The 109,675-nt window shown below is 72.2% G+C and carries 113 protein-coding genes, 1 tRNA gene, 5 pseudogenes and 1 riboswitch (1 of these 120 cut by a window edge); of the genes and pseudogenes, 59 read left to right on the plus strand and 60 right to left on the minus strand.

Annotation, left to right across the window (positions count from 1 at the left end; translation table 11 throughout):
- Positions 1–91 precede the first annotated feature (91 nt).
- The 3 genes from ACIQZO_RS00005 to ACIQZO_RS00015 all read right to left on the minus strand — a co-directional run bounded on the left by ACIQZO_RS00005 (position 92) and on the right by ACIQZO_RS00015 (position 2,946).
- Positions 92–1,507 (minus strand): carboxyl transferase domain-containing protein, encoded by a 1,416-nt coding sequence (locus tag ACIQZO_RS00005; protein ID WP_403617711.1) that lies wholly within the window; start codon positions 1,505–1,507, stop codon positions 92–94.
- Between the two features lie 9 nt (positions 1,508–1,516).
- The gene (locus ACIQZO_RS00010; protein WP_403617713.1) at positions 1,517–2,143 is read right to left on the minus strand and encodes a hypothetical protein; all 627 of its coding nucleotides are present in this window, start codon (positions 2,141–2,143) and stop codon (positions 1,517–1,519) included.
- Positions 2,144–2,226: 83 nt separating this feature from the next.
- Positions 2,227–2,946: a hypothetical protein gene (locus ACIQZO_RS00015; protein ID WP_403617715.1), complete on the minus strand. Its 720-nt coding sequence runs from the start codon at positions 2,944–2,946 to the stop codon at positions 2,227–2,229.
- Between the two features lie 69 nt (positions 2,947–3,015).
- Between ACIQZO_RS00015 and ACIQZO_RS00020 the strand changes: the two genes are divergently transcribed.
- A complete protein-coding gene (locus ACIQZO_RS00020) occupies positions 3,016–3,453 on the plus strand; it encodes an Lrp/AsnC family transcriptional regulator (protein WP_403617717.1) in 438 nt (145 codons plus the stop codon).
- 15 nt (positions 3,454–3,468) lie between these two features.
- Here ACIQZO_RS00020 and ACIQZO_RS00025 read toward each other — a convergent pair whose 3' ends face one another.
- Together ACIQZO_RS00025 and ACIQZO_RS00030 are read right to left on the minus strand one after the other, a co-directional pair.
- The gene (locus ACIQZO_RS00025; protein WP_403617719.1) at positions 3,469–5,091 is read right to left on the minus strand and encodes a GAF domain-containing protein; all 1,623 of its coding nucleotides are present in this window, start codon (positions 5,089–5,091) and stop codon (positions 3,469–3,471) included.
- Positions 5,088–6,125, minus strand: a complete 1,038-nt coding sequence (locus ACIQZO_RS00030) for a rod shape-determining protein (protein WP_403617721.1) — start codon at positions 6,123–6,125, stop codon at positions 5,088–5,090. The genes ACIQZO_RS00025 and ACIQZO_RS00030 overlap by 4 nt, the downstream gene beginning before the upstream one ends.
- 212 nt (positions 6,126–6,337) lie before the next feature.
- Between ACIQZO_RS00030 and ACIQZO_RS00035 the strand changes: the two genes are divergently transcribed.
- Positions 6,338–7,060 (plus strand): esterase/lipase family protein, encoded by a 723-nt coding sequence (locus ACIQZO_RS00035; RefSeq protein WP_403617723.1) that lies wholly within the window; start codon positions 6,338–6,340, stop codon positions 7,058–7,060.
- Here ACIQZO_RS00035 and ACIQZO_RS00040 read toward each other — a convergent pair.
- The gene (locus ACIQZO_RS00040) at positions 7,057–7,632 is read right to left on the minus strand and encodes a hypothetical protein (protein ID WP_403617725.1); all 576 of its coding nucleotides are present in this window, start codon (positions 7,630–7,632) and stop codon (positions 7,057–7,059) included. The genes ACIQZO_RS00035 and ACIQZO_RS00040 overlap by 4 nt on opposite strands.
- A 78-nt stretch (positions 7,633–7,710) precedes the next feature.
- Here ACIQZO_RS00040 and ACIQZO_RS00045 point away from each other — a divergent pair, with 78 nt between their 5' ends.
- Positions 7,711–8,442 carry a hypothetical protein gene (locus tag ACIQZO_RS00045; RefSeq protein ID WP_403617727.1) on the plus strand — a complete coding sequence of 244 codons (732 nt, stop codon included), beginning with the start codon at positions 7,711–7,713 and terminating at the stop codon, positions 8,440–8,442.
- A 45-nt stretch (positions 8,443–8,487) separates the two neighbouring features.
- On the opposite strand, the gene ACIQZO_RS00050 is transcribed toward ACIQZO_RS00045, so the two are convergent.
- Positions 8,488–8,913, minus strand: coding sequence for a MarR family winged helix-turn-helix transcriptional regulator (locus tag ACIQZO_RS00050; protein WP_403617729.1), 426 nt, complete (start codon positions 8,911–8,913; stop codon positions 8,488–8,490).
- A 96-nt stretch (positions 8,914–9,009) separates the two neighbouring features.
- Here ACIQZO_RS00050 and ACIQZO_RS00055 point away from each other — a divergent pair, with 96 nt between their 5' ends.
- From ACIQZO_RS00055 to ACIQZO_RS00065, 3 genes are all read left to right on the plus strand, one after another.
- Positions 9,010–10,032: an NADP-dependent oxidoreductase gene (locus ACIQZO_RS00055; RefSeq protein ID WP_403617731.1), complete on the plus strand. Its 1,023-nt coding sequence runs from the start codon at positions 9,010–9,012 to the stop codon at positions 10,030–10,032.
- A 64-nt stretch (positions 10,033–10,096) separates the two neighbouring features.
- Positions 10,097–10,519, plus strand: coding sequence for an organic hydroperoxide resistance protein (locus ACIQZO_RS00060; RefSeq protein WP_403617733.1), 423 nt, complete (start codon positions 10,097–10,099; stop codon positions 10,517–10,519).
- Between the two features lie 65 nt (positions 10,520–10,584).
- Positions 10,585–11,385: an EI24 domain-containing protein gene (locus ACIQZO_RS00065; protein WP_403617735.1), complete on the plus strand. Its 801-nt coding sequence runs from the start codon at positions 10,585–10,587 to the stop codon at positions 11,383–11,385.
- 53 nt (positions 11,386–11,438) lie between these two features.
- Here ACIQZO_RS00065 and ACIQZO_RS00070 read toward each other — a convergent pair.
- Positions 11,439–12,234 (minus strand): annotated as a pseudogene (locus tag ACIQZO_RS00070) (NAD(P)-binding domain-containing protein).
- Between the two features lie 96 nt (positions 12,235–12,330).
- On the opposite strand from ACIQZO_RS00070, the pseudogene ACIQZO_RS00075 reads away from it, so the two are divergent.
- Positions 12,331–12,667, plus strand: a pseudogene (locus tag ACIQZO_RS00075) (winged helix-turn-helix transcriptional regulator).
- 16 nt (positions 12,668–12,683) lie between these two features.
- Here ACIQZO_RS00075 and ACIQZO_RS00080 read toward each other — a convergent pair.
- Genes ACIQZO_RS00080 through ACIQZO_RS00090 form a run of 3 tightly spaced genes read right to left on the minus strand, consistent with a single transcriptional unit; the run spans position 12,684 to position 14,723 of the window.
- Complete coding sequence (locus tag ACIQZO_RS00080; RefSeq protein WP_403617737.1) at positions 12,684–13,406, minus strand: PaaI family thioesterase; 723 nt, start codon at positions 13,404–13,406, stop codon at positions 12,684–12,686.
- 13 nt (positions 13,407–13,419) lie between these two features.
- Positions 13,420–14,139: a carbon-nitrogen hydrolase family protein gene (locus tag ACIQZO_RS00085; RefSeq protein ID WP_403617739.1), complete on the minus strand. Its 720-nt coding sequence runs from the start codon at positions 14,137–14,139 to the stop codon at positions 13,420–13,422.
- Positions 14,136–14,723 carry a TetR/AcrR family transcriptional regulator gene (locus ACIQZO_RS00090; protein WP_403617741.1) on the minus strand — a complete coding sequence of 196 codons (588 nt, stop codon included), beginning with the start codon at positions 14,721–14,723 and terminating at the stop codon, positions 14,136–14,138. The genes ACIQZO_RS00085 and ACIQZO_RS00090 overlap by 4 nt, the downstream gene beginning before the upstream one ends.
- A gap of 151 nt (positions 14,724–14,874) precedes the next feature.
- Here ACIQZO_RS00090 and ACIQZO_RS00095 point away from each other — a divergent pair, with 151 nt between their 5' ends.
- Positions 14,875–17,331: a beta-glucosidase gene (locus ACIQZO_RS00095; protein ID WP_403617743.1), complete on the plus strand. Its 2,457-nt coding sequence runs from the start codon at positions 14,875–14,877 to the stop codon at positions 17,329–17,331.
- 85 nt (positions 17,332–17,416) lie between these two features.
- On the opposite strand, the gene ACIQZO_RS00100 is transcribed toward ACIQZO_RS00095, so the two are convergent.
- Positions 17,417–18,316, minus strand: coding sequence for an SGNH/GDSL hydrolase family protein (locus ACIQZO_RS00100; protein WP_403617745.1), 900 nt, complete (start codon positions 18,314–18,316; stop codon positions 17,417–17,419).
- 249 nt (positions 18,317–18,565) lie between these two features.
- Between ACIQZO_RS00100 and ACIQZO_RS00105 the strand changes: the two genes are divergently transcribed.
- The gene (locus tag ACIQZO_RS00105; RefSeq protein ID WP_403617747.1) at positions 18,566–19,060 is read left to right on the plus strand and encodes a DUF3145 domain-containing protein; all 495 of its coding nucleotides are present in this window, start codon (positions 18,566–18,568) and stop codon (positions 19,058–19,060) included.
- An 86-nt stretch (positions 19,061–19,146) separates the two neighbouring features.
- Here ACIQZO_RS00105 and ACIQZO_RS00110 read toward each other — a convergent pair whose 3' ends face one another.
- The 5 genes from ACIQZO_RS00110 to ACIQZO_RS00130 all read right to left on the minus strand — a co-directional run bounded on the left by ACIQZO_RS00110 (position 19,147) and on the right by ACIQZO_RS00130 (position 24,058).
- Positions 19,147–20,424 (minus strand): beta-ketoacyl-[acyl-carrier-protein] synthase family protein, encoded by a 1,278-nt coding sequence (locus tag ACIQZO_RS00110; protein WP_403617749.1) that lies wholly within the window; start codon positions 20,422–20,424, stop codon positions 19,147–19,149.
- 79 nt (positions 20,425–20,503) lie between these two features.
- Entirely contained in the window at positions 20,504–20,752 is a 249-nt protein-coding gene (locus ACIQZO_RS00115; RefSeq protein WP_030009997.1) for an acyl carrier protein, read from the minus strand.
- Positions 20,753–20,809: 57 nt separating this feature from the next.
- Positions 20,810–21,814, minus strand: coding sequence for a ketoacyl-ACP synthase III (locus ACIQZO_RS00120; RefSeq protein ID WP_403617752.1), 1,005 nt, complete (start codon positions 21,812–21,814; stop codon positions 20,810–20,812).
- 19 nt (positions 21,815–21,833) lie between these two features.
- Positions 21,834–22,751: an ACP S-malonyltransferase gene (locus ACIQZO_RS00125; RefSeq protein WP_403617754.1), complete on the minus strand. Its 918-nt coding sequence runs from the start codon at positions 22,749–22,751 to the stop codon at positions 21,834–21,836.
- An 89-nt stretch (positions 22,752–22,840) separates the two neighbouring features.
- Positions 22,841–24,058, minus strand: coding sequence for a PucR family transcriptional regulator (locus ACIQZO_RS00130; protein WP_403617756.1), 1,218 nt, complete (start codon positions 24,056–24,058; stop codon positions 22,841–22,843).
- 93 nt (positions 24,059–24,151) lie between these two features.
- On the opposite strand from ACIQZO_RS00130, the gene ACIQZO_RS00135 reads away from it, so the two are divergent.
- Complete coding sequence (locus ACIQZO_RS00135; RefSeq protein WP_403617758.1) at positions 24,152–24,847, plus strand: pirin family protein; 696 nt, start codon at positions 24,152–24,154, stop codon at positions 24,845–24,847.
- Here ACIQZO_RS00135 and ACIQZO_RS00140 read toward each other — a convergent pair.
- The gene (locus tag ACIQZO_RS00140; RefSeq protein ID WP_403619134.1) at positions 24,844–25,662 is read right to left on the minus strand and encodes a serine hydrolase domain-containing protein; all 819 of its coding nucleotides are present in this window, start codon (positions 25,660–25,662) and stop codon (positions 24,844–24,846) included. The two genes, ACIQZO_RS00135 and ACIQZO_RS00140, sit on opposite strands and share 4 nt — an antisense overlap.
- 78 nt (positions 25,663–25,740) lie before the next feature.
- On the opposite strand from ACIQZO_RS00140, the gene ACIQZO_RS00145 reads away from it, so the two are divergent.
- Positions 25,741–26,139 carry a MerR family transcriptional regulator gene (locus tag ACIQZO_RS00145; protein ID WP_403617760.1) on the plus strand — a complete coding sequence of 133 codons (399 nt, stop codon included), beginning with the start codon at positions 25,741–25,743 and terminating at the stop codon, positions 26,137–26,139.
- Positions 26,136–27,158 (plus strand): aldo/keto reductase, encoded by a 1,023-nt coding sequence (locus ACIQZO_RS00150; protein ID WP_403617762.1) that lies wholly within the window; start codon positions 26,136–26,138, stop codon positions 27,156–27,158. Before ACIQZO_RS00145 ends, ACIQZO_RS00150 begins: the two co-directional genes overlap by 4 nt.
- A gap of 84 nt (positions 27,159–27,242) precedes the next feature.
- On the opposite strand, the gene ACIQZO_RS00155 is transcribed toward ACIQZO_RS00150, so the two are convergent.
- From ACIQZO_RS00155 to ACIQZO_RS00165, 3 genes are all read right to left on the minus strand, one after another.
- A complete protein-coding gene (locus ACIQZO_RS00155) occupies positions 27,243–28,085 on the minus strand; it encodes a DUF4429 domain-containing protein (RefSeq protein ID WP_403617764.1) in 843 nt (280 codons plus the stop codon).
- Positions 28,086–28,160: 75 nt separating this feature from the next.
- A complete protein-coding gene (locus tag ACIQZO_RS00160; RefSeq protein ID WP_403619137.1) occupies positions 28,161–29,312 on the minus strand; it encodes an alpha/beta hydrolase in 1,152 nt (383 codons plus the stop codon).
- 219 nt (positions 29,313–29,531) lie between these two features.
- The gene (locus ACIQZO_RS00165; RefSeq protein WP_403617766.1) at positions 29,532–30,209 is read right to left on the minus strand and encodes a TetR/AcrR family transcriptional regulator; all 678 of its coding nucleotides are present in this window, start codon (positions 30,207–30,209) and stop codon (positions 29,532–29,534) included.
- A 328-nt stretch (positions 30,210–30,537) separates the two neighbouring features.
- Here ACIQZO_RS00165 and ACIQZO_RS00170 point away from each other — a divergent pair, with 328 nt between their 5' ends.
- A complete protein-coding gene (locus ACIQZO_RS00170; RefSeq protein WP_403617768.1) occupies positions 30,538–30,939 on the plus strand; it encodes a peptidase inhibitor family I36 protein in 402 nt (133 codons plus the stop codon).
- Here ACIQZO_RS00170 and ACIQZO_RS00175 read toward each other — a convergent pair.
- Complete coding sequence (locus tag ACIQZO_RS00175) at positions 30,920–31,714, minus strand: potassium channel family protein (protein WP_403617770.1); 795 nt, start codon at positions 31,712–31,714, stop codon at positions 30,920–30,922. The two genes, ACIQZO_RS00170 and ACIQZO_RS00175, sit on opposite strands and share 20 nt — an antisense overlap.
- A gap of 79 nt (positions 31,715–31,793) precedes the next feature.
- Entirely contained in the window at positions 31,794–34,526 is a 2,733-nt protein-coding gene (gene aceE, locus ACIQZO_RS00180) for a pyruvate dehydrogenase (acetyl-transferring), homodimeric type (RefSeq protein ID WP_403617772.1), read from the minus strand.
- 470 nt (positions 34,527–34,996) lie between these two features.
- On the opposite strand from aceE, the gene ACIQZO_RS00185 reads away from it, so the two are divergent.
- From ACIQZO_RS00185 to ACIQZO_RS00210, 6 genes are all read left to right on the plus strand, one after another.
- Entirely contained in the window at positions 34,997–35,422 is a 426-nt protein-coding gene (locus ACIQZO_RS00185; RefSeq protein WP_403617774.1) for a DUF3052 domain-containing protein, read from the plus strand.
- Positions 35,423–35,594: 172 nt separating this feature from the next.
- Positions 35,595–36,053 carry a peroxiredoxin gene (locus ACIQZO_RS00190; protein ID WP_403617776.1) on the plus strand — a complete coding sequence of 153 codons (459 nt, stop codon included), beginning with the start codon at positions 35,595–35,597 and terminating at the stop codon, positions 36,051–36,053.
- Between the two features lie 167 nt (positions 36,054–36,220).
- Positions 36,221–36,796 (plus strand): TerD family protein, encoded by a 576-nt coding sequence (locus ACIQZO_RS00195; protein WP_030009302.1) that lies wholly within the window; start codon positions 36,221–36,223, stop codon positions 36,794–36,796.
- A gap of 211 nt (positions 36,797–37,007) precedes the next feature.
- Positions 37,008–37,583, plus strand: a complete 576-nt coding sequence (locus ACIQZO_RS00200) for a TerD family protein (protein ID WP_403617778.1) — start codon at positions 37,008–37,010, stop codon at positions 37,581–37,583.
- 25 nt (positions 37,584–37,608) lie between these two features.
- The gene (locus tag ACIQZO_RS00205; RefSeq protein ID WP_403617780.1) at positions 37,609–38,724 is read left to right on the plus strand and encodes a DUF475 domain-containing protein; all 1,116 of its coding nucleotides are present in this window, start codon (positions 37,609–37,611) and stop codon (positions 38,722–38,724) included.
- A 123-nt stretch (positions 38,725–38,847) separates the two neighbouring features.
- Complete coding sequence (locus ACIQZO_RS00210; RefSeq protein ID WP_403617782.1) at positions 38,848–39,588, plus strand: Tellurium resistance; 741 nt, start codon at positions 38,848–38,850, stop codon at positions 39,586–39,588.
- An 87-nt stretch (positions 39,589–39,675) separates the two neighbouring features.
- On the opposite strand, the gene ACIQZO_RS00215 is transcribed toward ACIQZO_RS00210, so the two are convergent.
- The gene (locus ACIQZO_RS00215) at positions 39,676–40,434 is read right to left on the minus strand and encodes a TerD family protein (protein WP_403617784.1); all 759 of its coding nucleotides are present in this window, start codon (positions 40,432–40,434) and stop codon (positions 39,676–39,678) included.
- 194 nt (positions 40,435–40,628) lie between these two features.
- Here ACIQZO_RS00215 and ACIQZO_RS00220 point away from each other — a divergent pair, with 194 nt between their 5' ends.
- The 4 genes from ACIQZO_RS00220 to ACIQZO_RS00235 are packed head-to-tail and all read left to right on the plus strand — an operon-like array spanning position 40,629 to position 45,827.
- Positions 40,629–41,795 (plus strand): HpcH/HpaI aldolase/citrate lyase family protein, encoded by a 1,167-nt coding sequence (locus tag ACIQZO_RS00220; protein ID WP_403617786.1) that lies wholly within the window; start codon positions 40,629–40,631, stop codon positions 41,793–41,795.
- A gap of 41 nt (positions 41,796–41,836) precedes the next feature.
- The gene (locus ACIQZO_RS00225) at positions 41,837–44,344 is read left to right on the plus strand and encodes a phosphoribosyltransferase (RefSeq protein WP_403617788.1); all 2,508 of its coding nucleotides are present in this window, start codon (positions 41,837–41,839) and stop codon (positions 44,342–44,344) included.
- Positions 44,341–45,171 (plus strand): HAD family hydrolase, encoded by an 831-nt coding sequence (locus tag ACIQZO_RS00230; RefSeq protein ID WP_403617790.1) that lies wholly within the window; start codon positions 44,341–44,343, stop codon positions 45,169–45,171. Before ACIQZO_RS00225 ends, ACIQZO_RS00230 begins: the two co-directional genes overlap by 4 nt.
- Positions 45,168–45,827 carry an O-methyltransferase gene (locus ACIQZO_RS00235; RefSeq protein WP_403617792.1) on the plus strand — a complete coding sequence of 220 codons (660 nt, stop codon included), beginning with the start codon at positions 45,168–45,170 and terminating at the stop codon, positions 45,825–45,827. Before ACIQZO_RS00230 ends, ACIQZO_RS00235 begins: the two co-directional genes overlap by 4 nt.
- Positions 45,828–45,875: 48 nt before the next feature.
- On the opposite strand, the gene ACIQZO_RS00240 is transcribed toward ACIQZO_RS00235, so the two are convergent.
- The 3 genes from ACIQZO_RS00240 to ACIQZO_RS00250 all read right to left on the minus strand — a co-directional run bounded on the left by ACIQZO_RS00240 (position 45,876) and on the right by ACIQZO_RS00250 (position 48,289).
- Positions 45,876–46,091, minus strand: coding sequence for a zinc ribbon domain-containing protein (locus ACIQZO_RS00240; RefSeq protein WP_403617794.1), 216 nt, complete (start codon positions 46,089–46,091; stop codon positions 45,876–45,878).
- An 84-nt stretch (positions 46,092–46,175) separates the two neighbouring features.
- On the minus strand, positions 46,176–46,739 hold the full coding sequence (locus ACIQZO_RS00245; RefSeq protein WP_403619140.1) for a DUF4383 domain-containing protein: 564 nt from the start codon (positions 46,737–46,739) through the stop codon (positions 46,176–46,178).
- Between the two features lie 266 nt (positions 46,740–47,005).
- Complete coding sequence (locus ACIQZO_RS00250) at positions 47,006–48,289, minus strand: hypothetical protein (protein ID WP_403617796.1); 1,284 nt, start codon at positions 48,287–48,289, stop codon at positions 47,006–47,008.
- Between the two features lie 65 nt (positions 48,290–48,354).
- Here ACIQZO_RS00250 and ACIQZO_RS00255 point away from each other — a divergent pair.
- From ACIQZO_RS00255 to ACIQZO_RS00270, 4 genes are all read left to right on the plus strand, one after another.
- Positions 48,355–48,429: transfer RNA gene (locus ACIQZO_RS00255), tRNA-Val, on the plus strand.
- Between the two features lie 219 nt (positions 48,430–48,648).
- Positions 48,649–49,128 carry an HIT family protein gene (locus ACIQZO_RS00260; RefSeq protein WP_403617798.1) on the plus strand — a complete coding sequence of 160 codons (480 nt, stop codon included), beginning with the start codon at positions 48,649–48,651 and terminating at the stop codon, positions 49,126–49,128.
- Between the two features lie 142 nt (positions 49,129–49,270).
- Positions 49,271–50,068: a hypothetical protein gene (locus tag ACIQZO_RS00265; RefSeq protein ID WP_403617800.1), complete on the plus strand. Its 798-nt coding sequence runs from the start codon at positions 49,271–49,273 to the stop codon at positions 50,066–50,068.
- 197 nt (positions 50,069–50,265) lie between these two features.
- On the plus strand, positions 50,266–50,970 hold the full coding sequence (locus tag ACIQZO_RS00270; protein ID WP_403617802.1) for a DUF4352 domain-containing protein: 705 nt from the start codon (positions 50,266–50,268) through the stop codon (positions 50,968–50,970).
- A gap of 65 nt (positions 50,971–51,035) precedes the next feature.
- On the opposite strand, the gene ACIQZO_RS00275 is transcribed toward ACIQZO_RS00270, so the two are convergent.
- The gene (locus tag ACIQZO_RS00275; protein ID WP_100661309.1) at positions 51,036–51,110 is read right to left on the minus strand and encodes a 50S ribosomal protein bL37; all 75 of its coding nucleotides are present in this window, start codon (positions 51,108–51,110) and stop codon (positions 51,036–51,038) included.
- Positions 51,111–51,232: 122 nt separating this feature from the next.
- Between ACIQZO_RS00275 and ACIQZO_RS00280 the strand changes: the two genes are divergently transcribed.
- Positions 51,233–51,871 carry a hypothetical protein gene (locus tag ACIQZO_RS00280; protein ID WP_403617804.1) on the plus strand — a complete coding sequence of 213 codons (639 nt, stop codon included), beginning with the start codon at positions 51,233–51,235 and terminating at the stop codon, positions 51,869–51,871.
- 15 nt (positions 51,872–51,886) lie between these two features.
- Positions 51,887–52,111, plus strand: a complete 225-nt coding sequence (locus tag ACIQZO_RS00285) for a DUF2277 family protein (protein ID WP_403617806.1) — start codon at positions 51,887–51,889, stop codon at positions 52,109–52,111.
- 12 nt (positions 52,112–52,123) lie between these two features.
- Here the strand turns inward: ACIQZO_RS00285 and ACIQZO_RS00290 are convergent, their stop codons facing one another.
- The 4 genes from ACIQZO_RS00290 to ACIQZO_RS00305 form a co-directional block, all read right to left on the minus strand.
- A complete protein-coding gene (locus tag ACIQZO_RS00290; protein WP_403617808.1) occupies positions 52,124–52,633 on the minus strand; it encodes a hypothetical protein in 510 nt (169 codons plus the stop codon).
- A 253-nt stretch (positions 52,634–52,886) separates the two neighbouring features.
- Complete coding sequence (locus ACIQZO_RS00295; protein WP_403617810.1) at positions 52,887–53,519, minus strand: DedA family protein; 633 nt, start codon at positions 53,517–53,519, stop codon at positions 52,887–52,889.
- A gap of 212 nt (positions 53,520–53,731) precedes the next feature.
- Complete coding sequence (locus ACIQZO_RS00300; protein WP_403617812.1) at positions 53,732–55,390, minus strand: alkaline phosphatase D family protein; 1,659 nt, start codon at positions 55,388–55,390, stop codon at positions 53,732–53,734.
- Positions 55,391–55,485: 95 nt separating this feature from the next.
- On the minus strand, positions 55,486–56,130 hold the full coding sequence (locus ACIQZO_RS00305) for an HNH endonuclease family protein (protein ID WP_403619144.1): 645 nt from the start codon (positions 56,128–56,130) through the stop codon (positions 55,486–55,488).
- Between the two features lie 599 nt (positions 56,131–56,729).
- Between ACIQZO_RS00305 and ACIQZO_RS00310 the strand changes: the two genes are divergently transcribed.
- Both ACIQZO_RS00310 and ACIQZO_RS00315 read left to right on the plus strand, forming a co-directional pair.
- Positions 56,730–57,311: a TMEM165/GDT1 family protein gene (locus tag ACIQZO_RS00310; protein ID WP_403617814.1), complete on the plus strand. Its 582-nt coding sequence runs from the start codon at positions 56,730–56,732 to the stop codon at positions 57,309–57,311.
- A 320-nt stretch (positions 57,312–57,631) separates the two neighbouring features.
- On the plus strand, positions 57,632–58,159 hold the full coding sequence (locus tag ACIQZO_RS00315) for a DinB family protein (RefSeq protein ID WP_403619147.1): 528 nt from the start codon (positions 57,632–57,634) through the stop codon (positions 58,157–58,159).
- A 167-nt stretch (positions 58,160–58,326) separates the two neighbouring features.
- Here the strand turns inward: ACIQZO_RS00315 and ACIQZO_RS00320 are convergent, their stop codons facing one another.
- The gene (locus tag ACIQZO_RS00320; protein WP_403617816.1) at positions 58,327–59,010 is read right to left on the minus strand and encodes an HAD-IA family hydrolase; all 684 of its coding nucleotides are present in this window, start codon (positions 59,008–59,010) and stop codon (positions 58,327–58,329) included.
- Positions 59,011–59,143: 133 nt separating this feature from the next.
- Positions 59,144–59,317 carry a peptidoglycan-binding protein gene (locus ACIQZO_RS00325; protein ID WP_403617818.1) on the minus strand — a complete coding sequence of 58 codons (174 nt, stop codon included), beginning with the start codon at positions 59,315–59,317 and terminating at the stop codon, positions 59,144–59,146.
- Between the two features lie 10 nt (positions 59,318–59,327).
- Here ACIQZO_RS00325 and ACIQZO_RS00330 point away from each other — a divergent pair, with 10 nt between their 5' ends.
- A complete protein-coding gene (locus ACIQZO_RS00330) occupies positions 59,328–60,092 on the plus strand; it encodes a hypothetical protein (RefSeq protein ID WP_403617820.1) in 765 nt (254 codons plus the stop codon).
- 134 nt (positions 60,093–60,226) lie between these two features.
- A complete protein-coding gene (locus tag ACIQZO_RS00335) occupies positions 60,227–62,296 on the plus strand; it encodes a DHA2 family efflux MFS transporter permease subunit (protein WP_403617822.1) in 2,070 nt (689 codons plus the stop codon).
- Between the two features lie 40 nt (positions 62,297–62,336).
- Here the strand turns inward: ACIQZO_RS00335 and ACIQZO_RS00340 are convergent, their stop codons facing one another.
- Positions 62,337–62,906, minus strand: coding sequence for a GNAT family N-acetyltransferase (locus tag ACIQZO_RS00340; RefSeq protein WP_403617824.1), 570 nt, complete (start codon positions 62,904–62,906; stop codon positions 62,337–62,339).
- Positions 62,907–63,013: 107 nt separating this feature from the next.
- Between ACIQZO_RS00340 and ACIQZO_RS00345 the strand changes: the two genes are divergently transcribed.
- A complete protein-coding gene (locus tag ACIQZO_RS00345; protein ID WP_403617826.1) occupies positions 63,014–63,424 on the plus strand; it encodes a nuclear transport factor 2 family protein in 411 nt (136 codons plus the stop codon).
- Positions 63,425–63,679: 255 nt separating this feature from the next.
- On the opposite strand, the gene ACIQZO_RS00350 is transcribed toward ACIQZO_RS00345, so the two are convergent.
- Positions 63,680–64,030, minus strand: a complete 351-nt coding sequence (locus tag ACIQZO_RS00350; protein WP_403617828.1) for an antibiotic biosynthesis monooxygenase family protein — start codon at positions 64,028–64,030, stop codon at positions 63,680–63,682.
- Positions 64,031–64,199: 169 nt separating this feature from the next.
- Positions 64,200–64,403, minus strand: coding sequence for an antitoxin (locus ACIQZO_RS00355; protein ID WP_403617830.1), 204 nt, complete (start codon positions 64,401–64,403; stop codon positions 64,200–64,202).
- 216 nt (positions 64,404–64,619) lie between these two features.
- Here ACIQZO_RS00355 and ACIQZO_RS00360 point away from each other — a divergent pair, with 216 nt between their 5' ends.
- The 3 genes from ACIQZO_RS00360 (at position 64,620) to ACIQZO_RS00370 (ending at position 68,043) form a co-directional block, all read left to right on the plus strand.
- Positions 64,620–66,692, plus strand: coding sequence for a bifunctional glycosyltransferase 87/phosphatase PAP2 family protein (locus tag ACIQZO_RS00360; RefSeq protein WP_403617832.1), 2,073 nt, complete (start codon positions 64,620–64,622; stop codon positions 66,690–66,692).
- Between the two features lie 94 nt (positions 66,693–66,786).
- A complete protein-coding gene (locus ACIQZO_RS00365; RefSeq protein ID WP_403617834.1) occupies positions 66,787–67,293 on the plus strand; it encodes a hypothetical protein in 507 nt (168 codons plus the stop codon).
- A gap of 3 nt (positions 67,294–67,296) precedes the next feature.
- Positions 67,297–68,043 (plus strand): hypothetical protein, encoded by a 747-nt coding sequence (locus ACIQZO_RS00370; protein WP_403617836.1) that lies wholly within the window; start codon positions 67,297–67,299, stop codon positions 68,041–68,043.
- 345 nt (positions 68,044–68,388) lie between these two features.
- Here the strand turns inward: ACIQZO_RS00370 and ACIQZO_RS00375 are convergent, their stop codons facing one another.
- Entirely contained in the window at positions 68,389–69,633 is a 1,245-nt protein-coding gene (locus ACIQZO_RS00375; protein ID WP_403617838.1) for a cytochrome P450, read from the minus strand.
- 242 nt (positions 69,634–69,875) lie between these two features.
- Between ACIQZO_RS00375 and ACIQZO_RS00380 the strand changes: the two genes are divergently transcribed.
- A complete protein-coding gene (locus ACIQZO_RS00380; protein WP_030390693.1) occupies positions 69,876–71,045 on the plus strand; it encodes a steroid 3-ketoacyl-CoA thiolase in 1,170 nt (389 codons plus the stop codon).
- 136 nt (positions 71,046–71,181) lie between these two features.
- Here the strand turns inward: ACIQZO_RS00380 and ACIQZO_RS00385 are convergent, their stop codons facing one another.
- From ACIQZO_RS00385 to ACIQZO_RS00415, 7 genes are all read right to left on the minus strand, one after another.
- On the minus strand, positions 71,182–71,586 hold the full coding sequence (locus tag ACIQZO_RS00385; protein ID WP_403617840.1) for a transglycosylase SLT domain-containing protein: 405 nt from the start codon (positions 71,584–71,586) through the stop codon (positions 71,182–71,184).
- 299 nt (positions 71,587–71,885) lie between these two features.
- Positions 71,886–72,830, minus strand: coding sequence for an ECF transporter S component (locus ACIQZO_RS00390; protein ID WP_403617842.1), 945 nt, complete (start codon positions 72,828–72,830; stop codon positions 71,886–71,888).
- A complete protein-coding gene (locus ACIQZO_RS00395; RefSeq protein WP_403617844.1) occupies positions 72,827–74,599 on the minus strand; it encodes an ABC transporter ATP-binding protein in 1,773 nt (590 codons plus the stop codon). Before ACIQZO_RS00395 ends, ACIQZO_RS00390 begins: the two co-directional genes overlap by 4 nt.
- Complete coding sequence (locus tag ACIQZO_RS00400) at positions 74,596–75,882, minus strand: energy-coupling factor transporter transmembrane protein EcfT (RefSeq protein WP_403617846.1); 1,287 nt, start codon at positions 75,880–75,882, stop codon at positions 74,596–74,598. The genes ACIQZO_RS00395 and ACIQZO_RS00400 overlap by 4 nt, the downstream gene beginning before the upstream one ends.
- Positions 75,879–76,565: an SCO2322 family protein gene (locus ACIQZO_RS00405; RefSeq protein WP_403617848.1), complete on the minus strand. Its 687-nt coding sequence runs from the start codon at positions 76,563–76,565 to the stop codon at positions 75,879–75,881. The genes ACIQZO_RS00400 and ACIQZO_RS00405 overlap by 4 nt, the downstream gene beginning before the upstream one ends.
- Complete coding sequence (locus tag ACIQZO_RS00410) at positions 76,565–77,818, minus strand: prenyltransferase/squalene oxidase repeat-containing protein (protein ID WP_403617850.1); 1,254 nt, start codon at positions 77,816–77,818, stop codon at positions 76,565–76,567. The genes ACIQZO_RS00405 and ACIQZO_RS00410 overlap by 1 nt, the downstream gene beginning before the upstream one ends.
- Before the next feature lie 129 nt (positions 77,819–77,947).
- Positions 77,948–78,028, minus strand: a riboswitch (cobalamin riboswitch).
- Positions 78,029–78,107: 79 nt separating this feature from the next.
- Complete coding sequence (locus ACIQZO_RS00415; RefSeq protein ID WP_403617852.1) at positions 78,108–79,226, minus strand: MBL fold metallo-hydrolase; 1,119 nt, start codon at positions 79,224–79,226, stop codon at positions 78,108–78,110.
- 208 nt (positions 79,227–79,434) lie between these two features.
- On the opposite strand from ACIQZO_RS00415, the gene ACIQZO_RS00420 reads away from it, so the two are divergent.
- The 3 genes and pseudogenes from ACIQZO_RS00420 to ACIQZO_RS00430 all read left to right on the plus strand — a co-directional run.
- A complete protein-coding gene (locus tag ACIQZO_RS00420) occupies positions 79,435–80,898 on the plus strand; it encodes an aldehyde dehydrogenase (RefSeq protein WP_403617854.1) in 1,464 nt (487 codons plus the stop codon).
- On the plus strand, positions 80,898–81,131 hold the full coding sequence (locus ACIQZO_RS00425; protein ID WP_403617856.1) for a ferredoxin: 234 nt from the start codon (positions 80,898–80,900) through the stop codon (positions 81,129–81,131). The genes ACIQZO_RS00420 and ACIQZO_RS00425 overlap by 1 nt, the downstream gene beginning before the upstream one ends.
- Positions 81,132–81,439: 308 nt before the next feature.
- Positions 81,440–81,685: pseudogene (locus tag ACIQZO_RS00430) on the plus strand (GNAT family N-acetyltransferase); the annotation flags it as partial.
- Positions 81,686–81,810: 125 nt separating this feature from the next.
- Here ACIQZO_RS00430 and ACIQZO_RS00435 read toward each other — a convergent pair.
- The 4 genes and pseudogenes from ACIQZO_RS00435 to ACIQZO_RS00450 all read right to left on the minus strand — a co-directional run.
- A pseudogene (locus ACIQZO_RS00435) lies at positions 81,811–81,993 on the minus strand (TetR family transcriptional regulator); the annotation flags it as partial.
- 12 nt (positions 81,994–82,005) lie between these two features.
- Positions 82,006–82,107, minus strand: a pseudogene (locus tag ACIQZO_RS00440) (VOC family protein); the annotation flags it as partial.
- 52 nt (positions 82,108–82,159) lie between these two features.
- Complete coding sequence (locus tag ACIQZO_RS00445; RefSeq protein WP_403617858.1) at positions 82,160–82,795, minus strand: hypothetical protein; 636 nt, start codon at positions 82,793–82,795, stop codon at positions 82,160–82,162.
- Between the two features lie 171 nt (positions 82,796–82,966).
- On the minus strand, positions 82,967–83,416 hold the full coding sequence (locus ACIQZO_RS00450; RefSeq protein WP_403617860.1) for a lactococcin 972 family bacteriocin: 450 nt from the start codon (positions 83,414–83,416) through the stop codon (positions 82,967–82,969).
- A gap of 1 nt (position 83,417) precedes the next feature.
- On the opposite strand from ACIQZO_RS00450, the gene ACIQZO_RS00455 reads away from it, so the two are divergent.
- Positions 83,418–83,636 carry a hypothetical protein gene (locus ACIQZO_RS00455; RefSeq protein WP_403617862.1) on the plus strand — a complete coding sequence of 73 codons (219 nt, stop codon included), beginning with the start codon at positions 83,418–83,420 and terminating at the stop codon, positions 83,634–83,636.
- Positions 83,637–83,896: 260 nt separating this feature from the next.
- On the opposite strand, the gene ACIQZO_RS00460 is transcribed toward ACIQZO_RS00455, so the two are convergent.
- Positions 83,897–84,520, minus strand: a complete 624-nt coding sequence (locus tag ACIQZO_RS00460) for a TetR family transcriptional regulator (RefSeq protein WP_327735255.1) — start codon at positions 84,518–84,520, stop codon at positions 83,897–83,899.
- A gap of 218 nt (positions 84,521–84,738) precedes the next feature.
- Here ACIQZO_RS00460 and ACIQZO_RS00465 point away from each other — a divergent pair, with 218 nt between their 5' ends.
- The 3 genes from ACIQZO_RS00465 (at position 84,739) to ACIQZO_RS00475 (ending at position 87,939) form a co-directional block, all read left to right on the plus strand.
- Positions 84,739–86,058 carry a glycosyltransferase family 4 protein gene (locus ACIQZO_RS00465; protein ID WP_403617864.1) on the plus strand — a complete coding sequence of 440 codons (1,320 nt, stop codon included), beginning with the start codon at positions 84,739–84,741 and terminating at the stop codon, positions 86,056–86,058.
- Between the two features lie 67 nt (positions 86,059–86,125).
- Positions 86,126–86,860, plus strand: a complete 735-nt coding sequence (locus tag ACIQZO_RS00470) for a class I SAM-dependent methyltransferase (RefSeq protein WP_403617866.1) — start codon at positions 86,126–86,128, stop codon at positions 86,858–86,860.
- Entirely contained in the window at positions 86,857–87,939 is a 1,083-nt protein-coding gene (locus tag ACIQZO_RS00475) for a prenyltransferase (RefSeq protein WP_403617868.1), read from the plus strand. The genes ACIQZO_RS00470 and ACIQZO_RS00475 overlap by 4 nt, the downstream gene beginning before the upstream one ends.
- A 16-nt stretch (positions 87,940–87,955) precedes the next feature.
- Here the strand turns inward: ACIQZO_RS00475 and ACIQZO_RS00480 are convergent, their stop codons facing one another.
- A complete protein-coding gene (locus ACIQZO_RS00480) occupies positions 87,956–88,258 on the minus strand; it encodes a hypothetical protein (RefSeq protein WP_403617870.1) in 303 nt (100 codons plus the stop codon).
- A 192-nt stretch (positions 88,259–88,450) separates the two neighbouring features.
- Here ACIQZO_RS00480 and ACIQZO_RS00485 point away from each other — a divergent pair, with 192 nt between their 5' ends.
- Positions 88,451–89,020: a hypothetical protein gene (locus ACIQZO_RS00485; RefSeq protein WP_365274699.1), complete on the plus strand. Its 570-nt coding sequence runs from the start codon at positions 88,451–88,453 to the stop codon at positions 89,018–89,020.
- A gap of 55 nt (positions 89,021–89,075) precedes the next feature.
- Positions 89,076–89,456: a hypothetical protein gene (locus ACIQZO_RS00490; protein ID WP_403617872.1), complete on the plus strand. Its 381-nt coding sequence runs from the start codon at positions 89,076–89,078 to the stop codon at positions 89,454–89,456.
- Here the strand turns inward: ACIQZO_RS00490 and ACIQZO_RS00495 are convergent.
- The 4 genes from ACIQZO_RS00495 to ACIQZO_RS00510 form a co-directional block, all read right to left on the minus strand.
- Positions 89,446–90,456, minus strand: coding sequence for an LLM class F420-dependent oxidoreductase (locus ACIQZO_RS00495; RefSeq protein ID WP_403617874.1), 1,011 nt, complete (start codon positions 90,454–90,456; stop codon positions 89,446–89,448). The two genes, ACIQZO_RS00490 and ACIQZO_RS00495, sit on opposite strands and share 11 nt — an antisense overlap.
- A 99-nt stretch (positions 90,457–90,555) precedes the next feature.
- Entirely contained in the window at positions 90,556–91,386 is an 831-nt protein-coding gene (locus ACIQZO_RS00500) for a hypothetical protein (RefSeq protein ID WP_403617876.1), read from the minus strand.
- Between the two features lie 152 nt (positions 91,387–91,538).
- Positions 91,539–92,549: an N-acetylmuramoyl-L-alanine amidase gene (locus tag ACIQZO_RS00505; RefSeq protein ID WP_403617878.1), complete on the minus strand. Its 1,011-nt coding sequence runs from the start codon at positions 92,547–92,549 to the stop codon at positions 91,539–91,541.
- A gap of 89 nt (positions 92,550–92,638) precedes the next feature.
- Positions 92,639–93,280: a class I SAM-dependent methyltransferase gene (locus tag ACIQZO_RS00510; protein WP_403617880.1), complete on the minus strand. Its 642-nt coding sequence runs from the start codon at positions 93,278–93,280 to the stop codon at positions 92,639–92,641.
- Between the two features lie 206 nt (positions 93,281–93,486).
- Between ACIQZO_RS00510 and ACIQZO_RS00515 the strand changes: the two genes are divergently transcribed.
- From ACIQZO_RS00515 to ACIQZO_RS00540, 6 genes are all read left to right on the plus strand, one after another.
- The gene (locus ACIQZO_RS00515; protein ID WP_403617882.1) at positions 93,487–94,335 is read left to right on the plus strand and encodes a helix-turn-helix transcriptional regulator; all 849 of its coding nucleotides are present in this window, start codon (positions 93,487–93,489) and stop codon (positions 94,333–94,335) included.
- Positions 94,295–94,561 (plus strand): DUF397 domain-containing protein, encoded by a 267-nt coding sequence (locus tag ACIQZO_RS00520; RefSeq protein ID WP_403617884.1) that lies wholly within the window; start codon positions 94,295–94,297, stop codon positions 94,559–94,561. The genes ACIQZO_RS00515 and ACIQZO_RS00520 overlap by 41 nt, the downstream gene beginning before the upstream one ends.
- Positions 94,562–94,599: 38 nt before the next feature.
- Positions 94,600–96,273, plus strand: coding sequence for a serine/threonine-protein kinase (locus ACIQZO_RS00525; protein ID WP_403617886.1), 1,674 nt, complete (start codon positions 94,600–94,602; stop codon positions 96,271–96,273).
- Positions 96,274–97,005: 732 nt separating this feature from the next.
- Complete coding sequence (locus ACIQZO_RS00530; RefSeq protein ID WP_403617888.1) at positions 97,006–99,138, plus strand: acyl-CoA dehydrogenase; 2,133 nt, start codon at positions 97,006–97,008, stop codon at positions 99,136–99,138.
- A gap of 15 nt (positions 99,139–99,153) precedes the next feature.
- Positions 99,154–100,344 (plus strand): lipid-transfer protein, encoded by a 1,191-nt coding sequence (locus ACIQZO_RS00535; protein ID WP_403617890.1) that lies wholly within the window; start codon positions 99,154–99,156, stop codon positions 100,342–100,344.
- A 45-nt stretch (positions 100,345–100,389) separates the two neighbouring features.
- The gene (locus ACIQZO_RS00540; RefSeq protein ID WP_403617892.1) at positions 100,390–100,905 is read left to right on the plus strand and encodes a hypothetical protein; all 516 of its coding nucleotides are present in this window, start codon (positions 100,390–100,392) and stop codon (positions 100,903–100,905) included.
- Between the two features lie 34 nt (positions 100,906–100,939).
- Here the strand turns inward: ACIQZO_RS00540 and ACIQZO_RS00545 are convergent, their stop codons facing one another.
- From ACIQZO_RS00545 to ACIQZO_RS00560, 4 genes are all read right to left on the minus strand, one after another.
- Entirely contained in the window at positions 100,940–101,365 is a 426-nt protein-coding gene (locus ACIQZO_RS00545; protein WP_403617894.1) for a hypothetical protein, read from the minus strand.
- A gap of 139 nt (positions 101,366–101,504) precedes the next feature.
- Entirely contained in the window at positions 101,505–101,774 is a 270-nt protein-coding gene (locus tag ACIQZO_RS00550) for a hypothetical protein (protein ID WP_403617896.1), read from the minus strand.
- The gene (locus ACIQZO_RS00555; protein ID WP_403617898.1) at positions 101,761–102,306 is read right to left on the minus strand and encodes an RNA polymerase sigma factor; all 546 of its coding nucleotides are present in this window, start codon (positions 102,304–102,306) and stop codon (positions 101,761–101,763) included. The genes ACIQZO_RS00550 and ACIQZO_RS00555 overlap by 14 nt, the downstream gene beginning before the upstream one ends.
- Positions 102,307–102,480: 174 nt before the next feature.
- The gene (locus ACIQZO_RS00560; RefSeq protein ID WP_403619150.1) at positions 102,481–102,834 is read right to left on the minus strand and encodes a DNA-binding response regulator; all 354 of its coding nucleotides are present in this window, start codon (positions 102,832–102,834) and stop codon (positions 102,481–102,483) included.
- A 285-nt stretch (positions 102,835–103,119) separates the two neighbouring features.
- Here ACIQZO_RS00560 and ACIQZO_RS00565 point away from each other — a divergent pair, with 285 nt between their 5' ends.
- The 3 genes from ACIQZO_RS00565 to ACIQZO_RS00575 are packed head-to-tail and all read left to right on the plus strand — an operon-like array spanning position 103,120 to position 106,076.
- Positions 103,120–103,974, plus strand: coding sequence for a MaoC/PaaZ C-terminal domain-containing protein (locus ACIQZO_RS00565; protein WP_403617900.1), 855 nt, complete (start codon positions 103,120–103,122; stop codon positions 103,972–103,974).
- Positions 103,975–104,033: 59 nt separating this feature from the next.
- Entirely contained in the window at positions 104,034–105,110 is a 1,077-nt protein-coding gene (locus ACIQZO_RS00570) for a Zn-dependent alcohol dehydrogenase (protein ID WP_403617902.1), read from the plus strand.
- 24 nt (positions 105,111–105,134) lie between these two features.
- Positions 105,135–106,076 carry a 3-oxoacyl-ACP reductase gene (locus ACIQZO_RS00575; RefSeq protein ID WP_403617904.1) on the plus strand — a complete coding sequence of 314 codons (942 nt, stop codon included), beginning with the start codon at positions 105,135–105,137 and terminating at the stop codon, positions 106,074–106,076.
- 193 nt (positions 106,077–106,269) lie between these two features.
- Here the strand turns inward: ACIQZO_RS00575 and ACIQZO_RS00580 are convergent, their stop codons facing one another.
- Positions 106,270–107,364 carry a hypothetical protein gene (locus ACIQZO_RS00580; protein WP_403617905.1) on the minus strand — a complete coding sequence of 365 codons (1,095 nt, stop codon included), beginning with the start codon at positions 107,362–107,364 and terminating at the stop codon, positions 106,270–106,272.
- Between the two features lie 409 nt (positions 107,365–107,773).
- Between ACIQZO_RS00580 and ACIQZO_RS00585 the strand changes: the two genes are divergently transcribed.
- The 3 genes in view from ACIQZO_RS00585 to ACIQZO_RS00595 are tightly spaced (each overlapping or abutting the next) and all read left to right on the plus strand, a layout consistent with a single transcriptional unit that may run on beyond the window.
- Complete coding sequence (locus ACIQZO_RS00585) at positions 107,774–108,634, plus strand: Nif3-like dinuclear metal center hexameric protein (RefSeq protein WP_403617907.1); 861 nt, start codon at positions 107,774–107,776, stop codon at positions 108,632–108,634.
- Positions 108,631–109,374, plus strand: coding sequence for a zinc ribbon domain-containing protein (locus tag ACIQZO_RS00590; RefSeq protein WP_403619153.1), 744 nt, complete (start codon positions 108,631–108,633; stop codon positions 109,372–109,374). Before ACIQZO_RS00585 ends, ACIQZO_RS00590 begins: the two co-directional genes overlap by 4 nt.
- Positions 109,374–109,675, plus strand: the 5' portion of a protein-coding gene (locus tag ACIQZO_RS00595) for a bifunctional RNase H/acid phosphatase (RefSeq protein WP_403617909.1). 1,021 nt of this gene lie beyond the right edge of the window; the window shows 302 of its 1,323 coding nt (coding positions 1–302); the start codon lies at positions 109,374–109,376; its stop codon lies beyond the right edge, outside the window. Before ACIQZO_RS00590 ends, ACIQZO_RS00595 begins: the two co-directional genes overlap by 1 nt.

Below are 109,675 nucleotides of genomic sequence, written 5' to 3' on the forward strand. Positions count from 1 at the left end.
TGCTGTCGCGAGGGTGTCCAAGTCGGTCTTCACACACAGACTCTGGACGCCCTCGTCCTATGTCCGCAGGTCATCCCTTGGACTCATTCATCTAGCCCGGCGACACGATGCCGCGGGCCACGCCCAGGGTGACCAGGTCCTGGGGGCGGATGCGTAGGTGGTCCGCCGTGGCGGGGGCGGCTACCGGGGGGCGTTTGAGGATGGCCGCCGCCAGTTCGGGGGCGATCACCGAGAAGTAGCTGTCCGGGGTCACCCAGGTGTGGCCCGGAGCGGCCAGGGCGAGGGCCCCGCCCGAGCCGCCCTCGCCGATCAGCAGGGTGGTGACGGGGACGGTGGCCTCGGCGAGCGCCGCGAAGGTGTCCGCGATGGCCGCGCCCGCGCCGGCGTGTTCGGCGGCGGCGTCGTTGGCCGCGCCCGGGGTGTCCACCAGGGTGAGTACGGGGATGCCGAGCCGGTCGGCGAGGCGGATCACGCGGGCCGCCGTACGGTAGCCCGCCGGGCGGGTGGCGGTGCCGCACTGGGCGGCGTAGGCGACGGCGCGGCCCTCGCGCAGCCCGAATCCGCACAGCATGCCGGGGTCCGTGCCGCCCGCCCGGTCCCCGGAGAGGGGCAGGCGGACCTCGAAGTACGCGTCCAGGTACGCGGCGGCGTGCGGCCGGTCGGGGTGACGGGCCTGCAGGACGGCCTCCCAGCCGGTCCGCGGCGGTGCTACGTCCGCCAGCGCGGCCGGCGGTTCGACCGGCGCGGCGGAGCGGGGCGCGGCCAGCACGCGGAGCCAGTCGGCGAGGGTCCCCGGCAGCTCGGCGGCGGCCACCACGGCGTCCACGTGCCCGGCGGCGTACTGGCCCTCGGCGCTGTAGGCCGCCGGGTCCGCGTCGGCCGGGCGCACCCGGGACCCGGCGAAGCCGACCTGGGCCCCGGGAAGGGCGAGGACGACATCGGCCCCGGCCCCGAGGGTGGCCCAGCCGCCGCCCGTGGTCGGATCCCGCAGGACGGCGAGCTGGGGGAGCCCCGCGGCCCGGGTCAGGACGCACTGGCGGGCCACGCGCTGGAGCTGGGTCAGCGCGAGCATGCCCTCCTGCATCCGCGAGCCGCCGGTGGCGATGAGCGAGACGAGGGGGATGCGGTGCTCGCGGGCGTGGGCGTACGCGGCTTCGAGCCGGTCCCCGGTGCGCTCGCCCAGCGAGCCGCCGAGGAAGCCGAACTCGAAGGAGATCAGGGCGGTTTCGCGGCCGCCGATCCGGGCGGTCCCGGTGACAACCGACTCCTGCTCGCCGGTGCGCGCGGTGGCGCGGGCGCGGGAGTCCGCGTAGCCGGCCCACTCCAGCGGGCCGTCGGGTCCGTCGATCCGGTTGGGTCCGGCGGGTCCGGCGATCCGGTTGGGTCCGGCGGGTCCGGCGGGTCCGGCGGTCGGGGACTCCCGCCGGGGAGCGGGGAGTTCGGTGAAACTGCCGGGGTCGGTCACGGAGTCGATGGCCGCGCGGGCCGAGAGCCGGGTCGTCGTCACGGGATCACCCTAGGCGCTGCCCGGCCGGTCGGTCAGGGGGAGGGACAGCGGGAGGGACAGGGGCAGCAGGGCCGCCGTGAAGAAGAGGGCGCCGAGCGGCAGCAGGTCGAGGCTGACGGCCGAGACGGCCGTGCCCAGCAGCACCATGACGGGACGCCACGGGCTGACCCGACGCTGGACGGCGAGGTGGACCAGAAGCCAGAGGAGGCCGACGTAGAAGAGCATGGGGCCGACGGTGTAGACGGCGGGCATCACCCCGGGGTGGCTCTGAACCTCGTCGAAGAGCCGTGCCATCTCCGGGCGGTCGGCGGCGCGCAGACCGACGACGAGGTCGATGACGGCCTGAGCGGCGACCGCCAGGGATCCGGCCAGGCCGAGCAGGGTGGCGGCGCCGGCGCTCAGGCGGGCCGGAGCGGGGGCGCCGGGTCCGGTCAGCCGGTGCAGGGCCGGGAGGATCACGGCGAATTGCAGCACCCCGGCCAGCAGGGCGATGTGGCCGGTGGTCCAGGCGGGGCCCGGGCCGTGACCGGGGTCGCTGAGCCGGATGAGGCCGTAGGCCAGCATGCACAGGGGAGCGGTGACGAAGGCGGCTCGGGTGAGGGCCGCCCGGCGGAGGCCCGGCTGGTGAGTGGTCATGTACTGATCATTTCTGCGGGGGTGCCGACCCGTATCCGGCATGACCCCGAGCTCACCCCGAGCCGCCCCCGACCCGTCCCGGGTCATTGCCCCAGGGTCGGCAGCGGGAAAGCGATCGTGAGGGCGTAGGTGGCGACGAGCCCGTAGCCGAGGCGGAAGGTCCAGATGCGGGCGCGGCCCGGGATGCGACTGCCGGCGACGGCGCCGAAGGCCACGAGCGCCTGCTGCCACAGGAGGGAGGCGGCGCCGACGCCGAGCAGGAACGCGGCTCCGGCCGGGCCGGTGCCCAGGGTGGCGCCCTGGGCGGTGGTGAGGGCGGCGAAGTAGAGGGCGGTGGTGGGGTTCAGGGCAGTGAGCCCGACGTACCGCACGAACGCCCTGCCCGGCCGCCCCGCGACGGGCGCCCGGCGCGCCGAAGTGTCCACGTCCGCCGAAGGATCCGCCGCGGCAGGCGGGCCCGCGGCGCCGGCCGCGGAGCCGGCCGCGGCGCCGGCCGCGGAGCCCGCGGCGGCACTGGTGGCCCCGGACAGGCCGTGGGCCGCGATGCCCAGCAGGATCACCGACGACGCCAGCCGCACCCAGGCCTCGACCGGGGAGATGTGCGAGGCCGCCCACGGTCCCACGGCGGTGGCGAGGGCCGCGTAGCCGAGGTCGACCGCCGCGATTCCCGCGGCGGCGGCCACGGCCGTGCGGCGCTCGCGCATCGCCTCCTGGAGCAGCAGCACGCTCATCGCCCCCATGGGCATCGCCACGCCCAGGCCCGCGGCCGCGCCCGCGAGCGCCGGTGTCATCAGTTCGGTCATGGGGCGAGGTTCGGCCCCGGCGCCCGGGGAATGAGCGCGCATACCGGCCCAGGCTGCGAGAATCGCGGTATGGACCGTCTCGACAGGGAAATCCTCGGCATCCTGCAGCAGGATGCGCGGATCTCGTACCGGGACCTGGGGGTCCGCGTCGGCCTCAGTGCCAACGCCACCGCCGACCGGGTGCGACGGATGCGCCGCGAGGGGGTCATCCGCGGGTTCACCACGATCGTGGACCCGGCCGCCGACACCGGCGGCGGACTCGTCGTCTTCATCGACGTCACCCTGCGCCAGGACACCACCAACGAGGAGTTCGAACGCCAGGTCGCCAAACTCCCCGGTATCACCGAGGTCGTGCACGTGACCGGCGAGCACGACTACCTGGTCCGCGCCCGGGCCGCCGACCCGGCCGCCCTCGACGGGCTGCTCCGCCGGCTGAAGCGGGAGGCGGGAGTGGCCCAGTCCAACACCCGGATCGCACTGCGCGCGGCCACCCGCCCGGGCCACTGAGCATCCGGCGACGGGCTACAGCGCCGACTCCCAGGTCACCGTCGTGCCGCGCGCGCCCGACTCCGTAAGGCCGTCGTCCGCCACCGTCAGCCGGACCCGGGAGGGGGCCGCGTCCACCTGCACGTCGATGAAGGTGATCTCGCCGCGCCGGTGCGCCGCGGCCAGGGCGCCCCGCAGCGCGCCGAGCAGGTCGCCCGCCACCGCGTCCGGCAGCAGGGCGTCCACCGCGCCCGCGAAGTGCACCGACGGCTGGAAGCCGAGCACGGCCGCGGCCCCGCCCGTCTCGCGCAGCACCCGCCCGCGGAAGGTCGTCGGGGCGTCGGTCGGCGGCTGCTGGAGGGCGAAGATGGCCGTCCGGACCTCCTGGATGGTGGAGTCCAGCTCGTCCACGGCCCGGCCGAGCTCGTCGCCCACGGTGTCCCCGGAGGGGGCGTTCGCGGCCCGCCGCCGGGTGCTCTCCAGCATCATCTCGGTGGCGAAGAGCCGTTGGACCACCAGGTCGTGCAGGTCGCGCGCGATACGGTCGCGGTCCTCGTACACCGCCAGCTGCTCCCGGTCGTGCTGGGCGTCCGCCAGTACGAGGGCCAGCGCGGCCTGCGAGGCGAACTGCGAGGCGAGCAGCCGGTCCACGGCGTCGTACGCGGGGCCGCCGCGCGCGCGGGGCAGGGCCAGGGTGCCGATCAGCTGGCCGCCGCTCTGCAGCGGAAGCATCATGCTCGGCCCGAACCGCTCCCGTACGTGCGTGGTCATCCGGGGGTCGGTCGCCGAGTCCTCGATGAAGACGGGCTCGCCGCCGAGGAGTTGCACCAGCACCGGTGAGCCGGGGGCGATCGCCGTCCCCACCAGGTCCCCGGGGTCCCCCTGCGTGGAGGCGGCCACGATCTCCATGCCGCCCTCGGGGGTCGGCTGGAGCACCACTCCGGCCGCGGCGTCCGCCAGCAGCCGGGCCCGTTCGGCCACACACATCAGCGCGTCCGCGGCCGGACGTCCGGCGAGCAGGGTCGTGGTCACGGCGGCGGCGCCGTCGATCCAGCGCTCGCGGCGGCGCGCGGTCTCGTAGAGCCGGGCGTTGCCGATCGCTATGCCCGCCTGCGAGGCCAGGACGCGCAGCAGGGCGAGGTCCTCGTCCGTGAAGGGGCCGCCGCCCCGCTTCTCGGTGAGGTAGAGGTTGCCGAACACCTCCGTGTGCACCCGGATCGGGACGCCCAGGAGGCTGCGCATGGGCGGGTGGCCCGGAGGGAAGCCGGCCGCCCGCGGGTCCCGCGTGACATCGTCCAGGAGCAGGGGGCGCGGGTCGTCGACGAGGGCTCCGAGCACACCGGAGCGCGCGTCCGGCAGGTGCGGGATCGCGGCCCGCTGCTCCTCGGTCAGGCCGGCCGTGAACAGCTGGGTCAGCAGGACGCGCTCGGGGTCGACGACCCCGAGCGCTCCGTACCGGGCCCCGCACAGCTCGGTCGCCGACTCCACGATGTGCTGGAGGGTGGAGTGCAGCTCCGGCTCGGACCCGACGTTGAGGACGGCTTCCAGCAGCACCGGCAGGCGCGCCGCCTCCTCGTCGGGCCTTGCGCCGGGCCACACGTCCGGCCTCACGTCGGGCCGGTCGGGCCTCGCGTCGGGCTCCTGCCCGGCGTTCGTCATTCGGACAGCGGGTTGAGAACCATGGGGGCGATCTTCCCTTCGAGCATCGCGCCGAGACCGAGTACGGCGCACACGTCCGGCCGTTCCGCGATGGCGACGGGCATTCCGGTGGCGTCCCGCAGCATCTGGTCCAGGCCCGGCAGCAGGGCGCTGCCTCCCACCATCATGATTCCCCGGTCCGTCAGGTCGGCGACCAGGTCCGGCGGGCAGTCCCGCAGCACCTTGCCGATGCCGTCGAGCACGGCGGTCAGCGGCGTGTGGATGGCGTCCCGTACGGCCGCGGTGTCCACGTGGACGGAGCGGGCCAGGCCGGTGGCCACGTCGCGGCCGTGGATGAGGGTGGAGGCCGGTCCCTCGGCGGTGAGGCCGTTGCCGTGGAGGGCCAGTTGCAGCGGCCGGACGGCCTGGCTGGGCAGCATCAGCTCGTGCGCGTGGCGCAGGTGCTGGACGACCGCGTGGTCGATGGCCTCGCCGCCGACCGGGATCCGCTGGGCGGTGACGATCGAGCCGAGGGAGAGGACGGCCACCTGGGTGGCCGCCGCCCCGCACACCATGATCATTGTCGCGGTCGGCTGCTCCACGGGGAGTCCGCAGCCGACGGCCGCCGCGATCAGGGTGTCGACCAGTTCGACGCGCCGGGCGCCGAGTCCGACGAGGGTCTCCACGGTGGCCCGCTGGGCGAGCGGGTCCGCGTCGTGCGGGGTGCAGGCGGCGGCCCGCAGGCGCGGCTTGCGGCGCAGGGCGCGCCGCAGCTTCTCGCCCAGGAGGTGACGCAGCATCCGCTGGGCCATCTCGATGTCGACGACGGTGCCGCCGGAGACGGGGCGCACGACCCGGATGTAGTCGGGTGTGCGGCCGGTCATCCGTTCGGCGAAGGAGCCGACGGCGATCAGGGCGCCGGTGCGCGTGTTGACCGCGGCGACGCTGGGTTCGTCGACCACGAGGCCGGCGCCCTTGACGTAGACGCGGGTCCTTGCCGCCCCCAGGTCGACGGCGACGTGGCAGCGGCGCAACTGCTCAAGACTGACGGTCACGGCAGATCCTCCCGAGAGCGCTGACGCAAGAGGACCGACGGAAATGTCGGCCACTTTTCATATCATCGCGGGCAATTCGCCCTCATGCCCCGTTGAGATGCTCCGGCCGGGGGGTGCGTCGCGGCTGCATGGGGGTGGATTTCTGTACCGACAGGCAGCACCATGCCCGCACCGCACGCGCTACTCGCGCGTAACAAGGTAAAGGGGAGCCGATGCTGACGGCCCGACAGAGACTGCTGGCCCTTCCGGCGCTGCCGGCCCTTCCGGCACTCCTGGCGCTCCTGACCCTTTGCCTCGCGCTGCCCGCGACCGTCCCCGCCCACGCCGCAGCCCGGGCCGCCGCCCGTAACCCCGTGGTCTTCGTGCACGGCTACAACGCCGACCCCGGCGTCTGGGGAGCCCTGCGCGAGGACCTGCGCGCCGCCGGGTACGGCGACGCGGAGCTCTTCTCCTTCGGCTACGACACCCACCTGTCCGTCAACGAGGTCCTCGCCGGGCGACTCGCCGCCTATGTCGACCAGGTCCGCCGGGAGACCGGCACCACCAGGGTCGACATCGTCGCGCACTCCTTCGGCTCGCTGGTGAGCCGCTGGTACGTGAAGTTCGGCGGCGGCGGGGCCGCCGTGGACCACTGGATCTCGCTGGCCGGCCCCAACCGCGGCACCTCCACCGCCTGGGCCTGCGCCCTGTGGGACCAGGCGTGCCGGGACATGACCCCCGGGTCGTACGTCGTGAAGAACCTGAACAGCGGGGACGAGACCCCGGGCGCGGTGAAGTACGCGACCTTCTGGTCCCCCTGCGACGAGATCGTCAACCCGGACGACAGCGTCCCGCTGGCCGGAGCCGCCAACACGCCGGTCGGCTGCCTGAAGCACAATGACCTGCTCGGCGACGACACGACCTCGGCGGGGGTCCGCGCCTTCCTCGCCTCCTAGGAACCGCCCGCCCCGGCTCCTTCGTCGAGGGAGTACCGCTGGAGCAGGCCGTAGGTGAACTCCGCCACGCAGGGCCGGCCGCGCGCGGCGAAGGCCAGACGCCAGCGGGTCGGCGCGGTGCCCTCCATCGGCCGGACCGGAGCGAAGGCCCGCGCCACCTCGTCCACCGTCGCCGACCAGGGCCGCAGATCGTCCGGCGACTCCAGTACGGGCCCCCGCGCGCCCGGCGCCCGGACCAGCCACTCGTTCCACACCGCCCCGTCCGGCGCGGCCAGCACCTCGAAGCGCAGGTCCGGCCAGAGCGGCAGCGGCCACAGCAGCGCCTCGCACTCCAGATCGCCGATCGTGCGGTGCTCGGCGGACTCCGGTGGGCCGAGCACCGAGCGGTACCGGGCCAGTGCCCCGCGGGAGCGTGACGAGCGGAGAATCGCCTGCCAGTGTTTGTTGGCCGCCCGCTGGTCCGCGAGCGAGGCGCCGAGCCGACGGCGGGCCTCGTCGGCCAGGTCCGGCTGGAAGTCGGCCATCCGCCGCAACAGCACCAACTGGAATGCGCTCGGCCCGAAAGATGTCATGCCGGAGACGATTCCACACAGGATCCTTACTTTCTCGGGATCCGGATGTTGCCGCAGACCACGTAGCCTGCGGGCGCCATGAACTACTGCCACGCATGCCGGAGGCACCTCAACGGCGCACTCGCGTGCGCCGGATGCGGAACCCCCGCCGAGTACCTGATACCCGCCCCGTCCGCTGCGGCGCCGGGCTCCGTGCCGAGGGCCGCGGCCCCGCCCCAGGGGCTGCCGACCGAGCTGTCCGAGGTGTTCGCGGACTCGCTCGTCGTGCTGTCCGCCCCGAACGAGCGGCGCGCCGGTGCGCGCCGCCGGGTCACGCACCGGCGCCGCCGCCGGAACGTGCTGACCCTCGCGGTCGGCCTGCTGATCGCGGTCGCGGGCTCGATGGCGGTGGCCCGCATGGCCGCCGACGGGGAGAGCACGGACCGGGCCGCGAACGTGGTCCTCACCGACGACGGGCCGCAGCAGCCCGCACCGCTGCCGGACGCGCCGACACCCGGGGCGCCCACGGGCTCCGGGAAGGCCACGGCGAAGGCCACCGCCGTCAGCGCCACGAGGACGGCCGGGGCCGCCGGGACCTCCGGGGGCGTCACGCAGCCGGGTCCGACCTCGTCGGCCCCCGCGCCCGCGACATCGGCCCCGGCCTCCCGCACCCCCGGCCCGGGTTCGTCCGTACAGGGAGGTGCCTCGGGGAAGCCGTCGCAGAGCGCCACCGCGAACACGCAGGCGCCGCCGCCCCCGACGTCCCCGTCGCCGAGCCCCTCGCCGACGAAGAAGCCGTGCGGCCTCTTCGACTTCAGCTGCTGGTTCTAGGCGGTCCGCCCCCGTGGGGCTCCCCCGCGGCGCCCCGAGGGGTGACTAGTCGCCCAGCATCCGCCTGAGCAGGTCCCGCAGGGCCGTGCGCTCCTGCGCGGACAGGCCCGCCAGCGGTTCGCGCGCGAAGTCCAGCGACTCGCGCAGCCGCTCCGCGGTCCGCGTGCCCTCCTCGGTGGGGGCGGCCAGCTTCACCCGCCGGTCGGCGGGGTCCGGCCGGCGTTCCACCAGCCCGCGGGTCTCCAGGCGGTCGACGATGCCGGTCACGTTCGAGGGCTCGCAGCGCAGCTTCAGCGCGATGCGCCGCATCGGCATGGGCTCCAGCGCGAGCATGGTCAGCACCTTGGCCTGGGCGCCGGTGAGCTGGTGGCTGGCGGCCGCGTGCTCGTACTCCATGTGATAGCGGGCCACGACGTCGCCGATGAGCTCGACGACTTCGATGGTCACGGGGTCTACGCGGCGACTGGGCATGGAACCAGCGTACCCATTTACTTGACAACATGAAATATCTAGGCGCATGGTTGTTTCATCTAGTGAAGCAATTTTCGTTCTGACCAGGAGCGCCACATGTCTCAGATCCCCGCCGTCAGCCGCGAGTGGCACCTCGTCCGTCGCCCGCAGGGCTGGCCCGTCGCCGAGGACTTCGCCCTGCGCGAGGTGCCCGTGTCCGCCGAGCCCGCCGCCGGCCGGATCCTCGTGCGCAACCTGCACATGTCCGTGGACCCGTACATGCGCGGCCGGATGAACGACGTGAAGTCGTACATCCCTCCCTTCCAGCTGGACGAGCCGATGCAGGGCGGCGCGGTCGGCGAGATCGTCGCCTCCGCCGCCGAGGGCTTCGCCGTCGGCGACCACGTCCTGCACCACCTGGGCTGGCGCGAGTACGCGGACCTCGACGCCGCGCACGTCGTCAAGGTCGACGGCTCGATCGCCCCGCTCTCCGCCTACCTCGGTGTCCTCGGCATGCCGGGCCTGACCGCCTACGCCGGACTCTTCGAGGTGGCCTCCTTCAAGGAGGGCGACTCCGTCTTCGTCTCCGGCGCCGCCGGCGCCGTCGGCAGCCTCGTCGGCCAGTTCGCGAAGATCAAGGGTGCTTCCCGGGTGATCGGCTCCGCCGGCTCGGACGACAAGGTGACGCTGCTCACGGAGAAGTACGGCTTCGACGCCGCCTTCAACTACAAGAACGGCCCCGTCGCCGAGCAGCTGCCCGCCGCGGCCCCCGAGGGCATCGACGTCTACTTCGACAACGTCGGCGGCGACCACCTCGAGGCCGCCATCTCCTCGATGAAGGTGAACGGCCGCGCCACCCTGTGCGGCGCGATCGCCGGCTACAACGACACCGAGGCCGCCCCCGGTCCGCGCAACCTGATGCAGGTCATCGGCAAGCGCCTGCGCCTGCAGGGCATCCTCGTCAACGACCACAACGGACTGCAGCAGCAGTTCGTCCAGGACGTCGCCGGATGGCTGCGTTCCGGTGAGCTGCGCTACGACGAGACGGTCGTCGAGGGCGTCGAGAACGCGACCTCCGCCTTCCTCGGCATGCTGCGCGGCGAGAACACCGGAAAGATGATCGTTTCTTTCACCGGTTAGGCTCACTGCACACCGTCGTGATCGTGGGCGCGACTCACGGCGATTACCAGGAGGATTCTTCTTTATGTCCATCCAGCAGTCCGACGTCGCCTACACCGCTGTCGCCACCGCCGAGAACGGCCGCGACGGCCGCGTCGCCACCCACGACGGCCAGCTCGACGTCGTCGTGAACCCGCCGAAGGAGCTCGGTGGCAGCGGCGCCGGTACCAACCCGGAGCAGCTGTTCGCCGCCGGCTACAGCGCCTGCTTCCAGGGCGCCCTGGGCGTCGTCGCGAAGAACGTGAACGCCGACATCTCCGGCTCCACGGTCACCGCCGAGGTCGGCATCGGCAAGAACGACGACGGCTTCGGCCTGATCGTCAAGATCTCCGCCACGATCCCGAACGTGGACGCCGCCACCGCCAAGGAGCTCATCGAGAAGGCCCACGAGGTCTGCCCGTACTCCAAGGCCACCCGCGGCAACATCACCGTCGAGCTCGCCGTCTGACCCGGCGCTCGCAGCGCGAAGGCCGCACCCCGACCGGGGTGCGGCCTTCGCCGTAAACTGACCCCATGCGTGATCTTGCGGGGGGCTTCCGGTATCTGCTGGCCGGACAGCGATGGGTGTTCCGGCACGGCCGGTGGCTGGGCTTCGGGCTGCTGCCCGGGCTCGTGGCGTTCGTCCTCTACGCCGGCGCCCTGATCGGGCTCGGCTACGGAGCGGACGACCTGACCGCCTGGGCCACCCCCTTCGCCGACGGCTGGTCCTCGCCCTGGCTCGCGGTCTTCCGCGGCTTCCTGACCACCCTGCTCTTCGGCCTCGGGCTCTTCCTCGCGGTGATCACCTTCACCGCCGTGACCCTGCTGATCGGCCAGCCGTTCTACGAGTCCCTCTCGGAGCAGGTCGACCGCAGCGAGGGCGGCGAGGTCCCCGAGTCCGGGCTCCCGCTCTGGCTGGAGCTGTGGGTCTCGGCCCGGGACAGCGTCAAGGTGCTCGGGCGGGTGCTGCTGTACGGGATCCTGCTCTTCGCCCTCGGATTCATCCCGGTCATCGGGCAGACCGTGGTCCCGGTGCTCGGGTTCTGCGTCTCCGGGTACTTCCTGACCCAGGAGCTCACCGCCGTGGCCCTCCAGCGGCGCAAGGTGGAACTGCCCGACCGGCTGGCGCTGATGCGCTCGCGGCGGTTGCTGGTGCTGGGCTTCGGAGTGCCTCTGGTGCTGGCGTTCGTGGTGCCGCTCGTCGCGGTGTTCCTGATGCCCGGCGCGGTGGCCGGGGCCACGCTGATGGCGCGCGACCTCATGCGGAGCGACGAGGCTCCGCCCGCCGAAACCACCCCCGCGGGTTTCGGACCGCCGCCGCCCGCGTACTCGTAACCGCTGGAGCCCACGTACTCGTAACCGCCGGAGCCCGCGCCCGGCCGGGCACCCTAGCGCTTCAGCAGCAGGATGGCCCCCGCCGTGTCCTCCCCGCCGTGCGCGGCCGGGTCCGCGGCCGGCCGGCGGCGCAGCAGGTCCACGTACGGGGTGATCAGCTCGGGGCTGACGCCCTGCTCCTCGGCGGTGCGCAGCATGGTGTCGGTGCCCGTGACCTGCATGGCCAGGTTGGAGACCACCCCCGAGGTGAAGTCACGCGAGGTCAGCCGTTCGGCGGCGTTGCCGACGAAGAAGCCCATCGCGCCGAGCCACTCGGACGGCAGCGGAGCCAGGTCCTTCGGGGCGATGTCCTCGTCCGCGATCAGCGCGTAGGCGTGCGAGATGCCGGCGAACATGCCCCACATCGCGCTGAGCAGCGCCACATCGTGCGCTGTGGAAGACGTACCCGCCGGCCTCGGGGACGCCGATCATCGTCGGTGTGGCCATGATCCCGCCGTCGAGGTACCGGGTGCCGCGCTCCTCGGCCCAGGCGGCCCGGGCGCGCGCCTCGGCCGGGGTGCCGGTGGTGAGGTTGACGAGGTCCTTGCCGGTCAGGTCGATGCCGTCCAGGGCGGCGCCGACGCCGGCGTCGTCCAGCAGGCAGACCACGACGAGCTCGTTCGCGGCGACGGCCGCGGCCGCGCCCGGGGCGACGACGGCCCCTTCGGCGGCCAGGGGTGCCGCCTTGGCGGGGGTGCGGTTCCAGACGGTCAGGCGGTGTCCGGCGGCGAGCCAGGTGCGGGCGAGGGCGGTGCCCATGTCGCCGAGGCCGAGGAGGGTGAGGGAGTTGTGCGGTGTGGTGTCGGTCATGGCGTTTAGCCTGGTGGCAGGTGGGAGCGGGCTCAAGTACGCACCTTGGAGTGGGTGGTTACCCCGAGGTGAGCGAGCAGGTGGGGAGGGTGTGCGATGGCGGTGGCACGAAGGCCGGGTGCGGATCACTGCGGGATCGCGGCGGCGATGTCCGTGATCGACGGGAAATGGAAGGTATCGCTCCTGTGGGAGCTGGACCAGTGCCCGCGCCGGTTCGGTGAACTGCGCAGGCTCGTCCCCGGAGTCTGGCGAGAAGGTGCTCTCCGCCCAGCTGCGCGAACTGGAGACCGACGGCATCGTGCACCGCGAGGTGTTCGACGAGGTCCCGCCGCGCGTCGAGTACTCCCTGACCCCGCTGGGCCAGGACCTGAACGCGGCCCTGGAACCCCTGGGGCGGTGGGGCAGCAAGCACCTGCTGTCCGACACCGCGTGAGCGGGAGCGGCCGCGGCTACGCGCGCGGCTCCACCCACAGCGCCTCGCCGACGGCGCACAGTTCGCCCTCGGCCGTGGCCAGGGCCGTGCCCACCGTGTACTTGCGGCCCGAGGCCGACAGCATCCAGGCGTAGGAGACGAGCCCTTCGCCCACCGGTACCGGCCGCAGCAGCCGGGCGCTCAGCGCGGCGGTGACCGCACCGGCCCCGCGGCCGTCGAGCAGCCGCCCGGCCGCGTTCCCGGGGCAGTCCAGCGCGCCCCACACCAGCTCGGGCGGCAGCAGCCCGTCCGCGGCGCCCAGTTCGGGCGCGGGGGTCCAGGCTGCGGCGACCAGCTCGCGGCCCGGCACCGTACCGCAGTGCAGGCGCAGCCCCGTGGCGGGCGTCCGGTCCAGGCCGCAGCCGAAGCAGTCGGCCTGACCGTCCGGCGGGTCCGCCCGGAAGGCTTCGGCGGCCGCCACGGCCCGGTCCCAGGAGGGGGCTTCGGGGGAGTCCGCACCGGGCGCCCCGGCCGGGCTCGCCACGGCCAGCAGCAGCTCACCGTCCGTCAGCTCGCAGCCGCCCTCGGCCGTCGCGGCGAGCCGGACCGGAGCCCCCGTCGGCACGGGCCGCCGGAAGTCCACCCGTACGCTCTTCGCCGCGGCGCGGGCGGCCAGTACGCCCGCCACGTAGCCGCCGAAGGCCACCCCCGGATATCCGTGGAGGCGTTCCGGCACCGTGATCGTCTCGAAGTCGCTCATGGCGCCCACCTCATCACACCGCGGCCGCCTCGATCGAGGCCGTCACCACCGAGGGCGTACGGTCGTCCGCCTCGGCCAGCAGGGCGCCGCCCGGGGCCCAAACGGCCGCGCGGCCGCAGCCGGTCCACGGGCCCGCCGGGCCGACGTGGTTGGCGAGGACCACGTACAGGCCGTGGTCCCGCGCGATCCCCGGGTACACGGTGGCGCGCTCGTGGATCCCGTCGCCCGTCCCGTACAGGGAGCTCGCCAGGTGGACCCGGCAGCCGTCGGCCGCGCCCCGGCCGGGCAGCTCGGGGAAGTGGTTGTCGTAGCAGACGCCCAGGCAGAAGCGGATCCCGCCGAGTTCGAAGCGCCCGTCGGCCTCGCCGGCCCGGAAGACCTCCTGCTCGTGCCGGTACAGGTGCTGCTTCGCGTACGTCGTCACGTGCGCGCCGTCCGCGTCGTGGACCAGCGTCGCGAGGGCGGGGCGCGGGCCGCCGGTGGGCAGGGCGACGTTCACCGCGGTGGCGATCCCGGCGGATCGCAGCGGATCCAGCCGGGGGTCGTCGGCGGCCGTCCACAGCCCGGGGTCGGCGGCCAGCGCGGCGAGCTCGTACCCGGTGAGCGCGAGCTCGGGGAAGACCACCAGCGCGGCCCCCCGCTCGCGGGCCTCGGCGGCGAGGTCCGCGGCCCGGGCGACATTGGCCCGGACATCGGCGGGGGTGCAGGTCAGCTGCGCTGCGGCGATCTTCACCGGGTGGGGGTGCCTCCCGGCCCCCGCAGCAGGGTCAGGAAGGAGCGGAAGGCGGCGGGCATGTCCACCGACTCGGGGGCCAGCAACCACTGGTACTGGAGGCCGTCCATGACCGCCGTCAGCAGGGGGGCCGCCTGCTCCGGGGTGAGGCCCGAGGGGAGGCGGTCGCCGAACTCGGCACGCAGCACCGCCGCCATCTCCGAGCGGACCTGGGCGTAGCGCTCGGTGAAGAACTCCCGGGCCGGGTGCCCGTCGGTGACGCTCTCGCCCAGCAGCGCCGAGAAGGTCTGCACGATGCCCGGACGCATCGCGTTGTACTCGACCAGCGAGGCGAGCAGGTCCAGGCGCCAGGTGTCGGCCGCGGAACGCGAGCCGCCGCCCGTGTCCCAGCGGTCGCGTTCCTCCAGCACCGCGACCAGCAGGGCCTCCTTGGTCGGGAAGTAGTGCAGCAGCCCCTGCTGGGTCAGGCCCACGCGTTCGGCGACGCCGGCCAGGGACGCGCCCCGGTAGCCGCGCTCCGCGATCACCTCGACGGCGGCGCGGACGATCTCCCCGCGGCGCTCCTCGCTCCTCGCCCTGACCATCTCCCCGGCACCCCTTCCCGTTCAGGCCCTGCTCACAGGACCGTACGGCATTTGAATATCACGAACAGATGACGAACCCTACCGCTCACCAGGTATCAGGTCCACGATGGGGGACACCGCACCGCACCGCACTCAATGAGGAGGCACGGCCGTGACCGATGCCGATCAGGTCCGCGAACAGAGCCGCAACGACGCCGTCGAGACGGCGCTGGGCAAACTGGACCTCGACACCAAGACCCGGCTGCTGGCCGGCGAGGACATGTGGTCCCTGCCCGCCGTCCCCGCGATCGGGCTGGAACCCCTGGTCTTCTCCGACGGGCCCATCGGGGTCCGCGGCGTGCGCTGGACCGCCGACGACCCTTCCATCGCGCTGCCGTCCCCGACCGCGCTCGCCGCCGCATGGGACCCGGAGCTCGCCCGCCGCGCCGGCCGGCTCCTCGCCCAGGAGGCACGCCGCAAGGGCGTCCACGTCCTCCTCGCGCCCACTGTCAACCTGCACCGCTCCCCGCTCGGCGGCCGGCACTTCGAGTGCTACTCCGAGGACCCCCACCTCACCGGCGCCATCGGCTCCGGCTATGTGAACGGCGTCCAGGACGGCGGGGTCGGCACCACCGTCAAGCACTACGTGGGCAACGACGCCGAGACCGACCGGTTCACGGTCGACAGCGTCATCGCCCCGCGCCCGCTGCGCGAGCTGTACCTCGCACCCTTCGAGGCCATCGTTGCCAACGCCCACCCCTGGGGCATCATGACCGCCTACAACCGGGTCAACGGCACGACCATGACCGAGCACCAGTACCTGGTGAACCAGGTCCTGCGCGCCGAGTGGGGCTTCGACGGCTGCAACGTCTCCGACTGGATGGCCGCCCGCTCCACCACCGGCGACATCCTGGGCGGCATGGACGTGGCCATGCCCGGCCCCACCACCGTCTACGGCCCCGCCCTCGCCGAGGCCGTCCGCGCCGGCGAGGTCCCCGAGTCCGCCGTGGACGAGGCCGTGCGCAACGTCCTGCGCCTCGCCGCCCGCGTCGGAATCCTGGAGGGCGCCCCCGCCGCCGTGGAGAGCGTCCCGGCCCCGATCGACGGCCAGGCGCTGGCCCGCGAGCTCGCCGCCCGCGGCTTCGTCCTGGTCAGGAACGAGGGGGCGGCGCTGCCGATGGACGCCGCCGCCGGTGGCACCGTCGCCCTCTCGGGCGCCGCCGCCCGCGACGCCCGCGTCCTCGGCGGGGGCAGCGCCACCGTCTTCCCCGAGCGGATCGTCTCCCCGCTCGACGGACTCACCGCGGCCCTCCCCGAGGGCGCCCTCACCTACAGCGTCGGCGCCGACCCCTCCGACGAACTGACCCCCGCCGGTCAGGGCTTCGAGCTGCACGCCGTCTGCCGCGACGCCTCCGGCGCCGTCCTCGGCGAGGGCGGCCTGCCGTCCGGCCAGGTCCAGTGGATCGGCGACGACCTGCCCGCGGGGGTCACGTACGAGACCATGGCGAGCATCGAGGTGCGCGGTACGTTCGTGCCGCGCGAGAGCGGCGAGCACGCCTTCGGCACCCGCGGACTCGGCGCCTTCGACCTCGCCGTCGGCGGAGAGACCCTGTGGAGCGGCGTCCAGGAGATGGGCAACGAGGCCGACCCCTTCGAGGCCTTCTTCGGCGCCCCCAGCGAGCGGGCCCGCGTCACCCTCACCGAGGGCGAGTCCGTCGAGGTCTCACTGACCTTCCAGGTCCCCGACATGACCGCGCTGCCGCTCAGGGCGATCATGTTCTCGCTGCTCCACCTCGGCCCGCGGCGCGACGCCGACGAGCTGATCGCCGAGGCCGTGGCCGCCGCCCGCGGGGCCGGCACGGCCGTCGTGGTCGTCGCCACCACCGAGCGCGTGGAGTCCGAGGGCTTCGACCGCCAGGACCTCGCCCTCCCGGGCCGCCAGGACGACCTGGTGCGCGCCGTCGCCGCCGTCAACCCGAACACCGTGGTCGTCGTCAACGCGGGCTCCCCGGTGGAGCTCCCGTGGCGCGAGGACGTCGCCGCCGTCCTTCTGACCTGGTTCCCCGGGCAGGAGGGCGGGGCCGCGCTGGCCGACGTACTCCTCGGCGACGCGGAGCCGGGCGGGCGGCTGCCCACCACCTGGCCCGCCCGGTTCGCGGACGCGCCCGTCACCGAGGTGACCCCCACCGACGGCCGACTGGAGTACCGCGAGGGGCTCTTCATCGGCTACCGGGCCTACGAGAAGCACGCCGTGACCCCCGCCTACCCCTTCGGGCACGGACTCGGCTACACCGACTGGACGTACGAGTCGCTGGAGGCCACGGCCGACACGGTCCGGGTCCGCCTCACCAACACCGGCACCCGGCCCGGCCGCGAGGTCGTCCAGGTCTACCTGGCGCCCGCGCAGGACGGCGGCGCGGAGCGCCCGGCGAGCTGGCTGGCCGCCTTCGCGGGCGTGGGGGCCGGCCCCGGCGAGAGCGTCGAGGCCGAGATCCCCCTGCCCGCCCGGGCCTTCGAGATCTGGGACGAGGAGGCCCGCGGCTGGCGGCGGATCGGCGGCGCGTACGAGGTCCGCGCGAGCCACTCGCACGGTGACATCCGGCTGACCGCGACGCTCGACATCGCGTGACACACCGTATGGCCGGAAAACACCCCTGAAACCGGTCCGGGGGCGGGCCCTGACACCCGCCTCCGGACCCTTTCCGTACCGAGCGTCAACGCGGCGGTTCGGCCGCCGTCACCTGGCGGTGCGCCAGTTCCGCGAGCCGCGCCTGACCGTCCTTGCCCGGATGGAACCAGTCCCAGCGACTCAACTGGTCCGCCGCGAAGGGGTACTGGAACACCGCGCCGCCGTCGTAGCGGCACAGCGGATCCTTCCCGCAGACCTCGCGCAGCACCTCGTTGTACTCCACCACGCGCGCCCGCACCTGCTCGCGCCGGGCCGTCGCGCCCGTGGCCGCCGACAGCGGATCGGCGAGCATGGACTGGCAGATGCCCAGCTTCCAGATCTGCCGCACCATCGGGAGGTCCTTGCCCTGCTCCCACAGCCGCTGGAGGTCCGGCACGCTGGAGACGTACACCTGGGATGCGGGGGAGGCGGCCCGCAGATCCACGAGCGCCTTCTCGAACCCGGCCCGGAATTCCGCCACCGGGGTCATCGACGAAGCCGTGGGCCGGCAGGCGTCGTTCGAGCCCACCATCACGGTGACCAGGTCGGGCTTGTGTACGGAGGCCCCCGCCAGCTGGGCCGGCAGGTCGGCCATCCGCGAGCCGGTCACCGCGTAGTTCCAGCTCCGGGCGGGCGCCTCGGCGTCCCCGAGCAGCCGGGCGGCGAGGGAGCGGACCGCCGGGTCGTTCCCGGTGGCCCAGGAGACTTCCGGGCAGTCGGCCAGCACCGAACAGGCGTCGAACCCGCGTGTGATGGAGTCGCCCACGGCCGCGATCGAGGTGGGAGCCGTGTTCCAGCGCGGTGCGCTCTGCGCCCCGCGCTCGCCGCCCGCCCCGCCCGCCCCGCCCGAGCTGCACCCGGTGGCCGCCCCGGCCAGCAGTACGACCGCCGCGCCCGCGCCCGCGAGGGACCGGCGCGCGCGGCGGCGCGGAGCGGTGGTGCGCATGGGAAGGGGTCCTCCTTGTCGCCCCCGCGAGGTTCGGGGGGTCCTGCTGAGTGAAAGCTCTGCGTTTACGGGTCTTGGAGCGACCGTACGTCACACCATGACCCCTGGCGCACGGTAGCTTTTTCCCGTGGCGTTTCGGCCGCAGGTCCCGTGGCGCAATATCAAATGCTTTCCGTTACATTACATTACGTCACATACTGTCCGTTTTCTGGAGTTTATTCCCGACCTCGTCCCACACTGGAGGTCCCGGTGACGACACGTGGAGTTCTGTACGTGCATTCCGCACCGCGCGCGCTCTGCCCGCACGTGGAATGGGCTGTTGCGGGGGTGCTCGGGGTGCGGGTGAACCTCGACTGGATCAGACAGCCCGCCAGCCCCGGCACCTGGAGAGCGGAGTTCTCCTGGCAGGCCGAAGCGGGCACCGCCTCGAAACTCGCCTCCGCGCTGCGAGGCTGGCACCTGCTGCGTTTCGAGGTGACCGCCGAACCCTGCGCGAACGCCGAGGGCGAGCGCTACAGCTCCACCCCGGAGCTCGGCATCTTCCACGCCGTCACCGGAATGCACGGCGACATCCTGATCCCGGAGGACCGGCTGCGCGCCGCCCTCGCCCGTTCCGCGCAGGGCGAGACCGACCTGGAGGCGGAGATCGCCAAACTGCTCGGCAAGCCGTGGGACGACGAACTGGAGCCCTTCCGCTACGCGGGCGAGGGCGCCCCGGTCCGCTGGCTCCACCAGGTGGTCTGAGCCTGCTGCCGATCGCCCGGCGGACATGGGCGAAGGGCCCACCGGGTGCATCCGGGTGGGCCCTTCACCTATCTGCTGCGGGGTGGTCAGACCGTGCGGAAAGCCAGGGTCACGTTGTGGCCGCCGAAGCCGAAGGAATTGTTGATCGCGGAGATCGGGCCGTCGGCCGGCAGCTTGCGCGGCTCGCCCACGATGATGTCCGCGTCGATGTCGTCATCGAGCTCGTCGACGTTGATCGTCGGCGGGGCCAGCCGGTTGTACAGCGCCAGCACGGTCGCGACGGTCTCGATACCGCCCGCGCCGCCCAGCAGGTGACCGGTCATCGACTTCGTCGCGGAGATCGCGATGTGGTCGAGGTGGTCGCCCAGAACCTTGCGCAGGGCCTTCAGCTCGGCCGTGTCACCCTGCGGGGTCGACGTGGCGTGCGCGTTCAGGTGGACCAGCTCGGCCGGGTCGAGACCCGTGTTGTCGAGCAGGTTCTGCACCGCGGCCGCAACGCCGCGGCCGGTCGGCTCCGGCTGCGCGATGTGGTGGCTGTCCGCGGACAGACCCTGGCCCAGCACCTCGCAGTAGACCCGGGCGCCACGCGCGGCGGCGTGCTCGGCGGACTCCAGGATCACGACGCCCGCGCCCTCGCCCAGTACGAAGCCGTCACGGGCCTTGTCGTACGGGCGGGAGGCCTGCTCGGGGTTCTCGTTGTTCTTGGACATCGCCATCATGTTGGCGAACGCGGCGATCGGCAGCGGGTGGATCGCCGCCTCCGTGCCGCCGGCGACGACCACGTCGGCACGGCCGGTACGGATCATCTCGACGGCGTAGCCGATGGCCTCGGCGCCGGACGCGCAGGCGCTGACCGGAGTGTGCACGCCCGCCTGGGCGTTGACCTCCAGGCCGACGTTGGCGGACGGACCGTTCGGCATGAGCATGGGGACGGTGTGCGGGGAGACCCGGCGCACGCCCTTGTCCTTCAGTACGTCGTACTGGTCGAGCAGGGTGGTGACACCGCCGATGCCGGAGGCGATCACGGTGCCCAGACGCTCGGGCGCGACGAACGCGCCCTCTTCCGCCTCTTCGCCGGCCGGGGTGGTGTAGCCGGCGTCGGCCCACGCCTCGCGGGCCGCGATGATGGCGAACTGCGCCGAGCGGTCCAGCTTGCGGGCCAGCGGCCGGGGCAGGACTTCACTCGGGTCGACGGCGGCCCGAGCGGCGATGCGTACCGGGAGTTCGGCGAAGCGCTCGCCCTCCAGGGGCTTGACGCCGGAACGGCCGGCAAGCAGACCTTCCCAGGTCGAAGCGCTGTCGCCACCCAGCGGAGTGGTTGCGCCGATACCGGTGACGACCACGGTGCGATTGGTCGGGCTCACAGGAATTCTTTCTCCACGTCTCAGGGGGTGCTGAATTGTCACGGCGCCACCGCCAGGTGGCGACAAACGCTCGTCAGGCTCAGGCCTGGTGCTTCAGGATGTAGTCAGCGGCGTCGCCGACCGTCTTGAGGTTCTTGACGTCCTCGTCCGGGATCTTGACGTCGAAGCGCTCTTCGGCGGCGACGACGACCTCGACCATGGAGAGCGAGTCGACGTCCAGGTCGTCGGTGAAGGACTTCTCGATCGCGACGTCCTCGGTGGGGATACCGGCGATCTCGTTGACGATCTCCGCGAGACCCTCGACGATCTCTTCCTGCGTGGCGGCCATGTGGCGCTCCTTCTATAGCTAACTGGGGTGGAACAGGGTGGGATGTGTATCCCGGCCCTAGGGGAGGGTAACGACCGTCGCGGCGTAGACGAGTCCCGCCCCGAAGCCGATGACGAGCGCGGTGTCGCCGCTCTTCGCCGCTCCGGTCGCCAGGAGCCGCTCCATAGCGAGCGGAATCGAGGCGGCCGAGGTGTTGCCGGTGGTCTCCACGTCACGGGCGACCGTGACGTGCTCCGGCAGCTTCAGAGTCTTCACCATCGAGTCGATGATCCGCATGTTCGCCTGGTGCGGAATGAAGACGTCCAGGTCGTCCGCGGTGATCCCGGCGGCGTCGAGCGCCTGCTGGGCCACCTTGGCCATCTCGAAGACGGCCCAGCGGAAGACCGCCTGACCCTCCTGGGTGATGGCCGGAAACTTTTCGCCGCCGTCCTTGCCGAGGTACTCGTCCCACGGCACGGTCTGCTTGATCGTCTCGGACTTGTCGCCCTCCGAACCCCACACCGTGGGGCCGATGGCCGGCTCCTCCGAGGGACCGACGACCACGGCGCCGGCGCCGTCACCGAACAGGAAGGCCGTCGCGCGGTCCTCCAGGTCGGTCAGGTCCGAGAGCCGCTCCACGCCGATGACGAGGACGTACTCCGCGGATCCTTCCACCACCAGACCCTTGGCCAGGGTCAGGCCGTAGCCGAATCCCGCGCAGCCGGCGGAGATGTCGAAGGCGGCGGGCTTGCCCGCGCCGATCCGGTGCGCGATCTCGGTCGCGATGGCCGGAGTCTGCTTGAAGTGCGAGACCGTCGAGACGATCACGGCACCGATCTGCTCCGGGGCCACACCGGAATCGGCCAGCGCCTTGCCCGAGGCCTCCACCGACATCGCGGCGACGGTCTCCTGCGGCGAGGCCCAGTGCCGGGTCGCGATGCCGGAGCGGGAGCGGATCCACTCGTCGGACGAGTCGATGGTCTCGAGGATGACCTCGTTGGGCACCACACGGGTCGGGCGGTAGCCGCCGACACCGAGGATGCGGGCGTAAGGGGAGCCCTTGGCCGGCTTGATCTTGGACATGCTGTGTGGGCTCCTTCTCTCAGGCCGTCAGTTCGGCGACGAGCGCCGCGGCCTTGTCGAGATCGTCCGGGGTCTTCAGACCCACGCTCGGTACGCCCTTCAGCGCGCGCTTGGCCAGGCCCGTCAGGGTGCCACCGGGGCAGAGCTCGATGATTCCCGTGACGCCGAGCTCGGCGAACGTCTCCATGCACAGGTCCCAGCGGACCGGGTTGGCGACCTGGCCGACCAGGCGGGCGACGACGTCGGCGCCCGTGGCGACGACGAGGCCGTCCTTGTTCGAGACGTACTTCAGCGCCGGGTCGGCCGGGGAGAGGGCCTCGGCGGCCTTCTCCAGGGTGGCGACCGCCGGGGCCATGTGGTGCGTGTGGAAGGCGCCCGCGACCTTGAGGGCGACGACCTTCATGGAGCCTTCGGGCTTGTCGGCCTCCAGGGCAGCGATCTGCTCCATGGTGCCGGCGGCCACGATCTGACCCGCGCCGTTGATGTTGGCCGGCGTCAGACCCAGCTTCTCCAGGTGGGCGACGACGACGTCGCGGTCGCCGCCGAGGACCGCGGCCATGCCGGTCTCGGTGACGGCGGAGGCCTCGGCCATCGCGAGCCCGCGGGTCCGGACGAACGACAGCGCGTCCGCCTCGGACAGGACGCCGGCGTAGGCGGCGGCGGTGATCTCACCGACGCTGTGGCCCGCGACGGCGCCGAAGACGGCCGGGGAACCGAGCGCCGAGGCGGACAGCAGACCGGCGGCGACCAGCAGGGGCTGGGCCACGGCCGTGTCGCGGATCTCGTCGGCGTCGGCGTTCGTGCCGTAGTGGGCGAGGTCCAGCCCGATGGCGTCCGACCACGCGGCGACGCGGTCGGCGGCACCGGGAAGTTCGAGCCAGGGAGTCAAGAAGCCGGGCGTCTGAGCGCCTTGGCCGGGAGCGACGAGTACGAGCACCCTCACACTCTCTCTTGTGGATGGTCCCCGCCGCCCGTGGGGACAGGGACGAAGAACCGTCGGGGTAATTGTTGATGTCCGACAAAAGTCTAGGACTGAGGATCGCCGTCGGCCAGACGCCCCAGAATCAGGGCGATCCGCAACGTGAACGCGGAGCGGACGTCGGAGGGAGACCATCCGGTGACGTCGGTCACACGTCGTAGCCGGTAGCGCACCGTGTTGGGGTGCACGAACAGCATCCGCGCCGCCCCTTCGAGGCTGCTGGCCTGCTCCAGGTAGACGCTCAGGGTCTCCAGTAGTGCCGACCCCGCCTCCTCCAGTGGTCTGTAGATCTCCTCCACCAGCTGATCCCTGGCGGCGGGATCGGAGGCGATGGCGCGTTCCGGCAGGAGATCGTCCGCCAGGACCGGCCGAGGGGCATCCTGCCAGGCCGTGCACGCTTTCAGCCCGGCCGCCGCGGCCTGCGCCGACTTCGTTGCGTTCAGCAGGTCGGACACCACCGGTCCGGCGACCACCGGACCCGCCGCGAACGGACCGATCAGCGACTTGGCCACCTGGATCGGGTTGTCGCTGCCGCCGGCGATCACCACCAGGCGGTCCCCGAGCACACCCGTGAGGACCTGGAGCTTGTGGTGGCGGGCCGCGCGCCGGATCGCCTCGACCGTCAGCTCGCTGTCCCCCTCCGGCGCCGTGCCGAGCACCACGCACACGTACTCCGGGGAGTTCCAGCCCAGCGCCGCCGCCCGGGACAGCGCGCCCTCGTCCGCCTCGCCGGAGAGCACCGCGTTGACCACCAGGGACTCCAGCCGGGCGTCCCAGGCCCCGCGGGCCTCGGCGGCCTGCGCGTACACCTGGGCGGTCGCGAAGGCGATCTCCCGGGCGTACACCAGCAGCGCCTCGCGCAGGATCGACTCGTCGCCGGGCGCCGCCACCTCCTCGATCGCGGCCTCCATGACCTCGATCGTGGTGCGGACCATCTCGACGGTCTGCCGCAGGGTGATCGCCCGGGTCAGCTCGCGCGGAGCCGTCCCGAAGACGTCGGTGGAGATCGCTTGCGGGGTCTCCGGGTGCCTGAACCACTCCGTGAACGCGGCGATACCGGCCTGGGCGACCAGACCGATCCAGGACCGGTTCTCGGGCGGCATGGCCCGGTACCACGGCAGGGTCTCGTCCATGCGCGCGATCGCGTTGGCGGCGAGCCGGCCGGAGGACTTCTCCAGTCGGCGCAGCGTCGCGGTGTGCGGATGGGCGGGAGCGGGATGCGCGGCGTGGGTGGCGGGCGAATGCTCACGTTCGGGTTGGGGCACGTGACAAGACTGCCTTATCGGGACGGGTACGCGGAGTCCGGTCCCGTGCCCGGCCCCGCGCCCCGGCCCGCGGCTGGGTCTACGGTGGCCTTCATGATTGATGTTCGCCGTGGGGCCGACCGGTACGAGGGCGGGGACCCGGCTGCCGGGATCACCACCCGGCACGCCTTCTCCTTCGGCGCCTTCTACGACCCGGACAACCTGCGCTTCGGCCCCGTCCTGGCCTGCAACGAGGAGACCCTCGCGCCGGGCGCCGGCTTCGACGAGCACCCGCACAGCCACACCGAGATCGTGACCTGGGTGATCGACGGCGAGCTCACCCACCAGGACAGCACCGGCGAGAAGAGCCACGTGCGGCCCGGCGACGTCCAGCGGCTCAGCGCCGGGTCGGGAGCGCGCCACGCGGAGCGCAACGACGGGACCGGGCGGCTGCGCTTCGTGCAGATGTGGCTCTCGCCGCTCGCCGCGGGCGGCGATCCCTCGTACGAGGTGGTCCGTGAGCTCACCGACGCCGCGCCCTACGAGCTCCCCGCGTCCGGCGCCGTCCTGCACGTACGGCGGCTCGGCGCGGGCGAGCGCGTCGCCGTGCGGGCTGCCGACCGCGCGTACGTCCACGTGGTGCGCGGGGACCTGCGCCTGGACGGGGAGGAGCTGGGTCCCGGGGACTCGGCGCGGATCACCGCGGAGCCGGATCTGGAGATCGTCGCCGGATCCCCGGGCGAGCTGCTGATCTGGGAGTTCCCCGCCCAGGGGGCCCCGGCGGCCCCGAAGCCCCCGGCGGTCTCCTAGCGGGAGCGGAGCTCGGCCAGCACCGCGTCCGTGAACGGGGTCCAGGCCTCGGCCGCCCACGGGCCGAAGGGGCGGTCGGTCAGGGCCACGCACGCGGCGCGCGCGTCCGGGTCCACCCACAGGAAGGTGCCGGCCTGGCCGAAGTGGCCGAAGGTGCGCGGCGAGGAGGTGGTGCCCGTCCAGTGCGGGGACTTGTGGTCGCGGATCTCCACGCCCAGACCCCAGTCGTTGGGGGACTGGTGACCGTAGCCCGGCAGGACTCCCTTGAGCCCGGGGTGGACGACCGAGGTGGCCTCGGCGACCGTACGGACGTCCAGCAGCCGGGGCGCCTGCAGCTCGGCGGCGAAGCGCAGAAGGTCGCGGACGGTGGAGACGCCGTCCTTGGCGGGCGAGCCCTCCAGGGCGGTCCCGGTCATGCCCAGCGGCTCGAGGACCGCCTGGTGCAGGTACTCCGCGAAGGGGATGCCGGTGGCCTTGGCGATGTGGTCGCCGAGCTCCTCGAAACCGGCGTTCGAATACAGCCGGCGCTGCCCGGGCGGGGCCGACACGCGGTGCTCGTCGAAGGCCAGGCCGCTGGTGTGCGCGAGCAGGTGACGGACCGTCGACCCCTCGGGCCCGGCCGGATCGTCCAGCTCGATCGCCCCCTCCTCGTACGCGACGAGGGCGGCATACGCGGCGAGCGGCTTGGTGACCGACGCCAGCGCGAACCGGTGGTCGACGGGTCCGTGGGAGCCGGCGAGGCTCCCGTCGGCCCGCACGACGGCCGCCGCGGCGGTCGGCACCGGCCAGGTCTCTATGATCCGCAGGCTTTCCATGCCGTTCACGGCCTCCACGCTCTCCATGCCGCCGAGCCTACTTGCTTGGAGTGCACTCAAAGGTTTTAGCGTGGAGTCATGAGCCAGAGCCTGACGCAGACGCGGTACACGATCAGCGAGGTCGAGGCCCGGACCGGTCTGACCCAGCACACCCTGCGCTGGTACGAGCGGATCGGCCTGATGCCGCACGTGGACCGCTCCCACTCGGGACAGCGGCGCTTCACCGACAAGGACCTCGACTGGCTGGCCTTCGTCGGCAAGCTGCGGGCCACGGGGATGTCGGTGGCGGACATGGTTCGGTACGCCGAACTGGTCCGCGAGGGCGCCCACACGGTCGAGGAGCGCCGGGAGCTGCTGGAACACACGCGCCGCGAGGTGCGCTCGCGCATCACCGAGCTCACGGACGCGCTCGCCGTACTGGATTACAAGATCGACATGTATGCCATGAAAACGGGACCGGGGAAGGCACAGCCATGACGGAACACGGCACCACTCTCGAACAGGTCGAGCTCGGCAAGGGCGGCCCGCTGGTCGGCGTCCAGGGGCTCGGCTGTATGGGCATGAGCGAGTTCTACGGGGACACCGACGAAGCGGCAGCCCGGCAGACCCTGGAGGCCGCGCTGGCCGCAGGGGTCACCCTCTTCGACACCGCCGACGTCTACGGGCGGGGACGCAACGAGGAGTTCCTGGCGCCCTTCGTGGCCGCGCACCGGGACGAGATCACGCTGGCGACGAAGTTCGCGATAGAGCGCACCGACGACCCGCAGTACCGGGGCATCCGCAACGACCGGGCCTACGTCCGCACGGCAGTGGAGGCCAGCCTGCGCCGCCTCGGCGTGGACGTCATCGACCTGTACTACATGCACCGGCGCGACCCCGCCGTGCCGTTCGGCGAGTCCGTCGGCGCCATGGCGGAGCTGGTGCGGGAGGGCAAGGTCCGCCACCTCGGCCTCAGCGAGGTCACGGGGGCGGAACTGCGCGAGGCGCACGCCGTGCACCCGATCGCGGCGCTGCAGTCGGAGTGGTCGCTGTTCAGCCGCGACGTGGAGCGCAGCGCGGTGGGCGCGGCGGCGGAGCTGGGCGTGGCCGTCGCGGCGTACTCCCCGCTCGGCCGGGGCTTCCTGACCGGGTCCTTCGCCGACGCATCGGCGGAGCTGTCGAAGAACGACTTCCGCCGCTATCAGCCGCGGTTCAACGGCGACAACGCGAAGGCCAACGCGGAGCTGCTGGTCCCGGTCCGGGAGATCGCCGCGGAGCGCGGTGCGACCCCGGCGCAGATCGCCCTGGCGTGGGTGCAGCAGCGGGCGAAGGTGCACGGGCTGACCGTGGTCCCGATCCCGGGCACCCGCAAGCCGGCCCGGCTGCTCGAGAACACGGCGGCCACCCGGATCACCCTCACGCGGGCCGAGCTGGACCTGCTGGAGCCGATCGCCGGGCAGGTCGCCGGGGACCGCTACCCGGACATGAGCTCCACCTCGGCGGCCCGGGAGGCCTGAGCCCGAGCGTCGAGGTGTGGCCCCGGGGCGAGTACGGCAAGTGCCTCGAGTACGGCAAGTGCCTCGAGTACGGCGAGTCGGCGGCTACAGCGACTCGGCGGCGAACCGGTCCCGCAGCGCCGCGTACTCCGCGTCCGTGAGCAGCCCCGCCGCGTGCAGCTCGCTCAGGTGCCGCAGCCGGTCGTCGCCGGAGCGGGACCGCGCCGCGGCGGCGACCGGGGTACGGCTGCGCAGGGCGGCCAGGACGGCCGCGGCGAACGGCAGCGACTCGTGGACCGCCCCGTAGCCGGTGCCGAACACGGCCGACGACAGGTCGTGGTCCGGGCGGGGGTCGGCGGCGGTGTCCCGCAGCAGCAGCCGCAGGTGGCCGCCGGGGCCCTCGGGGGAACACCACTCGACGCCGGTGACGGCGGCCAGCGGGTAGCGCTGGTCGCCCGCCTTCCACTTGGTGCCGGTGGCGCCCGTACGGGACCAGTGGAAGGTGATCGCCGAGCCGTCGAAGGCCACCCGGGCGTCGTGCGCCTTCAGGTGCACCGGCGGCTGCGGCACGTCGACGAGGAAGCGCTCGCACGGCTCGTCGGCGTCCGGCCCCAGCCGGGACCGCAGCGCGTCGGCGAATTCGGCGGCCAGCGGCGCCCGCTCGCCCGGCAGGACCAGCCGGTACGGATCGCAGGTCTCCTTCAGCTGCCCCCCGGCCGCCTCCATCAGCGGATCCGCGCCGGGCCGCGGGAGGACACGCAGCACCACCGCGTCGCGCTTGCCGTCGGTCTCGGTCACGGACACGGCGGACACCGCTTCGAGGGGGATCCTGCGCGAGCCCATGGCGTGGAGCAGCCTCGGCGTTCTGATCCCCCGTGTGAAGCGGATGAGCACCGAGTCCGAGTCGAACTCCCAGACGGCATGATTTCCGGCCAGTACGTCACCCATGCGGCACATCGTAAAGGGCGGCGCCCCCGCGCGTCCCCCCGGTTGCCGGGCCCGTTCTTCGCGCCTCTACGCGCGTCAGTCCTGCTCTGTCCCGGAAATCCCGCGCCGGCAGGCATCGTTCCCGGTCGCGCAGACAACGGAAGCGAACGCGCCGGTTCCGATCCTGGCGAAGTTGTCCATCGAGTCCGTCCCTGGCGAGAAATAGCCGGTGTGGCTCTTGGCCCGGGCCGAGGACAGCAGCCGCGCGCCGAACGCCGGGGACACCGGGTCGGCGCCGTGGCCCAGCCCGCCGACCTCCAGGTGCGGTACGTCCGCGATCCAGTCGCCCTCGTCGCGGGTCGCCCAGACGCGCGCCGAGGTGTGCAGCCCGGTCACGTTCTCCGCGCGCATCCCGGGGCTGCCCGCCACCACCACGTCGGTCACCCGGCGCGGCAGCTCGTGCGCGGCCACCCCGCAGACCACCGATCCGTAGCTGTGGCAGAACAGCGCCACGCTGGAGTCCCCGGGCAGGGTGGTGGTGAGGTCCTTCAGCAGGACGGCGCCGTCGACGGCCATGCGGCCCGTGGCGGCGTCCACGCCGACGCCGGTGGGGGCGGTGTAGCCGGCCCAGGCGATCACCGCCGTCCGGCGGTCCGGTTCGGCCGTGCGCTGGGCCTCGTAGAGGGACTCGGCCATACCGACGGGCGAGGTCAGACGGCGCTGGGTGCGCTCGAAGGTGAGTACGTCGGTGTCGACGCCGGGGACGATCACCGAGACCCGCTCGGCCCGGGCGAGGTCGCCGAAGACCTCCGCCACGCGGCCGCCGCCGGTCGGGTCGAAGGCCAGGATCTGCCGTCCCGGGTCGGCGAGCGAGGCGAAACGGTGCGAGCGCCGGATGGCGGTGGCCCGGTCGGCCGGGGTCAGCGCGACATCGCGGCCGCGGGCCTCCTCGACCCGGCGGGCCTGCTCCAGCCCCGTCAGGTTGGCCTGGTAGCGAACGACCGCGGGGACCCCGTCGAGATTGCCGACGACGAGGGGGTAGCCGTCGGCGAGTCTGGCGCGCTGTGCGCCGTCGAGGCCGGCGAAGAAACGGGCCACGGTCCGCGCGGGGGCGTTCGACGGCGGCACCGGGCGGCCGTCGATCCGGGCCTTGGCCCAGGCCCCGAGGGCGGCGACCCGCAGCGGAGTGCCCCCCTCCGGCCGGTGCACGGCCGTCCAGCCGGTCGTCGCCAGCATGATGAAGACCACCGCCAGCGCGAGCAGGGCACGCAGGGCGGCAGGGCGCGGGTCGGCGCCGAGGGCGGTGGGGTGGGCAAGGCCGGGCACGTTCACTGTGACCAGCCTATGAGACGAATTGCGGCACGGGCCTGCCGGGTGACCGGACTCACGGCCGACCGTGGGACCCCGTGAGGCCCGTCCGGGGGACCCCCGGACGGGCCCGCCGACCGCACGCCGCGGCCGGCCCGGCTACGCGGGCTCGCGCCACGCCGAGGTCAGCGCCGGTCCGATCCCGTCGAGGTACGTCTCCGTCAGCTTTCGGATCGACTCCACGCTGGTGTCCTCACCCTGCCCCCAGAGCCGTCCCGTGACGCGCATCACTCCGCAGAACGCGGCGACGGCGACCCGCGGTCGGGGATCGGCTTCCACGTCCAGGCCCTCGCGGGCGCCGATCAGCCGGGCGAGCCGGTCCTCCAGCTCGGTGGAGCGCCGCAGGTGCACGGCGAGCAGCGCCGGAGTGGACTCGATCAGCCGGTAGCCGCGCATGTAGAGATCGACCGGAACCACCTCGGACAAGGTCGCCTCGACGCCGTCCCAGGCGGCGAGCGCCGCGCCCCGCAGGGCCTCGAAGGGCCGCTCGGCGGCCGGCCGGGCCCGCAGCTCGGCGACGAACCGCGACTCGACCAGCTCCTGGAGGGCGAAGACGACCTCCTCCTTGTTGGCGAAGTAGCGGAAGAAGGTGCGCTGGGACACGTGCACGGCGTCGGTGATCTCGTCGACGGTGGTGCGCTCGTACCCCTGGGAGAGGAACAGCAGCAGCGAGGCGCGCAGCAGCGCGTCCCGGGTGCGCCGCTTCTTGCGTTCGCGCAGCCCGGCCACCGGCGCGACCACCGGGGCGGCCGCGGCCGACCGCTCGTCGATCACCACCGCGGGGGCTCCTTCCTGACGCCGAGTGGGCGGTCAGATTACCGGTGCCGGACCGGGGCGAGCGCGTGACACGTTCGGGTCGGCCGCCCGCCGGGCCCGCAGCCCGGCCGGGGCCGCCGCCGCCCGGCCCGGCCGCTCCAGGCCGCTCCCGGAGGCGTCAACTCCGTACGTACGACAGCCCCGTCGGACGGTTCCGGCGAGGCTGTCGCCTATCCGGGTGGAACCACCCAAGGGCTCTTCCGTCGAGCCGTCACCGCAGGTCAGCGTGGTGTCCGCGGAGCTCCGGAAACGGTCCGGGTGCCCTCCGTCCACAAGGAGTTGACCCGTCATGCGTACGTGTCGAAGCACCCGCGCCACCACCACGACCACCCTGGCCGCGACCGCCCTGGCCCTGACCGTCCTCATCCCGAGTACGGCCGCCACGGCGCACGCCGCGGGCCCGCCGACCCTCGCAGCCTGCGCCACCGGGCAGCTGTGCCTGTGGGCGAAACCGGAGTTCAAGGGAGCCCGGCAGACGCACGAACTGAGCAACCTGGACATCAACAGCTGTACCGCGCTGCCGGCCGGGACCAGCGCCCAGTCCCTCAGCAACCGCACCGGCCGCCCGGTGACCACCTACCAGTCGGCCGAGTGCGCGGAGACGGGCGAGTTCCAGACCTACCCGGGCGACGGCGTCTGGCTGCCCCAGTCGCCCTACCAGGTGAGGGCGTTCAAGGTGTGGGAGCGGTAGCTTCCCGCTGCGCCGGGGCGCTCGGCGGGTCGGCCGCGGCCGTCCCGGCCGCCGCGCCGCCCAGCCGGGCGACCTCGCCGCGCAGCGCCCGTACCTCCTCCTGCAGCTCCCGGATCGCCGCCAGCTGGAGCACGTCCGCCCGGTCGTCGCGCTCGAAGCGGGAGATGAACCACGCGGCGATGTTCGCTGTCACCACACCGAGCAGGGCGATCCCGGACAGCATCAGACCGACGGCCAGGACCCGGCCCAGGCCGGTGGTGGGCGAGTGGTCCCCGTACCCGACCGTCGTCATCGTGGTGAAGGACCACCACACGGCGTCGCCCAGGTTCTTGATGTTCCCCTCGGGGGCGTCCCGCTCCACGCTGAGCACCGCCAGCGAGCCGAACATCAGCAGGCCCACGACGGCCCCGGCCACGTACGTCGTCAGCCGGATCTGCGGAGCCATCCGGGCCCGCCGGCCCACCAGCATCAAGGTGGCGATCAGCCGCAGCAGCCGCAGCGGCTGCACCAGCGGCAGTACCACGGCGGCCAGGTCCAGCCAGTGGGTCCGCACGAAGTGCCTGCGGTCCACCGAGAGCGCCAGCCGGATCAGGTAGTCGACGGCGAAGGCACCCCACACCACCCACTCCACGTAGGTGCAGGTCCGGTGCACGTCCGCATGCGCGTCGGGGGCGACGATGGGCACGGCGTACGCCACGGCGAAAGCCAGGGCGAGCAGGAGCAGCGGAGTCTGGCTCCGCCGCTCCCACTGCAGCCGGCGGGAGGGTTCCTTCATGCGGAGCATCGTAGGCAACGCATAAAGACGAGCGGGCCCCGGCCGAAGCCGGGACCCGCTCGCCGAGCCGCCGAAGGCGCTACGCGTCGCCGCCCGCCGCGCCCGGGTCCGCCGCCGCCACGTCCAGCAGCTGGTACCGGTCGATCGCCTGCTTCAGCAGCGAGCGGTCGATCTTCCCCGCCTTGGCCAGCTCGGTGAGCGTCGCCAGGACCACCGACTGCGCGTCGATGTGGAAGAAGCGCCGCGCCGCACCGCGGGTGTCCGCGAAGCCGAAGCCGTCCGCACCCAGCGAGGTGTACGCGCCGGGCACCCACCGCGAGATCTGGTCCGGAACCGAGCGCATCCAGTCCGAGACCGCCACGAACGGCCCCTCCGCACCCGACAGCTTCCGCGTCACGTACGGGACGCGCTGCTCCTCCTCCGGGTGGAGCAGGTTGTGCTTCTCCACCTCGACGGCCTCGCGGCGCAGCTCGTTCCAGGAGGTCGCCGACCAGACGTCCGCCCGCACGCCCCAGTCGGCGGCCAGGATCCGCTGCGCCTCCAGCGCCCACGGCACCGCCACGCCCGAGGCCATCAGCTGCGCCCCGATCGTGCCCTCGGTGCCCTGCGACACCCGGTGGACGCCATGGAGGATGCCGTCCACGTCGACGTCCGCCGGCTCGGCCGGATGCTGGATCGGCTCGTTGTAGACGGTCAGGTAGTAGAAGACGTCCTCAGCCTCCGGGCCGTACATCCGCCGCAGACCGTCCTTGACGATGTGCGCGATCTCGTAGCCGTAGGCCGGGTCGTACGCCACGCAGCCCGGGTTCGTCGAGGCGAGCAGCTGGGAGTGACCGTCCGCGTGCTGGAGGCCCTCACCCGTGAGGGTGGTCCGCCCGGCGGTCGCACCGAGGACGAAACCGCGCGCCAGCTGGTCGGCCATCTGCCAGAACTGGTCACCCGTGCGCTGGAACCCGAACATCGAGTAGAAGACGTAGACCGGGATCAGCGGCTCGCCGTGCGTCGCGTACGCCGAACCCGCGGCGATCAGCGAGGCCGTGCAGCCCGCCTCCGAGATGCCGTCGTGCAGCATCTGGCCGGTCGGGGACTCCTTGTACGCGAGCAGCAGGTCGCGGTCGACCGCCTCGTACTGCTGGCCCAGCGGGTTGTAGATCTTGGCGCTCGGGAAGAAGGCGTCCATACCGAAGGTGCGGTACTCGTCGGGCGCGATCAGCACGAAGCGCTTGCCGATCTCCTTGTCCCGCATCAGGTCCTTCAGGATGCGGACGAAGGCCATGGTCGTGGCGATCGACTGCTGCCCGGAACCCTTCTTCGCGGCCGCGTACGTCGTGTCGCCCGGCAGCTGCAGCGGCTTCGCGCGCACCACACGGGTCGGCACGTACCCGCCCAGCGCACTGCGCTGGTCGTGCATGTACTGGATCTCGGGGGAGTCGGGGCCCGGGTGGTAGTACGGCGGAGCCCCGCCCTCCAGCTGCGCGTCCGTGATCGGGATGTGCAGGCGGTCGCGGAAGCGCTTGAGGTCGTCGACCGTCAGCTTCTTCATCTGGTGCGTGGCGTTGCGGCCCTCGAAGTTCGGACCGAGGGTCCAGCCCTTGACCGTCTGGGCCAGGATCACCGTCGGCTGGCCCTTGTGGGCCTTGGCCGCCGCGTAGGCCGCGTAGACCTTCTTGTGGTCGTGACCGCCGCGGCCCAGGTGCTGGATCTGCTGGTCGGACATGTTCTCGACCATCGCGCGCAGCCGCTGGTCGCCGCCGAAGAAGTGCTCGCGGATGTACGCGCCCGACTCGGTGGCGTACGTCTGGAACTGCCCGTCGGGGGTGGAGTTCATCTTGTTGACCAGGATGCCGTCGCGGTCCTGGGCCAGCAGCGGGTCCCAGGAGCGGTCCCAGATCAGCTTGATGACGTTCCAGCCGGCACCCCGGAAGATCGACTCCAGCTCCTGGATGATCTTGCCGTTGCCGCGCACCGGGCCGTCGAGGCGCTGCAGGTTGCAGTTGACGACGAAGGTCAGGTTGTCCAGGCCCTCGCGCGCGGCGATCGACAGCTGGCCGAGCGACTCCGGCTCGTCCATCTCGCCGTCGCCGAGATACGCCCAGACGTGGGACTTGGAGGTGTCCGCGATACCGCGCGCCTCCATGTACCGGTTCATCCGCGCCTGGTAGATCGCACCGAGCGGACCGAGGCCCATCGAGACGGTCGGGAACTCCCAGAAGTCCGGCATCAGACGCGGGTGCGGGTAACTCGAAAGGCCGTACGGGGCCTTCGACTTCTCCTGGCGGAACGAGTCGAGCTGCTGCTCGGAGAGCCGGTCCAGCAGGTAGGCGCGGGCGTAGATACCGGGGGAGGCGTGGCCCTGGAAGAAGATCTGGTCGCCGCCGTCGCCCTCGTCCTTGCCCCGGAAGAAGTGGTTGAAGCCCACGTCGTAGAGGGAGGCGGACGAGGCGAACGTGGCGATGTGGCCGCCGACGCCGATACCGGGACGCTGGGCGCGCGAGACCATGACGGCCGCGTTCCACCGGGTGGCGTTGAGAACCTTGCGCTCGATCTCCTCGTTGCCGGGGAAGAAGGGCTCGTCCCGGGTGGCGATCGTGTTGACGTAGTCCGTGCTGCGCATCTCGGGCACGGCCACGCGCTTCTCGCGGGCCCGCTCGATCAGCCGCAGCATCAGGTAGCGGGCGCGCTCACGGCCCCGCTCGTCGACCGCGGCGTCGAGGGAGTCGAGCCACTCCTGCGTCTCCTCCGGATCGAAGTCCGGGACCTGACTCGGCAGGCCGCCAATGATGATCGGATTGCGATCGGATGCGGAAGCCACGCTGTTCCTTCGCTGTCGGGGGAGTCGTGCCTTGGGTTCGCCGCCTCCCATGCTCTTACGCTGGGCCGAAATCTTCATCTTTACCAACGGGTAATCCCTGGAAACCGCAGGGAACCCGGTGGAACCGGGTGGGGGAGAATCGGCGGAGATCCGTCGCGAGTCCGACCAAACCGCAACCTTACGCCCAAGCCGGGCGCCGACTCGGTCGGACCGTTCGTCCCTCAAACAGGTAAGAAAGGCATCAAGCGTCGACGATGATGCCGAATGAGCTGGAATGGTGTGGGATGAATCACGAGAGGTGCACACGGGAAGGCTGAAAGTTGCGGCGAGACGGCCGCAATCGTCACCGTTTCGACGGTCTCGACGGCCGGGTACTTGCGCGATCCGCCGCGCCCGTGTGGACTACGCCCAATGCTGCGCGTACGCGCGCCGCCAGAAGACATTCACCGAACATGAGCAGGAGGCACCCCGTGAGCGCGACCGCGGACCACGCGGAGAGCCTGGCCGCCCGGCTGGGTTTCCAGTCCGAACAGGTGGTCCAGGAGATCGGCTTCGACGACGACGTCGATCAGGAATTCCGTGACGCTGTCGAGAAGTACGTCAGCGAGCTCGCCGACGAGGACTACGACGACGTCGCCGACGCGGTGCTGTTGTGGTTCCGCGACGAGGACGGCGACCTGACGGACGCCCTGGTCGACGCGACCGAGCTGGTCGAGGACGGCGCACTGATCCTGCTGCTGACCCCCAAGACGGGCCGTGACGGCTACGTCGAGGCCAGCGACATCAGCGAAGCCGCCGAAACGGCCGGCCTCTCCCTCGCCAAGGGGCTGCCCGTCGGCAAGGAGTGGACGTCCACCAAGCTGGTGACGCCGAAGGCGGCCAAGGCCAAGCGCTGAGCCGCATCCGCAGCCGAGCGGACACGCAACCGCACCCCGCCGACCAGGTGACCCCGGTCGGCGGGGTGTGCGCGTTCCGCGCCCGGGCCCTACCGGGGCTCGGGGCAGGACCTAGTCTGTGACTCACCCGATCAGCCCAACGCGGGGATGCGGGAACGAAGGGATGCGAGAGATGGCGATCGTGGTCGGCGACAAGGCGCCGGACTTCGAGCTCAAGGACAACCACGGCAAGGCCGTGCGGCTCTCCGACTTCCGGGGCGAGAAGGCGGTCGTGCTGCTCTTCTACCCCTTCGCCTTCACCGGCGTCTGCACCGGCGAGCTGTGCGAGCTGCGCGACCAGCTCCCGCGCTTCCAGAACGACGACGTGCAGCTCCTCGCGGTCTCCAACGACTCCGCGCCCACCCTGCGCGTCTTCGGGGAGCAGGAGGGTCTGGAGTACCCGCTGCTGTCCGACTTCTGGCCGCACGGCGAGACCTCCCGCGCCTACGGGGTCTTCGACGAGGACAAGGGATGCGCGGTCCGCGGCACCTTCATCATCGACAAGGACGGCATCGTGCGCTGGACTGTCGTCAACGGACTGCCCGACGCGCGCGACCTGAACGAGTACATCAAGGCACTCGACAGTCTCTGAGGGCGCCGACGCGGGCCGTACACGCATTTTCCCTGCGAAAACCGCTTACAGGCGGGAACCCGTCACTAGGATCGAAACGTTGATCCGGTAGCTCCCCCGGTCACGACCGGGAGGGCCCGTGCACGACGGGGCACCGCCCCACACATACAGAACCCAATGGAGGACCTGTGGGAGTCAGCCTCAGCAAGGGCGGCAACGTCTCGCTGACCAAGGCCGCGCCTAACCTGACGGCGGTCATCGTCGGTCTGGGCTGGGATGCTCGCACCACCACCGGTGTCGACTTCGACCTCGACGCCAGCGCGATCCTGACGAGCGACCAGGGCAAGGTCACCAGCGACGCGAACTTCGTCTTCTTCAACAACCTGAAGAGCCCCGACGGCTCGGTGGAGCACACCGGTGACAACACCACCGGTGAGGGCGAGGGCGACGACGAGGCGATCAAGGTCAACCTGGCCGGCGTCCCGGCCGACGTTGCCAAGATCGTCTTCCCGGTCTCGATCTACGAGGCCGAGAGCCGCCAGCAGAGCTTCGGCCAGGTCCGCAACGCGTACATCCGCGTCGTGAACCAGGCCGACAACACCGAGCTCGCGCGGTACGACCTCTCCGAGGACGCCTCGACCGAGACCGCCATGGTCTTCGGCGAGCTGTACCGCAACGGCGCCGAGTGGAAGTTCCGCGCCATCGGCCAGGGCTACGCATCGGGCCTGCGCGGCATCGCGCAGGACTTCGGCGTCAACGTCTGAGTCCGAGAGCAGTCCGTCCGTCCGGCGCCGTGCACTGTGTGTACGGCGCCGGACCGGCTTTACCCGCGCACGCCACCGCGGGCGGCGCACCGCACCACCGTTGGACCGCACCACCCGTCACACCGCACCACCGCACCACCGCACCACCCGTCACACCGCTACACCGGCACACCGCCGAACCGCCACACCGTCGTCCGGGGAGGACCACAACATGGGCGTCACACTCGCCAAGGGGGGCAATGTCTCCCTCTCCAAGGCCGCACCGAACCTGACCAGGGTGCTGATCGGTCTCGGATGGGACGCGCGCTCGACCACGGGGGCCGACTTCGACCTCGACGCCAGCGCGCTGCTGTGCAACAGCGGCCGGGTGCTGGGGGACGAGTACTTCGTCTTCTACAACAACCTGACGAGCCCCGACGGCTCCGTCGAACACACGGGGGACAACCTCACGGGCGAGGGTGAAGGCGACGACGAGTCGATCATCATCGACCTCACCAAGGTTCCGCAGACGGTGGACAAGATCGTCTTTCCGGTCTCCATCCATGACGCGGACGCCCGCCGGCAGAGCTTCGGCCAGGTGAGCAATGCCTTCATCCGCGTGGTGAACCAGGCCGACGGCCAGGAGCTGGCCCGCTACGACCTCTCCGAGGACGCCTCCAGCGAGACCGCGATGATCTTCGGCGAGGTCTACCGGTACGGCGGCGAATGGAAGTTCCGTGCGGTGGGGCAGGGGTACGCGTCGGGGCTCCGAGGCATCGCTCTAGACTTCGGGGTCAACGTTTCGTAAAGCCGTACAAGACGATGGGGTGCCAGTGGTTCTCAAAACCTTCGGCTGGTCGTTCGCAATCACTGCGCTCGGTCTGGTCGCAGCGGTGTTCTACGGGGGGTGGCAGGCCTTCGGTATCGTCGCGATCCTGTCGGTCCTCGAGATCTCGCTGTCTTTCGACAACGCGGTGGTCAACGCCGGAATCCTGAAGAAGATGAATGCCTTCTGGCAGAAGATCTTCCTCACCATCGGCGTGCTGATCGCGGTCTTCGGTATGCGACTGGTCTTCCCCGTCCTGATCGTCGCGATCAGCGCCAAGATCGGGCCCATCGAGGCCGTCGACCTGGCGCTCTCCGACAAGGACATGTACGAGCAGTTGGTGACGGACGCTCACCCGTCCATCGCCGCCTTCGGTGGCATGTTCCTGCTGATGATCTTCCTCGACTTCATCTTCGAGGACCGTGACATCAAGTGGCTCGCCTGGCTGGAGCGCCCGCTCGCCAAGCTTGGCAAGATCGACATGCTGTCCGCCTGCATCGCGCTGATCGTCCTGGTCATCGCCTCGATGACGGTCGGTGCCAACGCCCACCAGCACGGTGGCGTCCATGTGGACAAGGCGCAGACCGTCCTGATCTCCGGTGTCCTCGGCCTGATCACCTACATGATCGTCGGCGGCCTCTCCGGCTACTTCGAGAACAAGCTCGAGGAAGAGGAGGAGGCCGAGCACGAGGCCGAGGAAGAGGCCAAGAAGAGCGGCAAGCCCGTCTCGGCCGTGGCCATGGCCGGCAAGGCCGCCTTCTTCATGTTCCTCTACCTCGAAGTCCTCGACGCCTCCTTCTCCTTCGACGGGGTCATCGGCGCCTTCGCCATCACCAACGACATCGTGCTGATGGCCCTCGGCCTCGGTATCGGTGCCATGTACGTCCGTTCGCTGACGGTCTACCTGGTCCGCCAGGGCACCCTCGACGACTACGTGTACCTGGAGCACGGCGCGCACTACGCCATCGGCGCGCTCGCCGCGATCCTGCTCATCACCATCCAGTACGAGATCAACGAGATCATCACCGGTCTCGTCGGCGTGCTGCTCATCGGATGGTCCTTCTGGTCCTCCGTGCGCCGCAACAAGCGCCTGGAACTGGAGGGTTCCACCGCCGAGGCATGACCGCGGCGGTAATGCGGAACGCTCCCTTGCGGGGCGGTCCACCGGGTTCACGGACCCGGCGGGCCGCCCCGCTTCCGTAGGCTCAGGGCCATCAGGGGATCCAGGGGACCAGGGGGGTAGGGGATGGGCTTCTTCGACGGCATCATGGGCAGCCGGGCCGTGCAGTTCCAGTCGGGCAGTGCCTCGTCGAACGCGATCGAGCTGACCAAGCGGCAATCGACGGTGTCGCTCACCAAGCAGGGGGCCGTCCACGGCAATCTGCGCGTCAATCTGTCCTGGCGCATGCGCACGTCGGACATAGGCGGGCGCTCCGGCCAGAGCGGCCAGCTGTTCCGGCACCCGTTCAAGCTGTTCAAGCCGGACATGGTGCAGGCGCACACCCAGGGCATGGTCAACGTCGACCTGGACATGGGCTGCCTGTACGAGCTGACGGACGGCACCCGCGGCGCCGTGCAGCCGCTGGGGAACCTGCTGGGCGACCTCAACGACCCGCCGTACGTGAAGCTCAGCGGCGACGACCGGTTCGGTTCGGCCTCGGGGGAGACCCTCTACGTCAACCTCGACCACGCCGACGAGATCAAGCGGCTGCTGGTCTTCGTCTACATCTACGACCAGACCCCGGCCTTCGACCGGACGCACGCCATGGTCACCCTCTACCCGGTCACGGGGCCGCGGATCGAGATCCCGCTGGACGAGCGGCACCCGCAGGCCCGCTCCTGCGCGGTCGTCTCCCTGGAGAAGGTCAAGGGCGAACTGGTCGTGCGGCGCGAGGTGAAGTTCGTGTACGGGTTCCAGGCCGAGCTCGACCGGCTGTACGGCTGGGGGCTCCAGTGGGGGCGCGGCTACAAGAGCACCAAGGCCTGACCGGGGCCGGCCGGGCACCCGGGGTCGGCCGATCCGCCGGAGCCGACCGGGCGCACAGGCCCGGCCGGGTCGGCGGCGCCAGAGGCGTCAGCGGCGGATGAACTGGGGACCCTGCACCGGCAGCCGGAAGGACGGGTCACCGCCCGGACCCGGGACCGGGGCCGGGGACACCGGCTGCGGGTACCCGTAGGCGGGCTGGATGGGCGGCGGGGCCTGCGTGGGCGGGGCCATCATCGCGGTCTGCTCCGAGCCGGGTCCGGAGGCGGGACCGGCCGCGGCGGCCGCGTCCGGTTCGCCGGCGTTCTCGTCGACCGAGATCCCGTGGTCGGTCGCCAGACCCACCAGCCCGTCGGAGTAGCCCTCGCCGAGCGCCCGGAACTTCCACCCCTCGCCCCGCCGGTACAGCTCCCCGCAGATCAGCGCCGTCTCGGCGCCCGTCTCGGGCCGTACGTCGAAGTAGGCCAGCGGTTCGGAGCTGCCGGTCGCGGAGGCGTCGTAGAGGAGGATCCGCAGGTCGTGGACCCGCTCGAAGGGGACGTCCTCGGCGGAGGCCACCACCAGGATCCGGTCCACGGCCGGGGTCACCGTGCGCAGGTCCGCCTGGACCGCGTCGGTGATCGCGTCGCCGATCTGCTTCTTGCCGAGCCGCCAGACGGCGCCCGAGGGGTGGCGGGGCTGGTTGTAGAAGACGAAGTCCTCGTCCGAACGCACCCGGCCGTCCGGGCCGACGAGCAGCGCCGAGGCGTCCACGTCCGGCACCTCGGGGCCGCCGGTCCAGCGCAGCACCGCCCGGACCGCCACGGCGGCCACCGGGATGTTCGAGCCCTTCTGCATCGCGTGCGTCATGCCTGTCATCCTGCCCTCCCGGGGTGGACAGGGACAATGCGGCCCCCCGTAGGGCCTTGTCCCGAACGCGAGAGCTGGGCATGGTGCAAGAGGGTTACCTGAACTTCATGTGCTTGAGGAACTCTTGACTCACGTTCGTACGTACTATTACCGGCCATGCCAGTTGGGCCGCCGAGGCAGTACGGGGGAAGCACATGCGTCACTTTGGGCACATAACGCCCACCGTCCGTAAGGACCTCTTCCACCAGGAACCGGCGGAATTCACCGGAGCCTCACCCTCCCGTGTCCTCGCGGCGGCGCTGGGAGCCACGCTCTACAGCCCCGCCACCCGCCCCACGCTCGCCGCGGACATCCGCAAGCAGGCCGGCCGCGGGGTCGTCTCCATGGTCCTTTGCCTGGAGGATTCCATCAGCGACGGCGATGTCGCCGACGCCGAGGAGAATCTCGTCCGGCACTTCGCCGAGCTCGACGCCGACAGCGGGGAGCTCCCGCTGCTCTTCATCCGCGTCCGCACTGCCGAACAGATACCCGACCTGGTCCGCAGGCTCGGCGGCTCCGTGCGGTGCCTGGCCGGATTCGTACTCCCGAAGTTCGACGAGAAGCGCGGTATTGCCTTCCTCGAAGCCGTGGCCGAGGCGGAGGCCGTCGCCGGGGTGTCCCGCCTGTATGCCATGCCCGTCCTGGAGACCCCGGACCTCCTCCACCTCGAAACCCGGGCGGAGGCCCTCGCCGGCATCTCCCGCACGGTCAACAGCCACCGCGAGCGGGTCCTGGCACTGCGGCTCGGCGTGACCGACTTCTGCTCCGCCTACGGACTGCGGCGCACCCCCGACATGACCGCCTACGACGTCCAGATCGTGGCGGGCGTCATCGCGGACGTCGTCAACGTCCTCAGCCGCGCCGACGGCACCGGCTTCACCGTGACCGGCCCCGTCTGGGAGTACTTCCGCAGCCAGCAGCGCCTCTTCAAGCCCCAGCTGCGCCGCAGCCCCTTCCTGGAGGAGGGCGTGGAGGAACTGCGCACCGCCCTGATCGAGCACGACCTGGACGGGCTGCTGCGCGAGATCGAGCTGGACCGGGCCAACGGGCTCCTCGGCAAGACGTGCATACACCCCGCCCACGTCACGCCCGTGCACGCGCTGTCGGTGGTCTCGCACGAGGAGTTCTGCGACGCGCAGGACATCCTGCGGCCCGAGCGCGGCGGCGGCGGCGTGATGCGCAGCGCCTACACGAACAAGATGAACGAGGTGAAGCCCCACCGGGCCTGGGCCGAGCGCACCATGCTGCGCGCCGAGGTTTTCGGTGTGGCGAAGGAAGAGGTCGGCTTCGTCGACCTGCTCACGGCCGGACTCCAGGTGTGAGCACGCCCGCGCGGACACCGGCGCAGGCACGGACAATGACGATGACGAGGAAAGGCAAGACGATCGAAGCGGTGTGGTCGGGTACCTGGGTCGCGGACCGGCTGGGCGTGGGCCTGGAGGACTCCGGTGACGGTCCGCGGCTGACAGAGCTGCTCGGACTGGCCCTGCGGCGCAACCCCAAGCGCGCCCACCTGCTGGTCTCGCAGGTCCTCGGCAAGCACGTCCCGCAGTCCCCGGAGGTCGTGTACGCGGCCGGCTTCGGGCTCGGCGAACGCGTCCGGGCGCTGCTCGGCGAGGACGGCGCCGCGGCCGCCGTGGTCCTCGGCTACGCCGAGACCGCCACCGGCCTCGGCCACTGCGTGGCCGACGGCCTCGGCCCGGCCCCCTACCTGCACTCCACCCGCCGGCCCGTGCCGGGCGTGCAGCCCGCCGGCGGCTTCGAGGAGGCGCACTCGCACGCCACCTCGCACCTGCTGCTGCCCGAGGACCCGCGGCTGCTCGCCGGCAGCGGGCCCCTGGTCCTCGTCGACGACGAGTTCTCCACCGGCAACACGGTCCTGAACACCATCCGCGACCTGCACGCCCGCCACCCCCGCTCCCACTACGTGGTCGTCGCCCTCGTCGACATGCGCTCCGCCGCCGACCGCGACCGGCTCACCGCCTTCGCCGCCGAGCTGGGCGCCCGCGTGGACCTGATCGCCCTCGCCACGGGCACCGTCTCCCTCCCCGACGGCGTCCTGGCCAAGGGCCGGGCCCTGGTCGAGGAGTACGAGGAGCAGGCCGCGGCCGGATCGCCGACGAGCCCCGGCCGCGCCGCCCCGGCGGGCGACCCGCGGCCGCCGATCCGCCTGGACCTCGCCGAGGACTGGCCGCAGGGGGTTCCCGACGGCGGCCGGCACGGCTTCACCGCCGCGCACCGCGCCCGGCTGGAGGCGGCCCTGCCCGCCCTGGCCGGCCGGATCGCCGCCGCGCTCGGCGAAGCCGCCCCGGGGAGGGTCCTCGTACTCGGCAACGAGGAGCTGATGTACGCGCCGCTGCGCCTCGCCAAGGCCTTGGAGGCGGCGGGGGCGGCCCGCGAGGTCCGCTTCTCGACGACCACCCGCTCGCCCGTCCTCGCCGTCGACGACCCCGGCTACGCCATCCGCACCCGGCTGGTCTTCCCGGCCCACGACGCCCCGGCCGACGGTCCCGGCGACCGCTACGCCTACAACGTCCGCGCCGCGGACGGCGCCGGCTTCGACGCCGTCGTCGCCGTCGTGGACTCCGCCGGTGACACCCCCGAGCTGCACACGGGACTGCTGGCGGCCCTCGCCCCGCACACCGGCCGCGTCGTCCTGGCCGTCGTCCCGTCCTACGTACCCGACCGGCGGGAGCCGAAGCCGAACATGAGCGAGCCGACCGAGCCGACCCTGAGCGAGCCGCTGCGCGGCCCCGCCTTCTCCTCGTACGCCGCCGAGGACGTCGGCTGGCTGCTCCAGGACCTCTCCGGCGTCGAACTGGAAGCACCCACGGAGGAGCGCGAGGAGGCGATACAGGCCGGCGGCGCGCACTACGCCGAGTCCCTGCCCGTCGAGTACCAGCCGTCCCCCCAGTACCAGGAGCTGTACCGCAGCGCGCTGGAAGCCTCCGCCGCCCGCGTGGCCCGGGCCGTCGGCACGGTCACCGAGACCGTCCTCGCCGAACGCTCCCCGTCCCCGGTCCTGGTCTCCCTGGCCCGCGCCGGCACCCCCGTCGGCGTGCTGATGCGCCGCTGGGCCCACGCCCGCCACGGCCTGGACCTGCCGCACTACGCCGTCTCCATCGTCCGCGGCCGCGGCATCGACGCCAACGCCCTGCGCTGGCTGGCCGCCCACCACGACCCGGCCGATGTCGTCTTCGTCGACGGCTGGACCGGCAAGGGCGCCATCACCCGCGAGCTGAAGGTGGCCCTCGGCGAGTTCGAGGGCTTCAACCCGGAGATCGTCGTCCTCGCCGACCCCGGCTCCTGCGTGGAGACCTACGGCACCCGCGAGGACTTCCTGATCCCCTCCGCCTGCCTCAATTCCACCGTCTCCGGTCTCATCTCGCGTACGGTTCTGAGGTCCGACCTCGTCGGTCCCGCCGACTTCCACGGCGCGAAGTTCTACCGCGAGCTCGCCGGAGCCGACGTATCCGTCGAGTTCGTCGACGCCGTCGCCGCCCACTTCGACGCGGTGGCCGACGCCGTCGACGAAGAGGTCAAGGAAGTCGTCGCCGCCGACCGCACCCCCACCTGGGAGGGCTGGGCGGCCGTCGAGCGGATCAGCGAGGAGTACGGCATCCACGACGTGAACCTCGTCAAGCCCGGCGTCGGCGAGACCACCCGCGTCCTGCTGCGCCGGGTCCCGTGGAAGATCCTGGCGCAGCGCGGCGCCGGGGCCGACCTGGACCACGTACGGCTGCTCGCCGAGCAGCGCGGCGTCCCGGTGGAAGAGGTCGACGGACTGCCCTACACGTGCGTAGGACTCATCCACCCCCGATTCACGCGCGGCGCCACCGGCGCCGACGGAAAGGCTGTGGCCTCGAAGTGACTGTCCTCGTAGCCAGTGATCTCGACCGTACGCTCATCTACTCGGCGGCCGCCCTCGGTCTGACCATGCCCGACCCGGTGGCCCCGCGGCTGCTGTGCGTCGAGGTCCACGAGAGCAAGCCGCTGTCCTACATGACGGAGACGGCGGCGGGACTGCTGGCGGAGCTGACGGCCGACCCTTCGGTGGTCTTCGTCCCCACCACCACCCGCACCCGCAAGCAGTACCAGCGCATCCGCTTCCCCGGCCGCCCGGCCCCGTACGCCATCTGCGCCAACGGCGGGCAGCTGCTCGTCGACGGCGTGGCGGACCGGGACTGGCGGCGGCAGGTCGCCGCGCGCCTGGCCGAGGAGTGCGCCCCCCTGGAGGAGGTGCACCAGCACCTGCTGTCCACGGCCGACCCGGCGTGGCTGCGCAAGGCGCGCCTGGCCGAGGACCTCTTCGCGTACCTCGTCGTCGAGCGCGCGCTGGTCCCCGACGAGTGGCTGAAGGCCCTGTCGGAGTGGGCCGACGCACGCGGCTGGGCGGTCTCCCTCCAGGGCCGGAAGATCTACGCCGTCCCGCGCCCGCTCACCAAGAGCGCCGCCATGCACGAGGTCGCCCGCCGCACCGGCGCCACCACGACCCTCGCGGCCGGCGACTCGCTGCTCGACGCGGACCTGCTGCTGGCGGCGGACGCGGGCTGGCGTCCGGGCCACGGCGAACTGGCCGACGCTGCCTGGACGGCGCCGACGGTGACCGCACTGGCCACGGCAGGCGTCCTGGCGGGCGAGGAAATCATGCGCGCATTCGCCCTGGAAGCCGCCCGACTCGGCAGACTGGACGCATGACCAAGGGCAACAGCACCAAGATCACGGACGAGCTCTACCGGTACATGCTCGACCACAATCCCCCGCTGGACCCGGTCCAGCGGGGGCTGGTGGCGACGACCTGCACGAAGTTCCCGGACGTGGCCGGGATGCAGTCCGCCGAGGAGCAGGGGCCGCTGCTGGCCTTCCTGGTCCGCCTCACCGGCGCCCGCCACATCGTCGAGGTCGGCACCTTCACCGGCTTCTCCGCCCTGTCGATGGCCCAGGCGCTGCCCGCAGACGGCCGCCTCATCGCCTGCGACGTCTCCGAGGAGTGGACGCGGTACGGCCGCCGGGCCTGGGAGGAGGCGGGCGTCGCGGACCGCATCGAACTGCGCATCGCACCGGCGCTGGAGACCCTGCGCGCCATGCCGACCGAACCGCACATCGACATGGCCTACGTGGACGCGGACAAGGAGAGCCAGATCGCCTACTGGGAGGAACTCGTGCCGAGGCTGCGTCCGGGCGGCCTGATCGTCACCGACAACACCCTGTACCACGGCACGGTTCTCGACGAGTCGGCCACCGGCTCGGCGGCCGGCGTCCGCGCCTTCAACGACCACGTCTCGGCGGACCCGCGCATGGACTCCGTCCTCCTCGCGATCTCGGACGGCCTGACCCTCTCGCGCAAGCGCTGACCGCCCGCCGGGGCCCGGCGCCCGCTCGGGCCCCGGCTCGGGCCCGGCTCAGCCGCAGCCGCCCCCGCCGCAGCAGCCGCCCCCGCCGCCCATCGCGGGCGCGGGGGCGCCGCCGCCCGTGCCGCCCACGGCCACGGCGGACAGCAGCTTCACGGTGTCGGCGTGGCCCGCCGGGCAGTCGGCGGGGGTGGAGGACTCGGCCATGGGCCGACTGACCTCAAAGGTGTCGTCGCAGGTCCGGCAGCGGAATTCGTATCGAGGCATGCGCACAGGCTAAGCGCGCCCGGCGCCCGTGCGCTACGTACGGCGCGCACCGCGCGTACCGCGCGGCAGCCGTCTCCTCCTCGGCTACGGACAGCGGCCGTGCATCACGGGGGTCCGCCCGTGTCCCTGAGCACGCCGCACCCGGTCCTCCCGGGCCGCCAGCTCGGGGTGGCGGGCCCGCCAGTACGGATTGTCGTGCGGCAGGGCGCTGCCCACCCGCCCGTACATCCCGAACCACATCAGCATCACGCCGACGACAAAGCTGAACAGCACGTTCTGGATCCGGAAGGCCAGGAAGTTCAGCCCCGTGTCCAGCAGCGCCAGATTCACGAACCCGCTCGCGATGAACAGCACGCCCAGCACGATGTTCAGGGTCGAGGCGAAGGTGCCGCCCACCACCATCCCGAAGATCAGCAGCGCGCCGATGCAGATCGACAGGACGCTCAGCGCCCCGTTGGTGTTGAGCGCGAGGACCGTGTCCCCGCCGGTGTCGAAGAAGCCGATCTGGTCGATCAGCCCCAGGATCCCGAAGGCCACCAGCAGCACGCCCGTCAGACCCGCCCCGATCCGGTACACCTGGCTGAGCTTGTGGTCGGTCGGCAGGTGATCGTCGAGCCGCGCGTTGACCGGATGCAGGGCGCGCTCCATGCGCCGGGACACCGTGTCGGACAGGCGTGGCTCGGGCGGAGCATCGGGATCGGGCTCGTGGGCCACGTAGGGCGCGTAGTGCTCATGCGGCTCGGTGCACCCGTACGCGGCGTGGGCCACATACGGCCCCGGCTCCTCGGCCGCTGTCGTACGGGGCTTGTGGAAGGTGTGGGCAGCCATGGTGCCCTCCTCTGGTCCGTTCCCGGCACCTCCCAGCATCCGCCGCCGGACGCCACGAAACAAACGGGGCCATCCTGAGCGAGCGCCTAACCGTGCCCGCGCTCCGCCCGGATCCCGCTCACCACCCGGTTCACGGCACCCCGTACGTCCTCCATCTCGAGCAGGAACGCCCAGTAATCCGGGTGGCGGCCCTCCAGCGCCTCCAGCGCGCGCCCCACCCGGGCCACCGCATCGTCCAGCGGCCGCGCGTGCCGCGGATCGGGCACACTGCGCCCCGCCATCGCCAGCCGCTGCGCGTCCCGGATCGCGAAGCGGGTCCGGTCCACCTCCGCCTGCGGATCCCGCGCCACCGCCTCCAGCCGCGTCAGCCGGTCCTGCGCCGCCGACACCGCCTCGTCCGTCGCCTCCAGCGAGCCGCGGACCGCCTCGATCAGTGCCCCCACATCGGCCCAACGCTGCTCGTCCCGGGCCAGGCCGGCCTCCCGCAGCTGCTCCTCGGCCCGCGCCACGTCCCGTACCGCCTGGTCCGGGACATGCTGAAGGTCCTGCCAGCACGCGGCACTGAACCGCCGGCGCAGCTCACTGAGCACCGGATCCACCCGGTCCGCCCGGTTGCGCAACGCCTGCGCGCGCGTCCGCAGACTCACCAGCCGCCGGTCGATCTCCGCCGCCCGCTCGGGCAGCCGCGCCGCCTCGACCCGTACGGCCTCCGCATCCCGCAGGATCCGGTCGGCGCGCTGCACCGTCTCCTGGACCCCGTGCTGGGCCGCGCCCTGATTCAGCTTGGTCAGCTCCGGACCGAGCGCCGCCAGCCGGGCCGCCAGATCATCGGCCCGCATCCCCTTCGCCCGTACGGCATCCAGCGCGTCACTGGCCCCGATCAGCGCGGCCTTGGCCCGCTCCCGGGCCGGCGCCACCCGCGCGAGCTGCGTCTCCGCCTTGTCCAGCAGCGGCTGCAACCCCTGCGCGAAGCGCTCCAGCTCGCCCTGGACCCGCACCAGCTCGTCCCGCGCCCGGGTCAGCTGCTCCCGGGCGCGCGTGGCGACCGAAGCCTCCAACTCGGCCCGGTCCAGGTCGTGCGCGTCCACCGCCTCGATGTAGACATGGCTCACCTGGTCGATCCGCTGCCCCAGCGCGGCGAACCCCTCGGTCACCTGCCGCGCGGCGGGAGACCCGTCCGCCGCGGCGATCGTCTCGATCGAGATCCGCAGATCCCGCTGGGCCGTGTCCAGCTCGTAGAACGCGGCGGCGGCAGCATCCTTCGCCGCCTGCGCATCCGCCCGCCGACTCTCGTCCCGCCCACCGAACCACCGCCGGGATGCCGTCGTCACAGTCCCTCTCCCGTACGTGTCCGCCATGCCCCGGTCCATTCTCCCCCACGGGAACGGGTTTGCGTGGGGGGTGTGCCCGCCATGTAGGCTGTCCACTCATTCACGGGTGCGTAGCTCAGGGGTAGAGCGCTGCTCTTACAAAGCAGATGTCGGCGGTTCGAAACCGTCCGCGCCCACCAGCACAAAGGCCCCCCCGCCGATCATGGTGGGGGGCCTTTTGCATCTCCATCTGACACCTACAGGTGCGGATTGAGGGGCGTTGTCAGCAAGGTCGCGGTCCTGTGCGGGGCGGGCGCGGTTTCGGCCGGACCGCGACGGGCGGCTCGGTCCAGGCGGCGTCGATGTACCACCGGCGCGCCTCGGAGGGCAGCGCGATCACGTGTGGGTAGGTTCCGGCCATGACCGGTGACTGGCGGAAGGACCGGATCGGAACTGCGCTGCGGGGTGAAAACCCCTCGGTGCTACGGCGCTTGGACGCCGGGTTCGCGGTGATCGGCGACGTGCAGTTCCTGCCGGGGTACTCGGTGCTCCTGGCGGACGACCCGGCGGTGGAGCGGCTGTCGGACCTGCCCCGGGACAAGCGGCTGGCGTTCTTGTCCGACATGGACCAACTGGGAGAAGCGGTCGAACGGGCCTGCCGCCGACTGGACGGAGCCTTCCGCCGCGTCAATCTGGAGATCCTGGGCAACACCGACGGCTTCCTGCACGCGCACGTGTGGCCGCGCTTCGCATGGGAGCCGTCCGACCTGGTGCACAGGCCCGTGTGGCTCTATCCCCGCACCAGTTGGAGCGACGAGAAGCACGCGCTCGGCCCGCAGCACGACCGACTGCGCGAGGCGATCGGAAGCGAGCTGGACCAGCTGCGCTCGGACGCGTGACGAGGACGGCCCCGGCAGGGGTAGGCGCGCCGGGTGGGAGTCGGCGAGAGCGGCGGCCGCTGCCTGGCATGGCGCGACAGTCGGCCTCGACAGTTCTGCCGTTTCGCCCTGGCCGAGGGGCCCCGGCGCCAGCATGCGTCTCATGCAACTGGACCAAGCTGTAGCGGCAACAAGCGCCCTCACCATCCTCATCACCGTGCCGGCCACTCTGCTCGCTGCCCACTGGAGCAGGCGCAGCGCGGACAGGGCCGCTGGTGCCACGGTGCTGGCAGGCATTGATCAGTCTCGGGCGGCAGTGGCGGCTGCCCAACTTCAAGAGCGCGCGGGACGCGAGCAGTGGTTGGAGGGCGTGCGCCGCTCGGCCTATGCCGAGTTTCTGAGTGCGGTGGACGTTCTCGTTCGGGTCGTCACCGAGCTACCGGAAGTCCCTGGCGCCTCCCGGCGGGAGCTGCTCGATCAGAAGGCGACCGCAGTGGTGCAGGCGCGGGCGGGTGTCGCAGTCCTGGGGCCTCCGGCAGTTCTGAGCCAGGCGGAGAAGGTGGCCAGGCAATGCGCCCGACTGGAGAAGCCGGCACTCCGCCGCGCTGTGCTGAGATCGACGATCAGCGCTCTGGAGGAAGCCTGGCGCCCTCGCAACGCCGAGTTCTGCGAGGACGCACACCACACCTCGGCGTACGTGGCGTGGGAACTCTTGGCTGAGTGGGGTCGCCTGGAGGATGAAGAGCGGTGGGAGAAACCCGGCCTTTTGGAATTCACCTTGCAGGAGAGCCGCGCACTGGATGCGGAGCAGGTCAGGCAGGTACTCGAAGTGGCCAACAGTGTCGCGTGCTGGGACGAGATGATCGGTGGCTTCCTCCGCGACCCGCTGCTGGAGCGTTTTCAGGCAGTCCGGGATGACTTCGTCGACGTCGCGTACGGCTCGCTCGGTCTTGTGGCGTAGGTGAGCAATGGTCCGCGTAAACGCGACGCAAGGGTCAACTCGCCCGGATCACCTTGGCGTTGCGAAGTCCATGGCGAATATCGGTGAGTGTCAGGTGAAAGCCGGGAGGGCTCGGACAACAGATGTCGGCGGTTCGGCCCGGGAGGGGGAATCGGCATCTGTACGGATGGTTCGGCTCGGCGCCCTCAGGTGGGGGCTTGCAGCCGGTTTCGGGCTCGGAATGCCGGGAGGGCTTCGCGGCGGGACAATCGGGATCCGCCGCAAGGTTGAGCCCGGAGGTTGCCATGAGCCCTCAGTCGCCGCCGCAGTGGGGGCCTGCCCCGGAGCGTCCGCCGGACCGGCGCGGGTGGTTTGCCCGGCATCGGCTGCTGACCGTGCTGATGGCCATCACCGCCGGCCTTGTGGTCCTGGGGATCGCCGGATCGTTCGCGGGCAAGGAGCCGGTCGCACCGCCACCGCCCGCTCCGACCAAGGCCAAGGCCGTCACCGATTCCGGGCGTCTGCCCGGACTGGGCCAGCCGGTGCGGGACGGGAAGTTCGAGTTCACCGTCACCAGGTTGCAGCCCGGGGTGGGCAACGTCGGGGGTGCGTACGGTCAGGATGCGCAAGGGCAGTTCTTCCTCGTCCATATGACCGTGAAGAACATCGGGGACAAGGCTCAGACCTTCGACGGCTCCGACCAGGAGCTCATCGACCGCAATGGCAGCAAGTACAGTGCGGACACCGCCGCGGGGATCTATCTCGACGGCAGCGAGTCGTTCCTCGAGCAGATCAACCCCGGCAACGTCGTCGACGGGATCGTCGTCTTCGACATTCCGAAGGGCGCGGATCCCGCGCGCATCGAGTTGCACGACTCGGCGTTCAGCGGTGGCACCACCGTTGATCTGACCCGCCGGAGTTGACGGCCTGCTGTGTGCCGTCGTGAACCGCGAAGACCCCCGGCCGGTGAGGCCGGGGGTCCTTCGGGTCAGGCGTTGGGGCGCTTGCCGTGGTTGGCCTTCTTCTTCTTGCGGGCCCGGCGCTTGTTGCCTCGCTTAGCCATGCTGGTCTCCCTTGTCGGCGACTCTTCATGCCTCGGTCAGTCTAGGTTCGGTGTGGTTTCTCCGCATTTGGGGCGATCGATGCTCCCTTGGCCGACGGTTCCCGGCGTGGGATCGTCGGGGGATGGGCGAGCTCGCGTGGGGTGGGTTGGTCGTGGCCGTGGTCGCCGGGGCGCTGGCGCTGATGGAGCGGTCCCTGGGGGTGGGATTCGAGCGGAAGCGGGACCAGGAACGGGCGCGGCTGCTCGCCACTCTCGCCGAGGCGGAGGAACAGCCCGCCGCAGGCCCCGGGGAGCGGAAGTTCCAGGACGTCGGGGGGATACAGCACCCGGCCGCGCAGGCCGGTGAGCGACGGGACGAGTTCACGCCGATGCTGGTGGAGTACTACGCCTACGGACTGACCCAGGCGCGCAGCAGCTTCGTCACCAGCCAGCGGTTCGCCGGGGTCGGGGCGGCGATCCTGCTCTTCGGGATCGGACTCGCGGTCTGGAAGGCCGAGGCCGGAGGGGAGCTCTACCTGGGGATCGTCACGAGCTCGGCGGGGCTGGTCACCACCCTGATCGGGCAGCTCTTCCACCGGCGGGCCGACATCGCGCTCAAGCACATGGCCGACCAGACCGCCTCGCTGCGCGACGACCGGCGGGCCGCCGAGACGACCCAGCAGGCCATCGAGCTGCTGGACACGGTCGAGGACCAAGGGCTGAGGGCCCGCCTCCAAGCTGGTTTGATCATGAAACTTTCCGGGGCCGAGCTGCCCCGGTAGCGGGATAGTAGGGGTATGTGCCGTTCCATTAAGACTCTGCGCCCGCCCGCCATCCCCGAGAGGGCGACCGAGGAGGAGATCCGCGCCGCCGCCCTGCAATACGTACGGAAGGTGTCCGGGTTCCGGGCACCCGCCGCGCACAACCGCGAGGTGTTCGAGGCGGCGGTGGACGCCGTCGCCGAGGCCACCGCGGCGCTGCTCGACGGGGTGCACGTACGGGGGCAGGCCGCCCCCGCGTGACCCGGACCGGGCCTACGAGGCCGCCGCGCGGCGGCGCATCACCCACACTCCGGCGCCCAGCGCGCCCGCGGTGAGAGCGCTGCCGACGGCGATCTGCCCGGGGCTCATCGAACCGATGCTGCCGCCCGTTCCGCCCCGCGCCGCACCCGTGGTGACCTGCAGTGACAGGGTGACACGCTCGCCGCCGGGGCCGCCGCACTCGAAGACGACGTTGTGAGTGCCCGGGTTGGCGTTGTTGAAGACGTTGGCGTTGCCGATGAGGTTGGCGGCCGCCTGGTTGCCCGGGGTCAGCCGGACCTCGCCGAAGGCGGTCGACGTGACCCTGGCGACCTGCGTTCCGCATCCCGCGACATTGAGCGCGACCCGGCCGCCCGGGGCGACGGCGGTGGGGGAGACGGTGGCGGAGGGGAAGGCGTAGGCGAGGGTGGCGGGAGCGGCGGCAGCGGCGATGAGGGTCGCGGCCGCGACAGTCACCAGGCGGCGCGCTGCTGTGGGCGGTGCGGCGGGCGGTTTGGCGGGCATGGAGAGGACTCCTCGGCTCGTCGAAACGGCGCGACCGGGCCACGGATGTGACGCGGATTCGATTGCGCACGTGCTACGGACGCTAGGAGCCCGGCCCGGGGGTGGCGATCGGGGCCGGGTGAACGGGTGAGCCATTGCTCCGCCCGGGGGAGCGCAGGCGTGGCGGACGGCCTACGCCGCCGTCGCGGGACGACCTGAGCCGCCGTCGCCGGAGGGCCTACGCCCCTACGCCGTCGCCGGAGGGCCTACGCCCCTACGCCGTCGCTGCGGCCGGGGGCGGGCGGCGTACGAGGAAGGCCGCCAGGGCGCCCGCGGCGAAGAGGGCGACCACGGACAGGGCGGTGCCGAGCCACTGGGTGCCGAGCCACTGCGTGCCGAAGTACCCGAGGGCCACGCTGTAGCCCGCCCAGGCCATGCCCGCGAGGACCGACCACGGCAGGAACTCCGCGACCTTGCGCTGGGTCTTGCCCGCCCCCAGGGACACCACCGAGCGCCCGGCCGGGGCGAAGCGGGCGATCACCACCAGGGCGCCGCCACCGCGGGCCAGCGCCGTGCCGAGGCGCTCATGGGCCCGGGTCAGCCGGCGGGAGCGGGCGATGGCCCGGTCCAGCCGGGCTCCGCCGTGCCGGCCCAGCCGGAACGCTGCCATGTCACCCAGCACCGAGGCGGTCGTGGCGATCACGAGCAGGAGCAGGATGTCCGGCACCTGCTCGGGCACCGGCACCGGCACGGGTCCCGCCGCCCCGGCGGCCGCGGCAGCCGCGGCAGCGGTAATCACCAGAACCCCGCTCGGGAGCACCGGGAGGAAGACGTCGAGCACGATGGACACCGCCACGAGGGCGTAGATCCATGGGCTCGCGGTCAGCGAACCCAGCGTCTCAAACAAAGCGGGACTCCCCAGTCCGGTTGACGTTCTGCGGCATGAAGCGCCGCGACGTCGCGGGGAGCGGCAGGAGCGGCCTGACAGCCATACAGCGTACGCCCGGCGTTCGCGTCCCGGATGCCCGGGGCGCCACCCGATCCGATGCCCGGGGCGCCACCCGCCCCGGCGCCCCGCCAAGTCCACCGCCCCGCACCGCCGGAGCCCCGCCGCACCCCCTACTCCGCCGCGGTGAGGTCCCGGTCCAGCACCGTCACCAGCACGGCTCCCTCACGCTGCTTGCGCGCCTGGTCCAGCCGCAGCCGCGCCGTCCGCCCCGACAGGGCCAGCGTCATCAGCTGATTGCCGAACCACGGCCCACCGGTACGCCGCCAGTTCACCGGCGGCCGCCCCGTCCGCCCGTGCAACGAGAAACCGCGCCCCAGCCACCGCCCCGTCCGGGACCAGCCCAGCCGAAAACCCCACTTCACCGCGGTATGGATGGAATTGTGAACCGGCGAGCACGTCAGCTGGAACACCCGCGCCGTGCTCGGTATTCGGGGCTCGGCCACATACGCGTGATGCACGTCCCCGGACAGCACGCACACCGTCGCCGGCGCCCGCGGCCCCGTCCCGACCTCCTCGATCAGATTGGTCAGCGCCGCGAACGAGGCCGGGAACGCAGCCCAGTGCTCCAGATCGCTGCGTCGGCGCAGGTCCTCCCCGATCCGCGCCCACCGCGGACCCCGCTCGCCACGGCACAGCGCGGCATTCCACGCCTCGGCGTCGTGGATCAGCGGCGGCATCAGCCACGGCAACGAGGACCCGATCAGGAGGTGGTCGTACCCCCCGTGCCCGGCCAGAGCGTTCTCCCGAAGCCACTGCTGCTCCGCCGGATCGAGCATCGCCCGTCCGTCCTCGGCCAGCACCCGCGCCGCCCGGGTGTCGACCATCAGCAGCCGGGTCCGGCCGAAGTCGCGGCGGTAGCTCCAGCGCACCGTGCCCGGATCGGCGTCCGCCGCGGACGCGAAGGCCCGGAGCGCCTCCGTACCGTCGGGGGTCTGCCGTACCGCCTCGAACAGCCCGTCGGCCGCCAGCTCGGCGGGGGAGAGATTGCCCAGGTGCTGGTACACCCAGTACGACATCAGCCCGCTGAGGACGCGCTCGCGCCACCACGGCGTCGCCCGCATCTCCGCCAGCCACGCCGCGCTCGTGTTCCAGTCGTCGATCACGTCGTGGTCGTCGAATATGTGCAGGCTGGGCACGGTCGACAGCAGCCAGCGGATCTCCGGGTCGAGCCAGGACTCGTAATAGAGGCGGGTGTACTCCTCGTAGTCCGCGACCTGGGCGCCCGGCGGCTCCCGAAGGTCCCGCCGGGCCGCGAGCCACGCCCGCGTCTCCCGCGACAGCGCGTCGGCGTACACCTGGTCGCCGAGCAGCAGCAGGACGTCCGGGCGCACCGCCTCCGGGTCGGCGGCCAGCCGCGCCGCGAGGGTGTCGAGCGCGTCCGCGCCGTGCGGCCCGTGCCGGCCCGCGGGCGGCGCCGCCTGCCGGCACGAGCCGAAGGTGACCCGCAGCCCCGGAGCCGGACGGCCGGGGCCGGTCACCGCCGGAGTGGTGATCGTGCTCGGCGGGAAGCCGCTGTCGGGCAGCGGCCACACCGGCCGGTCGTCGAGCAGCACCTCATAGGCCGTGGTCGCGCCCGGGGTCAGGCCGGTCACCGGAACGAGCGCGTAGTGGTGACCGGCTATCTGGAAGGTGCGCGCACTTCCGCCCGCCCCGTCCGCGCACCGCACCTCGGCCGTGCACGGGCGGTCGGCCTCGACCCATATCGTGGCCGCCCCGCCCGTGTCCCAGTCGACGTGGCGCAACAGCGGCCCCAGACGCAGTCCGGCCATGCAACTCCCCCTCCTCCGTATCCCCTTCGATCACGGTACGACGGGTGGGGGGAGCCACGCCTCCCCCTGGCGGGGGAAAGATCGGCCGGCTTGGGTCAGCAGCCGTTCAGGATGTTGACCAGGGCCGTCTTCTCGCCGGAGTCCATGCTCAGACCGTAGTACTGCTTCACGTTGACCCACATCCGCGCGTACGTACAGCGGTAGGACGTCCGCGAGGGCAGCCACTTGCCGGGGTCGAGATCGCCCTTGGCCTGGTTGACGTTGTCGGTGACCGCGATGAGCTGCGGGCGCGTGAGGTCGTTGGCGAACTGCTGGCGCTTGCTCGTGGTCCAGGAATTGGCACCGGAGCGCCAGGCCTCGGCGAGCGGGACGACGTGGTCGATGTCGAGGTCGGAGGCTGCGGTCCAGGTGGCTCCGTCGTACTCGGAGTACCAGCTTCCGCTCACGGCGGCGCAGGCGGAGTCCTGGACGACGTTGACGCCGTCGCGCTTGAGGACGGTCTCGCGGGTGTTGCAGCTTCCGGAGACGGTGCTCCAGTGCGGGAAGAGGTCGCGGCTGTAGCCGCTGGTGGTCCCCTCGGTCTTCGGGGTGACCGTCGCCAGGTAGGCGCGCGCGGCCGAGGCGCTGATGGGGGCGGGCGGGGCGGCCTGGGCGGCCGGGGCGTTCAGGAGGGAGGTGAGCGCGGCGAGCGCGGCGGCTGATGCGAGCACGCCAATTCGACGCGCGTAGATGCTGGGTATGAGTGCCATGAGGGGCTCCCTGGATGCGGGGGTGTGGCCGTGCGGCCCCGGTGGGGCGTGGCCATGGTGGCGGCGCCGGGTTTCGCGGGGGTGGGCGCCAGGTGACAGCCTGGCGACATGAACACGTCACATCAAGTCACTCAACGCCTTCAATTTAAACGGAAATTGAAATTCCACATGGGGACAGTGGGGCAGGTGGGACGGGAGCGGACGGCTCGACCCAGGTCGGGACGGGGGTCCGGCGGGAGGCGGGGCGGGGTACGGATGCCGTTCCGGCGGGGCGGGGGAGGGTCAGGGGAGGGACCAAAGGCCTATTCCGGCCGGTCGAGGGCGTCGCGTACTCTGTTCTGAGCAGAAGGGGAGTAGCTCTTCGCCGGACCGTCGACATACTGCTGGGTCACACCAGCCGGCGCCCGGAGGCAGGACGCGGACAGCGGCCGGCCAGCGAGACCTTCGGCCGCAGTGTCCTGTTCACGTGCAGGCGCGTTTCGTACGCGCATGCGCAAGTCAGGGCGCCGCCGAGCCGAAGCGACCCCTGAAAAACCCCAGGTCTCTCGGTCCCGATGGCGTCCTGCCCGACCGATTGAGGTTTCACCCCCGTGTTCAGCTTCAGCATCACGGCGATCGCCTTCGGCGTCGTCTTCCTTGCCGAACTCCCCGACAAGACGGCCCTCGCCGGCCTGATGCTCGGCACGCGCTACCGCGCCTCCTACGTCTTCGCGGGCGTCGCCGCCGCCTTCGCCGTACACGTCGCGCTCGCCATCGCCGCGGGCAGCGTCCTCACGCTGCTCCCGCACCGGCTCGTCCAGGCCGTCGTCGGCATCCTCTTCCTCCTGGGCGCGGCCATGCTGCTCCTGAAGAAGAGCGACGGCGACGAGGAGGTCAAGCAGCCCGCCGACCAGTCCTTCTGGAGGGTCTCGGGGGCGGGCTTCATGCTGATCCTGGTGGCGGAGTTCGGTGACCTGACCCAGATCATGACCGCCAACCTCGCCGCCCGGTACGACAACCCCGTTTCGGTCGGCATCGGCGCCGTACTCGCCCTGTGGGCGGTCGCGGGCATCGGCATCCTGGGCGGGCGCACCCTGATGAAGTACGTTCCGCTGCGGCTCATCACCAAGATCGCGGCTGCCGTGATGGCCGCACTGGCCGCGTTCTCGCTGTACGAGGCGATTGCGGGCTGAGCCGACGGGTCGCGGGGTGGTGGGGCGGGTCGGTGAGTCGCGTCGATGTATCGGGTCGGTGAATCGGGGCGATGGGCCATGGTGGTGGCGATATTTCCTTGCGGGCGCAGAAGGTACAGGTCAGGCTCGTGCGCGTGACCGACACCGCTGCCTCCACCGGCGCCTTCCTCCGCCCTTCCGTCCGCCCCTCCATCAGCCCTTTCAGTGAGCCCGTCCCCGCGCTGGTGGCTGTGGGTATGTCCGCGCCCGTGCCTGCGGCTGTGGCTGTTCCTGCGCCTGTGGCCGTGTCTGCTGAGGACCGGCGGTTCGGGTGGTCCAACATGTTCGTCCACCCCGACGAGGACACCCGGACCGACGGCGGATTCCAGGGCGAACGCGCCGTGCTGGCCGGCTACCTGCGCGACCAGCGCCTGACGCTGGAACTCAAGTGCGCGGGCCTCGACGCGGAGGCCTTGGCGCGCCGCTCGGTGGAACCGTCCAACCTGTCCCTGCTGGGTCTCGTACGCCACCTTGCGGGCGTCGAGCAGTACTGGTTCCGGCACATCATGGCGGGCCAGGAGATACGTCGGCACTACCGCTCGGAGGAGGACCGCGCGGGGGACTTCACCGGAGCGGTGGCGGACCCGGCCGTGGTCGCGGACGCGTGGGCCATCTGGCGGGCCGAAGTCGCCTTTGCGGAGAAATTCGTCGCGCAGGCGCCCGGCCTGGACGTCACGGGTGACACCGAACACGACGACAAGCCGATGGAACTCCGCGAGGTCCTGATCCACATGATCGAGGAGTACGCCCGCCACAACGGCCACGCGGACTTCCTGCGGGAGCGCATCGACGGGCGGGTGGGGCAGTAGGGGCGGGGCCGAAGGGAGCGCCCTTGAGGGACCGGCACGACACGGAGAGACGATGAGGCTGACGGGAAACCCCCGTATACGTCTCTGACTACCGGCCCCGTGGATCCCGCCCCCCGGGAGCCACCCCGTGCGGGGCCTGACCCCGCTCGCGCGGAGCTCCGTACCGCCTACTCCGCCGCGCGCAGCGTGATGGTGATCGAGCCGTCCGGGGTGGTTGTGACGTTCAGGGAGCGCAGGTCCGGGACGTGGGCCGTCGGGGCGTGGGCGGCTGCGCGGGGGCCCACGCCGATCACGCGCATGCCTGCCGCCCGGCCCGCGGTGATGCCCGCGGCCGAGTCCTCGAAGACGATGCAGTCGGCCGGGTCCACACCCAGTGCGGCGGCGCCCATGAGGAAGCCCTCCGGGTCGGGCTTGCTGGCCTGGACGGATTCGGCCGTGACCCGTACGTCGGGCATCGGCAGGGCAGCGGCGGTCATCCGGGCCGTGGCCAGGGCCGTGTCGGCCGAGGTGACCAGGGCGTGCGGCAGGCCGTCTATCGCGGCCATGAACTCGGGGGCGCCCGCGACCGGGATCACGCCGTCGGTGTCAGCCGTCTCGCGGGCCAGCATCACCGCGTTCTCGGCGTGGTTGACCTCCATGGGGCGGTCCGGCAGCAGCACGGCCATGGTGGCGTAGCCCTGGCGGCCGTGGACCACCTTCATGGCTTCCTGCGGGTCCAGGCCGTGGGAGAGCGCCCAGTCGCGCCAGCAGCGTTCGACCACCGCGTCGGAGTTGACGATCGTGCCGTCCATGTCCAGGAGCAGGGCCTTGGCGGTGAGGACGACGGGTGCGGTGGTGGTGCTGGCCGGCATGGGCGGGCTCCAGACGGGGCGGGAAAGAGAACAAGTGGTTCCGTCCACCGGTCAGGGAAAGAGGACGGAACCACTTTGTTCCCTCACGATACAAAACAAAGGGCAGTCTGCGCCAACCGCGAGCATGTGACCCTCATCCCTCCAGGGCCTTGCGGGTCACCGGGCCGTAGAAGCCCCATTCCATGTGGTCGATGCCCCTGTCGTACTGGAACTCCGACACGGCGTCCTCCACCCGCCAGTCGAACCGGCCGTTGATCTTGCCCCGGTACAGGCCGCGCGCCGCCAGTAGGCGCTGGAGCTTCTCCACCTCCGGGCCCGTGTCCCCGAACCGCAGGGTCGGGGCCTGCGGGGCCGGCGGGCTGGAGGAACGACTCGCACTCGGCGTCGGGCTGGGGGACCGGGACGCAGACGTGCGGGACGCGCTGGGCGAGGGTGACGGTGACGCCGACTTCGAGGCGCTCGGCGACGGGGAGGCCGAGGGGGACGGGCTGACCCTGCTCGGGGACGGGCTTGCGGAGGGCGCGGCCGGGGCGGCGCTCGCCGAAGGCGCCGGCGCCTTCGTCTCCACCAGCGCCGCATCGCTCGTGTCGGAGCTCGGCAGCGCCCACACCGCCACCGCCGTCCCGCTCAGGGCGACCACCGCCGCGGCGCCGAGCAGCAGGGCGAGGGGCTTTCGGGAGGCCGGGCCGGTGCGCTTCTCCGGGCCCCCGCCCCCACCCCCTCCTCGCCCTCCGGACGTGCTGCCCGCGTGCGGGATCGCGCGGAGCTGGACCGTCTCGGCCGGGTGCGGCGCGTGCACGGCCGGCACGGCCGGCACGGCCGGCCACGGTCCGTCCGCCGGCCGCACGGGTATCCCGTACGCCGGAGTGTCGTCCTGCGCGGGCTCAGGCACCGGCACCGGCGCGGGTGCCGGGCGCGCGTCCGGGGCCACCGCGCCGGACACCGGCTGCGGGGGCATCGGGGCGTCCGGTTCGCCGGGGTCGGGCAACGTCACGTACGGGCGGATGCGCAAGGGGTTGAAACCCACCCCTGGCACACACCCGCAGCCGGCGCCTGGGGCGCCGCATTCTGGACAGTGCTGACGGCTCACTGGACTCCCTCCCTGGCTATTGCCTGCGATTATGCAGACCCGCGGGGGCCCACCCAACCGCCCGAGAGGCCATAACCGGACACACCGCTCAGGATGGAAATGTTGATCCGGCCTGAGGAGGTATCGATGGCTCAGGATGTGACCGCGCAAGGCACGGACCCCGCTCCCGACCCGGAGAAGACCGGCCCCGCCGCCGAGCACACCTCCCGCGAGGTGCTCGTCTCCATCGGAGCCCTGCTGCTGGGCCTGCTGATCGCCGCGCTCGACCAGACCATCGTCTCCACCGCCCTGCCGACCATCGTCAGCGATCTCGGTGGCATGGCACAGCTGTCGTGGGTCGTCACCGCCTACATGCTCGCCTCCACCGCCGCCACCCCGCTGTGGGGCAAGCTCGGAGACCAGTACGGACGTAAGCGGCTCTTCCAGTACGCCATCGTCCTCTTCCTCATCGGGTCGGCACTGTGCGGGCTCGCCCAGGACATGCCGCAGCTCATCGGCTTCCGCGCGCTGCAGGGCCTGGGCGGCGGCGGGCTGATCGTGCTGTCGATGGCGATCGTCGGCGACATCGTCCCGCCCCGCGAGCGCGGCAAGTACCAGGGTCTCTTCGGCGGCGTCTTCGGCGCGACCAGCGTGCTGGGCCCGCTGCTGGGCGGCGTCTTCGTCGACAACCTGTCCTGGCGCTGGGTCTTTTACATCAACCTCCCCATCGGTGTCGTCGCACTCGTCGTCATCGCCGCCGTCCTGCACATCCCGAAGCGCTCCTCGAAGCACACCATCGACTACCTCGGCACCTTCCTCATCGCCTGCGTCGCCACCTGCCTCGTGCTCGTCGCCTCCCTCGGCGGCACCTGGGGCTGGGGCTCGGCCCGGATCATCGGCCTCGCGGTCCTCGGCGCCGTCCTACTCGCCGTCTTCCTCCTCATCGAGCGCAAGGCCACCGAGCCCGTCCTGCCACTGGGTCTGTTCCGCATCCGGACCTTCACCCTCTGCTCGGTGATCAGCTTCGTCATCGGCTTCGCGATGTTCGGCGCGATGGTCTACCTGCCGACCTTCCTGCAGGTCGTCCAGGGCGTCTCACCGACCATGTCGGGTGTCCATATGCTGCCTATGGTGATCGGCATGCTCATCACCTCCACCGCCTCCGGTCAGATCGTCAGCCGCACCGGGCGCTGGAAGGTCTTCCCGATCGCCGGCACGGGCGTGACCGCGATCGGTCTGCTCCTCCTGCACCAGCTGCACCGCACCAGCTCCACCTGGGAGATGAGCGTCTACTTCTTCGTCTTCGGCGCCGGCCTCGGCCTGGTCATGCAGGTGCTCGTCCTGGTGGTGCAGAACGCGGTCAGCTACGCCGACCTCGGGGTCGCCACCTCCGGTGCCACCTTCTTCCGCTCCATCGGCGCCTCCTTCGGTGTCGCGATCTTCGGCACGGTCTTCACCAACCAGCTGGACGACAAACTGTCCACCGCGCTGGCGGGTGTCACGCTCCCGGCCGGTGCGAGCGTCGCGCAGCTGGAGGCCGACCCACGGGCCATCAGCGCACTGCCCTCCGGGCTCCAGCCGCAGGTGCTCGACGCCTACGCCACCGCCATCACGGACGTGTTCCTCTACGCCGTGCCGATCGTCCTGATCGCCTTCGTGATCGCCTGGTTCCTGAAGGAGGACAAGCTCCGCGCCTCGGTCACCGCACCCGATGTGACCGAGACCCTGGCCTCCAATCCGGTCCACCGCTCCTCCCGCGACGAGGTCGCCCGCGCGCTGTCGGTCCTCGGCACCCGTGAGGGTCGCCGCCACGTCTACGAGAAGATCACCGAGAAGGCCGGCTACGACCTGCTGCCCGCCGCCAGCTGGATGCTGCTGCGGATCAAGAGGTACGGATCCACGGAGCCCTCGGTGCTCGCCGAGCGAGCCAACGTGCCACTGAAGGTCATCACGGACGCCGCCCGCCAGGTCGAGGAGCGCCGGCTCGCCACCCGTGAGGGGCTCGCGCTGGTCCTGACCGAACAGGGGCAGGTGGCCGCCGCGAAGCTCGCCGAGGCCCGGCAGGAGTCCCTCGCCGAGCTGCTCGGCGACTGGTGGGGCCCGGACCGTCCGACGGATCTGGTGAAGTTGGTGGAGGAGATCAATACGGAGCTGTGCGGTTCCGACGCCGAGGAGCCCTACGATTCCGCGCCGCGCCGGGACCACGCCGCCCCCTAGCGCGCCCACGGGCCGCCCCTTCGACGGGGCGCGCGCGGGCTCAGGCCGCCAGGCGCTTCTCGAACCAGTGCTGCGCATACGGGCCGGAGCTGTAGGCGGGTATTTCCCGATACCCGTGCCGCGTGTACAACGCGCGGGCCTCCACGAGATCCGACCGGGTGTCCAGCCGGACCCGCTCGGCGCCCAGCACACGCGCCTCGGCTTCCAGGACCTCCAGCAGGGCCGCCCCGCCGCCCGTGCCGCGGGCCCGCCGGTCGACATACACCCTGGTCAGCTCGGCGGTGACGGGGTCGAGCAGTCGGACGCCGCCGCACGCCAGCGGCTCGCCGTCCAGCCTGCCGACGACGAACTGCCCCGTCGGCGGGGCCAGCCCGTCGTCCGGAAAGTCCAGCAGCCCTTGGTCGATCTCGGTCTCGGTGACCTGGCGTTTCCAGTACCGGCCGGCGACCTCGGCGTAGTACGCGCGGCGCAGGGCGGTGGCGTCCCGGGTGGTGAACGCCTCGGAGGTCACCACCCATGCCGGGGCGGATGCGGTGGAGGGCGTGGACGCGGCGGATGCGGCGGATGTGTCGAGGGTGCCGTGTTCGTGGTGTTCGCTGTGCGTGGTCATGGCGTCATTGTGGAGTTCGCGGTGGATCTCCCGCGTGGAATATCCACAAGGCCGGGCCGATGATAGGAAAAAGGACATTCCCTGCTGACCCGGAGGGTGGGAACGCCATGTCAGAGCACCCCGACTGTGCCCTGGTCCGCCGCGGCTACGAGGCCTTCGGCAAGGGCGACATGGAGACGATGAGCACGTTGCTGACGGCCGATGTGATCCACCACGTGCCGGGCGGCAACCCGCTGTCCGGGCACCACAAGGGGCGGGAGAACGTACTCGACCTCTTCCGCCGCCTCTCCGAGGAGACGAAAGGGACCTTCCAGGTGCACCTGGAAGCGGTGATGGCGGACGGGCGGGGCCATGTGATGAGCTTCCACACGGCGCATGGCGACCGCGGTGACCGCGGTATCGAGATCCGTCAGGGACTCTTCTTCACGATCATCGGCAACAAGATCACCGACATCGACCAGTGCACCGCGGACATCGACGAGGAAGACATCTTCTGGGGGACGCGAGTCGAGGGCTGAACCCATCCGGGGCTGAACCATCCGGGGCTGAACCCGCCCGGGGCTGACCCCCCCCGGGGCTGAACCCCCCCGGGGCTGAACCGACCCGGGGGGAGCCTACGCGGGGCCGGGCCGGCCGATCCCGGTGAGGGGTCCGGCCGGACCGAAGACGGCCCGGACCGAACCCGCGCCGAACCCGGCCCGGACCAAACCCTGCCCGGACCGAACCCGCGCCGACCCCGGCCCGCTCCGACCCCGGGCCGGCCCCGTCTCGCCTCAGGCCTTCTTCGGCGCCGCCTGCTGCACGACCTCGAACGACCACACCGTCGAGGCGGACGCCGCGGGCTTCGGCCGCTCGCCGTCGCCGCCGCCCTGGGGGCCGCCCTGACCGCCGCCCTGGTGAGCGGCCTTCATCGGCCCCTCCATCCACGCCTGAAAGTCCTGCTCCGAACGCCAACGCGTGTAGACCAAGTACTGGTCAGTGCCCTCCACCGGGCGCAGCAGCTCGAACCACTCGAAGCCGTCCGAGCCCTCCACCGTCCCGGCCCGAGAGGCGAAGCGCTGCTCGAGCACCTCCCGCTGCTCGGCGGGAACCGTCAGCACGTTGATCTTTACAACACTCGGCACGTGGCACCTCTCATGAACGCGAGCCGGGCTGTACGCCCGGCCTTGACGATGTGCGTGCAGTCTCCTACATCCCCTACATCCCCTACATCCCCGTGGGCGCGCAGGAGCCCCCGGTGGTCACTCGGACCGCCGGGGACTCGGCCACGTGCTCGTGGTCACTGCCAGAAGGTCACTGCTGGGGCGGGCGCCCCTCCCCGGAGGCGGGCGGCTGCTTGCCGAGCTGTTCGTTCAGCTTCTGCTGCGCCGTGTCGACCTGGCTCTGGTACTTGTTGCCGGTCTTCGCGTCGAAGGCGTCACCGGCCTTCTCGACGCCTTGGCGGGCCTGGTCGGGGTGCCCCTTGATCAGGCCTTTGAGCTTGTCAAGCATGGACATGAGCCATCCTCTCCACGGAATGCGTGTCACTTTCAGCTTCGCCATGAAGTGCGGTGTCCGCACCCGGAGCGCCCCCGTCCGCCGTGTCATTGATCTTCGTGATGGGCGCGAGCGCCGTCCGAGGCATCCCGCGGGAGATATCGTCGTGCGGGTAATGGAGCGCGGCAGCCAGGCAAAGTCAGGGTTGCGGTCAACAGGGCGGGAGGCCGGCGAGGCGTGGCTAACGCGGCAGAGCACAGCGGTGCGAACGGACATGCCGGAGTCATAGGCGACAACAACAGGCTAGGGGCGGCACGCCTCCTCCTGTGGGCGCTGGCGGGCGCTCTCGCCGTCAGACAGGCCGCCGCCGTGCTGCGCGTGCCACCCGGCGAGTGGCTGAGCGGCTTCCACCTCCCCGGCAGCCTGCCCGGATCGGTCTACGACACCGGCCAGTTCTCCGGGACCCCCTTCGCCGGGCTGGTCCTCAAGCCACTGGTCGGCCTCGCCGCCCCGTCGCTGGAGGTCGCCTGGACCTGCGTGACGCTGCTGTGCGTCGCCGCCATCGGGCTCGTCGCCGCGCGCGGCCTGCCCGACCCGGTGCCGCGGCGCACCGCGCTGCTCGCCGCGCCCGTGCTCACGGCCCTGATGATGGTCTCGCTGCCCGTCCGCGAGGCCGCCTCACCCGGCCAGACCGCCGTCCTGCCCGTCCTGCTGGTGCTGCTGGCGGTCTTCCGCGTGCCCGGCGACCGGCCCGCGGGCTTCCTCCTCGGCCTCGCCGCCGCCCTCCAGCCGGCGCTGCTGCTCTTCGCCCCGCTGCTGTGGCTGACCGGCCGCCGGCCCGCCGCGCGCACCGCCGCCGTGACCTTCGCCGGAGCCACCGCGCTGTCGTGGGCGGCCATGCCGCGCGACTCATGGACGTACTGGATCGAGCGCCTGGCCGGCACCGGCCTCGGCGGCGTCCCCGACGGCCTCGCCAACCAGTCCGTGCACGGCGCGCTGCTGCGCCTCGGCCTGACCGGGCCGCTCGAGATCCTGCTCTACGCCGCCCTCGCGGGCGCCGTCGTCTGGTTCGGCCTGCGCCGCGCGGTCCGCTACGCCCGCGACGGCCAGCTGCTGCTCGCCGTCGCCGTCACCGGCTGCGTGGCCGTCGCCGTGTCCCCGGCCGGCTGGCGCCACCAGATGCTGTGGGTGCTGCTCGCCGTCGCCGGCAAGGTGGGCAAGCGGGCCGCCGACCGCCCCGTGTGGCCGGTGGCCGTGGTCCTCGCGATGACCCTGCCGAGCACGATGCTGCTGCCGAACCTGGCCGCACTGGCCCCCGTACGCGACAACGTCCTGCTCCTGACCGCCGTGGCCGCGGCCTGCGCCGTACCGTTCCTGCCGCGCTCCTCGCCGTACTGGCGCGAGCCCGTACCGACGGACTACGGCCGGCCGGCGGCCGCCCGCTGGGCGCGGGTGCCGCTGCTGCCGTTCTGGCGGCGGGTGCTGTCCCGCCCCAACCTGCTGCTGGAACTGCTGCTGATACGGGTCGGTTACTCGCTCTACTCGCACATCCGGGCCGCCGCGCCCACCAGCCGCAGCCTCGCCGAGGGCAACGGCAACCAGATCCACGGCATCGAGAAGGCGCTCGGCATCGACATCGAGCACGCCGTCAACCACGCCGTGGTGGGCACGCCCGGGCTGGAGGCGTTCTTCAACTTCTACTACACCTCCTTCCACTTCGTGGTCCCGCTGACGATCCTGGCGGTCCTGTACTGGCGCCGCCCCGGCGACTACCGCTGGGCCCGCGCCTCCCTGGGCCTGGCCACCGTCCTCGCCCTCGTCGGCTTCTGGCTCTACCCGCTCGCGCCGCCGCGCCTGATGCCGGGCCTCGACTTCATCGACACCGTGCACGGGCCGCAGGACCTGGCCAACCCCTCGTACGGGGCCATGACCGCGATCTCCAACCAGTACGCGGCGATGCCCTCGCTGCACTTCGGCTGGTCGCTGTGGTGCGGGATCGTCATCGTGGTGCTGGCGCCCAAGGGCTGGCAGAAGCTGCTCGGCGCGCTGCACCCGCTGATCACGGTGTGCGCGATCGTCGCCACCGCCAACCACTGGGTGCTGGACGCCGTCGGCGGGGCCGTCGTCGTGAGCGCCGGCTTCGGGCTCGTGTACGTGCTCTCCGGGCCGCGGGGGCTCCAGCTGAACCTGCCCGGGCAGCGCACGGGTGCGCAGCAGCCGGGTGCGGGGCCGAGCCGGGCGGACGAGGGGTCGCACGAGGAGTCGAACCAGGGGGAGCGGAAGGTACGGGCGTCGGCGCGGACCCCGTAGCGGGTACGCGACACCGCCGCGGCCCCCTCGGGCGCCGCGCTCCCGGGCGCCGCTCCCGCAGGCGGCGCTCCCGACCCGGTGCCAGCATCGGGTCATGAGCGCAAAGCCGACAGGGGTCGCACAGGCCGCCGGACCCGACTGGCGCAAGCGGACACTGCTCGGCGCCGGGGCGTTGGCCGCACTGGTCGTGGCCTACTTCGTCCTGGCCGCCACCATTGCGCGCTGGTGGTCCCAGCGGGTGGGGTCGGCCGTCGACGGGCACCTCGCCACCGGGCTGCTGCTCGGCCTGCTCTTCGGCTTCGCCTGCACGCTGTTGCCGCTGATGCTGGCCTGGATCGCCCTGCGCAGGCGGCGGTCGTGGAAGGCCACCGCCGGCTGGCTGGCGGTGGCCCTGCTCCTGGCCCTCCCCAACCTGTGGACGCTCAGCGTGGTCGCGGGCGGGGGCGGCGCGGCGCACGCCGGGCAGCGGGTCATGGACGTACAGGCGCCGTGGTTCCGCGGGGCCACCCTGGCGGGCGCGATCGCCGCCGTAGTGGCCTTCGGCGCCTTCCTGTACCTCGACCGCCGGCGCCGTACGCGACCGGCCCGTCGGGCGGCCTGACCCGTGGGCGACTGGTACCAGCGCCAGATCGTCGAGCCCGGCAAGCAGCCGCTGCTGTGCCTGCTGCTGGGCTTCCTCGGCGCGTTCCTCTTCATTCGGATCAGCGTCCGGCTGATCCGGGCGCAGGTCTCCTGGTGGCCGAAGAACGTCACACCGGGCGGACTGCACATCCACCACGTGGTCTTCGGCGTGGTCCTCATGATCGTCGGAGGGTTGGGGCTCGCCTCACCGATCGGGATCAGGTCCCCGTGGGCCGAGATCGACGCGGCGGTGTTCGGCATCGGCACGGCGCTGGTGCTCGACGAATTCGCGCTGATCCTGCACCTGAAGGACGTCTACTGGTCCGAGCAGGGCCGGCTCTCGGTGGACGCGGTGGTGGTCGGCGCGGCGGCGTGCGGGCTGCTGTTGCTGGGGGCGTCGCCGTTCGGCGTCGACGACGCCTCGCAGGACGGTACGAGGGCCTCCGGCTGGACGTACGTGGTGGTGGTCGGGGTGAACGCGGCGTTCGCGCTGGTGGCGCTGGCCAAGGGGAAGGTGTTCACCGGGCTGCTGGGGGTCCTCGTACCGTTCTTCGCGCTGGTCGGGGCGGTACGGCTGGCCCGGCCGGGGTCGCCGTGGGCGCGGGCGCGGTATCCCTGCGGGGGGCGGAAGGAGCGGAGGGCGCGGGTGCGGGAGGAGAGGGAGGGGTGGCGTCGGCGGGTGCGGTTGCGGGTGTACGACGTGGTGGCGGGGCGGCCGTCGGAGCCGTAGCCCTGGCCGGGCCGTAGCCCTGGCCGTAGCCCTGGCCGGGCCGGGCGGGGGTGTTCGGGTGGCTCGGGGTGGCCGAAGGGGCGCCGGGGCGTGGAGGGCCCCGGCGCCCCTTCGGCTGGATCGCCGCTGTCTGCCAGGATCACTCCGTTCGGGGTGGGCCGCCACTCGAACGGGTGCGGCGCCGTTGCCGGGGCGCCGCCCCCGGACCCCGCGCCTCAAACGCCGGCGGGGCTGGGGGCGCGCCTCAAGCGCCGGCGAGGGTGGGGGTGGGCTTCCAGCGTCGGCGGGGCTGGGGATGTGCGCCGGCGGGGCTGGGCATGTGCCGGGAGTGTGCCGGCAGGGGGGTCAGGGGTGGGTTACGCGGAGTTCTTTGATGCCGTTGAGCCAGGCTGCGCGGAGGCGGCGCGGGGGTGCGTTCGTCAGGTGGAGGTCGGGGAGGGTGTCGGCCAGGGCGTTGAAGATGAGGTCGATCTCCATCACCGCCAGGGACTTGCCCAGGCAGAAGTGCGGGCCGCCGCCGCCGAAGCCCAGGTGGGGGTTGGGGTCGCGGGTGATGTCGAAGACGTCCGGGTCGGTGAAGACCGCGGGGTCGTGGTTGGCGGAGGAGTAGAACATCCCCACGCGGTCGCCCGCCTTGATCTTCTGGCCGCCCAGTTCGGTGTCCTGGGTGGCGGTGCGCTGGAAGGACACCACCGGGGTGGCCCAGCGCACGATCTCCTCGGCGGCCGTCGACGGCCGGGTCGCCTTGTAGAACTCCCACTGCTCGGGGTGGGTCAGGAAGGCGTGCATGCCGTGGCTGATGGCGTTGCGCGTGGTCTCGTTGCCCGCGACCGCCAGCAGCAGGACGAAGAAGCCGAACTCGTCGGAGCCGAGGTTGCCCTGGCCCTCGGCCGCCACCAGCTGGGTGACGATGTCCTTGGCCGGGCACTCCTTGCGCTGGGCGGAGAGGTTCATCGCGTAACCGATGAGTTCCATCGCCGCGTTGGAGCCGACCTCCTCGGTGATCGCGTATTCCGGGTCGTCGTAGGCGATCATCTTGTTCGACCAGTCGAAGATCTTGGTGCGGTCCTTCTGCGGTACGCCGATCAGTTCGGCGATGGCCTGCAGCGGGAGTTCGCACGCCACCTGCGTGACGAAGTCGAAACTGCCGTCGGCCGCCGCGGCCGCGGCCTCCTCGACGATCTTCCGGGCGCGGTCCCGCAGGGCCGCCTCCAGGCTGCGGATAGCCCGCGGGGTGAAGCCGCGCTGCACGATCTGGCGTACGCGTGTGTGTTCCGGCGGATCCATGTTCAACATGATCAGGCGCTGGGCATCTATCGCATCACGCGGAATGTGCTCGTTGAAGCGGATGATCGCGGTGTTGGTCGTCGAGGAGAACAGTTCCGGGTGCGTGGAGACGTACTTGACGTCCGCGTGCCGGGTCACGGCCCAGTAGCCCTCGTCGTCGAAACCGGTGATGCCCCGCCGCTGCGGGCACCACCACACGGGCGCGGTCTGCCGCAGCTGCGCGAATTCCGGGAAGGGGACCCGGCTTTGGAGCAGGTCTGGGTCGGTGGCGTCGAAGCCGTCGGGCAGTGCGGGGCAGGACATCGGGCAACTCCAAAGTCTGACGGACCATCAGAAGTTGGCTTGAAGGTAGTAACGAGTTCTAGAAGTGACAAGGGTCGTGGCGCCAACTGTTGCGTGTGGAATCCGTGCAAGGCGTGTGCAAGACCCTTGCGTGCCGGGGCCTGAGGTCATAAGACTGCGGGGAGAACTAGAACGCGTACTAGTTCGAGGCGGGGCGCCGGGACGGCCCGCCGTGCTGACGCAGTGCAGGAGAGGACGAGCTCATGGCCGCGGAACCCGTCATTGTCGAAGCCGTACGCACCCCCATCGGTAAGCGCGGGGGCGCTCTCGCCAACCTCCATCCCGCCTACCTGCTCGGTGAGACCTACCGCGAACTGCTGGCCCGTACCGGAATCCAGCCCGACTGCGTAGAGCAGATCGTCGGCGGCACCGTGACGCACGCCGGCGAGCAGTCGATGAACCCCGCCCGCAATGCCTGGCTCGCCATGGGGCTTCCGTACGAGACTGCCGCGACCACGGTGGACTGTCAGTGCGGCAGCTCCCAGCAGGCCAACCACATGGTCGCCAACATGATCTCCGGCGGGGTGATGGACATCGGCATCGCCTGCGGAGTCGAGGCGATGAGCCGGGTGCCGCTGGGGTCGGGATCCAAGCACGGTCCGGGCAAGCCGTTCCCGGACGAGTGGAACGTCGACCTCCCCAACCAGTTCGAGGCCGCCGAGCGGATCGCCCGCCACCGCGGCCTGTCCCGCGAGGACGTGGACCGGCTCGGGCTCCTCTCCCAGGAGCGGGCCGCCGCGGCGTGGGCCGAGGAGCGGTTCAAGCGCGAGACCTTCGCCGTGCAGGTGCCGACGACCGAGGAGGAGCAGGCCGCCGGACAGGGCATGTGGCGCCTGGTCGACCGGGACGAGGGCCTGCGCGACACGAGCATGGAGGCGCTGGCCCGGCTCAAGCCGGTCATGCCCACCGCCGTGCACACCGCCGGGAACTCCTCGCAGATATCCGACGGCGCCGCCGCCGTGATGTGGGCCTCGCGCAAGATGGCCCGCGCCCTCAAGCTCAAGCCGCGCGCCCGGATCGTCGCCCAGACGCTCGTCGGCGCCGACCCCCACTACCACCTGGACGGGCCCATCGACGCGACGCGGGCCGTGCTCGGCAAGGCCGGCATGTCGTTGCGGGACATCGACCTCGTGGAGATCAACGAGGCCTTCGCCTCCGTGGTCCTGTCCTGGGCGCAGGTCTTCGACCAGGACCTGGAGAAGGTCAATGTCAACGGCGGGGGCATCGCCCTCGGCCACCCCGTGGGCGCCACCGGCGCCCGGCTGATCACCACGGCGCTGCACGAGCTGGAGCGCCGTGACAAGGAGTTCGCGCTGATCACCATGTGCGCGGGAGGCGCGCTGGCGACCGGCACGATCATCCAGCGCCTGTGAGGCGCCACTGACCCGTGGGATGGGATGCAGAAGGCCCCGGAGGCCGGACCTGGGGAGGCCGGCCGCCGGGGCCTTCGTATGTCTGCTGCGCTGAGCCGAGCTGAGCAGCTGCGCTGCTGTGCTGTCCGCCGGTGGCTCAGTACCAGTGGTTGGCGGACCAGAAGTTCCAGGCGCCGACCGGGCTGCCGTAGCGGTCGTTCATGTAGTCCAGGCCCCACTTGATCTGGGTGGCCGGGTTGGTCTTCCAGTCGGCACCCGCGGAGGCCATCTTCGACGCCGGCAGGGCCTGGGCCAGGCCGTACGCGCCGGAAGAGGCGTTGGTCGCGGTGTGGTCCCAGCCGCTCTCGTGCGAGATGATCTTGTCGAAGGCGGCGAACTGGGCCGGGTCCTTGATCATCTGCTGCGCGATCGCCTTGGCGCTCATCGGGGCGGCCTGCGCGGGAACCGCGGCCAGCATGGAACCGGCGACGCCCAGGGCGAGGACGGTACCCGTGAGGGTCTTCTTCGAGGCGGCGATGCGGCGGATGACAGAGTTGGACACGGATTGACCTTCCGAAGGGGACAAGGGCGGTCGCACGGCATGTCGAGGACATGCGTGAGCCACTCACGCAAAGGAGAGGGGTTCGCAGGCGGCGGGTGAAGCACCCGTGCCGCCCGGCGACTCATCCAGTTCTACAGACGCCCCGACGGCCTGGCAAAGGTCGTTCTTACTAGCGGCCCTCGCAGCGGGCGGGCGGCCGACCGCCGGCGGGGGCGGTTTCGGGGCCTCCGGGGCCTACTAGCCGGGCTCGTAAGTGACGTGGCTCCTATGGGACGGGTCACCGGGGCAGGGCCCGAATGTCACCCTCCGCTGCTGTTTGTGCGCCTTTGGGAGACCGGTTCGCGCTCGGATTCGGCCCCCGGATCGAAGGAGACGGGGGCGTCGAACGCAGCTTTACGGGTGGCCCGGCGCAGCGCCTTCAGCAGGGTCGCGCCCAGCGTGAGGGTCAGTACGACCGTCAGCACGGCCCGGCCCAGGTCCCAGCCCACCGAGGTCGCCAGGCAGTACGCGACGAACCGCGCCAGGTTCGCGGCCACCGGATCCCCCGGATGGAAGGAGATGCCCTGCCCCATGCCCTGCAGGATCACCCAGCCCTGCAGATTCATGATCGTGCCGTACGCGAACGCGCCCGCGAAGCCGTACGCCGCCAGCATCAGCAGCTCCGCACGCCCCCGGATCCGCTCCGGGCCCGGCAGCAGCCCCGCGCCCAGCGCGAACCAGCCCATCGCCAGCATCTGGAACGGCATCCACGGCCCGACCCCGCCCGTCAGCAGGGCGGAGGCGAACATCGTCACCGAGCCCAGCACGAAGCCGAAGCCGGGGCCGAGCACGCGCCCGCTGAGCACCAGCAGGAAGAACATCGGCTCCAGCCCGGCCGTGCCCGCGCCCAGCGGTCTCAGCGCCGCGCCGACCGCGGCCAGCACACCGAGCATCGCCACCGCCTTGGCGTCCATGCCGTTGTCGGCGATGGTCGCCACGACGACCGCCACCAGGAGCGGGAGCAGCGCGGCGAAGAGCCAGGGGGCGTCCTGGGAGTGGGCGAGGCCCGACTGCCGGTCGGCGAGCAGCGGCCAGCCGAAGGCCGCGATGCCGATGAGAGTGACGAGGACCAGGGCGGCGGCGGCGCGGGGGCCGATACGGACGGGGCGGGCGGGGCGCACGGGGTGGGCCGGGCGATCGTGCCGGTCCGGGCGATCGTGCCGGTCCGGGCGATCGTGCCGGTCCGGGCGGGCGGGGCGGTTCATCGGGCCGCCTCCGCCGCTGCGAGGGCCTCGGCGACCTGGGTCACGGTGAGCCAGTGGCCCGGGGCCAGGACCTTCGCCACCTGCGGCGCGAAGGCGGGGGAGGAGACGACGACCTCGGCGGTCGGACCGTCCGCGACCACCTCGCCGCCGGCCAGGATCACCACGCGGTGGGCCAGCTCGGCGGCCAGCTCCACGTCGTGGGTGGCCAGGACGATGGCGTGCCCCTCGGCGGCCAGGCCGCGCAGGATCTCGATCAGGCGGACCTTGGCGGCGTAGTCCAGGCCGCGCGTGGGTTCGTCGAGGAGCAGCAGGGCGGGGCGGCCGGTGAGGACCAGCGCCAGGGCGAGGGCCAGGCGCTGGCCCTCGGAGAGATCGCGCGGGTGGATGTCGTCGGGGACGTCCGGAAGCAGCGCGGAGACGAGAGCGCGGCAGGTGCCGGGGGCCGCGGCGGCGTCGGAGTCGGCGGCGGCGCACTCGGCGGCGACCGTGTCGGCGTAGAGGAGGTCGCGGGGTTCCTGAGGGACGAGGCCGACGCGGCGCACCATCTCGGGCGGGGCCGTGCGGTGGGGGGTGCGGCCGCCGACCGTCACCTCGCCGGTGGTCGGGGTGACCGTACCGACGAGGGCGGACAGGAGGGTGGACTTGCCGGCGCCGTTGCGGCCCATGAGGGCGATGGTTTCGCCGGGGGACACGGCGAGGGTGACTCCGTGCAGGGCCTGTACGCGGCCGCGGCGGACGCAGAGGTCGTGGACCTCGGCCGGTCCCTGGCCGGGAGCTGTCGCGGTGGTGGGGCCGGGCCTGCCGCGGCGGAGCAGGCGCGCGAGCAGCCCGGGGGCTTCGGCAATGGGGGCTCCGCCCTCGGACCCCCGTGCCTCGAGCGCCGGCGGGGCTTGATTCGCCTCGAGCGCCGACGGGGATGAAATCGCCGCCGCTGGATCTTTCAGCCCCACCGCAGGCGACAAGCGGGCCAGCAGCGGAGCGGACCGGCGGCGGGCGTCGCGGATCGAGAGGGGGAGCGGGGACCAGCCCGCGAGGCGGCCCAGGGAGACCACCGGCGGATGGACCGGGGAGACGGCCATGATCTCCGCCGGGCCGCCGATGACCGGAGCCGCGCCCGGCGAGGGCAGGAGCAGGACCCGGTCGGCGTACTGGACCACCCGCTCCAGGCGGTGCTCCGCCATCAGCACGGTCGTGCCCAGGTCGTGGACCAGCCGCTGGAGGACCGAGAGGACCTCCTCCGCCGCCGCCGGGTCGAGCGCCGACGTCGGCTCGTCCAGCACCAGCACCTTCGGGTGCGGGGTGAGGACCGAGCCGATCGCGACCCGCTGCTGCTGGCCGCCGGACAGCGTCGCGATCGGCCGGTCGCGCAGCTCGTTCAGGCCCAGCAGGTCCAGGGTCTCCTCCACCCGGCGGCGCATCACCGCAGGCGGCAGACCCAGGGACTCCATGCCGTAGGCGAGCTCGTCCTCCACCGTGTCCGTCACGAAGTGCGCGAGGGGGTCCTGGCCGACCGTGCCCACCACGTCCGCGAGCTCGCGCGGTTTGTGGGTGCGCGTGTCCCGTCCGGCGACCGTGACCCGGCCGCGCAGGGTGCCGCCCGTGAAGTGCGGGACCAGCCCGGAGACCGTCCCCAGCAGGGTGGACTTGCCGACGCCCGACGGGCCGACCAGCAGCGTCAGTTCCCCCTCGGGGATCTCCAGGTCGACATCCCGGAGGGAGGGGCCGGCCGCGCCCTCGTAGGTGACCGACACCTGTTCGAAGCGGATCACTGCGACGCCTCCTTGGGCGGTACGGGTGCCACGAAGGCGGGCAGCAGGCCGATCAGGATCGCGGCCGCCGGCCACAGCGGGAGCACGGGGGCCGCCAGCGGGACCACACCCGGGTGCAGGGCGGCCGGGTCGACGGAGCCGGCGTGGATCAGCAGGGCGGCGACGGCCGCGCCCGAACCGGTGACCAGCCAGGCGCGCGGACCCCACCGGTCGGGCCGGTAGCGGGTGCGCACCGACCGGCGGCCGCCCAGACGCAGGCCGGCGACGGCCAGGGCGGCGCCGATGCCGAGCACGGGGAGCCCGTACGCGGCGCCCTGCGCGGCGAGCAGGCCGTACGTGCCCGCGCACATGCCGAGGAGGCCGCCGAGGGTGAGGGCGTTGGTGGTGTGCCGGACGGCGGGCGGGACCTCGGCCGTGCGGCCGTAGCCGCGGGCGTCCATCGAGGCGGCGATGGCGACGGAGCGTTCCAGCGCGCCCTCCAGGACCGGCAGGCCGATCTGGAGGACGGCCTTCACCCCGCCGGTGGGGCGGCCGCGCAGTCGGCGGGCGGTCCGCAGGCGCACGACGTCGGCGACCATGTTCGGCGCGAAGGTCATGGCGACGACGACGGCGACCCCGGCCTCGTACAGGGCGGCCGGGAGGGACTTCAGCAGTCGCGCCGGATTGGCGAGGGCGTTCGCGGCGCCGACGCACACCAGCAGGGTGGCCAGCTTCAGACCGTCGTAGAACGCGAAGACGAGCTGCTCGCCCGTGACCCGGCCGCCGAAGCGGATGCCCTGGGCCCAGGCGGGGAGCGGGATCTCCGGGAGGGTGAACAGGAGGTGCGAGCCGGGGATCGGGGAGCCGAGGAGCATGGAGAAGAGCAGGCGCAGGCCGATGACGAAGAAGCCGAGCTTGAGGAAGGCGCCGTAGGAACGGGCCCAGGGCGCGTCGGTGCGGCGGGCCGCGACCACGTACCCGGCGACGCCGATGATCAGCCCGAGGAGGAGGGGGTTGGTGGTGCGGGAGGCGGCGGTGGCGAGGCCGAGGGCCCACAGCCACCAGGCCCCCGCGTGCAGGGCGGTGGCGCGACCGGACTGCGGGGGCTTCCACCGTTCGTACGTCGACCGGCGCGGGCCCTCCCGCGCCGCGGCCGGACTCCGGCGGGCCGGGGTCACGTCGCCGGGTGCGGCTCCGGTGTCCGTGCGGTGGGCCTGCGGCCGTGCCCGGCGGATACCGGTGCCGGGGGCCGCGGTGCGGCTCGCCCCGGTGGCCGGCTTGCCGTCGGCGTCGGGGGGTGTCATCGGGCGCGGCGGCGGCGGGACTGCCAGACGGCGGCCGCGGCCAGGGCGGCCACCGCGGCGATGCCCGCGAGCAGGCCCGCGGACGGGCCCCCGTCGTCGGCATCCGCATCCGCATCGGCGCCGGCTTCGGCTTCGGCTTCGGCGGCCGGGGCCGGGGACCGCGTCGGGCCGTCCGCGACCTGGTCGCCGCATCCCTGCTTCGGGTAGCCGGAGATCGCGCACAGCAGCGCCGCGCTGTTGTAGCGCAGCGGCTTGGCGACCGAGGCCAGGGCCTCGGCCGTCGTGGCGTCCGGGGCCACCTGCGCGCAGGCCGTGCGCGGGGCCTTCTCCGGCGGGGTGTCGCCCGCCGCGGCGTCCTCGGGGACGCCGAAGTCGATGACGAGCGCCACCCGCTTGCGGCCCTCCGCCGGGGCGGTCGCCCCGCAGACGGCCTCGAAGTCGGCCGCCCTGCGCGGCTGGGCCACCTCCCCCTCCGCGTCCTTGCTCACCGAGAAACGGAAGCCCTGGACGGCGCCGTCCGCCGGGCGGGCCAGCGACGGGCCCTGGGTGGCGTACGACCACTGGCGGCCCGCCCCGTCCCAGAACGACCAGTAGCGGTAGCCGGCCGCCAGCGCCGGAGTGGCGGCCAGCAGGGCCAGGGCGATCCCGAGGGCGAGGGCCACGGCGGGCAGGCGGCGGCGCATCAGGACTGGTTCTTCTTCCGGCGGCCGCTCAGCAGGACGCCGATGCCGATACCGGCTGCGGCGCCCGCACCGACGATCCACCAGACGCTCTGGCCGCCGGAGGGCTCCTTCTTCTCGCCGCCCACATCGATCGCCTCGGTGTCCGCGCCCGCCGGGGCCGGGCCGGTCGCGTTCAGCGCGGCGACCAGGTCGGTGCCGCCGAAGGACTTCGGGTCGGTGCCGGTCGCGTGCGCGGCCAGGACCAGCGTGCCCAGGGCCGCCGGGCTGCCCTTCGCCCACTCGGCGGAGTTGGCCTTCAGCCACTCCAGCGCGCTCGCCGCCGACTCCTTGTGCCCGGCGGCGGCCAGGGCGATCACGGCGTCGGCGGTGTTGCCGGTGTCCGGGGTGGGCTGGTCCGCGCCCGGGGTGACGGCCGTCAGGTGGCCGTCCTTCTTGAGGGCCTCGGCGAGGTAGCCGGCCGCGCCCTGGGCGGCGGCCACCGGGTCGGCGGCGTTCGCGGCCGGGCAGGTCAGCGGGGCCGCGGGGGTGTTCTCGGCGGTGGGGACGACGGCCGCGCCCTTGCCGAGGCCGGCCAGGGCCGCGGCAGCCGTGGCGTCGGGGTTGGCGAGGAGCTTGCCGTCGACGGGCTGGTAGGCGAAGGCGCCGCGGTCGGTGGCGGGCTCGGTGGCGCAGCCCAGCTGGAAGGGGAGCAGGCCCTCGTACGCCGACTTGCCCGCCTTGGACTTGACCTCGGCCGGCTTCTCGCCCGCCACGGCGAGCGCGCTGATCACCACGGCGGTGGAGTTGGCGTCGCTGGGGGAGCCGGGCACGTAGCTCCAGCCGCCGTCCTCGTTCTGGACGGACTTCAGCCAGTCGACGCCCTTCCTGACGTCCCCGTCGTGGCCGCCGAGGGCCTGCAGGGCCTGCACGGCCGCCGCCGTGGCGTTCGTGTCGTACATCGTCTTCGCGTCGCACTCCACGGCGGGGTTCGCACGGAAGGAGGTGAAGCCGCCGTTCTGGCACTGCTGGCCGACCAGCCAGACCATGGACTTCAGGGAGGGCTTGACGCCGACCGTGTGCTGGGCGAGCAGCGCGAAGGACTGCCGCCACACGCCGTCGTAGGTGGGGTCGTTCTTGCCGTAGAGACCGGCGGGGACGGCCGGCGGCGCGGAGGGGGAGGCGGGCGGCGCGGTGTCGGCGAGGGCTGCGGGGGCGGCGCCCACGCAGAGCACGGCGGAGGCGGCGAGCGCGGCTGCGCTGCGACGGACGATCATGGGGTGCGGGTGCCTCTCGTACGGGGGAACCGGCAGCAGGCACGCACAGGCACCGGGCTCCGGCTCCGTTTACCTCGACGGTGCCGGCCGCCGGGGCTCCGGCGGCACGAGCCGCGCACCTGCGGTACGGGGCATTCCGGCTCCCCGCCCGGGCGGTGCCGGGTGTGGGTCACGGTTGCGGGTCAGCGCCGGAATTGCACCGGCTTCCCCCCGTACAGAGGTGTGGACGACGGGTTCACTCTACCGGCCCGTAACCGGCGGCCTCCGGGGCGCATGGGCCGGGTGCCCCTTACACGGCCCGGTACGTCACCGGGTCCGTACCCGGCACCGCCTCGGCACGGCCCTGCTTCACCAGCCGCCGCAGATGGGCCTCCGCCTCCGAGACGGCGATGTTGCGGGAGCCGTACGGGATCTGCTCCCAGGGCCGATTCCACTCCATCCGCTCGGCCAGCGCCCACGGGGTCAGCGGCTCGGCCAGCAGGGCCCGGAGGTGGGCGAGCCGCTCGTCGTGGTGGTCGAGGAGTTCCCGTACGCGGGCGGGGGCGTCGGTGAAGGCGTGCTGGTGGGCGGGGAGCACCTCGGCGGGGCCGAGCCGGCCGATGCGTTCGAGGGAGTCGAGGTAGTCGCCGAGGGGGTCGGTGACGCGGGTGTCCTCCGGGGCCTCGTAGAGGCCGATGTGCGGGGAGATCCCGGGCAGCAGGTGGTCCCCGGAGAAGAGGCGGCCGTTGCCGGGGAGGTTCGCCGGGTGCTGCTCCTCCAGGTGCAGGCAGACATGGCCGGGGGTGTGGCCGGGGGTCCAGATCGCGCGCAGCCGGCGCCCGGCGAGGGGGAGCAGCTCGGCGGGGACGATCTCCCGGTCGGGGACGGCGGCGCGCAGGCCGGGCAGGGTCCGCGTACGGCCGCTCGCGCGGGCGGCGCGCAGCGGGGCGATGTGCTCCTCGGGGGCTCCGGCGGCGGCGAGCTTGTCGCTCATGTAGTCGAACCAGACGCCGGGCTCGGAGGCGCGGGTGCGGACGACGACCTCGGTGTCGGCGGCGTGCATGGCGATCCAGGCGCCGGACGCCTCGCGGACCTGGCCGGAGAGGCCGTGGTGGTCGGGGTGGTGGTGGGTGATGACGACGCCGTGGACGTCGGCGATCGCGATGCCGAGTGCGGCGAGGCCGGCGACGAGGGTGTCCCAGGAGGCGGGGTCGTCCCAGCCGGTGTCGATGAGGACCGGGCCGCGGTCGGTGTCGAGGACGTGGACGAGGGTGTGGCCGAGGGGGTTGTCGGGGATGGGGACCTTGAGGGCCCATACCCCTCCGCCGTGGTCGGTGACCTGCGGTGTGTCCTCGGTGACCTGCGATGTGTCCTGCGATGTGTCCTGCGGTGCGTCCTCGGTGGCCTGTGACGTGCCGTCCTCCGTCATGCGCCCTCGTCCTCCCCTGTTGCCGCCCTCGGATGAGAACGTGTTCCAGTAGTAGCCCAAGTCGACCACTTTCCGGGCTCCCTGACTAGCCGTTCGATCTTCTCCGCCGCGGTTGTGCCGCTGTCGCCACCGTTCCGTCCTGGCCGTGGACTCCTCTAACTAGAACTGGTATCAGTTCTGGAACGCCAAGCCGCAGGAGGCATCAGCCATGACCGAGCTCGTGGAACACGGAAAGCTGTTCATCGGCGGGGAGTGGACGGATCCGCTGGGCACCGACACGATCCGGATCGTCTCCCCCCACACCGAGCAGGTCATCGGATCCGTCCCGCACGCCTCGAAGGCGGACGTCGACCGCGCCGTCGCCGTCGCGCGCAAGGCGTTCGACGAGGGGCCCTGGCCGCGGATGACCCTGGACGAGCGGATCGCCGTCGTCTCCCGGATCAAGGACGCCATCGCCGTCCGGCACGAGGAGATCGCCCGGTCCATCAGCTCCCAGAACGGCTCCCCGTACTCCTGGAGCGTCCTGGCCCAGGCGCTCGGCCCGATGATGGTCTACGACGCCGCGATCACGGTCGCCCGCGCCTACCCGTACGAGGAGCACCGCCAAGGCGTCCTCGGCCCGATCCTGGTGCGCCGGGAGCCGGTGGGCGTGGTCGCCGCCGTCATCCCGTGGAACGTCCCGCAGTTCGTGGCGGCGGCCAAGCTGGCGCCGGCGCTGCTGACGGGTTCGACGGTGATCCTCAAGCCGTCGCCCGAGGCGCCGCTGGACTCCTACATCCTCGCCGACATCGCGCGCGAGGCCGGACTTCCCGAGGGCGTGCTGTCGATCCTGCCCGCCGACCGCGAGGTCAGCGAGTACCTGGTCGGCCACCCCGGCGTCGACAAGATCGCCTTCACCGGCTCGGTCGCGGCCGGCCGGCGCGTGATGGAGGTCGCCGCGCGCAACCTCACCCGCGTCACCCTCGAACTCGGCGGCAAGTCGGCCGCCGTGGTCCTCCCGGACGCCGACGTGGCGACCGCGGTCGCCGGGATCGTCCCCGCGGCCTGGATGAACAACGGCCAGGCCTGCGTGGCCCAGACCCGCATCCTCGCCCCCCGCAGCCGCTACGAGGAGGTGGCCGAGGCCCTCGCGGCGGCGGCCGGCGCGCTGATCGTCGGCGACCCGCTCGACCCGGCGACGCAGCTCGGCCCGCTGGTGGCCAAGAGGCAGCAGCAGCGCTCGCTGGACTACATCCGCATCGGTCAGGAGGAGGGCGCGAAGGTCCTGTCGGGCGGCGGCCGCCCGGCGGGCCTGGAACAGGGCTGGTACGTGGAGCCCACCCTCTTCGGGGACGTCGACAACTCCATGCGGATCGCGCGCGAGGAGATCTTCGGCCCGGTCGTCTGCCTGATCCCCTACGGGGACGAGGCCGAGGCGGTACGGGTCGCCAACGACTCGGAATTCGGCCTCAGCGGCAGCGTCTGGACCGGCGACGTCGAGCACGGCATCGACTTCGCCCGGCAGATCCGCACCGGCACCTTCAACGTGAACACCTTCAGCCTGGACATGCTCGGCCCGTTCGGCGGCTACAAGAACAGCGGCGTGGGGCGGGAGTTCGGCCCGGAGGGGCTGAGCGAGTACCTGGAGCACAAGATGATCCACCTCCCGGCGGGCTATGAGGCGGGTGCCTGATGGGTGACCGCTGGCTGGTCGAGGTGGACCGCGGGGTCTGCATCGGCTCGGGCATGTGCGTCAACCACGCCCCGGACGGCTTCGTCCTGGACTCGGCACGCCAGTCCCACCCGCGCGCGCCGCAGTCGGACGCGAACGAGCCGACCCTCACGGCGGCGGAGGGCTGCCCGGTGGAGGCCATCCTGATCACCCTGGCGGCGACGGGTGAACCGGTGTTCCCGCCGGAGGAGTGACGTGCGCGGCAGCGCCCCGGTACGGCGCGAGCGATACCGGGGCCGCCGTGAGCTCCTCAGCCGAAGACGGCCATGCTCCGCAGCGGGCGCGAGGGCGCGTGGGAACCCCCGTGCCCATGACCGCCCCCACCGCCCCGCAGATACCCGTCCGTGCCATGACCGAGGCGGACATCGAGGCCGTCTCCACCCTGCGTGTCCGCGGCTGGCAGCACGCCTATGCCGGCCTGATGCCCCAGTCCTATCTCGACGGGCTCAGCATCTGCGACGACGCCGCCCGGCGACGCGGTTACTTCGACGCGTCCGGCGAAATGACCAACCTCGTCGCCGAGAGCGCGGACGGCGCCGTCGTCGGCTGGGCCTGCTTCGGGCCGGCCCGCGGCGACGACCTCCCCGTGGGCGAGGGCGAGCTGTACGCCATCTACGTCCGTCCGGACCTCATCGGCACCGGAATCGGGCGGGCCCTCGTGGACGAGGTCCTGCTGCGGGCCCCCTACCTGGCGCTGCGCCTGTGGGTCCTGGAGGGCAACACCCGCGCACGCGCCTTCTGCGAGCGGGCCGGCTTCCGCCCCGGCGGCGCGGTGTGCGCCGGCCCCGTCGAGGGTGTCTCCGTACCCGAGGTGCGCTACCCCACCGCCCCAGCACCCGGTAGGCCCCGCACCGGGCCGCCCCAGCGGCTGGTTCAGGCCTTTTCCGGGGACGTCAGGTCGATCAGGCGGCACACCGTTTCGATGTCGATCTTGACCTGGGCGATCGAGGCGCGGCCGGAAAGCCATGTGATCAGTGCCGAGTGCCAGGTGTGCTCGATGACGCGGACCGCCGAGAGCTGTTCCGCCGTCGGCGCCTGCTCCAGGCCCATCGCGTCGGGCACCCGGGGTCACAGCCGCTCGGCGGCGCTCCGCTCGACGCAGAACTCGTTGCCTTTGGGGTCGGCGAGGCTCACCCACCCGGTGCCGTCGGGCCGGCGGTGGTCGCCGACCCCTGTCCACCGAGATCGCGGTGCGCCGCGGGCTCTTCCGGCGGACCAGGGGTCAGAGACGCCGCACCGGCGCCGCAGCGTCCGCCGGTGCCTCGGCCCGGTCACGCCGAGCACGCCAGCTCCACACGGTGTGTCCGATGAGAGCCACGGCGGCGACGCATGCCGCCATGCGAGTGACATTCCAGGTCAGGGCGAAAACCGCCCCCTCCGAGTCCGCCTCCACGCTCAAGCGCTGAGTCGCCTCGAAGAAGGCGGTGAGGGGAACGACCAGACGGAACAAGAGGCCGCCGATTCCGGGATTTCGGGCCACGTTCCCCATGAGCCCCACGGGCGCGCCGAACACGAAGGCCGCTGCTCCCCACAGAAGGATCTTCCCCTGGCCGGAGGTGTCAGGCTCCATTCCGGCCGGAATCGAGGTGGCTTCCTGCATGCCGGCAGGAATGGTGGGATTCATGTCCTTGAAGAGGTAGTACGTGACGACACCGATGGCCAGCCCCAAAGACGCCAGCAAGGCCGATTCGATCTTGGATCGCCGGAAGTGGCCCACCATGAAGGCGTAACAGGCCCACGGCCAGCCGCTGGAAAAGACAATACCCGCGGCGACGCAGAATGGATTGTCCCATTTCCCGGCAACGGGGCCCACGAGGCCGAGCAGGAGCCCCGATGCGAGAGACACGACGACCGGCACGACGCGAGCACGTGTTGAGCCTGTGATGGTTCTTCCCCCGTTCGATGGGTGGACCCGGCGTGGAGGAGGTGCCGCCACTCCGGGGCCGCGCGGGTGTCCGAGCGACCCCGGAGTGACTCCTCAACCTACCGCACCGTCCGAGGAGTTACTGGTTGGTGCGGCGGCCGGAACCTAGTCCACGCTGTAGTAGGTGGAGCAGGTGTAGGCGAGGCCCGCGGTGAGGTTGGCGTTGGTGGTGCCACCGGCTGCCGCCCAGACGCGACGCGTATCGCCCGCGAGCTTCACCGTGGACGAGTGCCCCCTCGTCCCCTGGTAGTAGTTCGAGTAGCAGTACTTGTGTATTACCCCGGGGCTGACCTCCCGCGGGTACCAGCCGTAACACCAGGTTCCGCCGGTGGGCGGGCTGATACATGCCTGCGCCTGCGCGCTGAAAGAACTCGTCGAGGCGTCCGTCTTGAACGTCACGACTCCCCATTCGGAGGGGTTGCCCAGCTCTGCGGGAGGCTGGGTGCCGTCGCCGCGGTGGTGGACGGTGACGGTGGCTCCGGAGACGCTGGCGGTCGCAGAGGCGTCCGCGGTGGCCGGTGTCGCGAGGCCTAAGGCCGCAATGGCTGCGCCCACGATGGCGAAGCTGGCGGATCTGCCGGCAATGTTCATGAAATTCCCTCCCCTGATTCCCCGTGTGGGAACGAGGGAGATCCTTCGCGGGCTCACATTGAACGGCAAAGGAATATTGAATTTGGTGGCTCAAGCTCTTCCAGACCGATTCGGCGGCCATCGTGTGGATATTTCACCATTTATTTTCGCCCGTTTCAAGATGATTGTCGTGACAAGGGCGTAGATTCTGTCAGTCCAGTCATTCATCGCGTCCAGGGCGGCCGGTGGCCGATACTCGGCGCTCGGCCCAGGGTGAAGGCGCGCCGCTGCGGCCGGTCGCCGGCCCCGGACGGACTGCGGACGCGTGATCGAGAAGGGCATAGCGATCCGCCCCGGCGGCGCGGTGTGCGCCGGCCCCGTCGAGGGTGTCTCCGTACCCGAGGTGCGCTACCCCACCGCCCCAGCACCCGGTAGGCCCCGCACCGGGCCGCCCCAGCGGCTGGTTCAGGCCTTTTCCGGGGACGTCAGGTCGATCAGGCGGCACACCGTTTCGATGTCGATCTTGACCTGGGCGATCGAGGCGCGGCCGGAAAGCCATGTGATCAGTGCCGAGTGCCAGGTGTGCTCGATGACGCGGACCGCCGAGAGCTGTTCCGCCGTCGGCGCCTGCTCCAAGCCCATCGCGTCCAGGATGATCGCCGTGGTCAGCCGGGACACCGTGTCAACCTCGGGGCTCACGCTGCGGTCCGCGAACGTCAGTGCGCGCACCATCGCGTCGGCCAGCTGCGGCTCCCGCTGGAGGGCGCGGAAGGCCCGCATCAGGGTCTCCGCGACCCGGGCCGCCGGATCGTCCCCGGCCGGCGGGCGTTTGCGCAGCGTGGTGTGCATGTGCTGGAGCTGGTCCTGCATGGTGGCGACCAGCAGGTGCACCTTGGACGGGAAGTAGCGGTAGAGCGTGCCCAGCGCCACGCCCGCCGCCTCCGCGACCTCGCGCATCTGGACCGCGTCGAAACCGCCCCGGCTGGCCAGCTGGGCGCTGGCGTGCAGGATCCGGCGGCGGCGCGCTTCCTGGCGCTCCGTCAGGGGAGGCGACGCCGGTGTGGTGACGGCCTTCACTTCCGCTGTCATGTGTCCCGTTCCGTGTCGTTGCGCGGGCTGAATCCGGGCTGGTCGGCGGCCAGCATCGCAGGCGTCGGAGCCGTGGCGCGAATCACCTGCTCCGCCTCTTACGGTGTGGTTTCCGGCCGGTAGATTCAATGGTCTTCGACGGATCAAGTCTGAAACTTGTTCTACATTATGCGAGCGGTTACGCTCCGGCGAAAGTTGCAGTGAGAAGGGGGCCGAGAGTGACCGCTGAGGCCATGGTGACGAGCCCTTTCGCGGGTTCCGCCGCCGACGGCGATCGCCCGCTGCGTATCGCACTCCTCACCTATAAGGGGAACCCGTTCTGCGGCGGTCAGGGCGTCTACGTCCGCCACCTCTCGCGCGAGCTCGTACAGCTGGGGCACTCCGTCGAGGTCATCGGCGCGCAGCCCTACCCGGTGCTCGACACGGGCGCCTCGCTCACCGAGCTCCCGAGCCTGGACCTGTACCGCAGCCCCGACCCCTTCCGTACGCCGAAGCGCGACGAGTACCGGGACTGGATCGACGCCGTCGAGGTCGCCACCATGTGGACCGGCGGCTTCCCGGAGCCGCTGACCTTCTCGCTGCGCGCCCGCCGCCATCTGGCCGCGCGCGCCGGTGACTTCGACGTCATCCACGACAACCAGACGCTCGGGTACGGCCTCCTCGCCGACCTCGGCGCCCCGCTGGTCACGACGATCCACCACCCGATCACCGTCGACCGGGGGCTCGACCTCGACGCCGCGACGGGCCGCCTCAAGCGGGCCTCCGTGCGCCGCTGGTACGCCTTCACCCGCATGCAGGGCCGCGTGGCCCGCCGACTGCCGTCCGTGCTCACCGTCTCCGGCTCCTCCCGGCAGGAGATCGCCCAGCACCTGGGTGTCCGCGACGAGCGCATCCACGTCGTGCACATCGGCGCCGACACCGACCTGTGGTCGCCGGACCCGTCCGTCGCCGAGGTGCCGGGCCGCATCGTCACCACCTCCAGCGCCGACGTGCCGCTCAAGGGGCTCGTGTACCTCGTGGAGGCGCTCGCGAAGCTGCGCACCGAGCAGCCCGAGGCCCACCTCGTGGTCGTCGGCAAGCGCGCCGAGCAGGGCCCGGTCGCCCGCGCCATCGAGACCTACGGACTCCAGGACGCCGTCCGCTTCGTCAAGGGCATCACCGACGCCGAGCTCGTCGACCTCGTCCGCAGCGCCCAGATCGCCTGCGTGCCCTCCCTCTACGAGGGCTTCTCGCTCCCGGCCGCCGAGGCCATGGCCACCGGTACCCCGCTCGTCGCCACCACCGGCGGCGCGATTCCCGAGGTCGCCGGACCCGACGGCGAGACCTGCCTCGCGGTGCCCCCGGGCGACGCGGGCGCACTCGCCGCCGCCCTGGGCCGGATGCTGGGCGATCCGGAGCTGCGGGCCCGCCTCGGAGCCGCCGGGCGCGACCGGGTGCTGACCCGGTTCACCTGGGCCAAGGCGGCCGAGGGCACCGTCGCGCACTACCGCGCCGCCATCGAGCAGGCCACCGCCGGCCGCACCCGCCGGGCGCGCTGACCTTCCGCCACCCCCCCGCTTCTTCCCCATCCCCCGAACACCCCCGCGACCGCGAAGGCAGGACCCCGTGCTGACCGTCGATTTCTCCCGGTTCCCGCTCGCCGCAGGCGACCGCGTACTCGACCTGGGCTGCGGCGCAGGCCGGCACGCCTTCGAGTGCTACCGGAGAGGCGCCCAGGTGGTCGCCGTCGACCGCAACGGCGAGGAGATCCGCGAGGTCGCCAAGTGGTTCGCCGCGATGAAGGAGGCCGGCGAGGCCCCCATCGGGGCCACCGCCACCGCGATGGAGGGCGACGCGCTCGCCCTGCCCTTCCCCGACGACTCCTTCGACGTCGTCATCATCTCCGAGGTGATGGAGCACATCCCCGACGACAAGGGCGTGCTCGCCGAGATGGTCCGCGTGCTCAAGCCCGGCGGGCGCATCGCCATCACCGTGCCGCGCTACGGCCCCGAGAAGATCTGCTGGGCGCTCTCCGACGCCTACCACGAGGTCGAGGGCGGCCACATCCGCATCTACAAGGCGGACGAGCTGCTCGGCAAGATGAAGGCCGCCGGCCTCAAGCCGTACGGCACGCACCACGCGCACGGCCTGCACTCGCCGTACTGGTGGCTCAAGTGCGCCTTCGGCGTCGACAACGACAAGGCGCTGCCCGTGAAGGCGTACCACAAGCTCCTGGTCTGGGACATCATGAAGAAGCCGATGGCGACGCGGCTGGCGGAGCAGGCCCTGAACCCGATCATCGGCAAGAGCTTCGTGGCGTACGCCACCAAGCCGCACCTTCCCGTCGGCGCCGCCCAGTGAGCTCTCCCGGGCGCACCGAACACCTGGTCCTGGACGGCGTACTGACGGCGGAGGAGGCCGCCCTGACGGTGGCGGGCATCCTCGCCGCACAGCGCGCCGACGGCGCCATACCGTGGTTCCGCGGGCACCACCTGGACCCGTGGGACCACACCGAGGCCGCGATGGCGCTGGACGCGGGCGGTGAGCACGAGGCCGCGGACCGGGCGTACGCGTGGCTGGCCCGGCACCAGAACCAGGACGGCTCCTGGTTCGCGGCCTACGCCGACCGGCCGGAAGGGGTGGACACCGCGGAGCCGCAGGACGCGAGCCGCGAGTCCAACTTCACCGCCTACATAGCCGTCGGCGTGTGGCACCACTACCTGTCCACCGGCGACGACACCTTCCTCGACCGCATGTGGCCGGCCGTCTACGCGGCCGTGGAGTGCGTCCTCGCGCTCCAGCAGCCGGGCGGCGAGATCGGCTGGAAGCGGGAGGCGGACGGCACGGCCGTCACCGACGCCCTGCTCACCGGCTCCTCCTCCATCCACCAGGCGCTGCGCTGCGCGCTGGCCATCGCCGAGCACCGCGAGGAGCCGCAGCCCGACTGGGAGCTCGCGGCGGGCGCGCTGCGGCACGCCATCCGGCGCCACCCGGAGCGGTTCCTCGACAAGAACCACTACTCGATGGACTGGTACTACCCGGTCCTCGGCGGGGCCCTGACGGGCTCCGAGGCCAAGGCGCGCCTCGACGGTCGCTGGGACGAGTTCGTGGTCCCGGACCTGGGCGTGCGCTGCGTGCTGCCCAATCCGTGGGTGACGGGCGGCGAGTCCTGCGAGCTGGCGCTCGCGCTGTGGGCGACGGGGGAGTCGGACCGGGCGCTGGAGATCCTGCGCTCGATCGGTCACCTGCGCGCGGACAACGGCATGTACTGGACGGGTTACGTGTTCCAGGACGACGCCGTCTGGCCGGTCGAGCAGACCACCTGGACCGCCGGGTCCCTGCTGCTCGCCGTCGCGGCGCTCGGCGGGGACGAGGCCACCACCGTGGTGTTCGGCGGGTCCTCGCTCCCGGCGGGGCTGGAGCCGGACTGCTGCGGCTGACGCCGCCGCCGGCCGGTCAGCGGCGGTAGAGCCAGCCGGCTATGGCGTGGCCGACGAGGAGGTAGGTGACGGCGGCGATGCCGTAGCCGACCACGACCTGGACCCATTCACGGCTGAAGGTGAACAGGTCGTAGGACCAGGACGCGAGCCAGGAGGCGACGTCGTGGATGAGGTCGACCAGGGAGTTGCCCTGGTTGGCCTCGAGGAAGTAGAGCAGGATCCACAGTGCGATCACGAAGGCGAGCACGTCCGCCACCAGCGCGACGGCACGTCCTGCCTGACTGCTTCCTCGGGTGCGTACTCGTGTGTGAGTGCTCATACGGCCCGTGTTGCCGCCCTGAGGTGTCGTAAACCCGTGGCGCGAACCCGAACGGGTTCCCCCGGTGGCGGGGCGGGGGGACCGGGGTGAGGCTGCGGAGGACGCCTCAGTCCCCGGAGGGAAACCGTGTCCGAACCCACGACCGTCCGATTCCGCCGCGCCGTCACGGCGGTGGTCCTGTCCACCGCGCTGATGGTCGGCGCCACCGCATGCGGCAGCGGCGGCAACGGCCCGCGCGAGGAGCTCTCCGCCGCGTCGATGGGGGAGCTGGCCGCCCTCGCGGCGGCGGAGCCCGTCGCCGCCGAGGCCGACGAACTGGCCGCGGCGACGCCGTCGCCCAGCACCTCCGCCGAGAAGCAGAAGTTCGCCAAGACCCGGTTCGTCGCCAACGCGAGCCTGGCGGCCGGTGCGACGTACCAGTGGATCGTCAAGCCGTACCGTGCGGGGAAGTTCAAGAAGGGCGCCAAGGGCCGTACCTTCGCGCTGATCAAGGCGGGCCTCGCAGGTGCGTTCGCGTACAACCGGCTGAAGGCGGCGACGCAGAACGCGAAGGGCGACCCGCTGCTGGCGAAGGCGGTGGCCCCGCTCGCGGCGGGCATCGAGTCCCTCAAGGGGCTGGGCGGCAAGCTGCGCAAGGGTCAGGCGGGCGACGGTGACATCGACGCCTTCGACAGCGTCATCAACAGTGTGAAGGAAGCCGGCCAGAGTGCGGGCGCGACGGTGACGGACAAGGTCCCGAGCGCCTCCCAGCTGGGCGGCTAGCCCCTCCGGCCCGGGTGCGGTCACCGGCCCGCACCCGGGCTGGTTCAATGGGTGGGTGATCGAGATCGTGGTGGTCGGGCTCGGCGTCCTCGGGGCCGGGTGGCTGCTGCGGCGCAAGCATCGGGCGAGGACGGCCGCCGGGCCCGTGCCCGGGATTCCGTGCATGGCGCGGATCCCGGCCGGGGAGGGCCGCTGGCGGCCCGGGCGGGTGTTCGAGGAGCAGGGCGCGGCCCGGTGGGTTCCGCAGCGGGGTGAGCCGGTGGAGCTGCCCGGCGGGCGGGCCGGCGGGGTGCGGGTGCCCTCCGTGAAGGAGGGGATCTCCATCAACCCCGGCTCGCGGATCGTCACCTGCACCTTTGACGGCGGCGGCAGCATCGAGATCGCCGTCATGCCGCTGGACGTCCGCGAGCTGCTGGCCGCCGTGCCTAACTGTTGAGCTCCGCCAGGACGCGCAGGGTGTGCGGGTCCGGGGCGGTGAGCAGGAGGTCGGTCACCGGGCCCTTGCGCCAGAGTTCCAGGCGTTCGGCGATCCGTTCCCGGGGCCCGATGAGGGAGATCTCGTCGGCGAACGCGTCCGGGACGGCCAGGACCGCTTCCTCCTTGCGGCCCGCGAGGAACAGTTCCTGAATGCGGCGGGCCTCCTCCTCGTAGCCCATGCGGGCCATCAGGTCGGCGTGGAAGTTGCGGGCCGCGTGGCCCATGCCGCCGATGTAGAAGCCGAGCATCGCCTTGACGGGCAGCAGTCCCTCCGCGACGTCGTCGCAGACCCTGGCGCGGGCCATCGGCGCGATCATGAAGCCTTGGGGGAGGTCGGTGAGCGAGGCCCGGTAGACGTCGGTGCGGGTCGGCGACCAGTACAGGGGGAGCCAGCCGTCCGCGATGCGGGTGGTCTGGGCGATGTTCTTCGGGCCCTCCGCGCCGAGGAGTACCGGCAGGTCCGCCCGGAGCGGGTGGGTGATGGGCCTGAGCGGTTTTCCGATGCCGGTGCCGTCCTCGCCGCGGTACGGATGGCTGTGGAAGCGGCCGTCCAGCGCGACCGGGCCCTCGCGGCGCAGCACCTGGCGGATGACGTCCACGTACTCGCGGGTCGCGGTGAGCGGCGAGGCGGGGAAGGGGCGTCCGTACCAGCCCTCGACCACCTGCGGCCCGGACAGGCCGAGGCCGAGCATCATCCGGCCGCCGGAGAGGTGGTCCAGGGTCAGGGCGTGCATGGCGGTGGCGGTCGGGGTGCGGGCGGCCATCTGGGCGATGGCCGTGCCCAGGCGGATCCGCGAGGTGTGCGCGGCGATCCAGGTCAGCGGGGTGAAGGCGTCCGAGCCCCAGGCCTCGGCGGTCCACACCGAGTGGTAGCCGAGGTTCTCGGCCTCGGTGGCGAGGTCGAGGTGGTCGGGGTGGGGGCTGCGGCCCCAGTAGCCGAGTGCGAGTCCGAGGCGCATCTGCGGTCCCTCCAGAATCTGACGAGGCGTCAGGTGACTGTAGGGCAACGGCCCCCCGCCCGGAAGGGCGGGGGGCCGTCGGCCGGGTCCGGGGCGGGGTCAGCCGCGCTGGATGCCCGAGGTGTCGTTCAGGACGCCGCGGCGACCGTCCTGGGTCTGGGCGATCAGGGTGGCCGCGCCACGCTGCTCGACGGCCAGGTACCACGTGCCGGGCGCGAGCTCGGCGATGGGGCTCGGGGAGCCGTCCTCCCCGTAGAGCGGACGGGCCACCGGCACCGCGAACCAGAACGGCGTGAAGTCCGCCGCCGGGGCCGGGGTCTGGTGCGAGTCCTGCGGACCGGGACCCGGGGCCGGGCTCTGCGCGCCGCCGTACGGAGGGACCGGCTGCGGGGTGGAACCGTACGGGGTCTGCTGCGCGCCCGGGTAGCCGTACCCGGCGCCCGGCTGCGACTGGCCCACCTGACCCGGCTGCCCCGCGTACGGCGGGACGGCGGCCGGCCTCGGCTCCGGAACCAGCTGCCCGGCCAGCGCCGGGATCTTCGCGCCGGCCACGGCCACACCGGCCAGGGCCAGCGTGGCGAGGAAGGCCAGGAGCGAGCCCGCGCCCAGGTCGAGCAGGTCCGGGCAGGTGATCAGCGACCACAGCGAGGCCCAGGCGGCCGAGACGGCGAGCACGGTGCCCCACGTCGCCAGCGGCAGGCCGAGGACCTTGCGGGTCTCCGGCTGGAAGCGGGCCGCGATCAGCAGGCCGGCGGCGATGAAGCCGGCCAGGAAGATCGTGGGGAGCACCAGGAGGTAGGACTTGGTGCTCCATCCGTTCGGCAGGTCAGCACCGTTGGCGGAGTAGAAATCGAGGAGCGAGGCGATGAACAGCAGCGCCGCTGCTCCGATCACCACGCCGTCGCCTCGAGTGAGGGAGCGGATGTTCACGTCTCAGGTGTCCTTCTCGGTCTCGGTCGTCGTCTCGTGGTGCCGCGGTGGCAGAGCGTGCCCGCAGCGGGCGGGCGGCACCATGGTACGGAGGTTTCCGGCGGCCGAGATGATCGGGTCGGCGGGCGGTCCCGCCGGACTCCCGAGGAGGACTACCCGCCGAGGAAGCCGACGATGCCGTCCGCGATGCCCTGGGCCGCCTTCTGCCGCCATTCCGGACTCGTCAGCTGCGCCGCGTCCTTGGCGTCACGCATGTTGCCGCATTCGATGAACACCTTGGGCTGAGTTGACAGGTTCAGTCCGCCGAGATCGTCCCGGACGACCAAGCCGGTACCGCTCCCGAGGTAGTTGGCGGGGGCGGAGCCGGTGGTGCGGGCGAAGTTCCCGGCGATCCGCTCGCCGAGTTCCCGGGACGGCCCGACGATCTTCGCGGTGTCGGCGCTGCCGCCCTTGACCTTGGCCGGAAGGATCACGTGGAAGCCGCGGTTGCCGGCCGAGACCCCGTCGGCGTGGACCGAGACGACGGCGTCGGCCTTCGCCTCGTTGCCGATGCGGGCGCGCTCGGTGATGCAGGGGCCCCACGGGCGGTCGGCCTGGTGGGTGAGGACCACCTTGGCGCCCTGGGCCTCCAGGGCGGTCCGCAGGCGCCGGGAGACGTCGAGGGTGAAGTCCGCCTCCTTGTAGCCGGCGTTCGTCGTGGTGCCCGTGGTGTCGCACTCCTTGCGGGCCGTGCCGATGTCGACCTGCTGGTCGATCTCGTCGGTGTGCTGGAAGTTCCCGGTGTTGTGACCGGGGTCGACGACCACGGTCCGGCCGGAGAGGGGGCCCTTGGCGGGTGCGGGCGCGGCCGCGGGGGTGCTCGTACTCGCACTGGGGCTCGTACTCGCACTGGGGCTCGTACTCGCACTTGCGCTCGGGGTGGAGCCGGGCTTCGCGTCCCGCTGGCCCGGCGACAGGGCCGAGTGCGAGGCGGGCAGCGGCGCCGGGCGGGGCCCGTCCGAGCCGGACCCGGCGAACGCCTGGGTCAGGACCCAGCCCGCCAGAGCGGCCGGCGCGAGCGCGGCCACCCCGACGACGAGCGTCGAGCGTCGGGTGAACCAGGGCCGGTCCGGGCTGACGGAGGAGCCGGACTCGGGGGGCGGGGAGCTGTCGTCATTGCGCACGCGGCGATGCTAGACCGCTGCGCGGTCGCCCGGCCGGACCCTGCGCCATCCGGGGGCGTGGTGTGATTGTCTGCCCGGCGCTTGTCGGCTCAGATGCCCGCGCCCGTGCGGCGCAGTACGCGCAGTGAGTCGGTGACGGAGATCTCCTCGAAGGCGCCTGAGGCGAGGGCGCGCAGGTAGATCCGGTACGGGGCCTGGCCGCCGTCGGCCGGGTCCGGGAAGACGTCGTGGATGACGAGCGTGCCGCCCTGCGCGACGTGCGGGGCCCAGCCCTCGTAGTCGCCGGTGGCGTGCTCGTCGGTGTGGCCGCCGTCGATGAAGACGAAGCCGAGCGCGCCGCCCCAGGCGGCCGCCACCTGCGGGGACCGGCCGACGATCGCGATCACGTGGTCCTCCAGCCCGGCCCTGTGCAGGGTCCGGCGGAAGGTCGGCAGTGTGTCCATCAGCCCGACCTCCGGGTCCACGACCGTCGGGTCGTGGTACTCCCAGCCCGGCTGCTGCTCCTCGCTGCCCCGGTGGTGGTCGACGGTGATCGCGGCCACGCCGGCCTCGCGGGCCGCGTCGGCCAGCAGGATGGTGGAGCGGCCGCAGTACGTACCGACCTCCAGCAGCGGCAGCCCGAGCGCCCCGGCGGCGGTGGCCGCCTCGTACAGGGCGAGGCCCTCGCGTACGGGCATGAACCCCTTGGCGGCCTCGAAGGCGGCGAGGGTCTCCGGCTTGGGGGTGGCCATGGTTCCTCCGGCGGTGATCGTGTGTGGCGGCCCATGGTGCCTTACCCGCTGGTAGGACGCTACGGCCGGGGTGGGGTGGGCCGCTTTCCGACCGACCGTGACCGCTTGCCCCATTCGGGGCACCGGAGCGCACGCGCCTGATTACGCTCGGCGACAGGGCGAAACGAACGCCGAACGCACAGCGTGAACTTGGGGGTGACCACCTCATGGTCAAGATCCGCGAGCTCGATCCCAGCGCCTCGCCGCTGGACTACTACGGCTACGAACTGCGGCGGCTGCGGGAGCAGGCCGGTCTGAAACAGGCGCAGTTGGGCGAGATCATCTTCTGTACGGGTTCTCTGATCGGCCAGATCGAGACGACGAAGCGGGTGCCGACCCGGGACTTCTCGGAGCGGGTGGACGCGGCCCTGGGTACCGGCGGGGTCTTCTCGCGACTGGTGGGACTGGTACTGCGGTGCCAGCTGCCGACGTGGTTCCAGCCGTACGCGGAGATGGAGGCCCGGGCCTCGTACATCTCGACCTACCAGGCGCAGCTGGTCTACGGACTGCTCCAGACGCCCGCCTACGCGCGGGCCGTGCTCGGCGTGCGCACCGAGGGGGACCTCGACGCGAAGGTGGCCGCCCGGATGGAGCGGCAGCGGATCCTCGACCGCGAAGACCCGCCACTGATGTGGGTGGTGATGAGCGAGGCCGTGCTGCATCAGGAGATCGGTGGCCGAGAGGTGATGCGGAACCAGCTCGCCCACTTGCTGGCCCTGCAGAGGAGGGAGTGGGTGAAGGTGCAGATCCTGCCGTTCGAGGCGGGCGCCCACGTGGGGCTGGATGGGACGTTCAACCTTCTGCGGTTCGAGGACGACCCCGACATCGTCTACACCGAGGACTTCGTGCAGGGCCATATGACGGCCAATCCGCCCGCTCTCAGGGAGGGTTCGCTCCGATACGATCATTTGCAGGCAGCCGCCCTGCCCCTGGAGGGCTCGGCGGCACGGATCGCCCGCGTAATGGAGGAGCGTTATGGACACCATCCGGAACCTGACGGGCGCGCAGTGGCGTAAGTCCTCGTACAGCGGAACCACCGGCGGCGACTGCGTCGAGTGCGCGCCGCTCGGTGACACCGGCTGGCTCAAGTCCTCGTACAGCGCCGACACCGGTGGCCAGTGCGTCGAGGTCGCCGCGCAGCCCTGTCTCGTCGCGGTCCGGGACTCCAAGATTCCCGAGGGTCCCGTCTTCACCGTCCAACCTGCTGCGTTCGAGGCGTTCGTGAGGTCCGTCTCGGTATGATCCAACCCCTGTCCAGGGGGAGGGAGTCGGGGGGGGACATGGAGCTCGTGGGACCGGACGGTCCGACGCATGTGGGGCCGTTCAAGGTGGCTGGCCTGCTCGGGCAGGGCGGTATGGGGCGGGTGTTGCTGTGCGCGGGGCCCGACGGGCGGCTCGTGGCCGTCAAGCAGGTGCTTGCGCACTTCGCCGACGACGCGGGCTTCCGGGCCCGTTTCCGCCGTGAGGTAGTGGCTTCGCGCAAGGTCTCCGGCGCCTATACGGCGGCCGTGATGGACGCCGACCCGGACGCGGCGACCCCGTGGCTGGCCTCGGTGTTCGTGGCCGGGCCCTCGCTCGGCGCCGTGGTCAAGGCGGACGGAGTGCTGGACGGGTCCGTCGTCCACCGGCTCGCGGCCGGACTGGCATCGGCCCTGGCGGAGATCCACCGTGCGGGGCTGATCCACCGCGACCTCAAGCCCGACAACGTGCTCCTCACCGAGGACGGGGTACGCGTCATCGACCTCGGCATCGCGCGGGCCACCGAGGCCGAGGATGAGGGGGACACCGGGCTGACGCGCACGGGCTGGGTGATCGGATCGCCCGCGTTCATGTCGCCCGAGCAGGCGGAGAGCAAGGCGCTGACCCCGGCGAGCGATGTCTTCTCGCTCGGTTCGGTGCTGGTCATGGCGTTCACCGGCAGCAGCCCCTTCGCCGGGACCTCGACCCTTCGGACCCTCTACGACGTGGTGCACTCCGAGCCCGACCTGAGCGCGGTGCCCGCCGGGCTGCGCGGGATCGTGGAGCGGTGCCTCGCCAAGGATCCGGCCGCGCGGCCGACCCCGGCGCAGCTGCTGGAACTTCTCGGGCCGGTGGCCCCGGCGAGCCGCGAGTGGCCGCCCGCCGTGTACCGGATGCTGGCCGCGCAACGGACCGACATCGACCGGCTGCTGTTGTCCGCGGAGACGGCGACCGTGGTGATGGAGCCGGAATCGGAGCTGGAGCATGAGCCCGCCCCTGAGCCCGAGCCCGGCCCTGAGCCCGTCGCCGAGGTCGAGACGGAGCTGCTGCCGGAGGCTGCTCCGGAGGCGGTGGAGCCGACGGCCGAGGTGACGGAGTCCGACTCGCCCGCCCTTGCTCCCCGGTCGAGCGGACCTCCGACCGAGCCGTCGGACACCCCGGCGCGGCGGGCCCCGCGGATGCGGCCGCGGGCCGTGGCCCTGCTGGCCGCCGGGGTCCTTGTGGCGACGGGCGTCGGCGTCGGTGCGTACGCCCTGGACCGGTCCGCGGGCACCGGTCCCGCCTCCTACGCCGACGTGCCGACCTGCCCGGACGCCACCCGGAAGATCTCGCTGGCCGGGCGGGATGCCAAGGAGGACTTCCACAGCAGGAGCGCGACCCAGGCGCACACGATGTGCTCCTGGTACGACGCCCTGGCCGGCAGGCGTAGCGCGCTGGTGCGGTGGGACGTCAAGCGGGGCGGCGACGCCGCGGCCGACGCCAAGCTCCAGCAGGCCGATTTCGCCGCCGACGCGGCCGGCGGGAGGCGGGTGAACAACCTCGGATTCGGCGACGGGGCGTACTGGCGGTCCACCGGCACCGAGTGGCCCTGCGAGCTCTCCGTCCGGCGCGGAAACCTGGTCGTCCGGGTCGGCCTCTACCATCCCGGGTCCTGCGAGCAGAAGGCCAAGGAGATCGCCAAGGCCGCACTCGCGGCGGTGCCCGCAACCCGCTGAATCACAGGGCGGCGCCCGTTGGCGGATCGCGATCGACGCAGGGTGACTCGTGTCCGGCGACAGTGGCCCGTATGTCATCGCCTCCTGTGCCACCGACAGTGCGCAGGGGCAGTCGCGCATGGTGCAGACCCGCGGCGCGCCGCTGCGTCTGCGTGGTTCCATGACGCACGAGGGGTGGTACCGCCGCGTGAACGGGACGGTCACGTTTCACGGACAACGCGGAGTGATCAGAGTTCCCACGAACTCACGGCGGAGGGCGACGAAACCGTCCACGTACAGGTTCCGGCGATCCTGCAGCCTGCTGTCCCTGATGGTGCGCCGCCAACGAATGTGCTCACCGACCAGGGTGGCCCCCACTCCCAGCACAGCCCCGAGGCCCGTCCCGACCAGCGTCGTCCACTCCACGCAGGGGATCCTGCCACAGGAGAGCACCGGAGTCACTGCCCGGAGATCTATCGCAACGCAGCGTCACATGGCCCGACTTGTGCGCGCCGCTCCACGTCCTGACCGGTCGGCGGGAGCATGAGTCGGGTGACTCCGGCTATGCGTCGAAGCGCAGAACACCTCCCGTCACGGACGCGGGAGCCCTGCGGTGAGGGCGGCGCGTCCGCGTGGGGCGATCGCGGAGGGGGTGCGCCTCCTGGCTCCTGTGTCACTGCCGGTGCGGCCCGGCCGCATTCGAGCAGTCATCTGACCTTCCGTCAGATTGGAACGTGTTCTAGTCTGCCGCGCATGGGCATCGGAATCACGCAGGAACAGCGCGAGTTGGCCGAGGCGGTGCGCGGCTGGGTCGCGCGGGCCGTGCCTCCGGAGGAGGTCCGCAAGCTGCTCGACACCCCGCCGCAGACCGGGGCGCGGCCCGCCTACTGGGACGCGATGACCGCGCAGGGCCTGCTGGAGCCGCACCTCGACGGCGGGACCCTGCTCGACCTGGCCGTCGTCGTCGAGGAGGCCGCCCGGGCCGCGCTGCCCGGGGCGTACCTGCCGAGCGCGCTGGCCTCCGTACTGCTGGAGCGCGCCGGTGCCGAGGCCCTCTCCGGGCGGGTCGGGGCGGTCGCGCTCGGGCCCGGGACGCTGACCGCCGTGGCCGTCGAGGGCGGCGGGTACCTGCTCGACGGGGCCGCGCCGCCCGTGCTCGGCGCCGGCGAGGCCGACCTGGTGCTGCTCGCCGCCGAGGCCGCGCACGGCACCTGCTGGTTCGCCGTCGACGCCACCGCGCTGGACATCCGTACGCACGAGAGCGCCGACCCGACCCGGCCCACCGCCGAGGTGCGGGCGCGCGGGGTCGCCACCGCCCCCGACCGGCTGCTGGAACTGGACGCGGCGCTGGTCCGGGACCTGGCCTGCACGCTGTTCGCCGCCGACGCCTGCGGCACCGCGGCCTGGGCCCTGCACACGGCCGCCTCGTACGCGAAGGTGCGCGAGCAGTTCGGCCGGCCCATCGGGCAGTTCCAGGGCGTCAAGCACCTGTGCGCCGACATGCTGGTCCGCCTCGAACAGGCCCGCGCGCTGGCCTGGGACGCCGCACAGGCCATGGACGAACCCGCCGAGGTCCGCTCGCTGGTGGCCGCCCTCGCCGCCGGGACCGCCCTGGACGCCGCCTACTCCTGCGCCAAGGACTGCATCCAGATCCTCGGCGGTATCGGCTTCACCTGGGAGCACGACGCCCATATCTACCTGCGGCGGGCGCTCGTCGCCCGCCAGCTGCTGGGGCCCGGCGACGGGCACCGGGTCCGGGCCGTGCGGTGCGCGGCGGGCGGAGCGCGGCGCGAGCTGCGCCTGGAACTGCCGGCGCAGGCCCAGGCGTACCGCGCGAAGGCCCGTACCGCCATCGGGGACGCGCGCGGGCTCGACCCGGCGGCCGCCCGCCGGATCCTGGCCCCCACCGGCTACGCCGCCCCCTACCTGCCGCCCCCCTACGGGCTCGGCGCCGGGCCCGTCGAACAGCTCGTCGTCCAGCAGGAGCTGGCCGCGGCCGGGGTGGAGGTCGCCGACCTGGGGATCGCCACCTGGGTGGTGCCCTCACTCATCGCCTACGGAACGCAGGCGCAGCGGGAGGCCTACGCACTGCCGACGCTGCGCGGGGACCTCACCTGGTGCCAGCTCTTCTCGGAGCCCGGCGCGGGCTCCGACCTGGCCTCGCTGCGCACCCGTGCGGAGCGGCGGGAGGACGGCTCCTGGAAGGTCAACGGACAGAAGGTGTGGACGAGTTCCGCGCACAGTGCCGACTTCGGGATCCTGCTCGCCCGCACCGACCCGGACGCGCCCAAGCACAAGGGGCTCGGCTATTTCGTCGTCGACATGAAGAACACCCCCGGCATCGACATCCGGCCGCTCAAGGAGATCACCGGCGAGGCCCTCTTCAACGAGGTGTACTTCGACGACGTGGAGCTCCCGGCGGACGCCCTGGTCGGCGCGGCCGACGACGGCTGGAAGGTGGCCCGCAACACCCTCGGCAACGAACGCGTCCACATGGCCGACCAGATGACCTTCGACACCGGTCTGGAGGCGCTGCTCGCACGCGCCGCCGATCTCGACGGCACGTACAGGGCGCGGATCGGCGCGCTGGCCGCCGAGGCGCACGCCCTGGCCTGCATCGGGCTGCGCACCACGCTCCAGCAGGTGTCGGGGCTGGAGCCGGGCGCGGGCGCCTCCGTACGCAAACTCGTCCAGACCCCGCACCAGCAGCGGACCGCCGAGCTCGCGCTCGAACTGCTGGGGCCGGCGGGCGCGGTGCGGGAGGGGGCGGGGGAGCGGGCGGTGCACGGGATGCTCATGTCCCGCTGCCTGACCATCGCCGGGGGCACCACACAGGTCCAGCTCAATGTCGTCGCCGAGCGGATTCTCGGCCTCCCGAGGGACTGAAGGGACACCAGGGGCATGAAGTCGTACATCGTGGGCGTCGGCATGACGAAGTTCGAGAAGCCGGAGTCACGGGACTGGCAGTACTGGGACATGGCCAAGGAGGCCGGGACGGCGGCGCTCGCGGACGCGGGCGTGGACTACGGGCTCGTCGAACAGGTCCCGGTGGGCTACTGCTTCCAGGCCTCCACCGCCGGCCAGCGGGCGGCGTACGAACTGGGGCTGTCCGGGGTGCCGGTCTACAACGTCAACAACAACTGCGCGACGGGCTCGACGGCCCTGATGATGGCGCGGCAGTTCGTGGAGGGCGGGATCAACGACTGCGTGCTCGCGCTCGGCTTCGAGAAGATGAAGCGCGGCGCGTTGGGCGGGGGCGCCGACGGCGGCGATTTCAAGACCTCCCCGGTGGCCCGGCACTACGGGATCATGGCCGCGGGCCACGGCTTCGAGATGTCCCCGCCCACGGCGCAGATCTTCGGCAACGCGGCGCGGGAGCACATGGAGCGGTACGGGACCACGGCCGCGCAGCTCGCGATGGTGGGCGCGAAGAACCACCGGCATTCGGCGAACAATCCGAACGCGCAGTTCCAGGACGTCTACTCGGTGGAGGAGATCCTCGCGGCGAAGGAGATCCATGCGCCGCTGACGAAACTCCAGTGCTCGCCGACCTCGGACGGCGCCGCGGCGGCGCTGGTGGTGTCGGAGCGGTTCGTGGTGCGGCACGGGCTGCACGACAAGGCCGTGGAGATCGTCGGCCAGGCGATGACGACGGACACGGAGGCCTCGTTCGCGTCGGGCTCGTGCATCGACGTGGTCGGCAAGCCGATGACGGCGGCGGCGGCCCGGCAGGCGTACGAGGCGTCCGGGCTCGGGATCGAGGACGTGGACGTGGTGGAGCTGCACGACTGCTTCTCGATCAACGAGCTGCTGACCTACGAGGCGCTGGGCATGTGCGGGGACGGCGCCGCCGGGAAGCTGGTGGAGTCGGGCGCGACCACGTACGGGGGGCGGTGGGTGGTGAACCCCTCGGGCGGTCTGATCTCCAAGGGGCATCCACTGGGAGCCACCGGTCTGGCCCAGGCCGCCGAACTGGTCTGGCAGCTGCGCGGGGAGGCCGGCCCCCGCCAGGTCGCCGGCGCCCGGGTCGGCCTCGCCCACAACATCGGACTGGGCGGCGCGGCGGTGGTGACCCTGCTGCGGCGGGGATAGGAACGCGCTTTCGGCCACGGGGGCGGGGCGTTAGGCTCCGCCCCCGTGAGCGAGACACACGAGGCGTCCTTCAGCGCCACCGGCAGCCTGACCCGGGACGAGTACGACGAGGCCGCCCGCGCGGCGGGACATTTCCGCAGGGGCCGGGCGGTGGCCGCCCTCAGTACGGTCTTCCTCGCCGCGGCGGGCGTGACGCTGTCCTCCGACGGCCTCACCGTGCGGCCCGCCCTCCTCGGGATCGCGGCGGCGTACGGCCTCCTCGTGCTGGTGGTCCTGCCGCGGTGGGCGGTGGGCCGGGGCTTCCGCACGGGCAGGGCCGCCGAGGAGAAGCGGGTCGTGGTGGACGGCGCGGGCATCGAGGTGTTCCGCGGCGGGGAGTCGCAGCGGATGGTGTGGGACGAGGTGCGGTACTACCACGAGACGCCCCGGCTGCACGTGTTCGCGGGCCGCACGCGCCGCCGGACGTGTCTTGTGGCACTGCCCAAGCGGCTGTTCACCGACCGGGGCGTGAGCGAGCTCCTCGCCGCGTTCGGGCACGAGCGGGCCGGTGACCGCTCGTAGCCTCCCGGCCCGGTACCTCCCCGGCCCGGCCCGGTCAGAGCTTCTGGATGTCCTTGTGCACCACCTCGCCCAAGTGGTCGCCCGCCAGGCGCACCTTGAGCGGGTGGCCGGCCGGTGCCTTGATGATCTGGCCGGGGTGCTCCTCCAGGCCGGTGCCGTTGCAGGAGGGCTCGCTGGTCAGGTTGCTCCAGACGCCCCCGTCCCAGGGGTTGTTCCACGACACCCAGGCGCAGTCGCGCTCGCCGCCGGTGATGTACACCGAGAGGATCCTGACCGCGTTCACCTCGCCGTCGACGCGTTCGTAGAGCACCGTCCCGACGTTGTGGTGGAGGCCCTTTCCGGCCTCCAGGTCGACCCGGAGGACCGGGCCGGCCGGGGAGTCGGCAGCGGCCGGAGCCACACCTCCCGCGAGGGTGGCGAGCACGAGCGCGGCGGTGGCGGACAGGGCGGACATTCGCATGGTTTCTGCCTCCACGAAGCTGGATCGAGGCCTCTCATCCTGCTCCAGCGGGTGGGCGGGCGCTGCTGCGAAATCCGTCAATCGGTGGCCGGGACGGCACGGCCGGGCCCATGCGGACCCGCCCGCGCCCCCGCCGGGGTCAGCGGGAGGCCGGCTTCAGTTCGCACCGGCCGTCCGTGCACTCCCGTCGCAGTCGGCCGCGGGAGAGGGTCTGGGCCAGGCCGATCGCCCAGCACATCGGGCAGCCGCGCAGGGCCACCAGGCCGACCGGGGCGAGGGCCAGGGTGAGCGGTCCGTAGAGCGGCAGGAGCGCGAAGGCGCCGATCAGGCTGCCGAGGCCGACCGCGCCGCGGGCCAGGTGCCGGGGCAGGGTGGAACTCGCGAAGTCGGGGCCGTCAGTGGTCTTCATCGTCGCCTCCGAGCAGGGTGTCGTGGAGGGCCGCGCGGGCCCGGTGCAGCCGCGACTTCATCGCGGCGGTGCTGAGCCCGAGCGCATGGGCGGCCATCCGTCCGCTGTAGCCCTGGATGTCCCGCATGATCAGCACGCGCCGCTGGTCCTCGGGGAGGGCGGAGATCGCCCGCGCCACCCGGGCCGCCTCCAGGCGTTGCAGTACCTCTTCCTCGGCCGACCGCACGGCCGTGTCCGGCAGCGGAGCGCGCTCGCGCGGCGCCAGGCGGGCTCGGCGCAGGCACTCGTTGCGGACGATGCGGAACATCCACGAGGCCAGGGCGCCGGACGCGCGCAGCATCCCGACCTTGCGGTAGAGGATGATCAGCGCTTCCTGGGCCGCGTCCTCGGCGTCCTCGGGCGAGGCGCACAGCGAGTGCGCGAACCTCCGTACGTTCGGGTGCGAGCCGGAGACCAGCGCGGTCAGCGAATCGAGGTCCCCGCGCTGCGCGGCGAGGATCAGCGGCTCGGCGGGCCAGGTCGTCTCAGCCACGGGAGCGGCCCCGTCGGCGCAGCACGAGGACGGTGCAGGTGCAGAGCAGCAGAACGGCGACGGCGCCGGCAACGACAGCGATCATGAGAACCTCCGGGTCAGGTGCCGACCTGGGCGTCGGCACATGCATAAGAGGCGCCGGTGTCGGAAAAGGATTCACCCGGATTCAACCGGTCAACCCAGGGCCGGGTCCACCACCGTCTCGCCCGTCGACGCGCGGCGGATGCAGTCCGCCAGTTCCTCGACCCGCCCGTCGCGCAGCACCAGGCCCGCCGCGCCCGCGGCGAGGGCGGCCTCCGCCAGGCCCGGGTGCGCCGAGCCCGTGAGGACCAGCACCCGGCACTCCGGGTCGTCGGCCAGCAGGGCGGTCACGGCCGCGAGTTCCTCCACGAGGGCCACCGCGGGCCGGGCCATCGGGTCCCGTACGACCTCGATGTCCGGCTGGAGGCCGAGCTGGAGCGCCAGGGCCGGATTCGGCGGCTCCAGCAGGACGCGCAGGGCGCGGGCCGCACGGTGATCAACAGGCATTTGGTCCACGCGGGCAGGGTATGGCCCAAGCCGCCGGCGGGCCGGCAACACGCCCCGCACGCATCGGATCTGACGTGAAGTCAAGAGTCTTCCCAAGTGCGGGGGTGTGCGTTATACATTCCCTCACCGGCCGGTTCTAGAACGCGTTCTAGAACCGGCCCCGCATGCGACCTCGGTGCGGCCGACGGTGCGGACGGCCGCACCGAGGTCTTCCACAGCTCTTCCACAGCTCTTCAACGGCTCTTCCACGGCCCCGGTTCTCCAACGACAGGGAGCAGCATCCCCATGCCGATCGATGCCGCCAAGGCCCTCGCCGCCGACCCCCGTCTCGGGGAGATCGGCTGGGACCACAAGGACATCCAGCTCTACCACCTCGGCCTCGGCGCGGGCCGGCCGGCCACCGACCCGGACGAGCTGCGCTACACCCTCGAATCCAAGCTCCACGTCCTCCCCAGCTTCGCGACCGTCGCGGGCGCCGGGATGGCCATGATGGGCGGCCTCGCCGCACCCGGGATCGAGATCAACCTCGCCGCCGTCCTGCACGGCGGCCAGTCCATCGAGCTGCACCGGCCCATCCCCGTCAAGGGCAGCGCCACCTCCACCGCCAGGGTCGCGGCCCTCTACGACAAGGGCAAGGCCGCGGTCGTCGTCCTGCGCACCGAGGTGGCCGACGCCGACGGGCCGCTGTGGACCAGCGACGCGCAGATCTTCGTACGGGGAGAGGGCGGGTTCGGCGGCGAGCGCGGCCCCTCCGCCAAGGAGGAACTGCCCGAGCGCGCCCCCGACCGCGTCGAGGAGCGGCACATCCGCGAGGAGCAGGCGCTGCTCTACCGGCTCTCCGGCGACTGGAACCCGCTGCACGCCGACCCGGAGTTCGCCAAGCCGGCCGGCTTCGACCGGCCGATCCTGCACGGCCTGTGCTCGTACGGGATGACCCTCAAGGCCGTCGTGGACACGGTCCTGGGCGGGGACGTCTCCCGGGTCCGTGCCTACCGCACGCGCTTCGCCGGGATCGTCTTCCCCGGCGAGACGCTGCGCATCCGGATGTGGCAGGAGCCCGGCCGGGTGCTGGTGTCGGTGACCGCCGTCGAACGGGACGACGCGCCGGTCCTCGCCGACACCGTCGTCGAGCACGCGTAGGACACGAGAACGAGCACCGAGAACGAGTACGGACCGTACGAGACCCAAGGAGCCGCACCGTGCGCGCAGCACTGCAGAGCGAGATCGGCCAGGACAAGCTGGAGGTCGTCGACGACATGGAGGCCGTGGGCCTCGGCCCCGGCAAGGTGAGGATCCGGGTCAAGGCCACCGGCCTGTGTCACTCCGACCTCTCCGCGATGAGCGGCGTCCTGCCGCAGCCCGCCCCCTTCGTCCCGGGACACGAGGGCTCCGGGGTGATCGCCGACGTCGGTGACGGGGTCACCTCCCTCAAGCAGGGCGACCGGGTCCTCGTCTGCTGGCTGCCGCCGTGCGGGCACTGCCCGTCCTGCAAGCGCGGCCAGGGCCACCTGTGCCTGGCGAGCCTGGTCAACGCGGGCACCCCCAACTTCCGCCGCGCGGGCGGGGACATCTTCGGCTTCGCCGCGACCGGCACCTTCGCCGAGGAGCTCGTGGTCGACGCCGCGTGCGCCGTCCCGATCCCCGACGACGTGCCCTTCGACATCGCCGCGCTCATCGGCTGCGGGGTCACCACCGGCCTGGGCGCGGCCATCAACACGGCCAAGGTGGAGGCCGGCTCCTCGGTCGCCGTCATCGGCTGCGGCGGCGTCGGCATCTCCGTCATCCAGGGCGCCAAGGTCCAGGGCGCGGCCCAGGTCATCGCCGTCGACCCGGTCGAATCGCGCCGCGAGGCGGCCCTGAGGTTCGGGGCCACCGAGGCCGTGGGGCCGGAGGCCTTCGACGACGCCAAGAACCGGATCACCGGCGGCGAGGGCTTCGACTACGTCTTCGAGGTCGTCGGCAAGTCCGCCACCGCGCAGACCGCGTACAAGATGACCCGCCGCGGCGGCAGCGTGGTCATCGTCGGCGCCGGCGCGCTGGACGACAACTTCCAGATCGACATGTTCTCGCTCTTCTTCGACGAGAAGAAGATCCTGCCGTCGATGTACGGCGGCGGGGACGTGCTCCGTTCCTACGAGCGCACCATCGCGCTGTGGCGGGCCGGCCGGGTGGACCTGGCGAGCCTGATCACGCACCGGGTGCAGCTCGCCGAGATCAACGACGCGCTCGACCAGATGCGTACGGGCGTGGCCCTGCGCACCTGCATCGAAATCTGACCCGCTTCGAGAGGAACCGTACGGATGTCACTCCCACTTGAGGGGCTCTCCGCCATCGTCACGGGCGCGGGCCGCGGGCTCGGCCGCGCCGAGGCGATCGAGCTCGCGCGGCTCGGCGCGAGCGTGGTCGTCAACGACTTCGGCCAGCCGGGCCGGGACGGCTCCGGGGAGGCCTCGGCCGCCCCGGCGGAGGAGGTCGCCGAGGAGATCCGCACCGCGGGCGGCCGGGCGGTGGCGCACCTGGGCGACGTGGCCGACTTCGAGCAGGCGCGGGAGCTGGTCGAGCTGGCGGTGTCCAGCTTCGGGAAGCTGGACGTCCTGGTCAACAACGCGGGCATCCTGCGCGACCGGATGGTCTTCTCGATGTCGGAGGAGGAGTGGGACTCGGTGATCCGGGTCCACCTCAAGGGCCACTTCAACACCACGCACTTCGCGTCCGTGCACTGGCGCGAACGGTCCAAGGCGGCGGGCGGCCCGGTCTACGGCCGGATCGTCAACACCTCCTCCGAGGCCTTCCTCGGCGGCTCGGCCGGCCAGCCCAACTACGCGGCGGCCAAGGGCGGCATCGTGGGCCTGACCACCTCGACCGCGCTCGCGCTCGCCAAGTACGGGGTGACGGCCAACGCCATCTGCCCGCGCGCCCGCACCCGGATGACCGAGGACGTCTTCGCCGGCTTCGAGGTCCCGCAGGACGGCAAGCTGGACGCCCTCGCCCCCGAGCACGTCTCCCCGCTCGTCGGGTACCTGGCCTCGCCCGCCTCGGCCGGGGCCAACGGCCAGCTGTTCGTCGTGCACGGCGGGATCGTGGTCGTCATGGAACGCCCGAAGGTGGCCGCCAAGTTCGACACGGCCAAGGAATCCTTCTCCTACGAGGAGCTCGACGAGCTGCTCACCCCGCACTACGCGTCCCGCCCGGCGAACGAGACCTTCGCCGCGACCGAGGTACTGGGCCTCAAGCACGCCTAGGCCGTCTCTTTCGGATCTTGTCGGCCGGGCCCGCGGTGTCCGGTGCCGGGCGTCGGAAGGCGGAGGGTCGTCCTCGTACTGGACGTACGGGGGCGGGCCCGACAGCGCAGCGAGGTGCGGTGCCGGGCGTCGCGGGCCCGGCAGGATCCGGAAGAGACGGCCCAGGCGGCATCCCCCGCCGAGCGCTCCCGTCCTACCGTCCGGCCAGCGGCGCCTGCTGGAGGGGGACCGGGCGGGGGACGGTCGCCGCCGGTGGATCGAGGACCACCGGCGGATCGAGGACCACCGGCGGAGGAGGGGCGACCGGCAGGTTCATGCCGGCCATCCCGCAGGGCACCTCGGGGGTCGCGTACGGGAGGTGCAGGCGGCCCTGTGGGCTCCACAGGCCGCTGCCGCCGAGCCACCCGGCCGGTGCGCCGATCCGGAAGGCATGCCGGTCGGCGGGGCGCCACAGCCCCACGTCGCCCCCGGTCAGCCGCAGTGCCACCCCGCAGGTCTCCGGCATCAGGGCCTGGCCGGGCTGGACCGCGAACGGGCGGGCGTCCCCCAGCCGGGCCAGGCACTCCGGGAAGCGGACGGGCAGGGAGCTGCCCAGCACCCCCCAGCCGAGGCGCGCTTCGCCCGGTGCGTCGGAGCGGATCAGCAGCAGCCCGCTGTCGGGGTCGGCCAGCAGCAGCAGGTCGTCGCTGTCCTCGGTGATCTGCAGCAGCGGGGAGACCCCGCCCAGCGCCAGGTCGACGACGACGGCCTTGGTGGTGCCGTCCAGCTCGCGGTCCAGGGCCAGCAGCCGGCCCGCCCGGTCCAGCCAGACGCCCCCCGAGCAGCGTCCCCCGATCCGGGCGACGGGCGTCGGGCCGAAGGGAGCCCCGGTCACCTGCCAGACCGTGGTCACGGTGTCCTCCGAGGCCAGGGCGAAGGCACAGGAACCGTCCGGGGACGGCGGGAGCAGGCGCACCCGTACCCCGTCCTGCGCCTCCACCCCGCCCAGTTGGAGCTCCCCGGTGCGCGGGCCGCTCGCGGCGCCCGTCGGGTACAGCAGTGCGAAGGCGTGCCGCTCGGCCACCCGCCGGTGGATCAGGACCCGCCCGTCGGCCAGCGGCAGCACCTCGCTGTCCGCCTCCTCGGGCTGCGCGAGCGGCAGCGGTACCGCGTACGCCTCGGGCCCGGCCAGGGTCCAGCGCTCCGCGTAGAGCGACTCGCCCTCCCCGGCCAGCCGGGCGGCGTACGACCCGTCCGCGGCGATGGTGAACGCGGCCGTGGTCGTCATTTCGATGGCACAGACAGTCATCCGTGGTCACCTCCGGGGTGAAGCTAGTTTTCGGGCAACCTGGCGAACAACACCACCAACACCGCTTCACACATACGGGTGTCCGCTCGGCGATTCGCGCGTGGCGGACGAGGCGATTGTGCTGGGCGGCCACCGCCGTCGTCCTCACCGCGGTCGCCGCGCAGTGCGGCGAGGAGTGTGGCAAGGAGTGCGGAGAAGCCGGCCGCCACGGGTCCACCGCCGCCCCGGGGCGGCGGCCGTGCGGCAGGGCCGGGCCGAGGGCGTACCGGGCGGGCCCCGGCACCCGCGCCCCGCCGTGACCGCCGCCGACCGGGTCCCGGGCGACCTGCGCGGCGTCCCGGGCGCGCGGCGCCGGATGGGGCCGGACGGGGATGACCGGGACGATCGCCCCGGACGGTAGCCTTGGCCCGTGCCCCGTCTCTCTGAAGTCATCGCCGCGCTGGACGCTCTCTGGCCCCCCTCGCGGGCCGAGCAGTGGGACGCCGTCGGAACCGTCTGCGGCGACCCCGACGCCGAGGTCAGCCGGGTCCTGTTCGCCGTGGACCCCGTCCAGGAGATCGCCGACGAGGCGGTCAAGCTGGGCGCCGACCTGATCATCACCCACCACCCCCTCTACCTGCGGGGCACCACCACCGTCGAGGCCGGCACCTTCAAGGGCCGCGTCGTGCACACGCTGATCAAGAACGACATCGCGCTGCACGTCGCCCACACCAACGCCGACACCGCCGACCCCGGAGTCTCCGACGCCCTCGCCGGCGCCCTGGACCTGCGCATCACCGGCCCGCTGGTGCCCGACCCCAGCGACCCCGAGGGCCGCCGGGGCCTGGGCCGGATCTGCGAACTGGACCACCCCGAGACCCTCCGCGAGTTCGCCGCGCGCGCCGCGGCCTGGCTGCCGCCGACCGCCCAGGGCATCCGCGTGGCCGGCGACCCGGACATGCCGGTCCGCCGTGTCGCCGTCAGCGGCGGCTCCGGAGACAGCCTCTTCGAGCAGGTCCGCGCGGCCGGTGTGGACGTGTTCCTGACCGCCGACCTGCGCCACCACCCGGCGTCCGAGGCCCGGGAGACGAGCCGCCCGCTGGCCCTCGTCGACGCCGCCCACTGGGCCACCGAGTGGCCCTGGTGCGAGCAGGCGGCCGCGCAGCTCGACGCCATCTCCGAGCGCCACGGCTGGGGTCTGCGTACCCACGTCTCGCACACGGTCACCGACCCGTGGACGGCCCACGCGCCGTCCGTCACACCCCCTTCTATCTCTGGAGCCCCCAACTGAACGCCGAGCCCGCCGACCAGATCCGACTTCTCGACGTCCAGGCGCTGGACGTCCGGCTGTCTCAGCTCGCCCACAAGCTCAAGTCGCTGCCCGAGCACGCCGAGCTCGACTCGCTGACCAAGGACCTGGCGCAGCAGCGCGACCTGCTGGTCGCCGCCCAGACCCAGGCGAGCGACACCGCGCGCGAGCAGACCAAGGCGGAGCAGGACGTGGACCAGGTGCGCCAGCGCGCCGTCCGCGACCAGCAGCGGCTCGACTCGGGCGTGGGCATCTCGGCCCGGGACCTGGCGAACCTGCAGAGCGAGGTCGTCTCCCTCGCCAAGCGCCAGGGTGACCTGGAGGACGTGGTCCTGGAGGTCATGGAGCGCCTGGAAGGTGCGCAGGAGCGCGTCACCGGGCTCACCGAGCGCGTCTCCGCCCTGGAGGCCAAGACCACGGACGCCACCGCGCGCCGGGACGCGGCCACCGCCGAGATCGACGCCGAGGTCGCCAAGGTCACCAAGGACCGCGAGGTCATCGTCGGGTCCATGCCGGCCGACCTGATGGCGCTGTACGAGAAGATCCGCGTCAAGCAGGGCGGGGTCGGCGCCGCGCGCCTCTACCAGCGCCGCTGCGAGGGCTGCCGGCTGGAGCTGGACATGGCCGAGGTCAACGAGATCAAGGCCGCGGCCCGCGACCAGGTCGTCCGTCACGAGAACTGCGGCCGCATCCTGGTCCGTACGGCCGACTCGGGCATCTGATGCCGAGCCCTGTCCGGTTCGTCGTGGAGGCGGACGGCGGGTCCCGGGGCAACCCCGGGCCCGCCGGCTACGGCGCGGTGGTGCTCGACCCGGCGACGGGCGAGACCCTGGCCGAGCGTGCCGAGTACATCGGCGTCGCGACGAACAACGTGGCGGAGTACAAGGGCCTGATCGCCGGGCTCGCGGCCGCCCGTGACCTGGCGTCCGACGCGCAGGTCCTGGTCCGGATGGACTCGAAGCTGGTCGTCGAGCAGATGTCGGGCCGCTGGAAGATCAAGCACCCGGACATGAAGCCGCTCGC

The organism is Streptomyces sp. NPDC097617 (assembly GCF_044761485.1).
GTDB lineage: Bacteria > Actinomycetota > Actinomycetes > Streptomycetales > Streptomycetaceae > Streptomyces.

Coding starts and splice junctions, on each gene's coding strand:
- ACIQZO_RS00220 (WP_403617786.1), top strand. CDS start 40,629: ATGCGTCACTTTGGGCACATAACGCCCACCGTCCGTAAGGACCTCTTC.
- ACIQZO_RS00425 (WP_403617856.1), top strand. CDS start 80,898: ATGGGTGACCGCTGGCTGGTCGAGGTGGACCGCGGGGTCTGCATCGGC.
- ACIQZO_RS00055 (WP_403617731.1), top strand. CDS start 9,010: ATGTCTCAGATCCCCGCCGTCAGCCGCGAGTGGCACCTCGTCCGTCGC.
- ACIQZO_RS00240 (WP_403617794.1), bottom strand. CDS start 46,091: ATGCCTCGATACGAATTCCGCTGCCGGACCTGCGACGACACCTTTGAG.
- ACIQZO_RS00410 (WP_403617850.1), bottom strand. CDS start 77,818: ATGATCGTCCGTCGCAGCGCAGCCGCGCTCGCCGCCTCCGCCGTGCTC.
- ACIQZO_RS00215 (WP_403617784.1), bottom strand. CDS start 40,434: ATGACGCACGCGATGCAGAAGGGCTCGAACATCCCGGTGGCCGCCGTG.
- ACIQZO_RS00120 (WP_403617752.1), bottom strand. CDS start 21,814: ATGTCCAAGATCAAGCCGGCCAAGGGCTCCCCTTACGCCCGCATCCTC.
- ACIQZO_RS00025 (WP_403617719.1), bottom strand. CDS start 5,091: ATGACGAACGCCGGGCAGGAGCCCGACGCGAGGCCCGACCGGCCCGAC.
- ACIQZO_RS00420 (WP_403617854.1), top strand. CDS start 79,435: ATGACCGAGCTCGTGGAACACGGAAAGCTGTTCATCGGCGGGGAGTGG.
- ACIQZO_RS00545 (WP_403617894.1), bottom strand. CDS start 101,365: ATGCGAATGTCCGCCCTGTCCGCCACCGCCGCGCTCGTGCTCGCCACC.
- ACIQZO_RS00210 (WP_403617782.1), top strand. CDS start 38,848: ATGGGCTTCTTCGACGGCATCATGGGCAGCCGGGCCGTGCAGTTCCAG.
- ACIQZO_RS00525 (WP_403617886.1), top strand. CDS start 94,600: ATGGAGCTCGTGGGACCGGACGGTCCGACGCATGTGGGGCCGTTCAAG.
- ACIQZO_RS00060 (WP_403617733.1), top strand. CDS start 10,097: ATGTCCATCCAGCAGTCCGACGTCGCCTACACCGCTGTCGCCACCGCC.
- ACIQZO_RS00115 (WP_030009997.1), bottom strand. CDS start 20,752: ATGGCCGCCACGCAGGAAGAGATCGTCGAGGGTCTCGCGGAGATCGTC.
- ACIQZO_RS00580 (WP_403617905.1), bottom strand. CDS start 107,364: ATGACTGTCTGTGCCATCGAAATGACGACCACGGCCGCGTTCACCATC.
- ACIQZO_RS00235 (WP_403617792.1), top strand. CDS start 45,168: ATGACCAAGGGCAACAGCACCAAGATCACGGACGAGCTCTACCGGTAC.
- ACIQZO_RS00335 (WP_403617822.1), top strand. CDS start 60,227: ATGGCTCAGGATGTGACCGCGCAAGGCACGGACCCCGCTCCCGACCCG.
- ACIQZO_RS00250 (WP_403617796.1), bottom strand. CDS start 48,289: ATGGACCGGGGCATGGCGGACACGTACGGGAGAGGGACTGTGACGACG.
- ACIQZO_RS00260 (WP_403617798.1), top strand. CDS start 48,649: ATGACCGGTGACTGGCGGAAGGACCGGATCGGAACTGCGCTGCGGGGT.
- ACIQZO_RS00040 (WP_403617725.1), bottom strand. CDS start 7,632: ATGACATCTTTCGGGCCGAGCGCATTCCAGTTGGTGCTGTTGCGGCGG.
- ACIQZO_RS00485 (WP_365274699.1), top strand. CDS start 88,451: ATGGTCGGCGCCACCGCATGCGGCAGCGGCGGCAACGGCCCGCGCGAG.
- ACIQZO_RS00340 (WP_403617824.1), bottom strand. CDS start 62,906: ATGACCACGCACAGCGAACACCACGAACACGGCACCCTCGACACATCC.
- ACIQZO_RS00560 (WP_403619150.1), bottom strand. CDS start 102,834: ATGCCTGTTGATCACCGTGCGGCCCGCGCCCTGCGCGTCCTGCTGGAG.
- ACIQZO_RS00290 (WP_403617808.1), bottom strand. CDS start 52,633: ATGCCCGCCAAACCGCCCGCCGCACCGCCCACAGCAGCGCGCCGCCTG.
- ACIQZO_RS00375 (WP_403617838.1), bottom strand. CDS start 69,633: ATGTCCTGCCCCGCACTGCCCGACGGCTTCGACGCCACCGACCCAGAC.
- ACIQZO_RS00300 (WP_403617812.1), bottom strand. CDS start 55,390: ATGGCCGGACTGCGTCTGGGGCCGCTGTTGCGCCACGTCGACTGGGAC.
- ACIQZO_RS00390 (WP_403617842.1), bottom strand. CDS start 72,830: ATGAACCGCCCCGCCCGCCCGGACCGGCACGATCGCCCGGACCGGCAC.
- ACIQZO_RS00550 (WP_403617896.1), bottom strand. CDS start 101,774: ATGAAGACCACTGACGGCCCCGACTTCGCGAGTTCCACCCTGCCCCGG.
- ACIQZO_RS00140 (WP_403619134.1), bottom strand. CDS start 25,662: ATGGAAAGCCTGCGGATCATAGAGACCTGGCCGGTGCCGACCGCCGCG.
- ACIQZO_RS00155 (WP_403617764.1), bottom strand. CDS start 28,085: ATGGGTGACGTACTGGCCGGAAATCATGCCGTCTGGGAGTTCGACTCG.
- ACIQZO_RS00345 (WP_403617826.1), top strand. CDS start 63,014: ATGTCAGAGCACCCCGACTGTGCCCTGGTCCGCCGCGGCTACGAGGCC.
- ACIQZO_RS00150 (WP_403617762.1), top strand. CDS start 26,136: ATGACGGAACACGGCACCACTCTCGAACAGGTCGAGCTCGGCAAGGGC.
- ACIQZO_RS00170 (WP_403617768.1), top strand. CDS start 30,538: ATGCGTACGTGTCGAAGCACCCGCGCCACCACCACGACCACCCTGGCC.
- ACIQZO_RS00065 (WP_403617735.1), top strand. CDS start 10,585: ATGCGTGATCTTGCGGGGGGCTTCCGGTATCTGCTGGCCGGACAGCGA.
- ACIQZO_RS00200 (WP_403617778.1), top strand. CDS start 37,008: ATGGGCGTCACACTCGCCAAGGGGGGCAATGTCTCCCTCTCCAAGGCC.
- ACIQZO_RS00495 (WP_403617874.1), bottom strand. CDS start 90,456: ATGCGCCTCGGACTCGCACTCGGCTACTGGGGCCGCAGCCCCCACCCC.
- ACIQZO_RS00035 (WP_403617723.1), top strand. CDS start 6,338: ATGCTGACGGCCCGACAGAGACTGCTGGCCCTTCCGGCGCTGCCGGCC.
- ACIQZO_RS00400 (WP_403617846.1), bottom strand. CDS start 75,882: ATGACACCCCCCGACGCCGACGGCAAGCCGGCCACCGGGGCGAGCCGC.
- ACIQZO_RS00565 (WP_403617900.1), top strand. CDS start 103,120: ATGCCGATCGATGCCGCCAAGGCCCTCGCCGCCGACCCCCGTCTCGGG.
- ACIQZO_RS00015 (WP_403617715.1), bottom strand. CDS start 2,946: ATGACCGAACTGATGACACCGGCGCTCGCGGGCGCGGCCGCGGGCCTG.
- ACIQZO_RS00090 (WP_403617741.1), bottom strand. CDS start 14,723: ATGGTCAGGGCGAGGAGCGAGGAGCGCCGCGGGGAGATCGTCCGCGCC.
- ACIQZO_RS00145 (WP_403617760.1), top strand. CDS start 25,741: ATGAGCCAGAGCCTGACGCAGACGCGGTACACGATCAGCGAGGTCGAG.
- ACIQZO_RS00355 (WP_403617830.1), bottom strand. CDS start 64,403: ATGTCCATGCTTGACAAGCTCAAAGGCCTGATCAAGGGGCACCCCGAC.
- ACIQZO_RS00455 (WP_403617862.1), top strand. CDS start 83,418: ATGGCGAAGCTGGCGGATCTGCCGGCAATGTTCATGAAATTCCCTCCC.
- ACIQZO_RS00175 (WP_403617770.1), bottom strand. CDS start 31,714: ATGAAGGAACCCTCCCGCCGGCTGCAGTGGGAGCGGCGGAGCCAGACT.
- ACIQZO_RS00380 (WP_030390693.1), top strand. CDS start 69,876: ATGGCCGCGGAACCCGTCATTGTCGAAGCCGTACGCACCCCCATCGGT.
- ACIQZO_RS00315 (WP_403619147.1), top strand. CDS start 57,632: ATGTTCGTCCACCCCGACGAGGACACCCGGACCGACGGCGGATTCCAG.
- ACIQZO_RS00530 (WP_403617888.1), top strand. CDS start 97,006: ATGGGCATCGGAATCACGCAGGAACAGCGCGAGTTGGCCGAGGCGGTG.
- ACIQZO_RS00020 (WP_403617717.1), top strand. CDS start 3,016: ATGGACCGTCTCGACAGGGAAATCCTCGGCATCCTGCAGCAGGATGCG.
- ACIQZO_RS00080 (WP_403617737.1), bottom strand. CDS start 13,406: ATGAGCGACTTCGAGACGATCACGGTGCCGGAACGCCTCCACGGATAT.
- ACIQZO_RS00225 (WP_403617788.1), top strand. CDS start 41,837: ATGACGAGGAAAGGCAAGACGATCGAAGCGGTGTGGTCGGGTACCTGG.
- ACIQZO_RS00415 (WP_403617852.1), bottom strand. CDS start 79,226: ATGACGGAGGACGGCACGTCACAGGCCACCGAGGACGCACCGCAGGAC.
- ACIQZO_RS00135 (WP_403617758.1), top strand. CDS start 24,152: ATGATTGATGTTCGCCGTGGGGCCGACCGGTACGAGGGCGGGGACCCG.
- ACIQZO_RS00515 (WP_403617882.1), top strand. CDS start 93,487: ATGGTCAAGATCCGCGAGCTCGATCCCAGCGCCTCGCCGCTGGACTAC.
- ACIQZO_RS00045 (WP_403617727.1), top strand. CDS start 7,711: ATGAACTACTGCCACGCATGCCGGAGGCACCTCAACGGCGCACTCGCG.
- ACIQZO_RS00285 (WP_403617806.1), top strand. CDS start 51,887: ATGTGCCGTTCCATTAAGACTCTGCGCCCGCCCGCCATCCCCGAGAGG.
- ACIQZO_RS00535 (WP_403617890.1), top strand. CDS start 99,154: ATGAAGTCGTACATCGTGGGCGTCGGCATGACGAAGTTCGAGAAGCCG.
- ACIQZO_RS00100 (WP_403617745.1), bottom strand. CDS start 18,316: ATGCGCACCACCGCTCCGCGCCGCCGCGCGCGCCGGTCCCTCGCGGGC.
- ACIQZO_RS00460 (WP_327735255.1), bottom strand. CDS start 84,520: ATGACAGCGGAAGTGAAGGCCGTCACCACACCGGCGTCGCCTCCCCTG.
- ACIQZO_RS00320 (WP_403617816.1), bottom strand. CDS start 59,010: ATGCCGGCCAGCACCACCACCGCACCCGTCGTCCTCACCGCCAAGGCC.
- ACIQZO_RS00245 (WP_403619140.1), bottom strand. CDS start 46,739: ATGGAGCGCGCCCTGCATCCGGTCAACGCGCGGCTCGACGATCACCTG.
- ACIQZO_RS00405 (WP_403617848.1), bottom strand. CDS start 76,565: ATGCGCCGCCGCCTGCCCGCCGTGGCCCTCGCCCTCGGGATCGCCCTG.
- ACIQZO_RS00050 (WP_403617729.1), bottom strand. CDS start 8,913: ATGCCCAGTCGCCGCGTAGACCCCGTGACCATCGAAGTCGTCGAGCTC.
- ACIQZO_RS00265 (WP_403617800.1), top strand. CDS start 49,271: ATGCAACTGGACCAAGCTGTAGCGGCAACAAGCGCCCTCACCATCCTC.
- ACIQZO_RS00190 (WP_403617776.1), top strand. CDS start 35,595: ATGGCGATCGTGGTCGGCGACAAGGCGCCGGACTTCGAGCTCAAGGAC.
- ACIQZO_RS00520 (WP_403617884.1), top strand. CDS start 94,295: ATGGACACCATCCGGAACCTGACGGGCGCGCAGTGGCGTAAGTCCTCG.
- ACIQZO_RS00280 (WP_403617804.1), top strand. CDS start 51,233: ATGGGCGAGCTCGCGTGGGGTGGGTTGGTCGTGGCCGTGGTCGCCGGG.
- ACIQZO_RS00480 (WP_403617870.1), bottom strand. CDS start 88,258: ATGAGCACTCACACACGAGTACGCACCCGAGGAAGCAGTCAGGCAGGA.
- ACIQZO_RS00510 (WP_403617880.1), bottom strand. CDS start 93,280: ATGGCCACCCCCAAGCCGGAGACCCTCGCCGCCTTCGAGGCCGCCAAG.
- ACIQZO_RS00010 (WP_403617713.1), bottom strand. CDS start 2,143: ATGACCACTCACCAGCCGGGCCTCCGCCGGGCGGCCCTCACCCGAGCC.
- ACIQZO_RS00365 (WP_403617834.1), top strand. CDS start 66,787: ATGAGCGCAAAGCCGACAGGGGTCGCACAGGCCGCCGGACCCGACTGG.
- ACIQZO_RS00575 (WP_403617904.1), top strand. CDS start 105,135: ATGTCACTCCCACTTGAGGGGCTCTCCGCCATCGTCACGGGCGCGGGC.